Raw genomic sequence first — 96,548 nt, forward strand, 5'->3', positions numbered from 1 at the left:
CCACCGGGCATGGTCGAAGGTGAAGCCCGCTTCGAGCAGGCGGCCGGGGACGACCCGGCGGCTCTTCAGCAGGAGTTCGGTGTCCGAGCGCAGTGCGAACGCGCCGAGCCCGGCCATCCACCTCGTCGCGGGCAGGCCGACCCGAATCCCCCATGCCGCGCGCAGCACGCGCATGAACGTACGCTGCGGCAGAGGATCGGGAGCGGCGAGGTTCACCGGCCCGGCGAGGTCGTCCCTGTCGGCCAGGAACTCGACGGCGCGGACGAAGTCTCGGTCGTGGACCCAGGACATGTACTGCGCGCCGCCCGCGATCGGGCCGCCGAGGCCGAGCCGCACCATCCGCAGCAGGACGTCGAAGACACCACCGCGATCGGGACTCATCACCATGGCGGTACGCAGGGCGACCTTGCGCGTGTGCGGGGTTTCAGCTCGCTCCTGCTCCCGCTCCCACGCTTTCGCGATCTCGACGCTGTAGGCCCAGTAGGCCGGGACACCGGGTTCGGTGCCGCCGATCACGCCGGTCGCCTCGTCATTGGGCGCGTCGAAGCGGTGAGAGTAGACGGTGGCGGTGCTCATCTGCAACCAGACCCGAGGAGGCCGCGCGGCGGCCGCGATCGCCTCGCCCACGACCCGGGTGGAGTGCACGCGCGAGTCCATCATGGCCCTCAGGTTGGCGGCGGTGTAGCGGCAGTTGACGCTGCGCCCGGCCAGGTTGACCACGATGTCGCTGCCGTCGATCTCCTCCGCCCATGGCCCCAGGGTCCCCCCGTCCCAGCGCACATCACGCTCCCGCACCGGCCGCCTGGTCAGCACCACGACGTCATGCCCCGCAGCGGTCATCGCACGATCCAGGATCGCGCCCACCTGGCCGCTTCCTCCAGGTATCACTATTTTCATCGGACTCCCCAGAACGTGTGAGACCAACCTAGCGCGGCACGCTGAACGCGTTCAAAAGAGGTCGCTCACCGACCCGCGCGCATGCGCGGCGGCCTCCAGGCGAGCGAGACGTCGAGTGCGCTCGTCATGGGCTTCATACCGTTCGATCAGCGAATCGAGCGCGCGCCGCATGGCGACCCAAGGCGCTTCGCCGGGTGGGCGTCACGTAGGCGCTCACCGGCGTCGACCGACTCTCCGAAGGGCGCCTCTTCCTTGGACGGAAAGTATCGGACGAGCGGTCCTCCTCCCGCATGAGTGGGCAGCGGATCCGCAGGACACGCCGGACATGCTCGCCGACAGCCGTGAATAACCGGAAACCGCTCCTTCGCGCTCAAGCTCGTGCCTACCCTGGTCTCGAAGATCGGTCGTGGAGGAATGCGTCCCCATGGGCAGAGCTCGCCGGAACAAGCGCACATCGACCGGCCGCGACGCCGCGGCCCAGCGACAGGATGGTGCCGAGGCGTCCGATCCCGCCCGGTCGAAAGGGCTGCTGGCGTGGCTGGCGGGGATCGTCAGCGCCGTGATCCTGGCCGCGTTCGGCGTCGTGTTCACCGAGTGGTACAACGCGCACGGCTCCGACACGGTCGAGCAGGTACGCGGCGCCGCCCCGATCACCGTCGGCCACGTAGCCGTCGACTACTCCGAGCGCGACACCGTCCTGCGCGAACCGGTGACCGCCCCCGAGGACCGGGCGCTCATGCTGGCCGCCCACGCGGGCAAGCAGCGTGAGGCGATGCTGGCGCGCCACCAGATGGCCCTGATCGACAGCATGAACGTCACCGTCGCGCTGACCGGGAACCGCAGCAGCCTGCGCATCGTGGACATCGAGCCGCAGGTCCTCGCCCGCAGGCCGGTGTCGGAGGGCGCCCGCCTGATCGCCATCACCGGCGGCGGCGAGGCGGGCACCGTCGAGATGGCCGCCGACCTCGACCGTCCCGCGCCTCGGTTCACGACCGGCGGGGACACCCCATACTTCCGGAAGAAGCAGATTGACCTGAAACGGGACGAGCCGGTCACGCTCAGCCTGAGCTTCACCGGCAAGAAGGCGTACTACGAGTTCGACCTGCGGGTCACGGTGCTCGCGGACGGCCGTACGGAAGAGGTCATGGTCAAAGGACCGGACGGGGGGCCGTTCCGGCTGACCGGCGAGGCCGCCCGGTACCGGTCCTACTACCGGCAGGCGCCGCAGGGCGGCTGGCGGCCGGTCTCCTGCGGGAAACGCCGGACATGCTGATCACCCGTTGCCTCCGGGTTCTGGCGGCGCTCTCGGTGGCCGCCGCGCTCGCGGTCGCCGATGACGGGCGGCCTCCGCTGGAGCTCGTGGGGTGGAAGGCGGCGTGGTCGGCCCCCGCCGATGAGACGGCCTCGTTCTCCTTCCTGTCCGGCGAGAATCTGATCATGGCGATGTCGGAAGAGGGGACGGTGACCGTGCGCGATCCCGGCACCGGCGCGATCCGGCTCACCATTCGCACCCCGCTCCATTCCCTCAGCGACGCGTGGGCCACGGCCGGCACCCTCGTCGTGGCCGGGAGCCGGAAAGGATCGTCGGACCGGACCCTGTACGGCTACGACCTGGCCTCCGGCGGACCGCTGTGGCGGCACGCGCTGTCCCCGTCGGGGCCACGGGCGCACGACTTTCCGCGGATCCTGATGTCCGAGTACGGCGTCGTCGTCTTCCACCGGGAGTCCGGGCTGCTCTTGCTCGACGCGCGAACCGGCGGCGTCCGGGCGCGGGCCGCCGTGGCGGTGGGCTGCGAGGGAGAGACCGGCTCCACATCCGGGGCTCTGCTGTTGCTGAGCCGCTGCGGGCAGGGTCGCGTGCGGCTCGACTCCTTCGATCCGCGCACGCTACGGCGGAACTGGACACGTCCGGTGACCACCTGGAGCGTCGTGCCGGGCGTCGGCGTCCGGCTCTGGTTCAAGAGTGCGTCGGAGGGCTTCGTCATCGCGGCGGTGAACGGCGACGAGTTCCTCTTCACGCGGGACGGCACACCGCTGCCCCGCTCCCACCTGGAGCGGGCCACCGCCGGAAGCCCGGCGCCGGAGGTCGGCCGGCATCCCGACGCGGAGGACCGCCCCGGGTTCGACTGGAACAACGCGTGGCCGCTGCCCGGTTACCTCAACTCGCGAGAGCAGGACACCGGCCCTCCCATCCCGCTCCCCCTCGACAGGCCGCTCACCCACACCACCGTCTTCGTGGGGGCGACCTCCCATATGGCCCTCATCCACGGTGATGCCCGGATCACCGCCCTGCGCCCCGCCTACGGACGTCCCACCGGCCCCGTCGCACTCGGCGGCGTCCCGCCGGGCGATTGGCCGGACGCCTGCTCCCTGCTCACCTCGCGCGACCTCGGCCAGGACTTCCGCCGCGTCCCGGGAAACAAGTCCCTGGGCCCCCTCACCCTGCCCAGGCCCGTGACCTGCGACTGGGTGCCACCCGAGGACGACGGCGGGGTCATCTCGCTCTCCGTGAGCTGGGTGTCCCCGGACGCCGGCGCTCTCTTCGCCGCCGCCGCCGAGCTGACCAGGCGTCACGAGAGCTTCGACTACGACCCCACGGTCGAGGGCGAGGGCATCTTCTCCTACACCGCCCACGGCCCCGGGGGGACCTTCGGCGCGGCGCTGGTCAACGTGGGCCCGGTCATCGTCCATCTGACGTCGCCGTCGCGACTGGTGCAGCGCCTGGCCGCGTTCCGGGTGCGTGACAACCTGATGGCCCGCTACCGGCCGGGGAAGCACGTCCCGCCTCCGGCGCGGACGGGCGGGTGGACCCACCTCGCCGACGGGAGCGTCAACATCGACCCGGTGGTGGACGGCGGTGTGGTGTACGCCGGCGCCGACGACGGTCTGTACGCCCTGGACGCCGTCACCGGCCGGGCACGGTGGAAATCCTGGCCGGCCATGCCCATGCTCGTGGACGGCGTGCTCTACGGCGCGAGGAGCGACGGGGTGGCGGCCATCGACACCGCCACCGGCCGGATGCGGTGGAACCGCCGCTTCGGCACCCGGTACGTCGGCATCCATGACCTCGTCATCCAGGACGGCGGCGTGTACGCGGGCGTCGGACTCACCCACGTCGTGGCGCTGGAGGCCGCCACCGGCAAGCAGCGGTGGCGCTTCCGCGTCCCCGGCACCCTGGGCCGCGTGGCCGTGGCCGCCGGTACCGTCCACGTGAGCAGCCGGGAAGGCATGCTGTACGCCCTCGACGCCAGGACGGGCGCGCTTCGCTGGCGTTCCCGCGTGGGCACCGGAAATATCAACCCGGCCGGTTACCTGGCCGCGACCGGGGAGGCCATCTTCGTGATCACCGGCGCGAAGGCGTCCGCGCTCGACCCCGCCACCGGGAAGGCACGGTGGCGCGCCCGCGTCAGCGCCGCCGTCCGGTACGACCCCGTCGTGATCGGTGGCACCGTCTACCTCGGCGATCTCGCCGGGCGCACGTACGCGCTGAACGCCGCCTCCGGCCAGGAGCGATGGAGGCTCACCACCGAGGGCGACAGCGGCCGGTGGAACGTCACCGCGTCACGAGGGAAGGTCTACGTCGCCGGCCGGAGCCTGCACGCCCTCGACCCCGAAACCGGGAAAGAACGGTGGAGCAGGCCGCTCATCGCCCAGATGTCGGTCCACGAGGACACCGTCTTCGCCCAAGAGGAGGGCGGCACGCTGCACGCGCTGGACGCGGCCACCGGCGCGCCCCGCTGGCACTTTCAGACCGGTGGCAGGTTCCAGACCCTGCCGGTCGTGGCCGGCGGCCTCGTCTACGTCGGCAGCTCGAACGGCAACCTGTACGCGCTGCGCGACACGGACGGACTCCCCGGGCCGAACCCGGCGGAGCTTGACCGGCGCACCTGGTGAGTACGGGGCGTTCGGTGCGAGCCGACGGGCTCGGGTGTGGTGTCAGGAAATGACCGGGCTGCGGCGATGCCTGCCCGATCTTCCCCGGCAAACGCTACCTGGACTGGCAGCTGACCGACCCGGCCGGCCAGGGCCTGGCCGGAGGTGACGCCGAAGGTGGCGATCGCGACCGCGATGGCGAGTTCGAAGTTGTTGCCCGCCGCGGTGAACGCCAGCGTCGCGGTGCGCGCATATCCCAGACCGACCAGGTGGCCCAGGGCGAAGGCGCCGACCCACATGAGCGCGAAGTAGACCAGCAGCGGCAGCGCGATCCGCGCGACGTCGAGCGGTTTGGAGGTGATCGCGTCGCCTTGCAGGGCGAACAGGATCACGATGGTGAACAGCAGCCCCACAGCGCCACCGGGCCGATCTTCGGCAGGAAACGGGTCTCATACCAGGTGCGGCCCTTGGTCTTCTCCCCCAGGCGGCGGGTGAGGTACCCGGCTGCCAGCGGGATTCCGAGGAAGATGAGCACGGAGCGGGCCGAGCTCATCGGGCAGTCGGGGGACGTGACGGGAGCCATACGGGAGTACGACAGGATCGAGAAGCTCTACAGCCGCGTCCACGGCCCCCGTCACCCGCTGACCCTGGCCATCCTCAACGCGGGGATCCGCTGGACGTTCGCCAAGAAGTGAGCCGAGAAGCGAACGGACATCCGCCGTACGTCAGGAGAGGCGCCGCCACGGCCGTCGTTGGAGATCGTCACGATCACCTCCCCCTCCCCCGCTCGCAGATCGACTGTGATCGTACGGGCTCCGGCATGCTTGTCCGCGTTGGTGATGGCCTCCCTGGCCACGAAGTAGACGGCCGTCTCGATCTCCGGCGCGAGCCGGTCGGAGAGCGCGTGGCGGACGGTCGCCGGTACGGCGGAGCGCTCCGCCACCTCCGTCAGCGCGGCCCGCAGCCCCAGCGTGTCGAGGATGGTGGGGTAGACCTGCCACGCCACGCTGCGCAGTTCGTCGAGGAGCAGCCGGGATTCCGCGTACGCCTCGTCGATCAGGGCGGAATCGGCGGTGTGCCGCACCCGTCCCAACCGCGCCGCTGCACCGGCCCGCGACGGCCTCACCGGCGAAGCCCTGCGCCCGGCACCGCATCCTTAACTCAGATATCCACAGATCCTGGCGCCAAGATCAGGAGCGGATGAACCGTGGGCCGGATATCGGTTCGCCGATACCCGGCAGGTAGCGCACAGCGAGAATGGTGCTCGCTTATTAACAATGGACCAGCAAGTGTATTCATGATGAGATGCATCGGTGACGTCCTCCGATATGACCTCTACCGCGAAATACGCAATCGAGGAATATCGCAGAGTGGCCGAGCTTGCGCAGGCCAACGCACCCGCGCTGAACAGGGCGTCCCAGGTGATGCAGGCCAACACCTGGGTGGGTGGCGGAGCGTCCTATTTCACCAAAGAACTGTTCTCCCACCGCGTACGACTTCAGCAGGCGTTCCAGACGGCGCTGGACGAGATCTCCGCTGTCCGGTCTCACGGAGAAGGCCGGGTGGGCCGTGTTCTCCGGAGAGGGGCGCGCGGGGTTGGAGGTGGCCAGAGAGCGGGTTTCCCTCATGCTGAAGAGGGTCCAGGAGGTGAGAGCGGCCCTCGCCAAGGGAGGCCAGAACGGTTTCCCCCCGGCGCTGCTGCTCTCCTTCGACGCGGTGAACGCCCACGGCCGCGCGGTGGTGTCGTACGGCGACCCCGACAGGGCACACAACATCACCACCTATGTGCCGGGATTCACCACCCAGGTCGAGGTCGGCAGCGCCGACTTCGACCGCGCCCTATTCACCTGGAGCGCAGCAAACAGGTTGGCCGATGGGGGGCGGACGGCCTCGATCGCGTGGCCAGGGCGCGCAGCGCGAGGGCGTAGGACTTTGCGGTGTCGGCGTTGCCGATCCCGGCCAGGAACCCGGCGCTGGCCTCTCCGAGTGTCGGTGCCTGCCGCTGCACGGCGATCCGGTGGACCACTCCCATGACCGCCTCCGGCTCTATCGCAGATAACCAGTGCGCCTGACGCCCGGGGACGGAGGTGTTTCTCCAGGACGGCACCGACATTACCGCAGATAATCATCAAGTATCTGCGGCCAACTCTCATCAGGAGAAGCTGGTGAGTAGCCATCTCGCGCTGACCTGCCCGGACGGGGATTAGCGCACGATCCGGCTCCGATGTTCCTCAGACCCCTACGCCAGGAGCACGAGGCCCGCGCGGAAGCGGCCGGAGCCTCAGGATGAGGCGGCGCGGCGATTCGTCGTCCACCGCGGCGGGCGCCGGCGAGCGACGAAACCCCGGGCACCCCGGCGGACGAAGCGGCCGAGGGGCCTCTCGCCCCGGGCGTGCAGCGTGGCCGACGCTTGCCGCCGGTCAAGTCCTGCGCCTCCTCGCTGCGCTCGTCGGCTCCGGACTGGACAGTTGGCCGCGCGCCGGCCCGGCACGCCGTAAGGGACGAGACGGGGACCGGGTGGGGAGAGGAAAGCAGAGGCTCAGGGACACTGAACCCGCCGGGATTCGCGGCGCAAGTTAGTAGATAAGACCGCCTTACGGGCCGGCGCAGCAAGTTCAGCGTTGCCAGGGATGCTCGTCGAGCCGGTCAAGGATGCCGTTCACCCCCGCGACGGCATCCGACAGCTGCCGGCGGACCTGAGCGGTCCACGGCGTCACGTCGGCCCAGTGCTCGGCGGCCGGGTCGATCCACTCGTGCCGGTCCTCGAAGTCGGCGTCCCCGAACAGCAGGGGCCGCCATTCGGTGGAGGCCGCGGCCTGGCCGGGCCGGGCGTACTGGTCGGGCCAGGATCGCCTCGGTGCGCGAGGCCACGTGCCTGGAGATGGTGCGGGGCGCCCCGCACCATCGACCATCAGACGGTGGCGTCGCTGCTGCAGATGCCAGGTGGGTCCTCATGCGTCACGAAACGGTCAGGAATCTGGCCGCCACTGATCCCGAACAAGGCACTTTCATCCAGCTCGGTGCCGACAGGGCTGATGTCATTGATTTCTGTGCGGGGAGCCTTTTTCACCATGTTCCTTCCTGCTGGTTGCGGAATACGCGGACCGTTCTGAAACCGGGCGTGTCCTTTCGCGACGTGCACCGGTCTCCAGCCCGTTCCACCGGCGCCCACGGGACGCGGGCGCCGACGATGACTCTAGAAAACAGCGCTAGGAAACAGCTTGTAAATCGATTGGAGCCTCGCCTAGGAACGGCCGCCCGTATGCGGCGGAGTCGAAGTCACCGAAGGAGAGGCCGTCTCCGCCGATGACCGGCTCGACTTCAAGCCCGATCCGCTGACCTGTACTGCGGGGTGACCGCCTGGCGCCAGGTCCCGATGCCGCAGGCCTGCGGGCAGGCGGAGGCCCTGCCGTCGGTCACCGCGCTGCCACGTCCTCGCAGCGCGAGCCGAAGCACCACCAGAAGGCTGTATCTAAGTAGCGAATGCAAGCGCAGCAGGCTAGAGGCTACTTGGCGGCTGGGGACACGTTCGGTGGCCACGGACGGGGCAGCCGCCAAGGGCGCCCGAGAACTGGCCTCCTTCACCGACGGACTGCACGCCACCCACGACCTCGCCGTTCCGGCTCGTCTGACCATGGTCGGCCACAGCTACGGCTCGCTCACCACTGGCAAGGCCGCCACGCTGCGTCCTCCCGGCACGTTCGCCGATGACCTGGTGTTCGTCGGCAGCCCCGGCGTCGGCACATCGCAGGCCGCCGAACTGGGAGCGGGCAGGGATCACGTGTGGGTCGGGGCCAGCGACAATGACCCCGTCGCCAAACTCGGGCGCTTCGGCGGAGATCCGGGCTCCCTCGAATTCGGCGCCACCCGCTTCCGCGCCGGCGAGGGTGGCCACTCCGACTACTGGATGGACCGTTCGGATTCTCTACGTAACATCAGCCGCATCGTCACTGGAAATTCCGACGAAGTCGAGAAAATGTTCGCCCCCTTTCTTCGATCATCAGATTTATCTCCGTAAGTGGATAGGTCGCGAAAAATCGCGCGAGGCACAAATCGGGTGAGCTGCCGAGCAGCCACGTGAACTGCGAGAGGAACTCATGGCACGGCGATTACGTGTACTCGCGGCGCTTACCGCATTGGCGATGATCGGCTGGCTCAGCGGCTGCGCGAAGGAGTCGACGGTGAATGACGGTCCGAATATTTCTGAGGCTCAGGCCCTCGCCCGTGTGGAGGAACTCATCCGCACGGCCCTCACCGGAGTCACACCGACTCCTGGCCTGGACCTTGACCCCACGAGTCTCGCCGATCACCCATGCATCCCAAATGACGGGAACATTCTCACCGAGGATATCTACGTCATTAGAGTCTACTATCTGACAGGGATCCCCAAAGAGCGCCTTGTCCAGGAAGTTCGAAAGATTCAGGCAAACTGGGAGAAGGCGGGGCATAAAATTACAAATACATACGCGTTCGACCAAGGAAAGCTCCAATTGTCCGGCAGGACCGGTGACGACTTTCGCCTTGCTCTCGATACAGTCGACCGGAACTCCACCTTGCAAATTTTGTTCTCGGTGGGCTCGCCGTGCTTTCATCCGGACAAACCTTCCTCCACAGCCTCCCCCTGACCCACCGAACTCATTTCCCCTGCTCGCACGGCTCACCAACCAAACGCCACCGAGCCATACCGACCAGCAGGCGAAAAGCGATAAACACCCCAGGTCAATACGGGGAGAACGGGAAGGGATACGCCACACAGCGGCCATGACCCAGCATGACCGCTCGACACCGGACGGGGAGGGCCGCCCGGTACGGTGATCGCGGTCAGCCGAGGTGCCGCTCGTGGTCGCCCGGTGGGCAGGACGGGTTGCACAGCACGTCGACCCAGATGTCGGCGACCGGCGCGGTGATCTGCTCGACGGTCTCGGCCGAGATCGTGTCGTCGGTGACGTCGGCCCAGATCAGGCGTACCGCGGCGGCCAGCGTGACAATGCGGGTGCCGCACCCCGCGCAGAGGCGCACCCCGTCGGGCAACTCCAGGATGGGCAGCGAACCGCTCACCGGGATCTCCACTCCGCGCAGATGAACCAGACGGTCTTGCCGTCCGCCGGCTTGCCCTCCGACGCCGGTACGACACCCCAGCGATCGGCGTAGGCCGTGACGATCGCCAGCCCGCGACCGTGCTCCTCGTCCGGACCGGCCGGGACCGGGTTCGGCCACCCGGCGCTGTGGTCGGTGACCTCCCCACGGACGACCCGCCCGTACTGGAACAGGGCGAGGGTGATCGGCGCCTTCCCGTGCAGGATCGCGTTGCTCACCAACTCGGACACCACCATGGTCACGTTCTCCGCCACGGCGGACATGTCCCAGGCGGCGAGGACCTCACGCGCGAGGCCGCGCGCCTTACCGACCGCTTCGGGATCGGCGGGCAGCTCCCAGCTTGCCTCCCGCGTTTTGTTGTCAGCCCTTATGGGATGTGGAGGGACAGCGTTAGGGTTCTTCATAGATCAGGGGACTCCGATTTCTTGATCCAGTCCTCGGGCCGGTGGTTGCGTCACCAGGCCCGAGGACGCCGGGGATTACCTTCGCTCACTGTGATCGAAATGAGCGCATTGCGATAAGCGGCACAGCGAGCACTCCTGGTCACGTGCCAAATAGAGCCGTGAGCGCTTCTACCGTCAGCCCGGATCGTGATCAGGCGTACAGCGAGGTCTCTGTACTTTCTTGATCTCCATGAACAACGTGCCACGCATGCACATGGTCGACACGCTTCTCTACGAGCCATGCATGATCATTCACGAGCGACCACCATCACACAGTGTTATGAGTGCTATCTTCATCGTGACTGATCACATAGATATTTTCAAGGCGATAGTTTCAATGCGAGACTATGTCCCATTTGCAATACAAAGGGGGAAATAATGGCGAGTCCTACTGTTCGCCGACGCCGGCTCTCCGCCGAACTCATTCGTCTACGTGAGCAAGCCGGACTCAGCGTCGAAGAAGCGGGGCGCCGGCTGGAGTGGTCACGTGGTCGCCTCAACAAGATGGAGGCCAACAAGTGGACCAGGCCTGATCTGGGAAACATCCGGGCGCTTCTGGATCTCTACTCAGTGACGGATCGATCGCAACGTGAGGCCATCCTGACACTGGCCCGCCAGTCGAGAGAGAAGGGCTGGTGGGCCAACTACCAGGACATCTGGCGTGGTTCCCTGGCAGGGTTCGAAGCAGAAGCATCCCTGATCAACACGTATGAGGATCTTCGCGTTCCGGGACTGCTCCAGACCGAGGACTACGCCACAGCAATGTTCAAAGGTGGCCAAGTGATGGAAAGTCCGCAAATTAGTCGCCGTGTGGAGGCACGGCTGGCAAGACAAACCATCCTGCGCGACAGAACACGTCCTACCTTGTGGGCAGTGATCGACGAAGCCGCGCTGACCAAAACCGTAGGCGGCCCATCAGTGATGCGGCAACAATTGCGGCACATCATCGAAATAAGCGCCAAACCAAATATCTACGTGCAAATCCTTCCCGACTCTGCCGGGGCCCACGCTGCAATGGACGGTGCATTCACCATCTTAAATTTCAGGGACCAGGGTGATCCGAGCATCGTCTACATCGAAACTGCAACAAGTGACCTTTACCTGGAGTCTCCTGAAGAGATTGAGCGTTATAAGCTCATCTTCGACCTCATACGGTCATCTGCGCTCAGTCCAGAATCATCTGTGGCGCGTCTGACCGACTTGATCGATCGACTGAACTGAGAGGCGATCATGAACACTCCCCAGCCCTACCCCCTGACCTGGCGAAAGAGCTCATTTTCCGGTTCGGGTGACAACTGTGTCGAGGTCGCGGCACTCCCCGGTGGGGGCCAGGCCGTACGGGACTCCAAAGACCCCGACGGACCCGTCCTGAAGTTCACCCCGGGCGAGTGGTCCGCGTTCGTCAGCGGTGTCAGGAACGGCGAGTTCGGCTGACGGGCACCGGCTATACGGGCATGACCGTGACCAGCCGCCGGGCCAGAGTTTTCACCTTGGTGAGCAACCCGGCCGGTGGCTGGTTGAGTTCGAGGGCGTGTTGGTGGATGGTGATGCGGGCGTGCCGGACGCGGTGGGCGGTGTGTGGGGCATTTCCCTTGGCGTAGATGAGGTGGCCTTCTGACAAGCCGAGCGCCGTGCAGTAAGCGAGCATCTGGTAGAGGTCGGCGTCCGGGAAGCCCTCGGGTTTCTCCGCCTTGTATTTGGCGTCGGCCACGGCGAGTGGGGTGCCATCGTCGGCGTACCAGACGAGGTCGGGGACCATCCGGATCGCCTGACGTTCGTCGAGGTGATGGGTGGCCTGAAGTGCGCAGTGGCCGCCGATGTCGGCGAGGGCCTCGCGGAGCGCGACGGTGACAAAGTCCTCGAAGACCCGGGCCATGTCGAAGAGGAAGCCGTTCACGGTGACATCGCCGGGCCGGTGCTCGACGGAGGCACCGCGCAGCACGAGTTCGGCCAGCCGCAGCGCGTTCTGGTAGCGGGCGTTGAGCCGGGTGGGCCGCCAGGTGGGCAGGTTGTCATAGCTTCGCCAGAGACCGAAGAGCAGAGTATTGCCTACGAGGAAGCACAAGAAGTGTTTAATCGTTTGTCGGCTGAAGTCCACCCGTTGGAGGACGTCGAGGCAGTCGGAACTCGCGCCGTCACGCTTGTACGACACATGTAGCTCAATGTGACGCCCAGCAGGAGCGTCATCACGACCGGTCTCACCAAGGCACGCCAGGAGAACCCGCTGGGACGCTGGAAAGTCATCATGACCCCAGGGCGTACCAGCCCCGCTGACAGCCGTGCCCGTCCGCTGCCGATACGTCGAAGGTTCTTACCGAGCCTGAGCCTTCATCGCGCCCCGCACCGCGTCAAGGAGGTTGGCGGCTCTGTGGTCCGGCACTCCTTCCTGAAGGTGGTTCATGACATAGCCGAACGCCAGGCCGGTCGCCGGGTCGGCGAAGCCGAGCGATCCGCCCAGGCCGGGAAACCCGAAGGCGGTCGGGCTGTACCAGAACGCGTCGGGTGTCGGCAGGCCGAAACCGGTGCCGATCCGGACGGGTACCCGCAGGATGCGGTCGATACCACTGACCTGTTCCGCGGTCGCCGTGGCCAAGGTGCCGGGAGCGAGAATGCGATGCCCGTCGACTTCGCCGATGAGCGCGGCGTAGAAGCGGGCCAGTGCGCGAGCCGTGCAGATGCCGTTGGTCGAGGGCATCTCAGCGGACTGTTCGTCGGGGTCGTTGTGGTCCAGTGGCGGCGTGACGACGGTCATCGACCGCACGGTCAGCGACGTCGGATCAGCATAGGCCGCCATCATCTCGCGCGCGGGTTCGGGAAGGGCGTCCAGGTCGATCCCGGCCAGTGCCTCGACGTCGGGCACGGCGGCGATGATCCGGCTGACCCGATGCCGCTCGGCTTCCGGCAGCCCGATCCACAGGTCCAGGCCGAGCGGTGCGGCGATCTCTTCGGTGAGGAACGCCCCGAGGCTGCGGCCGGTCACCCGGCGGACGACCTCCCCGACCAGCCAGCCGTAGGTGAGCCCGTGGTAGCCGTGCTCGGTGCCCGGTTCCCAGGAGGGGCGCTGGGCGGCCAGTGCGGTCACCATCGGGTCCCAGGCGATCGCCTCCGCCGGGGTGATCGGGTGGTCGATCACCGGCAGTCCGGCCTGGTGGGTGAGCAGCCAGCGGACCGGGATGCGGCCTTTCCCGTTCGCCGCGAACTCCGGCCAGTACTCGGCGACGGGTGCGTCGAGGTCCAGTTCGCCGCGCTGGGACAGCAGGTGCGCGCAGGCGGCGGTGACGGCCTTGGTGGTGGAATACACGACCTGCAGGGTGTCGCGCTCCCAGCGGCGGCCGGTCTCGGGGTCGGCGATTCCGCCCCACAGGTCGACGACCTTCCGACCGTGCAGGTAGACGCCGACCGCGGCGCCCACTTCCTGGTCGCCGGCCAGATTGGCCGCGAACGCCTCACGTACCTCTTCGAATCCCGGTGCGGTCTCCCCGCCGATTTCGGGCATGCGTCATCAACTTCCGTGCGGGGTCTGTTGCCGGGAAGTGCTAGCCGCGCCATTTCTCGATGAGCCAGGCGCAGATCTCCGGCTCGGTCATCTCGGGAAACTCTTCGGTGAACGTGACGAGTGCGCGCATCGCCTCGTCTCGGTCCAGGCCGCGCACCGCCGCCGCCCTGAGGTACTCCTGCCGCGCGGCGGAAGGACGGCCTCCACCTGCACCGCGACCCGGTAGGCCTTCGCGCCACCGCACTATTTCTTCCAGCCGCTCAGCGCGCCAGCCGGGAGCTCCGTCGACCTCGACATCGGGCTCGGGAAACGGGTGACTCGAATCGTTCGGATAGCGGGAGCGCCACTTGTGCACCGCGTGCCGACTCACCCCCAGCGCCTCGCCGATGCCGAGGACACCAAGGAAGTGCTCGGTCATGGTGCACCAACTTGTCTGTCCGGCCTCCTCCGTGGGTCTCATTACTACCACGCCCGAGATGGGGTTCCTGCGTCGACAGGACGCGAAAAACATCGTCTCAGATAGAGACGATGTTAGCGCGGGCATCGAACCTCGTCTACAACGAAGACGAGGTTATCTCTGGAGAAAACAGGGGCGAGCCGGGCGCTCCGCATCTCTTCAGCCAGCAGAAGGAGGAGTGATCACAAGTAACGTCGAGCTTTCGGGTTCAGTCGTCGACCATGGGTCCCGCCACCAACCCTTCCTGCGCCCCCGGCGGCGTCTGCCGGGGGCCGTTTGGAGGTCCGGCCGAGGTCAGCAGATCTTGTAGCCGTGCCGCGTCGAGCTGTACGAGCAGGAGTCCACCAGCGTGCCGGACGCGTTCCGCAGGTACGCGGTGTCCTTGTCCTGGTTCCAGATGTAGGCGAAGGTTCCCCCGCTCCTGCCCCAGTAGAGGGTGGTGGCGGTGTTCTTACTCTTGCCGGTCCGCACGGTGACCGTCTTCCCGGCTCCGAGGGTAAACGTGCCGAATGTGTGGACGTGATCCGGCCGTTTCGTCTTGTCGCGGAGGGTCCAGCCCTTGAGGCTGACGGCCTTCTTGGTCATGTTCTTGATCTGCGCGTACTCGCCGTTCAGGCTGCTGTTCGAGCTTGCCGGACAGGGGTTTCATCGCAGGTCAGGGGCGGACGAGTCGGCCTGTGGGCCGGGTTCTTATTCCGTGCTCCCAGATCTGCGCCTCGCTCAGCGATCTGTTCCCTGACCTGTGAGAACGCTGCCGTCCTCTGCCGCTGTTCCGCACCGTCCTGCCCCGACCTTTCACGGACGCGTCCGCGGCGCCTCAGAAATGCTGCAGTCCGGTCACCCGTAGCATGTCGAGCGCCGTGGCCTCGGGGGTTCCCGGCTTGGCCGAGTACACGAGCACGGTCTGGTCGCTGTCCGGAAGCAGGAGGGTGTCACAGTCGAACGTGATGGTCCTCAGCTCGGGATGGGCGATGCTCTTGGTCGCGGTACGCCATGGGGAGGACCGTCCCTCCCGCCACAGCTCGTCGAACCGCGGGCTGCCACGACGCAGTGAGGAAGCGGGGAACCCGTCGAGAAAGCCCCACGTCTCAACAGTTGTGATCAACCAAGCGATGGCAACAGTACTGGTGATCGGATCGCTGCTGGGCGGAACCGGCGTGGCCCGCGCGGGCGCCGCCGAGATCCCCAAGGGGTTCCTGCTGACCGAGCCCGCAGCGACCGCGGGACCGATCGTGGAGGACGAGGAGTGGTGGAAGATCAGCAACAGTCTGTCCCGGCAGTTCGAACTCAATCCCTGTGGCACGAAGGGGAAACCCCGCGACGGCCGGGCCGCGATGCGTACCATCACATACTCGAACAGCGCTCCCTCCGGGAGCAGCGAACAGCTCGTGCTGTACAGGAGCACCAGGTCCGCCCAGGCCGCGTTCCGTAAGCTTCGGGCGGACCTGGCCAGGTGCCCGAGGCGGGCAACGGCGAAGGGTGACACCGGCTCCGGGTTCGGCTACGTCGGCAAGCCGTTGCGAGTCGGAGACGAGGCCCTGTCTGTCTCAGGTCACTTGTACAAGCAGGGGAAGCGTGAGCGTGAGCCCGCCGAGCTGGGGATCGTCGCCCGCCGGGGCGCCGCGCTGTTCTTCTACACCGACATCGGCAACGGCCTGGGAGCGGGCAAGAAAATCGTCAACCAGGCGAAGAAGATGACGAAGAAGGTGTGTGACCTGCCTGGAGTGTGCGGGTAAGTCGCCCGTTTCGGGAAAAGACCCATGTACCCCTCGCCGGTGTCGAGCAGTACCGGCAGGGGGCGCCGTATGCCGCCGTGTGGCCCATGAGCCACCCGAGTCGACCGGCTCGGCGCCCGAAACCGGCGCGGTGGGCGGCATGCGGGGCGTTTCCCTTGGCGTAGCCGAGGTGGCCTTCTGACAAGCCGAGCGACGACCACGTGCGCGCCCGGGTAGTCGCCAGGTGGGCGACACGGCTACCGGCTACGTCGAGCTCCACCCCGCTCTCCACCCTTCGAGGGTGCCGCTCCACCCCACCCGATCCCTACCTTCCCAGGCATGGACAAACGCTCTGGACGGTCGGGCCTCTGGCTCGACCTGCTGCACCGGCTCCTGGACGCCAATGGGGGAAAGATGAACGGCAAGCTCCTGCTCGCGATCGTGGTCGTGGCGCTGCTGGTGGTCGTCGGCTTCGTGGCCTTCCGGCTTATCCTGGTGGACATGATTTTGACCCTGAAGGACTCGCGCTAAGCGATGCGGGAGGTGTGGGGTCGGGTCGTGCGGCTGCTGGCGGCCGATGACCCCGAAACCGGCCGCCTGGTCAGGCTGTTGATGAGCCTGGTCTTCGCCTGGTCGCTCGCGACCGCCTCGCCCGATCGCGCCCCCGCGCTGGTGTGGTCGGCGCTCGGCGCGTCCATGGCGTGCTGGCTGGCCTTCGTCCTGCTCGACGGCCGCTTTCCGCGCGTGGCCGTGGCCCTGCTCGCGGCCGGTTCGGCGATCGCCGCGTCGGTGTCAGGATCGGCCGAGGCGGCGCCCACGGTGTTGCTGTTCGCGACACTGCTGCTGTTCGCGGCGCACATGACGCCGAGCATGGGAGCGATCGTCGCGGTCACCGTGGCCGACCTGACGCTCATGGTCGGCAGCATGCTGTGGTGGGAGCAGCCTCGACCGGCGATCGTGGTCCGCGGGGCGGTCATGATGTGCACCGTGCTCTTCGCGTTGCACCGGCGCCACTACCGCCGGGCCCAGCAGGACCGGGCCAGGGCCATGGCGCTCGACGAGCGGGCTCGCATCGCCAGAGAGCTCCACGACGTGCTCGCGCACTCCCTCGGCGCCCTGGGGGTGCAGTTGGAGGTCGCCGAGGCCGTACTCACCGAGCGAGGCGACGTGGAGGGAGCGGTGACGCGCATCCGCAGGTCGCGAGCTCTGGCCAGGGAGGGGCTGGTCCAGGCGCGCTCGGCGGTGGCGGCCCTGCGCGAGGACGTGCCGCCGCTGCCCGACGCGCTGAGCCTGCTGGTCGCCGAGCATCGCAGGGACCACGACGTGCCCGCCGAACTGCGCACGACGGGCACGCGGCGGCCGATCACCCCGGCGGCGGAGGTCTGCCTGCTGCGTACGGCACGCGAGGCGCTGACCAACGCCGCCAAGCATGCCCCGGGCGAGCCGGTCAGGGTCGAGCTCGGCTACGGCGAGGGCACCATCCGGCTGGTGGTGCGCAACCCGTGCGCGGCCGGACAGGCGGCGGCGTCATCCGGGCACGGCCTGCAGGGCATGGGTGAGCGGCTGGCGCTCGCGGGCGGGGCTCTGAACGCCGGACCGGCGGGTGGTCTGTGGGAGGTACGGGCGGAGGTGCCGGAGTGAGGGTTCTGGTCGTGGACGACCAGCAGCTCATGCGCGAGGGCCTGGTGGCGCTGCTGGACCTGGTCGACGACGTGGAGGTGGTGGGCGACGCCGGGAACGGCGAAGAGGCCCTGAGCCTGGTGGCCGAGCTGCGTCCCGACGTCGTGCTCATGGACCTGCGCATGCCCGTGATGGACGGCGTCGAGGCCACGCGGCGGATCGCCCGCCATTACCCGGAGGTGGTCGTCGTGGTGCTGACCACCTACGACGACGACCGGTCCGTGGACTCCGCCCTGCTGGCCGGGGCCTGTGGCTACCTCACCAAGGACGCCGGACGCGCCGAGATCGCCGCCGCCCTGCGCTCCGCCGCCGCCGGGCAGTCGACGTTCTCGGCCGCGGTGTCCCGTCGGCTGGTCGACGCGCTGTCTCGCGCCGCACCACCGCCGGTCACGGCCTGCCCCGACGGGCTGACCGTGCGGGAGGTCGAGGTGCTGCGGCTCGTCGCCGGGGGTCTGAGCAACGCGGAGATCGGCTCGGCCCTCTTCATCGCGGAAACGACCGTCAAGACACACATCAACAACGCCTTCGCCAAGATCGGCGTCCGCAATCGCACGGAGGCCGCCGCCTACGCGCGCGACAAGCTGCACTAGCCTCGGTCTTTCGTGAACGCGTCCGCGGCGCCTCAGAAATGCTGCAGCCCGGTCACCCGTAGCATGTCGAGCGCCGTGGCCTCGGGGGTTCCCGGCTCGGCCGAGTACACGAGCACGGTCTGGTCGCTGTCCGGAAGCAGGAGGGTGTCGCAGTCGAGCGTGATCGTACCCAGCTCGGGATGGGCGATGCTCTTGGTCGCGGTACGCCATGGGGAGGACCGTCCCTCCCGCCACAGCTCGTCGAACCGCGGGCTGCCACGACGCAGTCCTGTGATCATTCGCGCCAGTTCGGGGTCGTTGGGGTAACGGGCCTGGGCGGCACGGAGCGTGCCGACCGAGGCGCGAGCGGCCGCGTCATCCTCGCCGACCTGGCAGCGACTACTACCGAGAAAACGTTGCCAGATGAGGTTCCGCTGCCGCTGCGGCCACGCGGACATGTCGCCCTGAAGCGCCGCCGCAAGGGGATTCCAGGCCAGTACGTCGCCCTTGGCCGACAGCACCAGCACGGGCAGATCCGCCATGCGGTCCAGCAGCCGGAGCACGCTCGGCCGTATGACCGTCGCGATGCGTCCGGCCTGAGGCGGCTCGTGACCGGCGAGCCGGAACACCAGGTCGCGGTCATCGTCGTCGAGCCGCAGCGCCTGGGCCAACGCGGCGATGACCTGGCTCGAAGGCCGCGGCCCGCGCCCCTGTTCAAGCCGGACCACGTAGTCGACGCTCAGACTCGCGAGCATGGCCACTTCCTCCCGGCGCAGGCCCGGCACCTGGCGGCGAGTGCCCGACGGCAGCCCGACGTCCTGCGGTCGCACCCGGGCCCGGGCCGTGCGGAGTACTTCGGCGAGTTCGGCTCGGTCCACTCCTCGATGATGCCGCACGGACCGCGCGGCCGGGTGGTACCGCGGGTCCCATGCCTCAGCGGTCCTGGCGTGCCCGGACGCGCGCACCGACGATCGACCCCATGACGGACGTGAAGACGGTGGCGCTGGTCACCGGAGCGAACAAGGGACTGGGCCGGGAGACCGTACGCCGCCTGGCCGGGAGAGAGTGGCTGGTCCTGCTGGCCGCCCGGGACCGGGAACGCGGCATGCACGCCGCGGACACGCTGGCGGGTGAAGGGCTCGATGTCGAGTTCGTCGAGCTCGACGTGACCTCGGACGAGTCCGTGGCGGCGGCCGTGAAGGCCGTCTCCGGCCGCGTGGATCACCTGGATGTGCTGGTCAACAACGCCGGAGTCGGTGGCCCGTTGCTGGATCCGGCCGACATGGGCGCCGACGCGCTACGGGAGCTGTACGAGGTCAACGTGTTCGGTCAGGTACGGGTCACACACGCGTTCCTGCCGTTGCTTCGGAAGTCGGAACAGCCCCGCATCGTCATGGTGTCCAGCGGTCTCGCCTCGCTGACACACGCCGGCGACCCCACCCGCCCCGAGTCCGGCTTCCTGGCCCTGGACTACGCCTCGTCGAAGGCGGCGCTCAACATGATCGTGTCCCAGTACGCCCGAGCGCTGCCCGGGTTCAAGGTCAACGCCGCTGATCCGGGCAACCCCGCCACCGACATGAACCATCACACGGGTGTCCACACCGTCGCCGAGGGGGCCGATGCGATCATCAGGTTGGCCACTTTGGACCCTGACGGGCCCAGCGGAGGCTTCTTCGACCGTAACGGCCCCGTCCCCTGGTAGGAACGAAGATGGCAACGATTCTGACGATCGGGCTACATCCGAACGCGATCGACTACACCCGGCATCCAGGCCTCGATGAGGCGACGCTCACCGCACGGATCGAGCGGGGCGACGCGGCTCTGCGGGCGGCGGGTTTCGACGCGGTGTCGTGCCTGATCGGTACCGACCCGGACGCGGCGGAGAGGACCATCCGTGAACGGTTGTCCGAGGGCACCTTCGACCTGGCCATGATCGGAGGTGGTGTGCGGATGGCACCCGAGCACACCCTCCTGTTCGAACGGCTGATCAACGTGCTGGTGGCGACGGCACCCGGGATCCGGTTCTGCTTCAACACCTCACCGGAAACGACGATCGACGCCATTGGCCGTTGGGTGTAGCCGTTCGCCGATGCCCGGCGTTCGTCAGCGGGGACCGGCGCGACAGCCGGGCCCCACGCTGACCAGGAAGCGAAGACAACCCTCAGCCGACCGCACGAAGATCACGAAAGATCGAGGCTGATTCCCGTGGTCATGGTCAGGCCCCGTTCTCAGTGTGCTTCTGTGGCAGTCTCGTGAGGACGCGTGGTTGTTTCTTTCGGTGACAGACCGGTGTGTTTTCCGGCGAAGGCCAGGATGTCCGCGGTCAGGGCGCGTTCTTTGCTCGCGGGAGAGGCGGCGTGGGCGGTGTCGGGTTCTCGACGCATGAGGATCGGCCGGTCACTGCTGGTGGCGTGTTGGAGGGCCGCACACATTTTGGTGACGTGGGCCTCTCCGGTCTGCAGGTCGGTTACCGCGCCGGTGAGGAGGAATGCGGGATAGGGGGCTCCGGGCGTGATGTTGTGGTACGGGGAGTATGTGAGTAGCCATTGGAGTTGTTCGGGTTGGGAGGCGGTACCGAATTCGTCGGTCCATGTGCATCCCAGGCCGAAGTGTTCGTAGCGCACCATGTCACATAGCGGGCCTTCGGCGATGACCGCGGCGTACAGGTCCGGTCGCTGGGTGGCGGCGGCGGTGACCAGTAGCCCACCGGCGGATTGGCCAAAGATCGCCAGTTGGTCGCGGGTGGTCCGACCGGTGTCGATGAGCCAGGTCGCGGCGTCGTTGAAGTCGCTGATCGCGCGGTGTTTGTGTGGTCCACGGCCGGCGTCGTGCCAGCGTTGGCCTTCTTCGCCGCCTCCGCGTACACAGGCGACCGCGTAGGTGCCGCCGACGCTGACCCATGCGGCCGCCATGGGGAAGAACCATGAGCGCATCGGCATGCCGAAGCTGCCGTAGCCGTAAAGGAGGGTGGGGCGGGGGCCCTGATGCTCCTCGGCCGGGGTGAACAGGAGCAGCGTGATCTCGGTGCCGTCGCCGGCGTGATAACGCACGCTGTGGCTGCGGATTCCTGGAGTGTGTCCGGCTATTGCGGCGCCGGTCTCTTGTTCCGTCTTCCCGCTGGCTGCGTCGTGGCGATAGATGGTGGGGGGTGTGGTCGCGTCGCAGTAGCTGAACCACGCGTGATGTCCGTGTGGGATGTTCGTGCGCAGGGATGACACGACGCCCGCGCCGGGAAGGGGCAGATCGGTGAGCAGCCGGCCACTGGCCAGGTCGTGCAGTGTCAGGGTGGAGGTGCCGTGGCGGGCGCGCGCCACCAGCAGGAGGGGCTGCGGAAGTGCCGGGCCGTCCAGGACCAGACACTCGTCCAAGGGGGCTTGGGGATCTTCGGCTACCAGCGCGCGCCATGCGGCCGGGTCGGTATCGTGCCGGCGCGCCGTACAGATGCGGCCACACGGAGCCTGGTAGTCGGTGACCAGCAGCAGATCGTTGTCCGCGAGGAAGCGTGGGAGAACACGGGCGCGTATGGTGCGTCCATCCACGATCCTGATGAAATGCGGGGCTTCCGGATCGGTGAGCTCGGCCACGTACACATCGTTGTGCGAGGCGGGCCCGACCATCGCAGTGATCGCCAGATGACGGCCGTCGGCGCTGACCGTGAGCCCGTAATAGTGCTCTGGGGCATCGTCACCGCCGAACACCACCGTGTCGGCCCGCCAGGACGACCCGATCCGATGCAGCCTCACCCGCCGCTGCAAACGCATGTCGCCGGGTGCCAGTTCCTCATCGGGAACACGGCTGACGTAGTAGAACGCATCCCCTCCCGGCAGCCAGGCGAGCGAGGTGTTACGGGCGCGTGGCAACGGCCCGTCCACCGTCTCCCCGGTACGCACGTCCAGCACCATGATGTCGCTGCCGGGCTGCTCGGCGACCTCCATTTGGACAGCCACACGTTCGCCCTCGCGCGATGGCCACCAGGCATACAGCCCGGTACGGCCGGACGGATCGATCTCTGCCGGATCGACCAGCACCCGCCTGTTCCCCTCAGCGTCAACGACGAGCAGGCGCCGTTGCTCATCCCCACGGAGTTGCTCGGCAAGGAACATGACCGGACCGCGCACCATCGGAGGCTCGGACACGCCGAAGGATGACATCTGGTCCACCAAGGACGCCCACGATTGCTTCTCACGCCATCCGGCGCGATACGCGCGGAAGAGACGATCCTGGGCCGCGGCCCAGTCCCGCACGCGCGCGTCATTGCCGTCTTCCAACCATCGGTAGGGATCGGAAACCGGGAATCCGAACAGATCCTCCACCACATCGCTGCGCCAAACGGCAGGGTAAGACAATCGCGCCACAAACGCCCCCCGATGCATCGCCCTGCCCGCAATTAGGTCGAGGCACTGCGGTTTTGACACACCGCAGTACCTCGGCTCATTCAGCTACGACTGACCGCGAAGAATGTCCGCCTGCCAGCCGCGTACGCCCCCAATGCGGGTAGTCGGAGTGGAATCACGATACGGTAGGTATCCATTCATGTCAGCCTCCCGGATTCGTTGATTCGCCCGGAATGAGCGATTACGACGAGAAGTATCCCCGCACCCGGGATCGATAAACACAGGCATCGCTCTCGACGGTGAGCGCCAATCCTCCCTGGATCCTCGGCACGTACGTCGGCCATATTGGCTATCCTCCTGCTAAAATTTCATGCAAGAGAAAAAGACATACCGGAATGCCACCTCTATATCGATCTAGCGCAACAGCAATGCGGAGCCTTTCGAGATAGATCCCAGGGCTGACGACGTTCTCAAATCGTGAGACCGAGAGCGATCAACGGGTTGCCGAAACCATCGCGGGCCCAGCGGGTTCCCTCAGTGATGCCGGTGATGCCGGTGAAGACGAACTTCGCCGCCGGCTCACCCATCCGCAGCCGGACCGGTTACCCAACCAAGGTTGCGTGACGGGCCGCTAGCGAAACTCGGCCGCCAAACGAACGCCCAGGACAACCAGCACAAGCCCGGATACCTGCTCCAGCCGATGCCGGACCCGCGGCCGACTGAAGAACCGTCGCGCCGCCCCCACCAGCCACACGACTCCCAGATACCAGGCCAGATCGATCAGGTGCCTGCTACCCGACTGAACCTGGAGCCGCGCGCCCTGGCCGGCTGATGTACGTGATGCCAATTCATTGTCACGTACATCAGCGATCAGCCTCCCGGATGAGCAGATGCGCCGGGTATGCACGCGATGGGTCGTCAGGTCTGCCAGAGGGTCGACAGCACCACGTGCAAGGCGGTCGCGCCCAGGACGCTGATCACGGCGTTGCGGGTTTTCAGGTGCAGCCCGATCGCGGTGGCCAGGGCCACCGCGGTGGGCACGACGGCCGACCAGGTGGGGCGGACCTCGCGCAGGGTGTACAGGGCGAGGATCAACATGATGCCGGTGGGCATCTGCAGGGCGAGGTAGCCCAGGACGGCCGAGCGGCGCAGCGGAGTCAGGACGGCGAACGGCAGGGCGCGCAGACCCCAGGTGACGGCGGCGCTGACGGCCACGGCGGCGGCCAGGTAGTGCGGGCTGGGCACGGGTTTTCACCTTTCCCCGGCTGAGACGGCCGCGGCGGGCACGGGGCGGGTGTGATCGTCGGGCGCACGGGAGGCGGTGTGGCGGTCCACGGCGTAGCGGATCAGCAGGCCTGCGGTGAACAGGGCCATCGCGACCGGCAGCACCTGCCCAGGAGTCAAGAGCGCGGCGACGGCGAAGCCGGCCGCGGCCAGCAGGGGAGCGGGCAGATCCCGCTGGGTGCGCCAGGCGTCGATCGTCAAGACCACGAACAGGGCGGTCAGGGCGAAGTCCAGGCCGTGCAGGGTGAGCGGGATCAGGGATCCGGCGAGCGCGCCGAGGGTGGCCCCACCGACCCAGTAGCCCTGGCACAGCACCTGCATCCACAGAATGCGGGCGCTGCTCCAGGAGCGGGCGCGATCGCCGGTGGTCATGGCGTAGGCCTCGTCGGTGAGCGCGAAGGTGGCGTAGATGCGGCCTAGCGGCCGGACCTGCGACAGCGGGAAGGACAGGGCGTAGAAGACGTGCCGGAGGTTCACCAGCAGCGCAGTCACCGCGATCTGCCCCAGCGGTGTCACCGAGGCGACCAGGCCCAGCAGCAGGAACTCCAGCGACCCGGCGTAGACCACGGCGGTGAACACCGTGGCCCACCACCAGCTCAGCCCGGTGTGCACCACCAGGACGCCGAAGCTGATCCCGAGAGGGAACAGGCTGAGCCCCACCGAGGCGGTGTCGGCCGCTGCCGCCGCGAAGTCCCGCGACCCGCCCCTCGCTCGCATTGCACTCATGAAAGCAATTTTAGTGCGTATAGCGCATAATATGGTTTCAAAAACCATCAGGAGTAAAGTATATGAGCAATATTATTAGCCTTGATCACATTGATCGTGAAATATTATTTCACCTTGCTCGGGACGGCCGGCTGTCGAACGTGGAGCTGGCCGGCCGGGTGGGGCTGACTCCCCCGCCGTGCCTGCGCCGGGTCAAGCGCCTGGAGGACGCCGGCGTGATCGCCGGATACCGGGCGCAGATCTCCCCAGCGGCCCTGGGCCGTTCCCTGGAAGTGGTCATCTCGGTGGAGATCGCGGTCAACGACCTGCAGACCGTGGAGGACTTCGAATCCCGGGTCGCGGCACTGGAGGAGGTCATGGAGTTCCGGCGCATGTTCGGCCGCCCGGACTACTACATCAGGGTGGCGGTCGCCGACCCGATCGCCTACGAGGAGTTCCTCAGCCGGCAGATCCTGCCGCTGCCCGCGGTCTCCCGGGTCGACTCCCACATCACCATGAAACGCATCAAAGGGGTCTAGCCCACATGCGCCCAAAACCCACATCCGATCTCGATGTACCGGATGACGCACCCGGATCCTGCTCGATGAGCTCGGCGCGCGAGGCGAGCTGGACTGGTCGCGGTGCGCAATCGACTCGGTCAGCGTGCGCGCCATGAAAGGGGGGAGCTGACAGGTCCGAATCCTGTCGATCGCGGCAAGAACGGGTCGAAGATCCATCTCATCACCGAACGGGCCGGAGTGCCCATTTCTGTCGCGATCAGCGCCGCCAACACCCACGACAGCCTGGCGTTGGAGCCGCTGGTACGGTCAATCCCGCCGATCCGTTCCCGCCGCGGGCCACGACGACGGCGTCCCGGCAAGCTCCATGGGGACAAGGGCTACGACTATCCCCACCTGCGAGCCTTCCTGCGTGGACGCGGTATCGTCCCGCGTATCGCCCGCCGGGGGATCGAGTCCAGCCAGCGCCTGGGACGTCACCGCTGGGTGGTGGAGCGCACCGTCTCCTGGCTGGCCGGCTGCCGCCGTTTACACCGGCGCTACGAGCGCCGGGCCGACCACTTCGCGTCCTTCGTTGCCCTCGCTGCGGCCCTCATTTGCTACCGCCGACTCGCCAAATGAGTCACTGTCTTATTCCGGTGGACAGGCTGACGATCCGGAGTGCACGTGAACAGAGCTGACTCCTCCCGCGACGCCCGCGTCGCCCGCCTCCGCCAGGCCCGCCAGACGGACAGCGCAGCCAAGACGGCTCGCACCAAAGGAGCCATCCGCGATCTCCTCAACGCCGGGCAACGCATCTCCTTCGCCGGAGTGGCACGAAAAGCCGACGTATCGACCTGGTTCGTCTACAACACCCCCGCCATCAGAGACACAATCCGGCAGGCGATGAGTGAGCAGGCCCAGCACGGTGTGCAAGCAGCCGCGGTCCCCCGACCCGAGCGAGCCACCCCCGCCAGCCTGTACACCGACCTTGCGATGGCCCGCGAAGAAATCCAAGAACTGAAACGAGAGCGCGATGCCTTGAAACGCCGCCTCCAGCTTGCTCTGGGCGCGGAAATCGACAACGCGGCCCAACCCGAACGCGTTCAGAGAGTGCAGGACCTGGAAGGCCGCACCCAGGCCCTGACCCGAGACCTCGCCGAGGCACGTGCCCAAGCTACACGCCTCACCGAACAACAACAGGAATCTGACGAGACCATCGCCTCGCTCCGGCTCGCCCTGCGCAAGGCGATGCGCACCGTCCCATGATCCGCAGACCCTCAGTCGAGTGACAGTCCTGCGACCGGACTCACCCGGGCGGCCCGGCGTGCGGGGAGAACGGCGGCGAGGAGTCCGGCCAGGGCGGCGATGAGGACGACGACGCCGAGCGACAGCCAAGGGACGTGCATGGTGGCGTCGCGGAGGGCCCGTTTCACGATCGTCTCGCAGGCGGCCCAGGCGAAACCGACGCCGAGCACGGTGCCGAGCACGGTGGCCACCAGCGACAGCAGGACGGCCTCGGCCGCCAGCATCCGCCGGAGCTGCCCGCGGGTGAGCCCGAGCGCGCGCAGCATCGCGTGTTCGCGGGCACGTTCGAGTACGGAAAGCCCGAGGGTGTTCGCGATCCCGATCAGGGCGATCACGATGGCGATGCCGAGCAGGCCGAGCGCTGACCAGGTGTAGATCTGCAGCTGCTGGTCCAGCGACTCCCAGGTGCGCAAACCGTTCTCGATCGTCGCGCCGACGGGATCGGCCAGCTCGTCCAGGTCGGCGCCGAGCCGAGCCGGGTCGGCGCCGGTGGAGGCGCGGATCCAGACGGCACGCGGCTCGGGGGCGTCGGTGAGCGTCGCCAGCGTCTCGGGCGCGACCACGCCCGCCGGGCCCCAGCCGGTGCCGACGGCCACCTGCAGCTGGGCTCGCCGGTCGCCGACGCGCACCGTGACCTGGTCGCCGGGCCGGAGACTCAGGCTCTTGCCAAAGGCCTCGGAATCGAGTCTGATCTTCCCCGGCTCCACCCGAGCGAACGCCCCGCCGTCGCGGGCCACTTGCGCCGCGACCGGTGCGGTGACAACCGGGATCGGTTCGTCGAGCCCGGCCACTCGGGCCACGGCGCCGTCCACTGGAACGGCCTGCTCCACACCGGGAATGTGACGTACCCGGTTGAGGAGGTCAGTGGTGACCGGCTCCTTGGGCGAGGTGAGCGCGACATCGATGGGGTGGTCCCTACCGATCTGCTCATTCAAGGACGTACGCCATGTGGCCATCCCGGTGAGTACGGCGATCGTCAGGGTGACGCCGACCAGCAGGGAGGCAGTGGTGGTGGCGGTCCGCCGCGGATTGCGCACAGCGTTCTTGGTCGCCAGCCGCCCGGCGGGGCCGAGCAGCGCGCCGGTGATCCCAACCAGGCGGGGAACGAGCACCGGCCCGAAGAGGAGTACGCCGCCGAACACCGATCCTCCGCCGGCCAGCATGAACGCCGTACTGCCCTGGACCATCGCCACCCCGAGCAGGGCCGGCCCGATGACCAGGAGGAGCGCAGCGAGCGCCAGCCGCACCAGGCCGGTGGCCATGGGTATGTCGACCGCGGCATCCGGGCGCAGCGCCGCCAGCGGGCTCACCAGGACCACGCGCCGGGTCGGCAACCAGGACGCGACCATGGTGACCGCCAGGCCGACGGCGAACCCGCCCAGCAGCCAGGGCACGGGCAGCTCGGCGGCGCCCATCGGCACGGCGGACGCGAGGGCGTCGATCAGGGCGATCAGCCCGTAGCCGAAACCGACGCCGACCAGTGTCCCGGTCAGCGACGCGAGCACGCCGACGACGGCCGCCTCGCGGCGTACAGAACGCACCACCTGCCGCCGGGTCGCGCCGATGCAGCGCAGTAGCGCGAAGTCGCGGAGTCGTTGCGCGAACAGGATGGAGAAGGTGTTCGCGATGACGAGGATCGAGACGAAGAGCGCGATGCCGGCGAACAACAGCAGCATCACCGACAAGCTGTTCACCCTGTTCTGGACATAGGTCAGCCGCTCCGCGGCGAACCCCTCCGGGGACTGCGCCTTCGCGCCTTCCGGGAGCTGACCTACCTCCCCGCGCACCGCCACCGCGTTCAGATGAAGGTGGTCGCGCCACTGCAGCAACTGCGGCCAGGTGACGTACATCGAGGCCTGGGCCGGGGGCGAGGGCGACTCCACGAGACCGACCACTCGTACGTCGCGTGCGGCGGCGCCCTCGCCGATCCGAACCCGGTTGCCGACCGCGATATTCTCGGCCAGGGCGAAATACACGTCCACCACCGCCTCGCCCGTGCTCGCTGGGAAGCGCCCCGAGCTGAGCTCCTGCCAGCGCCACTCCTCCAAGATGGCGATCGGCCCCACGGTCGTTTCGGAGAGCCGCCGGCCGTTCACGCGCGCCGACAGCGTTGCCCGGCCGGTCGCGGCCGCGTTCTCACCGTGTCGCTCGGTGAATGCGATCGCGGCCTTCGGGTCCAGCTCGAACGATGGCCACCCCGCCGCCGAGACCACGTGCTCGGCATTGCGGTACGGCGCCCCCAGGCCGTCCATGAGCCCGCTTTGCGCGCCGGAGGTGAGCATGCCGACCACGACGACGAAGGCGACGGCGACGGTGACCGCGACCGCCGCCGCGACGTACCTGCGGATGTACGTGCGCAGCGACGCGAGGAAGACGGCACGCATCAGGCGATCCGCCCGTCCTGCATGGTGACCACGTCGTCGGCGTACGCCGCCGCGTCCCGCTCGTGGGTGACCATAACGATGGTCTGGCCGAGCTCGCGCGCCGACCGGCGCAGGTGGTCCAGCACCTCCGCCGACGTGGTGCTGTCCAGGTTTCCGGTGGGCTCGTCGGCGAACAGCAGGTCCGGCTGGGTGACCAGGGCTCGGGCGATCGCGACCCGCTGCTGCTGGCCGCCGGACAGCTCCGCGGGCCGGTGGCCGAGCCTGTCGGCCACGCCGAGGACATCGGCGAGCAGGTACGCGCGCTCGCGTGCCGCATCGTCGATCCGGCGGCCGCCCAGTTCGAGCGGGAGCACGATGTTCTCGCCCGCGGTGAGCATCGGCAGCAGGTTGAACGACTGGAACACGAAGCCGACGTGCTCGCGGCGGAAGATCGTGAGCGCGTCGTCGTCGAGCAACCCGAGGTCGGTGCCTGCCACGGTGACGGTGCCGCCGCTGGCCTGGTCGAGTCCGGCCAGGCAGTGCATCAGCGTGGATTTACCCGATCCGCTCGGGCCCATGATCGCGGTGAACCCGCCTCGCGGGAGGTCGAGGTCGATGCCGCGCAGTGCATGGACCTGGGTTTCGCCCCGGCCGTAGGTCTTGGTCAGGTTCCGCGCGCGGGCGGCCACGGCGTCGGGGCTCGCGGCCGTCCGGGGAAGCCGCGGGGCCGGGTCATGCCGTGAGCCGGTCACTGCTGGGTCCTCGCTTCGCTGTAGGCCATGCCCGCAGTCAAGGCGGCGCGGTGTTGTCAGCACGTATGGAATTTTCGATACGCCGACGATACGCCCGGGCTCCTAGCATCGAGTGCATGCGTGTGTTGATCGTCGAGGACGAGCCCTACCTGGCAGAGGCCATGCGCGACGGGCTGCGCCTGGCGGCGATCGCCGCCGACATCGCAGGTGACGGCGACACCGCTCTGGAGCTGCTGAGCGTCAACGCCTACGACATCGCCGTCCTCGACCGCGACATCCCCGGCCCCTCGGGCGACGAGATCGCCAAACGCGTCATCGCCTCCGGCAGCGGCATGCCCATCCTCATGCTCACCGCCGCCGACCGGCTCGACGACAAGGCCTCCGGGTTCGGGCTCGGGGCCGACGACTACCTCACCAAGCCCTTCGATCTCCAGGAACTCGTGCTCCGCCTCCGGGCACTCGACCGCAGGCGCGCGCACAACAGGCCGCCCGTACGCGAGATCGCCGGCCTGCGCCTGGACCCGTTCCGCCGCGAGGTCTACCGCGACGGCCGCTACGTCGCGCTCACCCGCAAACAGTTCGCCGTGCTCGAAGTCCTCGTCGCCGCCGAAGGCGGTGTCGTCAGCGCGGAAGAACTTCTGCAGCGGGCGTGGGACGAGAACGCCGACCCCTTCACCAACGCCGTCCGCATCACGGTCTCGGCGCTGCGCAAACGGCTCGGCGAACCGTGGCTCATCGCCACCGTGCCCGGCGTCGGCTACCGCATCGACGCAGGAGGCGAGGGTGGATAGGGCGCGCGGGATGAGCGTCCGGCTCAAGCTCACCCTCAGCTACGCCGGATTCCTCATGCTCGCGGGCGCGTTGCTGCTCGCCGCCGTGTGGGTGTTCCTCCTGCGGTACGTACCCGACGGCTGGCCCGCCCTTCTCTACGTGGCGCCCAACCGCATCCTCCTCCTGGGCGCCTTCGCCCCTGCGGCGGCCGCGGTGATGGCGTTCCTGCTGGTGTTCGGCCTGCTGGGAGGATGGATTCTCGCCGGACGCATGCTCGCCCCCCTGACCCGCATCACCGACGCCACGCGCATGGCCGCGAACGGATCGCTCTCCCACCGGATCCGGTTGCCTGGCCGCGCGGACGAGTTCCGCGAACTCGCTGACGCCTTCGACGCCATGCTCGTGCGGCTCGAAGCACACGTCGCCGAGCAACAGCGATTCGCGGCCAACGCCTCACACGAACTCCGCACCCCGCTGGCGATCTCACGGGCGCTTCTCGACGTGGCCCGCCGCGATCCCGACCGTGACATCGGCGAACTCGTCGAACGCCTTCACGCCGTCAACACCCGGGCGATCGACCTCACCGAGGCGCTCCTCATGCTCAGCCGCGCCGACCAGAGATCCTTCGCACGGGAACGCATCGACCTGTCCCTGGTCGTGGAAGAGGCCGTCGAGACACTGCTCTCGCTCGCAAAGAAACGCGGTGTCACCATCGAGACTTCAGGTGAGATCACCCCGGTTGAGGGGTCGCAGGCGCTCCTGCTGCAACTGGCGACGAACCTGGTGCACAACGCGATCGTGCACAACCTGCCCGTACAGGGAACCGTGTGGATCAAGACCGGCGTCGGCCCCGAGGCGCTCACCGTCGAGAACACCGGCGAGAAGCTGTCCCCAGAGGTGGTCCCTGCACTTACAGAACCGTTTCAGCGCGGCACGGGAAGAATACGCAACGACCACGCAGGCGTCGGACTCGGCCTGGCAATCGTCAAGAGCATCACCCACGCGCACGACGGAACACTCACTATCGTCGCGCGCCCCGCGGGGGGCCTCAGCATCGCCGTTCAACTACCCGCGTGTAAGCGATAAGCTGCGACTGCAGAAAAATATAGATTTCCTGAACCAATCGCCGGATATTACGTCGATTAGCGTCGCCTGTCGATACCAGAAATGAGTATCGATTTTAAGAGAATAACCGGGACCCAAGGAGCCCATTTCATCCTGAGTAGCGGCCCTCTTCGATGAGCTGCAGGACGAGGATGGCCTGCACGAGTGCGGTCGCTCGACGCGGGCAGCAGCGCTGCTTGGTCAGCACCTTACAGCTCTTCAAGGTCGCAACGGCGCGTTCGCCGATGGCGCGGATGCGGGCGTGAGCGCGGTTGACGTCACGCTGCCCGCGGGACAGCCAGGGCCAGTGGCGATGCCGCTTGAACGGTGTCCGGATCGTACCGCCGGCGCCTTGGTAGCCCTTGAAGGTGGTTCGGCGGACCTCGAGGTTCGGGCATGTTTCCGGCATTGTCTGAGCCGTATCCCGGGCTGCTACCGCCGAACGCGCCGAGCGGGTTCTGCACCTTTGCGGGAGCGGAACCTAACGTGGCGCTTTCCTGCGGTGTACGGCTATCGCCACCCCGAGGGCGAGGGCGGCATATCCGCAGGTCACGGCCAAACCTCCCGATGGCGGGAGCGGGTAATAGCCCCCGAGCAGTGACTGGTCCACGTCCACGTGCGCGAACGTGGGGACGCTCTGCGTGATCGCGAACCCGGCGGCAGGGGTGATCATCAGCAGCCACGGCACCAGACCCGCGGTCGCCAGCAGGTAGGGCACGACGACCAGCGCGATGGCCAGCCCGACGGCGACGATGCCCCGCTTGACCAGCGCGGCCAGGCCCAGAGCCAGCACGGCGGCGGCCGCGGTCAGCGCCGCGTAGCCGACGATCACCCGCAGCCCGGTACCCAGGGTGATCGGCTGAATCGGGTTCTGATTGGCACGCAACATCGCCAGGCCGACAGGGACCACGATCCCCGAGGTCACCAGCCCCGTCACGAACCCGACCGCGCCGACCACCATGGCCTTGGCCGCCAGCAGCCACGCTGGATGCGGCTCGGCCGGCAGGCCGGTCCCGATCAGCCCCCGCCGATGTTCCGCCGTGAAGAACGAGACCGCCACCACGAGCACCAGGATCAGCCCCACGGCCCCGCCGATCAGCATGAGGTCAGCGCGCAGACCGCCCTCCACCGTGGCGGGCCCGATGTCACCGCCCCCGGTCACAAGGAGCTTGTCACCGGACTCGACGACCCCGCCCGGGTGATGCAGGGTCTTGCCGTCGGGCCCCAGGGAGACGCCGACGTCGTCACGCCGCCACGAACCGTTCGCGCCCTGCAGCTTGATCTGGTCGAAGGTGGCGGTGGCCTGGGCGAAGGCTTTCGCCATCTCCCACAGGGCGCCTGGCGAGGTGGCGAACAGCCCGATCTCGACCGTCTCCGGCAGCCCGGTCAGCTTGACCGTGCCGACCTCGGTCCACGTCTTTCCGTCGCCTGACTCGTAGCCGGTGAGAGTGTCGCCCGACCTGGTCAGCCGCAGCCACCGTGGCCCCCGCACAGGACCGCCGGCCACGTCGTGGGTGAAGTTGTGCTGCATCCTCACGCCGTGGCTGCCGGTGATCATGACGGCGGCGTACGGCGTGCCCTGCGTGAGGCTCTGCCTGACCAGGAGCCCGGCCTTCGCCCAGGGCACCACCCCCTCCTTGACGTTGCGCACCCCGGGTACGACGTCCGGCAGCCGCATCTGCCCGGTCATGTCCAACACGCGGGCGGTGATGCTGCCGTTCCCCTTGAGCGGCTGGTGCACGAAGTAGTACTTGTCCTTCACCGCCGTGCCATCGGGTCCCACCAAAGGCGCGGGGCAGGGGCCCTCGCCCTTCCAGGTCACGCAGGTGCTGCGGGCGCCCCCGGCGATCAGCAGGCCGAGCGACACGGTGACCAGCACGGAGGCCGCCATGGTGAGCACCCAGCCCCACCCGGAGCGGAACTTGGTCCACTCCGCGCGCAGCAACTGAGGGAAACGGTCCTGCCCGGCCCGCCGGCTGGATCGGTAAGGCGTGAATGAACTCATGCCGACGGTTGTACGCGGCACCCGGTTCCAGCCGGGTCGCAGCCGCTGCGACCCGGCTGGAACCTGGGATCTGACATCGTTGACCCATGGCACCTCGACCCGGCGGCCGGTTCGGCCGCCCCGCCCGCACGACGACCGGCGGTGAGTGGTGGTGAGGGTCCTCGTCGTCGAGGACTTCGAGGTCCTCGCCCGCTCCATCGGAACCGGGCTGCGCCGCGAGGGCATGGCCGTCGACGTCGTCCTGGACGGAACCGCCGCCCTCGACCGCCTGGCCGCCACCCGCTACGACGTGGTGATCCTCGACCGCGACCTGCCCGGCGTCCACGGGGACGAGATCTGCCGGCGACTCGCCCACGGCCGCTGTCAGACCCGCGTACTGATGCTCACCGCCTCCGGCACGATCGAGGACCGCGTCGACGGGCTCAGCCTCGGCGCCGACGACTACCTGCCCAAGCCGTTCGCGTTCGCCGAACTGGTCGCCCGCGTCCGTGCCCTGGCCCGCCGCGCCACCCCGCCGCTACCGCCCACCCTGGCATGCGGGGACATCACCCTTGATCCGGCCCGCCGTATCGCGTTCCGGGCCGGTCGGCGTCTTGACCTGAGCCCCAGGGAGTTCGCCCTGCTCGAATGCCTGCTCGCCGTACCCGGCCTGGTCATCTCCGCCGAGGAACTGCTCGAACGCGTCTGGGACGAGGCCGCCGACCCCTTCAGCAGCGCCGTCAAGCACACCATGCACCGGTTACGAGCCAAGCTCGGTGACCCGCCCGTGATCGAGACCATCCGCGAGGGCGGCTACCGCATCGGACCGTCATGACCTCCCAGACGCTCGCCGGCAGGTCCCTGCAGACGCGGCTCGCGCTCGCCTACGCGGCGGGCATCTACGCCGCCGGGGTCTTCGTGGTCGTATTCGTCGCCGTCCCGCTTGCCAGCGTCCACGCGGCCACCCCCAAAGACCACCCCTCATCGAGTGCGATCACCGAAACCGGGCCCGGGATCAGCCTGCCCCAACTCCTCACGGGATCCGCCGTCGCCCTGGTCCTTCTGATTCCCATCGCCCTGGCTCTCGGCTGGTACGTCGCCGGCCGGTTCCTGCACCCGCTGCGCGCCATCACCGCCACCGCCAAAATCATCTCCGCCGGAAACCTCCACCAGCGCCTTGACCTCGGCGAGCCCACGGACGAGCTGACCGAACTCGGCCACACCCTCGACGACCTGTTCGCCCGCCTGCAAGCCTCCTTCGACGCCCAACGCCACTTCGTCGCCAACGCCTCCCACGAGCTGCGCACCCCTCTCGCCGGCCTGCGCACCCTTCTTGAAGTCGCTCTCGCCGACCCCGATGCCGACACCGACACCCTGCGTTCGGCCTGCCAGGACGCCCTCGCTCTTGGCGAACACCAGGAGCGGCTCGTCCGAGCACTGCTCGCTCTGGCCACCAGCGAGCGCGGCGTCACCCACTGGGACACCCTCGACCTCGCCCACGTCGTCGAAGGAGTGATCGCCTCCCGCCGCGACCAGGCAATGGAGAGACGCATCGACCTAACCGAACACCTGACGCCCGCAGTGACGGCCGGGGACCCGAGACTGATCGAAAGCCTCGTCGCCAACCTCATCGACAACGCCATCCGCCACAATCACGAAGACGGGCAGGTAAAGGTCACCACACAGAGCTCCGGCACGCAGACGGCCCTTACCGTCACCAACAGCGGGCCGGTCATCCCCGACAACCAGATCCAGCGGCTCTTTAAAGCCTTCCAGAAACTGGCGCCTGATCGTCACGGCCGCCACGACGGCTACGGCATCGGCCTTGCCATCGTCAATGCCGTCACGCAGGCTCACCACGCCACCCTCACCGCCAGCGCACGCCCCCAAGGGGGTTTGTCCATCACCGTGCAGTTCGCGCACGGATCTCATCCGAACCTTCCCTGATGAGGTGCTCCAGATCCTGGCCTCCGACGACGCCGACCTGATCGGCGCGTTGCCGGCCTTCGAACCGAAGGGTGGAGCCCGACCTGCCGGCCGCCAACCCCGGCCCGGCCTGGGCGCTGGTGGTCGAGTCGGTCGCCGCAAGGTACGGGCTGAGTGCCTCACGGCTCAACGTGCTCGGCCGCTACAGCTTCACCGCCTCCAACCCGGCTGCCGACGCCCTGCGCCCGCTGCGCGACCCAAGTGCGGGTGGCCTCGACGAGGACGAGGAGGAATGAGAGTCGGCGGCCTTCAGGGCACTGATCAGTTCGCCGGGAGCAGGGTGATCCAGGCGCCGCGGTCCAGGTACAGGCTGAACTGTGCCACCAGCCCCTCGCCCACGGTCTCGGTCAGCCACTGGTCGTCACCGACTTCGCCGCACCGCTGTAGGTTCCGGATAGACCTGTCGGTGTCCGAGTGTGTTGTCGTGCAGAAGGCGATCAGAACACCATCGTGAGCAGGTCGGCGAACAGCTCCTGTTCGTCGATCTCGAGCCCGCGGTTCGTGAACCACGTGGCCATGTTGTGGCAGTCGCGCATCAGGAAGTCCATGCCCTTCGGGTTGCCGACGATGTCGACGACCTGGGGCAGGTCGATCATCACGATCCGCTCGGCCTGCGCGAGGACGTTGTACGGCGAAAGGTCGCCGTGCGCGAGCCCCGTGCGGGCCAGTTCACGCATGCCGTTGCGGAGCTGCTCGAAGTACACACCGAGCAGTTCCTTCGACGGCCGGACCTGGGCGAGCCGGGGCGCGGCACCGCCCTCGCCGTCGTCGATGAACTCCATCAGCAGCTCGGTGCCGTCCACCTGCACGGGATACGGCACCGGGACGCCGGCCTTCCACAACAGGTTGAGGGCGTCCCATTCGGCGTATGCCCACTGACCGGCCGCGACACTGCGGCCGTGCGAGGTCTTCTTCGCCATCGCCCGGCTGTCGCGGCTGTTGCGGGTACGGCGGCCTTCGACGTACGACGTACTGCGGTGGAAGGACCGGTGCTCCTCGGTGCGGTACCGTTTCGCGGCCAGCAGCGAGGACTTCGCCGGGTTGTCGCCGATGGCTTCGACGGCCCGTTCGAGCAGGAAGACGTCGGCTTCCTTGCCGGTTTTGAGGACGCCAAGCTCGGTGTCGATCGCAGCCTGTTCCGTCACAACCCACGAAGGGCGTGGTTCCGGGCCGCGAGAACCGCGCTCGACCTCCAGCCAGGTGGACCACCGCTGATCCGGGCCCAGCTCCTCGTCGACCGAATGGAACTTGAAGACGAAGGCTGCGGCCGGATCTGGTTGGGACTCGTCACCGGTGAATTCGGATCGGCGGGAGTCGAGGTCGGAGTAGGTATCAGAGAGTTCGTACTCGGAAGACAACGGGTGTGCTCCTGAACAAAGAGGTGGGACTGATGCGGACATGCCGCAGCGCAGTGATGGCCATCCGTCAGCCCTCCTTAGTCCAGGCAGCGCTCTCCGCCACTCGATCGACCCAGCATGCCCCGCCCGTTTCGGCCCCCGCAACGTATTTACCGGAGCTGGCACCGTGCGGTCGGGCTCAGCCGGAGCTCCTGCATCGGCTTCGCGGATCGGCAGACCCAGCTCCGGCAGCACCGGCTCCCGCCAGACCCGCGACGCGGCGAGCTGCCGGCGTACGCGCGGCCCGGCGACATCGTGCATATCTCCGAGATGTTCCGCCTCGTGCGCGGCACCCAGGGCACCCCGGCGATCCCGGCACAGCGCAAGGCCCGCCGCGAATACGAGAACCGTGTCAACGCCCTTCCGGCTACAGCCGGACCATGATCGTTCTCAGCGCCAACGGCTGTACCGATGTTCCCCACAGCCGTTTCCCCCTGACGAGGCCGCCCGGCTCGGCGGCGCGTCGCTCGTGTTGGTGTGGGGCAACGACCGCCGCGACACCGGCCTTTCATGCTCGGGCGCCGAGCCGGGTCGCCGGTTCCTCAGGCACCGGCGAACAGCAACGATCAGCGAGAGATGGGCGTTTGCGTTGACAACTCTGCCGGCAACGCCGGGTTACGTTACGGCCTCGTCAATCGTTCATGCCACAGAAACTTACGTAAGATCCACAGGCATTTTCGGCTTCCCCTGAAAGGCAGCCGTGCTCTCGCGGATCACGAGCTCGGTGCCCAGCTCCACTCGCCTCTGCTGAAGCGACTCCCCCTCAGCCAGGCTGATCAGCATGGTGGCGGCCGTGGCGCCCATCTCGATCAGGGGCTGGCGGATCGTGGTGAGCGGCGGGATGGCCCAGCGACAGGGGGGCATGTCGTCGAAGCCGATCACACTGAGGTCGTCCGGGATGCGTAGCCGCAGCTCGTGGGCAGCATGGTAGACGCCGATGGCCTGGCCGTCGTTGGACGCGAAGATCGCAGTAGGTGGCTCAGGCAACTTCATCAGTCGGCGGGTGTGGGCCAGGCCGTCCTCGATCTGAAACGCCCCCTGGCAGATCAGGTCGGGGTCGACCGGCACGCCGGCGGCATCAAGGGCGGCACGGTAACCGTCCAGGCGTGCCCGGCCGGAAAGCGCGTACTCAGGTCCCGTGATCATCGCGATTCGGCGGTGACCGAGTTCGAGAAGGTGACGGGTGGCCTCCAGGCCACCGCTCCAGTTGGTGGCCCCCACCGAAGGTACGCCGCGGCCAGGATCCCCGGCGGGATCCAGCACGACCAAGGGAACCTCGCGAGTGGCCAGCCGCACGCGCTGGTCATCCGTGGGACCCGAAAACACCGTGATGACACCGGTGGGGCGGCGGCTGAGCACGTCCTCGATCCACCGATGCCCCGGAGTATGCCGACCGCCGAGCTCGGAGATCACCACGCTCAGGCCATGCCGCCGGGCGACCTGCTGGACACCCTTGACGATCTCTATCGGATAGTCGCCCGCCAGCTCGTGAAAGACGACCTCGATGAGGCCCGCCGGTTTGATGCGGCGGCGTTGTCTGCGGTAACCGTGCTCTCGGATGAGGCCCTCGACCAGGGCGCGGGTCTCCGTGCCGACCTCCGAGCGGCCGTTGACGACCTTTGAGACGGTGGCCATGGAGACTCCGGCCAGCTCGGCGAGCTGAGAGAGGGTCAGTGGTTCGGAGGGGGCCGAGTCGGCGTGGGGGGATTCCTCGGTCGAGGTCATATCGGGAGTGTATCCGGGCGGTTTTCGGTCTCTCGTTATGGCCGTTTCCGCTGTTCCTCCCCCTTTCCAGCCCGCTTCGCCAGACGCTTGGAACGATCGTTGATCCGGCAGGTATCGGAAGTCAGCCGGAAAATTTCCATCGGTCGGCTCGGGCGTCCCGAGTCATCCATCAGGGTCCGTCGAGGAAGTTAGCCGGATTCGGCCAGAATTCTACGGTTGCCAACTGGTAACTTCTGTGAAACTTTCACATGCGCGGGCAGCGCGACATGATCTCCCACCGGACGAATGCCCAGGCCGGGAAACATGTCAGTGGCAATGCCCAGATCAGCGAGGGCTGTGACTCGTTGACCTGGATCGGACAGTCGGATGTACTCCGCGACAACACGTCCACGGGAGCAGGCCATGGAGATCTGGAGTCTCGAATGTTAGCGATAACAGGTTTTAGTGGCCGCTACCTCTCAGACGTGGCCAAGGAGCGTTGGATGCCCCCCTCATCTCGAACGCGTGTCCAAGGCGGACTTTTCGCTCGCCCTCCGCTGTACCGACGACTGGTCAGGGTGACGTCATGATCGAAATGTTAACGCTAACAAAAATCTCCAAAGAGGGATGTATGCCTTTTACCAGGCGAAATCATCTGCGCATACTGCTTGCCGCCATCACCTCGGCCATACTCGTCGGCACCCTGCTCACGCTCGCCACGCCCGTCGCGAACGCGGCGACGGTCGACACCAACGCCTGGTACGTCCTGGTCAACCGCAACAGCGGCAAGGCCCTGGACGTCTACAACCTGGCCACCAACGACGGCGCCCGCATCACCCAGTGGACCCGCAACAACGGCAACCAGCAGCAGTGGCAGTTCGTCGACTCCGGCGGCGGCTACTACCGCCTCAAGTCGAGGCTCTCCGGCAAGGTCCTGGACGTCTACAACTTCTCCACCGCCAACGGCGGCGCCATCGTCCAGTGGGCCGACCTCAACGGCACCAACCAGCAGTGGCGGCCGGCCGACTCCACCGGCGGCTACATCCGCCTGATCAACCGCAACAGCAACAAGGCCCTGGAGGTACAAGGCGCCTCCACCGCCGACGGCGCCAACATCGTCCAGTACGACGACTGGGGCGGCAACAACCAGCAGTGGCAACTCGTCCAGGTCGGCAGCGAACCGAACCCGACCCCCACGCCAACGCCGACCACGGGGGGCAACTACACCAATCCGGTCGTGTGGCAGGACTTCGCCGACGGCGACATCATCCGGGTCGGCGACGCCTACTACTACTCGGCCTCGACGATGCACTACTCTCCGGGCGCGCCGATCCTGCGCTCCTACGACCTGGTCGACTGGGAGTACGCCGGCCACTCGGTCCCCCGGCTCGACTTCAACTCGAACGCCTACGACCTCAACGGCGGCCGGGCGTACGTGAAGGGCATCTGGGCATCGACCCTCAACTACCGGCCGAGCAACAGCACGTACTACTGGATGGGCTGCGTCGAGTTCAACCGCACCTACGTCTACACCGCCTCGGCGGTGGACGGCACCTGGACCAAGCGCTCCCAGATCAACAACTGCTACTACGACGCCGGCCTGCTCGTCGACGACAACGACACGATGTACGTCGCCTACGGCAACGGCACGATCAGCGTCGCCCAGCTCTCGGCCGACGGGCTCAGCCAGGTGCGCGCCCAGCAGGTGTTCCAGACCCCCTCCAGCGTCGGCACCCTGGAGGGCGCCCGCTTCTACAAGCGGAACGGCTACTACTACATCTGGCTGACCCGGCCCGCGAACGGCCAGTACGTCCTGCGCTCCACCAGCCCGTTCGGCCCGTACGAGATGCGCCAGGTCCTGCTGAACATGCCGGGCCCGATCTCCGGCGGCGGCGTGCCCCACCAGGGCGGCCTCGTGCAGACCCAGAACGGCGCCTGGTACTACATGTCGTTCGTCGACGCCTATCCCGGCGGCCGGGTACCGGCGCTGGCGCCGATCACCTGGACCGGCGACGGCTGGCCGACCGTCCAGACGGTCAACGGCGGCTGGAGCAACACGTACCCGCGGCCGAACATCCAGACCTCGAAGACCGTGCGGTCGATGATCGGCTCGGACACGTTCGCGTCGAGCACACTCGGCCACCGGTGGGAGTGGAACCACAACCCCGACAACACCAAGTGGTCGGCGGGCAACGGGCTGCGGCTGCAGACCGCGACCGTCACAGGCGACCTGTACAACGCCCGCAACACCCTGACCCACCGCATCCAGGGCCCGTCGTCGACGGCGACGATCGAGCTCGACCACTCGCAGATGGCCAACGGCGATCGCGCCGGGCTGGCCATGCTCCGCGACCAGTCGGCCTGGATCGGCCTCAAGCGCGACAGCGGGACGACCCGCGTCGTGATGACCAACGGCCTGACCATGAACAGCAGTTGGCAGACCACCGGAACCGGCACCGAGGCCGCGAGTGCCAACATCTCCGGCGGCCGGATCTGGCTGCGCGTCAATGCCGACATCCAGCCCGGCTCGGGCCGCCAGGCGCGGTTCTCCTACAGCACCGACGGAACCAACTTCACCTCGTTCGGACCGGCCTTCACCTTGAACAACGCCTGGCAGTTCTTCATGGGCTACCGCTTCGGGATCTTCAACTACGCCACCCAGTCCCTCGGCGGCGCGGTGACCGTACGCCGCTTCGACCTCACCACACCGTGAAACGGAAAGGCACCCCATGATGCACCCCCCAAACCGATCGGCCCGGTCTTCCGGGCACACCCGGCTGTGGAAACTCCTGTCCCTGCTGAGCGCCTGCGTGGTCGCCATCGGCATGTCGGTGGCGATCTCCGCTCCGGCGAGCGCCGCCTCCACACTGGGCGCGTCGGCGGCGGAGAGAGGCGGTCGCTACTTCGGCGCGGCCGTCGCCGCCGGCAAGCTCGGCGACTCCACCTACGTGAACATCCTGAACCGCGAGTTCAACTCGGTCACCGCCGAGAACGAGATGAAATGGGACGCCACCGAACCGTCGCGCGGCTCCTTCAACTACACCAACGGCGACCGGATCGCGAATCACGCGATCAGCCGGGGCATGAAGGTACGCGGACACGCCCTGCTCTGGCACTCGCAGATGCCCGGCTGGGCGCAGAGCCTGTCCGGCTCGACACTGCGCAGCGCCGCCATCAACCACGTCACCCAGGTCGCCACCTACTACCGCGGCAAGATCCACTCCTGGGACGTCGTCAACGAGGCCTTCGCCGACGGCACCTCCGGCGCCCGGCGTGACTCCAGCCTCCAGCGAACCGGCAACGACTGGATCGAAGCCGCCTTCCGCGCGGCCCGCGCCGCCGACCCCGGCGCCAAGCTCTGCTACAACGACTACAACACCGACGGCATCAACGCCAAGAGCACCGCGATCCACAACATGGTCCGCGACTTCAAATCACGCGGCGTCCCCATCGACTGCGTCGGCTTCCAGTCCCATCTCGGCAACTCCGTCCCCGGCGACTACCAGGCCAACCTCCAGCGCTTCGCCGACCTCGGCGTCGACGTCCAGATCACCGAACTCGACATCGCCGGCTCCAACCAGGCCGGCAACTACGCCACCGTCACCCGCGCCTGCCTCGCGGTCGCCCGCTGCACCGGCATCACCGTCTGGGGCATCCGCGACAGCGACTCCTGGCGCACCGGGGAGAACCCCCTGCTCTTCGACGCCGCCGGCAACAAGAAGGCCGCCTACACCTCGGTACTGAACGCACTCAACGGCGGCAGCACCAACCCGACGCCCACGCCGACCTCGGGGCCGATCGACACCAACGCCTGGTACGTCCTGGTCAACCGCAACAGCGGCAAAGCCCTGGACGTCTACAACCTGGCCACCAACGACGGCGCCCGCATCACCCAGTGGACCCGCAACAACGGCAACCAGCAGCAGTGGCAGTTCGTCGACTCCGGCGGCGGCTGGTACCGGGTCAAGTCCCGCCATTCCGGCAAGGTCCTCGACGTCTACAACTGGTCGACCGCCAACGGCGGCTCGATCGTCCAGTGGGCCGACGGCAACGGCACCAACCAGCAGTGGCGCCTGGCCGACTCCACCGGCGGCTACGTCCGCTTCATCAGCCGCCACAGCAACAAGGCCCTGGAGGTACAGGGCGCCTCCACCGCCGACGGCGCCAACATCGTCCAGTACGACGACTGGGGCGGCAACAACCAGCAGTGGCAACTCGTCCGCGTCGGATGAAATCGGAGCACATCATGAAAATCAGACCCCTGGCCATCATCGTGACGGCGGCCACGTTGCTGATAAGCCTCTTCGTGGCCGTCCAATCCGCGAACGCGGCGACGGTCGACACCAACGCCTGGTACGTCCTGGTCAACCGCAACAGCGGCAAAGCCCTGGACGTCTACAACCTGGCCACCAACGACGGCGCCCGCATCACCCAGTGGACCCGCAACAACGGCAACCAGCAGCAGTGGCAGTTCGTCGACTCCGGCGGCGGCTACTACCGCCTCAAGTCGAGGCTCTCCGGCAAGGTCCTGGACGTCTACAACTTCTCCACCGCCAACGGCGGCGCCATCGTCCAGTGGGCCGACCTCAACGGCACCAACCAGCAGTGGCGCCTGGCCGACTCCACCGGCGGCTACATCCGCCTGATCAACCGCAACAGCAACAAGGCCCTGGAGGTACAGGGCGCCTCCACCGCCGACGGCGCCAACATCGTCCAGTACGACGACTGGGGCGGCAACAACCAGCAGTGGCAACTCGTCCAGGTCGGCAGCGGGCCCAACCCGACCCCGACGCCGACCCCGACCGGTATGTGCGATCTTCCGTCGACGTACCGCTGGACATCGACGGGCCCGCTGGCGACCCCGAAGTCGGGGTGGGTCTCGCTCAAGGACTTCACCACCGCCCCCTACAACGGCAGGCACCTCGTCTACGCGACGACGCACGACACGGGCACAAATTGGGGTTCGATGAACTTCGGCCTCTTCACCAACTGGTCCGACATGGCCTCGGCCAGCCAGAACACGATGTCTTCCTCCACTGTCGCGCCCACGCTCTTCTACTTCGCCCCGAGGAACATCTGGGTACTCGCCTACCAGTGGGGCGGGACCGCCTTCTCCTACCGGACCTCCAGCGACCCCACCAATCCGAACGGCTGGTCATCGCAGCAGGTGCTCTTCTCCGGAAGCATCACCGGCTCCGGAACAGGACCCATCGACCAGACGCTCATCGGTGACAGCACGAACATGTACCTGTTCTTCGCCGGCGACAACGGCAAGATCTACCGGGCCGGCATGCCCATCGGGAACTTCCCGGGCAGCTTCGGCACGACATCAACGGTGATCATGAGCGACACGACGAACAACCTGTTCGAAGCTGTTCAGGTCTACAAGCTCCAGGGCCAGAACCGCTACCTCATGATCGTCGAGGCGATCGGCTCGCAGGGCCGCTACTTCCGCTCGTTCACGGCCACCAGTCTGAACGGTACATGGACACCGCAGGCCGCGACCGAGAGCAACCCCTTCGCAGGCAAGGCCAACAGCGGCGCCACCTGGACCAACGACATCAGCCACGGCGAACTGATCCGCACCAACGCCGATCAGACCATGACCGTCGACCCCTGCAATCTGCAGCTGCTCTACCAGGGACGCAACCCCAGCTCCGGCGGCGACTACGGCCTCCTGCCCTACCGGCCGGGCCTGCTGACACTACAGCGCTGACGGCGTGACACAGGTCCGGCTCGAACGTTCCTGACGTTCACCGCAAAGGCGTACACCCCATCGGGTGAGCGCAATCACGGCACGCGATCAGGACCGGGGGGAGCCAGAGCGGCGGGCTCGGTGCAGGACCGAGCCCGCCCGGGTCACGCAGAAACGTCAGCGCTCACCTAGCGACGGAATGCGGAGTCGGGCACACGCTCCCCAACCTGAGGTCCACCCCCGAAAGGATCACCATGAGATCTGCACCATCACGCCGCCTGCCCTGGCGCATGGGCTTGTCGACCCAGACCAACTCCCCCTGCTGATCACCCTCTGAACCGCCTCGGACGTGGCGAACACTCCGACCCGCCACGTCCGAGGTCACCGGCACCCCCGTCAAACATCCGCCTGAGGGAGACGACAGGTGAGACCCGTACTTCGCGCGGCCAGGAGGAGATCTCGCCACCTGGTTCTCTGGACCGTGAGCCTGTTCTTGCTGACCACGTTGTTGCCGTCCCTGGCCAGGGCCGACAACCCGATCGTGCAGACCATCTACACCGCCGACCCGGCGCCGCTCGTCCACAACGGCCGCCTCTACCTCTACACCGGCCACGACGAGGACGGCTCGACGTACTTCACCATGCGTGACTGGCGGGTGTACTCCACCACGGACATGGCCAACTGGACCGACCACGGCTCACCGATGAGCCTGGCCACCTTCGCCTGGGCCGACGCCAACGCCTGGGCCGGCCACGTCGCCTACCGCAACGGGAAGTTCTACTGGTACGTCCCGGTGCGGAACCGGGCGACCGGCGGAATGGCCATCGGTGTCGCGGTCGGTGACAGCCCCACCGGGCCCTTCCGTGACGCGCTGGGCCGCCCGCTGGTCGAGAACGGTGAGATCGACCCCAACGTCCTCATCGACGACAACGGCCAGGCCTACCTCTACTGGGGAAACCCCCGCCTGTGGTACGTCCGGCTGAACACCGACATGATCTCCTACTCCGGCAGCCCGACCCAGATTCCGCTCACCACGACGGGGTTCGGCACGCGAAACGGCAACGCCAGCCGTCCCACCCTCTACGAGGAGGGACCCTGGGTCTTCAAACGCAACGGCCTCTACTACAACGTGTTCGCCGCCGAATGCTGCTCGGAGTTCATCGGCTACTCCACGGCCCCCAGTGCCACCGGGCCGTGGACCTACCGTGGAACGGTCATGCCGAAGCAGGGGTCGAGCTTCACCAACCACCCCGGGATCATCGACTTCGCCGGGAGCTCGTACTTCTTCTACCACAACGGCGCCCTCCCCGGCGGAGGCGGTTACACCAGGTCAGTGGCCGTGGAGAAGTTCACCTACAACGCCGACGGCACCATCCCGATCATCAATATGACCACCGCCGGCCCTCCGCAGGTGGGGACGCTGAACCCGTTCGTGCGCCAGGAGGCCGAGACCGTCGCCTGGGCAACCGGCATCGAGACCGAGCCGTCCAGCGAAGGTGGCATGAACGTCGGCTGGATCGAGAACGGCGACAACATCAAGGTCAAGGGCGTCGGCTTCGGCACCGGAGCGTCGTCCTTCACCGCCCGGGTGGCCTCGGGGTCGAGCGGCGGCACCATCGAACTCCGCCTGGGCAGCGCCACCGGCACCCTGGTCGGTACCTGTGCCGTCCCGGGGACCGGCGGGTGGCAGAACTGGACCACCGTCACCTGCCCGGTGAGCGGAGCCACCGGAACCCGCGACCTGTATCTCCGCTTCACCGGCGGTAGTGGCTACCTGCTCAACCTCAACTGGTGGCAGTTCACCCCGAGCGGCGGCAGCGGCGGCGGGAACCTGCTGACCAACGCCTCCTTCTACGTCGAGACGGCCGCCGGAACCGACGGGCTCTACATCGACGACGCCTCCTTCCAATGACCGGACAGAAAGGAGTCACCCCATGTCCAGACGCGGATCCCTGCTCACCGTCATCACGGCCGCGGCGCTTCTCGTCCTCTCCATGGGTGCCGTGGCGATAAGTCACAGTGCGAGCGCGAGCACGTCGAGCAACGCCCTCGCGGCGACCGCCGGGTGCGGCAGGACGCCGACCCTCCAGAACGGCACCAACACGATCCAGAGCAGCGGCAAGAACCGCAGCTACATCCTGAGAATCCCCGGCAACTACGACAATCAGCGACCGTACCGGCTGGTCTTCGGCTTCCACTGGCTGGGCGGCACCGCCATCGACGTCGCCACCGGCCAGACCGTGCAGCGCGACGTCTGGTCCTACTACGGGCTCCAGCGGCTGGCCGGCGAAAGCACGATCTTCGTCGCGCCGCAGGGCTTCAACAACGGCTGGGCCAACAGCGGCGGCGAAGACGTGACCTTCGTCGACGACATGATCCGGCGGATCGAGGCCGACCTCTGCGTCGAGACAACGCAGCGTTTCGCCCTCGGCTTCAGCTACGGCGGCGCCATGAGCTACGCGCTCGCCTGCGCGAGGGCCGACGTCTTCCGCGCCGTCGCGGTCTACTCCGGCGGACGGCTCAGCGGATGCAGCGGCGGCACCCAGCCGATCGCCTACTTCGCGGCGCACGGCCTGCGGGACAGCGTGCTGAACATCTCCGGCGGGCGGTCGATGCGAGACACGTTCGTCCGGAACAACGGCTGCACCGCCCAGAACCCGCCCGAGCCCGGCCAGGGCAGCCTGACACACCGGAGCACCACGTACTCGGGCTGCGCGGGCGGCCGTCCGGTCGTCTGGGCCGCTTTCGACGAAGGGCACATCGCCGCCCCGCAGGACGGGGCGCCCGGCGACAGCGGTTCCAGAACATGGCTGCCAGGAGAGACGTGGCAGTTCTTCAGCCAGTTCCAGTCCACCCCCACTCCGACACCGTCGGGACCGGTCACGGGGGCGTGCGCCGCGACCATCCAGGTGACCAATTCGTGGCAGGGCGGCTTCCAGGGTGAGGTCACCGTGCGCGCGGGCAACTCCGCGATCAACGGCTGGACCGTCAACTGGATCTGGCCCGGCTCGCAGACCATCACCCAGATCTGGGGAGGCGTCCGCTCCGGCTCCGGCTCGAACGTGACGGTACGCAACGAGACGTGGAACGGCTCGCTCGGCGCCAACGCGAGCACGACCTTCGGCTTCCTCAGCAACGGCACACCGGCCACCCCGGCGGCCACCTGCACCGGCCCGTGACCGCGGCGCGCGTTTCGACCGAGTAGCGATCGGGCCCCTGGCGCGGGGCGTCAGCCCACGCCAGGGGCCCGATCATCGATCCCCTATGCACCGAGGAGCGCTGTCAATGAGAAGGAAACGAATACGCGCGTTGCTGACCTCCGCCATCACCGTGATGCTGACCCTGACGGCGGTCACTTCGGCCGCCCCGGCGCAGGCGTTGAACAACGGCGTGGGCCGTACCCCGCCGATGGGGTGGAACACCTGGAACACGTTCGGCTGCAACATCAACGAGACGCTGATCCGGCAGACGGCCGACGCCCTGGTCAGCAACGGCATGCGCGACCTGGGATACCAGTACGTCGTCGTCGACGACTGCTGGTTCGACCCCAACCGCGACTCCGCCGGGAACCTCCAGGCCAACCTGTCGCGGTTCCCGAGCGGGATGAAGGCGCTCGGCGACTACCTGCACGCCAGGGGCCTGAAGTTCAGCCTCTACCAGGCGCCCCTGGACAAGACCTGCGCGCAGTACTTCAACTCCTACCCGGGCGCGACCGGCAGCCTCAACCACGAGGTCCAGGACGCCCGGCAGTTCGCGGCCTGGGGCGTGGACTATCTCAAGTACGACTGGTGCTCCCCCACCGGCACCATCGACGACCAGGTGCGCACCTTCGCCAAGATGCGGGACGCTCTGGCGGCGACCGGACGACCGATCCTCTACAGCATCAACCCCAACAGCATCCATTCCAAGACCGGGCCGCAGCGCAACTGGGGAGACGTCGCCAACATCTGGCGCACCACCGAGGACATCACCAACGCCTGGGACACGGGCCAGACCAACGGCTACCCGATGGGCATCCAGAACATCGTCAACGTCAACGCGCCGCTCACCGGCTACGCCGGGCCGGGCCAGTTCAACGACCCCGACATGATGGTGGTCGGCCGGGGCGGCATGAACGACACCGAGATGCGCAGCCACTTCGCCCTCTGGGCCATCATGGCCGCGCCCCTCATCGCCGGTAACGACGTGCGCAACATGGACAACGCGACCACCACGATCATGAAGAACCAACACCTGATCGCCATCAACCAGGACACGCTCGGCCTTCAGGCCACCCAGATCAGCAACGACGGCACGCGCCGCATCCTGGCCAAACGGCTGAGCAACGGCGACGTCGCGGTCGCCCTGTTCAACCAGGGCGGCAGCACCACCACGATCAGCACCACCGCCTCCGCCATCGGCCTGTCCGGCAACTCCTTCAACTTGCGCGACGCCTGGACGAACGCCGTCACCACGACCACCGGCACCGTCTCGGCGAGCGTCCCGTCCCATGGCACCGTCGTGTTCCGGGTCAGTGGCGGCACACCCAATCCCACGCCCTCGCCTTCCCCGTCCACGTCTCGCATCCAGGGCGTGGGGTCGGGCCGGTGCCTGGACGTGACCGGCGCCTCCCAGGCCAACGGCACCCAGGTGGTGATCTGGGACTGCAACGGCCAGAACAACCAGAAGTGGACCTCCACATCCGCCGGTGAGCTGCGGGTCTACGGCAACAAGTGCCTGGACGTCAGCAACAACGGCACCGCCGACGGAACCGGCGTCCTCATCTGGGACTGCAACGGCCAGAACAACCAGAAGTGGCGCTTCAACACCGACGGCACCATCACCGCCGTCGGCGCGAACAAGTGCCTGGACGTCGCCAACAACGCCACGACCAACAACGCCAGACTCCAGATCTGGACATGCACCAGCGGCCCCAACCAACGCTGGACCCGCGGGTGATTCTCTCGTCCGCCGCACCTTGAAAGGCCGTTCGACGGCCTCAGCGGGCAGAGGTCCCGAACGGAAGCCAAGCCCTGCCGCCCTCCTTTCAACCGGGCGGCAGGGCTTGCGCAGTCCTGGTCAGCGGTCCCGGATCCGCCAGGTCTGATTCAGGGGACTGCCCCCTCCAGCCCGGCCGGGTCGTCACCGAAGACCAGCGCATGGGTGTCGAACTCGAACGGCACCGAGGCGTCGCCCAACTCCCGGACCCGGTCCTCCGGCTCCGGGAGTTGGGTCATGTCGATCTTGACGATGTCCCCGCCGAACGCGCCAACATCGGAGATCACGTACCCGGCCCGGACATTGGCCTCGCGCGCCTCCACGTCACCGACCGCCGTACCGATCTCCTTTGGCTTCGCGGGTGGGGAGCGGGCCGAACAGCCAGTTGCCGTTGTGCCTCACATGTTCTCGGCGCCGGCTTTGACGGCTTCGCGGATACGCGAGTAGGTGCCGCAGCGGCAGATGTTGCGGAGGCCATCGAGGTCGGCGTCGGTGATTCCGCGGCCTTCGGCGGCTGCGCGGCGGACCAGCGCCACGGCGGCCATGATCTGGCCGGGCTGGCAGTAGCCGCACTGGGCGACGTCGCGGTCGAGCCACGCCTGCTGCATGGGGTGCAGGTCCTTGCCGACCGTGGCCGGAAGCCCTTCGATGGTCGTGACCTCGTCGGTCGGCTGGAGGTCTGCGACGGGGATCGCGCAGGGGTTGACCGCTTTGCCGTTGATGTGGCTGGTACACGCCTTGCAGACATTGATACCGCAGCCGTACTTCGGCCCGGTAATGCCGAGAATGTCGCGCAGCACCCACAGCAGGCGCACATCGCCGTCGACGTCAACGGTGACCTGCTCACCGTTGACGCGGAAAGTGTGCTGAGGCACTCAGATCTCCTTGTTTCAGCGGGCGTGGTTCAGGCCGTCGGTCGGGGATGGGGGAATGGGGGGGACGGTCGGTTTGGGGGTGAAGGAGAGCGTGCCGTGGTTGATCGGGAAGCTGGTGGGCATCGTTCCGGTCGCGCGACCGTACGCACAGGCGACCGCGGCCATCGACGCGGCGACGCCCAGCTCCCCGGCGCCGCCGGGCTCCTCGGAGGTGCTGGGCATGACGATGATCCGGAGTTCGGGTGGGGTGTTCCACTGCCGGGTGTAGAAGTAGTTGTCCCAGCTCGCTTCGAGGAAGTACCCGTCGCGCAGGTGCAGGCTGGAGGTCAGGGCCAGCGCGATGCCGTCCATGGCGCAGCCCATCATCTGCGCTTCCAGACCTCGCGGGTTGACGGCAAGACCGACGTCCACCGCGATCACCACCTTGGTGACGCGCGGTCCGGCCACGCCATCCCGGATGGGGCGGTTGACGGTTTCGGGCCGACAGTCGATCTCCACCAGCACGGCGCTGACGGCCTTGTACTCGGCGTGGAACGCGATGCCCTGCGCGGTGCCGGCCTGCATCGGCCGCCCCCAGGCGCCGACCTCGGCCACCTTCGCCAGCACCGCCCGGGAGCGGTCATCGCGGAGAAAGTCGTGCCGGAACCGGTAGGGGTCCTTGCCCATCTTCGCGGCGAGCTGGTCGACGATGAGCTCCCGGGCACAGGTGACGTCGGGTGAGTAGACGTTGCGCATGCTGCCGGTGTTGAAGCTCTTGTCGGTTTCGTTGAGCAACTGGCTGCCGGCGCCGAAGTTGTAGGACATCGCCTGACTGAGATGGAAGAACGTTTGGGAGAAGCCGATGTCGCCCACCGGAAGCCTCGCGGCCATGGCGGTGATGATCTCACCGAGTCCGTGGCCGAGGTCCGTGGAAACGCTGGTGTGCCGCTGCTTGTAGCTCAGCACAGTGTTGCCGAGATAGGCGGCGCGTACCCGCGAGGTGGCCATCGGGTGGGTACGGCCCTGGCGGGAGTCGTCGGCACGGTGCCACATGAGCTTGACGGGTTTGCCGATCCGCTGGGACACCTCGGCGGCTTCCAGTGCGGCGTCGAAGAACAGCTTGCGCCCGAAGGAACCACCGCCTTCGGTGACGTGTACGGTAACGCTGCCGACCGGCAGCCCCAGCTTGGCGGCGATGGCCTGCTTGGCGACGAGCGGCGATTTCAACGCCGACCAGATCTCGGCGCGGCCGGCCCGCACGTCGGCGATCGCACAGTTGGGTTCCAGCGCGCTGTTGCTGCGGAAGTAGAAGGTGAACCTGCCTTCGACGGTCGGAGTCAGCGGCTTGAGCCCGAGCGGCAGCTCCGCGGCCTCCAGTTCCCGGAGCACGGTCTCGTCGGATTTTCCTTCCGCGGTACCGGGTTTCCAGGAGACCCGCAGGGCGCGTATGGCGTCGATGCACTGGCCGAAGGTTCTGGCGCGCACCGCCACCCCGGTGGAGATCGTCACGACATCGGTGACACCTGGCATGGCGCGGACCTCGGCGAGATTGGCCACCGAGCCGACTTTGCCGTTGATGGTCGGCGGACGGCACACCATCGTCGGCTTCGCGTCCGGGACGTCGAGGTCCATCGCGAACTTCTTGCGCCCGGTCACCGCGTCCAGCGCGTCGATCCGGTTGTGCGGTCTGCCGATGACGGTGAAGTTCTCGCGTGAGGTGAGCTCCACCGACACCTGCTGGGTGCGCGTGCTCGCGGCCCTCTCGGCGAGCGCACCGATGTCGACGCTGCGACCGGAGCGATCGGTGATCACCCCGGCCTTCATCGTCAGGTCGGTGACCGACAAGCCGAGTTCGGTCGCCGCGGCCGCCAGCAACCGGAGCCGGGCGATGGCGGCGGCGACCCGGATCGGGGTATAGGTGGCGATGGTGGTGTTCGACCCGCCGGTGAGCTGGTTGAACACCAGCTCCGGCCGGGCATCGGCCAGTGTGACACGCACCCGTTCCAGCGGCACGGCCATTTCCTCGGCGATCAGCATGGCCGTCGAGGTGGTGATGCCCTGCCCCACTTCGGCCCGCGGCAACGCGAACGACACCGTGCCGTCCCGGTTGACCTCGACCGAGATCAGGCCCGAGGTCGGTAGCGCCGCCGCGGTCATCATGTCGTTGAGGTCGAGCAGTTTCGTGAGTTCCGGTGAGGGCAGCCGGACGTCGGACGTCGGCGTCAGATTGAGTTCGGTGGCGACCACCAGGGTCGGAGCCGCCACCACGTACCCGAGGAACCGGCGCCGCCCGATGCCCTCGTCCGGCCCGCCACCATTCGATCCCATCATCATTCAGCTCAAACCCGGACGGTTGGTCGTGGGGATCTCGATCTTGGTTTCCTGGGCCTTGGTGAGATAGAACAGGATGTACTTCCGCACGGCTTCGTCGAGGACCCAGGCGGTCTCGGGTACCAGTGGCAGCGGAATGAGACCTTCGCGGAATCTCACCAGTTTCGGCCAGAGGGTGGGGATCAGCAGGTCCCACACCGGCTCGCGTTTGATGCCGTCCCAGTCGGCCACCTGGTCGCCGACCAGGTACCGGGCGAGCGCGTTGCACAGCGGCCGGCTGATGCCGGCGGGGCTGGTCTGCTCGGCGAGCTGGCCCAGCAGGATGTCGGTCAGCTCCACACCCTCGGGCGTCGGCCCCATGTTCCGGGGCAGGATCTGGTCCGACTGAGCGTTGGCCGCGGCCCAGGTGGCGGGAATGTATTCGTCCTTGATACCGAGCATGTGCGCGGTCACCTGCCACACATGCAGGTACGCCTCGGAGTGGGCGGCACTGATCGGGACCTTCCATTCGAGCATCTTGCGCATGGCGAAGGTCGGCAAGGTGTGCCAGGTAACCAGCATGTCCTCCTGGCTGATCGGGATGTCGCCGGTCCAGTGGGGGGACTGCTGCAGTAGGTGTCGTACCGCCGCGTGCACCAGCCGGGTCTTCACCGCCTCGACCACGCAGGAGCCATCGGGCCGATACGCGTTCAGAGATCCGACGGCGAATCCCAGGATGCTTGTCTTGGCGACGCGGTCCTCCATGTCCGCGCCGCCCTTGGAGTAGTAGACCGAGAGGGCCTCCTTGGGAATGGCGGTGCTCAGCATGCCGCCACCCACGCCGTTGAGCAGATTGAGGTACAGCCCTCTGGACTTGTTGAACTCGGCTGCGGTGTTCAGCTTGCCGTGGTTTGCCCACGACGGCAGTTGGCGTGCTCTCTCCATGAAGTCCCGCAGGTCCGCCGGCAGCCCCGCGGGCAGGGGCTGGTCGTTACGGGTCCAATTCCACAGCAGGCGGTTGACCTCGGGGACGGCGCCTCGATCGATCAGCGAGGCGACCAGCGGGTCGGCCTCCTCGTCCCACACCCACCGCGGATCGGTGCCGGCGCCGGCACCCGCGATCGAACCGCTCGATGCCCAGGTCCAGGGCGTCGCCCGAGCCGGGAACGCCATCCCCAGCGCTCCGAGCGCCCCCAGGGCTCCACCTGAGATCAGCATCTTGCGCCTGCTCAGCTCTGCCATGCCGGACTCCTCCTGAGTTCCGCACGCCGATGATACGATGATACATATCAGGTTTATTTGTATCTCAACAAGGGTGCAAGCCGATCAGGAAACATTTGAAGAGACAGCTGATCGCTTCGCGGATTCCGGCCGAACCTCGGCACTCCGGCCGGTTTCTCATCGATATCGAACAAGCCCGCACCTGCGCTGACCGGATGGTTCTGGATGATTTTCGAGCTTGTCACGCTCCATGCCGACAAGCAGCCGACCAGGGTGACCCGATATTTCCTGGCGCCCATGCCGGAACCGACCGACTCCCCGGATCGATAACCAAGAGCCCGTTTCTCAACCCGGCGGCAACTGCTCGTAGCGCTCCGTTGATATCAGTCACCGGTCATGAGTGTTCAGGCGTGTTAGAACCTGTTTCGGGTATTCGTGAACAGATATGACTGGGGCGTCGGCACACCCAGGAAACGGTCAATACGGGAAACCATGGCCACCCATACAGGGGATTCGAACGGGCGGGGCGGACGGCCTGGGCCCGGACTCCGCTGGATTCCGGGCCCGAGAATTCGTAACGGTGTCCTGGCCTACGGAAAGCAAGCCAGGCCGGGGGCTTTCCTCCGCTTCTGGGCCGAGGGTCCGGCTCAGGAGTTCGGGTAGTTCGGGTTGTTGGTCAGCGGAATCTCGATGCTGATCTGCTGCGCTCCGGACAGGTAGGCCAGGAGTACCTTGCGAAGGAGCTCATCGAAGAGCCAGTAGGTGCTGTCCGCCCCCGGGAACACCTTGAGCACGCCTTCGCGGACGGCGATGAAGGGCCCCCAGAACGTGTTGAGAAGCCCATCCCAGAGCGGATACCTGGGGATACTCAGCCATCCGGCGATCTCGTCGCCGAGCATGAAGCGCGTCAACGAGCCGAGTACGCGCTTGGTGAGGAGGCCGGCATCGATCGTGGCGCCGAGCTCCAGGAGAATGTTGGCCAGCTTGACACCCTCGGGCGTCGGGGCCAGCACCGGGTCCAGGACCTGCTTGGCCTGGGAATTGGCCTCGGCCCACGAGGCGGGGATGTACTCCTCCTTGATACCGAGCATGTACGCGGCCAGCTGCCACGTGTGCAGGAAGGCCGCGGAGTCGGCGGCGGGCATCGGCACCTTCCACGCGACCAGATTCTTCATGACGGTCGTGGGCAGGCTGTGCCAGGTGACCATCATGTCCGCCTGGCTGATCGGAATCTCCTCGTCGGCGGCCCTCTGCCAGTGCGGGGACTTCGGCAGCAGATGGCGCACGGCCGCATGCGCCAGCCGGGTCTTGACACAGGTCACGATCATTTCGCCGTCGGCGTCGTAGGCGTTCCGAGTCCCGATGTCATACCCGAGCTTGGCGGTCTTGGAGATGCGGTCCTTCATGTCCGCACCACCCTGCGAGTAGTAGACCGCCCGCGCCTCCTTGGGGATGACCGTGCTCATCATGCCGCTGGCGAAGCCGTACAGCACGCCGGTGTAGAGCCCCCGCCTGTTGTTGAAGTCGGCCGCGGCGGCGATCTTGCCTCTGTCGGCCCAGGCCGGCAGCTGACGGGCCTTCTCCATGAAGGCCTTCAGGTCCGCCGGCAGTCCGGCCGGCAACGGCTGACCGTTCTTGGTCCAGGTCCGCAGCAGAGTGTTGACCCTGGGCACCTCGCCCCGGTCGATCAGCGAGGCGACCAGTGTGTCGGCCTCCGGGTCCCAGACCCACCGCGGGTCGAGGCCTGCCCCCGTACCCACCACCGAGCCACTGGGCGACCACGTCCACACGCGCGCCTGCGCGGGGGTCGCGACGGTCAGCGCACCGAATGCGCCCAACGTCCCGCCGGCCCGGAGCATGTCGCGCCTGCTGAGTTTGTCCATGCCTTCGTCCCTTCTCCTCGTGAGGCCGAGAGCATTGCTGATACGATGAAACATAAGATGAATCTGAGTATCACCAATACAGCACACAGTGTCGGACATCACAAGACCGTGACAGCGACTGTCAGGGATTGAGGCAGAATCAATCACAGGAGGTGATCGTGGAATCTGCACTGTCCGGGCTCATGGCGCCGTCGGACTCGGAGTCGCTGTTGGAGCGCGCGTACATTGATGCCGTCGAACAGGTTGACGACACGGACGAGACCCGTGCACGCATACTCGATGCGGCGTATGAGCAGTTCTGCCGCATGGGTATCCGGCGGTCGACCATGGAGGACGTGGCCCGCCGGGCCGGGGTTTCGCGGATCACGGTCTACCGGCGGTTCGCCACGAAGGACGCGCTGGTCGAACATGTGGTACGTCGAGAATTCCGCCGATATTTCGACCAGTTCCTCATCGACATCGAACAAGCTCATACCGCCGCTGATCGGGCGGTTCTTGGCTTTGTGAGCTCATTGCGCGCCATCCGGCGTAACCCGTTGATCGGCGGTCTGATCACCGCGGAACCGGATCTGGTCGTACCCTCCATGATCAGCGACGGGGGCCGAACCCTCGCCACCGTGCGGCAGTTCGTCGCAGGCCAGCTCCGCCACGAGCAACGCGCGGGCAACGTGTCGAGCGGCTTGGACACCGACCTCGTGGCCGAACTGATGGTCCGGATCTCCGCCTCCTTCCTGGCGATCCCCAGTCAGATCATCGACCTCGACGACGACGAGCAACTGGCCGCGGTGGCCCGGCAGTTCCTCGTGCCCATGTTGGAGCCAACCGGCCACCCGGATTGACCGCCGGGAAGAGCAAACCGTAGAGCAGCGGCGAAGCACTCCGACTTTGGGGGACGAGCGTTTTCATCCTGCTTCGCGGGTCTGAGGGATGAGGATCGCTTTGACGAACCGACCTGCGCGAAGGGGGCAGCGGCGGAGCTTCCGCAGTACCCGCCGCCTCTTCAACTGCGCATTCGCCCGCTCTGCGGGGGCGCGCAGCTCCGCCGGCCTCCGAGAGCTGGAGAGGGCCTAGATCACCGTCTAGGACCGGTCCAGGAAGGGTCTAGATCCAGGTGGGAGGGGTCTGGTTTCCAGATCCTCCGCCTAGTCTTTCCAGACCCCTCCTGACCTGCAACCCAGGCGCTTTAGACAACCCTGGACGGGTGCCGCCACAACCCCTGAAAACCGCCCTGGGCGACAGGGATGGCGGGTTGCCTGCGAGAGCGCTGGGCGGGGCCGATCATCGTCGGGCAGGACGTGAACCGGGGCGCCGCAGGCATCGGTCGTGAAGTCCTTCGCCGCCCTCCCTGCCTTCCACGGCCCGCTACCCCTGTTCTTCGCATTCTTCGCACATGCCGTATCGCTACCGTCAAAGTGGTACAACCTCTATCGCCGTGAGTAATCACCACAGGTCAAACAGGGTGATGTGCGAAGAACGGGTCTAGCTGCCGGAGCGGGAGCCGCTGTCGGAGTCGCTGTCGCTGTCGGAGTCGCTGTCGGAGTCGCTGTCGGAGTCGGAGTCGCTGTCGGATTTGCTGTCGGAGCGGGACTTACTGTCCGAGCGGGACTTGCTGTCGGAGCGGGACTTGCTGTCGGACTTGCTGTCGGAGCGGGAGTCGCTGTCGGACTTGCTGTCGGACTTGCTGTCCGAGCGGGACTTGCTGTCGGAGTCACTGTCGGAGTCGCTGTCGGACTTGCTGTCCGAGCGGGACTTGCTGTCGGAGTCACTGTCGGAGCGGGAGTCGAAGGGGTCGAAATCATCGGGGGGCGAGTCACTGGAGCCCGCGATCCCGTTGACCAGCTCGCCGACGGGGTCGGCCAGGAGCGTTGCGTGGGCCGGGCCGGCGGCTACGGGCGCGGCCAGGACGGAGCCGAGGGCAATCAGTGCGGCGGCGATAGTGTTGCGGTTCATCCGCGGTTCTCTCCTTTGAGCAGGGGCGTCCCGCCTGCTGCGGACCGCCCCGTCCGTTACTGCACGCTCCATGTGACTACTCAGAGTGAGCAATTTCAAGCTTGGGCAGTATCCGGACGTGTCCCCTGATCTGGGGTGCCGCTTACCTGGCCGGCCAGTTTTCCCGGTCGGCGACGAACGATCCTCGTTGCGGCATCATTACCACGTAGCCCTCGTCACGGAGCAGGGCGCCCGCCGCGGAGAAGACGATGGAGTATTCGTCTCCGGAGCCGTTCCGCATCGAGGCCATCTCCCCCGGACTCCAGTCCGCATGGAAGCAAGATTGCCGCCGCTTCATCGTGGATGAAGGTGCCCAGCCTAGATCATCTGCGGCAACGGAGACAGACGCTACCCACCTCGCACCCGCGATAGGAGCAGTTGCCCGCACTCGCTGCTTCCGACGCCGCCGAAAACCGGGAGCAACAAGCGATCACAGGACAACATGCTGCGCGGATAGCAAAGGGCCATCCCTGCTTTCAAAGGGTCTGGCCAGTGGACTGGCGAATCCCTTCGCGTTATAGATCGCCATTCTGACCCGGCGTGGGAGTACCGAGGAAATATCATGCGATCAAAGATCAGCTTGGATGCGCTGGGTGAAGAACTCGCCCAGATCGCCGATTCCTCGACGATTACGCCTCTACCGGCAGCCGAGGTCAGCGCGCTTGAAGAAGTGATCGGCGCGCCTCCGCCTCGGGAGTTCTGCTCGTTTCTGCTCCGGTTCGGTCCTGGTGTGCGCCCTGGCCCGGCGCTCAACCTGGAGTGGATCATCGATGAAAAACGACGAACCGCGCCGGCTCCCGGCCCTACAGACCGGCGTTGTCAGAGTCTGTCACCGTGCCGCAGCTATTAATTCCCGAAAATGAGTAATGCTGGGGCCTTCGCGGCGTATCTAATGGGGTGAGGGGGCCCGTATCGCGTACCTCGGGCCGTCCGCGTTAGCGATCTTGAGGAGAGTAGTCGCCGTGTCGCATTCTCCGGAGCCTACCTACAATTATGCCCTTCCGAGGGCATTTCCCTTCTACATCACGTGCGACGTGTCCCACTCGATGCACGCCCCCCGCGAGGACGGCAGGCAGACTCCGTTCGACATCCTTTCCAACTGTGTCGGGGAGCTGCTCTTTCAGCTCGAGGCCGGTGATCCGGGGGTGAGCGAGGCCGCGCACGTGTCCATCGTGGCCTTCCATGACAGGGCCGACGTGGTGCTCCCGCTCACCCGGCCCTGTGACGCGAGCAACATCCCCGCGCTGCCGAAGGGTGGTCAGACCAATTACGAGCAGGTGTTCCTGGCCCTGCGGCAGCTCATCCAGGCCGACTGCGCCCGCCTGGCCGGGCAGTACCAGCTCAAGACCCCGGTGGTCTTCTTCATCACCGACGGCGAGCCCTTCGTCGGAAATGGCCGCCAGCCTGCCGAGGTCTGGCTGCCCGCCCGTGCCAGGCTGACCGACCCCGCGTTCCCGCACCGCCCGCACATCACGGCGATGGGCTTCGGCCAGGTCACCGAGCAGACCCTCTGCCAGGTGGCGACATCCTTCCGGAACAACCCGTTGGCGTACGTCGCGGACGAGTCGATCCAGGCGGTCAAGGTGGTGGCGGCGATAGCCCAGGCGGTCCAGGACAGCATCGGCAGCTCGATCAGGAATTCCGACTTCGTGATCCCGATCCCGGCCGGCATGCGCCGGCTCCCGTGCGAAGGCTCCTGATGGGCCCGCCGGGCCGGGTCCGTACCAGCGCGGTCGCCACCCTCGTCATCGGGTTCGCCGTCGCGGGCTGCAGCGGGTCCGGCGACTCGGGGCGGCAGATCATCGTCAACGCGCGGGCGGGAGAGCGTGAGCAGCTCGTCGCCGAGATCTACGCCGCCGCGCTCGACCGGGCCGACATCGACGGCGTCGCCAAGAAGGTGGCCGAGGTCGCGGACTACGCGAAGCAGCCGGACGACGCACGGGTCGCCGTCGACTACGACCTCGACGTGCTCGTGGCCGCGTCGCCGGCCCCGTCGACGCCGGACGACCAGCGACTCCCCACAGCCCTCCCCGGGCACACACTCGTGAGCAGGACGGCGATCCAGAGCCGCGCGGTGCTCGCCGTGTCCCCCTCGCTGCAGCGGGACGTCCGGACGATTGCCGAATTCGCGCAGAAGTACCAGAACGACACGGCCCGCGTCACTGTCCTGGTCCCGCCAGAGTTCAGCGTGTTCAACCGGGCGCTGACCGACCGGGGACTCGCCGTCAGCAGTCAGGCCGACTTCGACGCCGCCCTGACACAGTCCGGTTTCACGGGAGGCGCGATCGTCCCGGCCGGCTCGAAGAAGGGGAACCTCGTCCCGCTCGAAGACCCGGACAATATCCTGCCCCCCCGGACGCTGAGCGTGTTCGCCAGCGACCAGGTCGCCAAGGGGGATCCGGAGGCCGAGCGGGTGCTCCAGGAGGTGACGGACGCGCTCACCCCGCAGGTCGTCGACCGTCTGCTCACCGAGGTGAAGAACGACGGGAAGAGGCCGGCCGACGTGGCGAGGGACTGGGCGGGCGACAACGTGCCGACGTCGTCCGGGTTCCCTCTGGCACAGATGATCCTGGCCCTGTTGCTGGGCGGGGCGGCGGCTTTCACCGCGCTCTACCTCCTCGGCTGGCGTCCCGCGACGACCGCCGTGCGTGGGGGGAGGCAGCCGGATGTGGCGACACCCAATGCGCCGCAGTTCGCTGCCACGCAGGACACCCGCGTGGTCGTCGGCCCCGAGCCCAGGCGGATCGCCGTGCACCTGCCCTGGAGCACCACCTCGGCCGATGCCGGGCTTGCACTCGACGGAGGCCTGGTCAAGGGCACGACAGTGCGCGCCGCCACGGTACGGGGCCGCACGCACAGCTTCCGCGGCGAGACCCGGCAGGACGCGTACGGCGTGCGGCTCAGCAGCGACGAGCGCTGGGTCATCGCGGTCGTGGCCGACGGCCTGGGCAGCGCGCGCCACGCGGAGATCGCGTCCACGGTCGCCGTCAGGGCCGCGCTGGACGGGATCGACTCCGCGTTGCGGTCCGGTGAACACCCGCAGAGCTGGGACTGGAAATCTGTGCTCGCCTACGTGTCCGACACGGTCCGGCGGACCACCGAGTCCCTGGGCTCGCCGCGGCCGGGCACCAATACCGAACGCGCCCCTTCCGCACGGCCCGGGACCACTCTGACCGTGGCCGTCCTCCCTTCGGAGGGAGAGGGGCAAGCCGTGTGCGCCGCCGTCGGCGACTCCCCGGCCATCCTCGTCACCGGCGGCCAGTGGCAGGCGTTGGCGGGAGGAGGCGGCGGCGACAACGTGACGGCGGCGATCCCGGGCGACCTCGCCGACATCCAGGTCCAGATGTTCTCGTGGCGCGCGGGTGACCTGCTGGTGCTCAGCAGCGACGGCTTCGCCGCGGGCGTCGCGGGCGGCCGGACCCCGCTGGCCCAGCGGCTGTCCCAGACCTGGCGCACGCCGCCGAGCCTGGTCGACTTCGTCCGGGAGGTCGACTTCCGCCTCTCCACCTTCGACGACGACCGGACGGTGGTCGCGATCTGGGCCGGACGCCACGATACGGCCGTGCCGTGACGGATCTTCCGATGATCGTCCGCGTCGGCGAGCTGACATTCACCGGGGAGGGGCCGGTGCTCCGCGACGGAGGGCAGACGGACGGACTGCGGCTCTGTATCGCCCCCGACCAGCGCACCTACCTGTTCAAGAGGTACAAGTCCGAGACCGCCGACGAGGTGCGCGTCCCCGCGCTGCATTCCATGATCCGCTGGCGCAGGGAGCTCCCGGACGAGGAGCGTGCGGTGCTGGACGAGAGGTGCGCCTGGCCGATCGCCGTCGTCGGCACGCCCGCCAGGGCCGAGGGCATCCTGATCAGGCTCGCCGAAAGGTCGATGTTCGAACAACGGACCTCCGGCTCGGGCGAGGCGACCGAGACCCCGCGTCACCTCGACGAGCTCACCCGGAGCCCGGACCGTGCGAGGCGGATCGCGCAACGGTACGAGGTGAAGAAGGCGTACTACGAGCCGCCATACAAGCTGGCCGTGCTCGGTGAGCTGCTGGACACCGTCACCTGGCTGCACCAGCACGGGTACGCGGTGGGGGATCTGCAATTGCGCAACGCCGTCTTCACGATCGATCCGCGCCCCAAGGTGTACCTCCTCGACTGCGACTCCTGCGTGCCGCTCTTGGGTGAGGGCGCGATGCCTCCTGTCGACCCGGAGCAGTGGAAGCTTCCGGTGGAGCAGCGCGGGGTGGCCTTCGACGTGACCTCGGACCACTACAAGTTCGCCTGGGCGGTGGTGCGCTGCGTCCAGGAGACGGTCGAAACCTGGCAGCCGGATCCGGTGGTCCTCCGGAGGGTCATGCCGTCGGCCCTCGCCGACACGCTCATCGAGTGCAGCCGTACCCTGCCACCGCCCGGTGTGCGGGAGCGGCTCCGAGAGGCGGCCGCGGTGTGGCCGAGGATGGTCATCGGGGAGCGGCTCTACGTCAACGTGGACGGCTTCATCAAGAAGCCCTGGCCGACGGGCGAGTCGGCCGTGACACCGGCCCCGATCACTGCCACGCCTCCGGGGCCGGCCACCTCGGCAGGTTCGGGAGGAAAAGCGAAGTGGGCGGTCGTGGCGGGGGCCGTGCTGATCGTGCTCTTCTTCCTCATCATCGCCCTGGGTAAGTGACCTCGTTCAAGGGGAGTGAATTAAATGTCAAGCACCAGCCGTGTCCCGGGCGTCATGACCGCATCCCCTGCGGAGTAGCCGATGCTTCGCCACCTCTCGATGCTCGCCGTGTCATTGGCCGTGTTCATAAGCCCGGTGCCACCGTCCCCCACGCCGACCGTGCCCTACGTCTGTGAGCCACCCGACGTACGGCGTCAGGAGCTCCAGGTGGCGAGAGACACGCTTCTGAACGTGCCGGACGCGGACATCGACATTCAGGTGATTCCCCAGACCCTCCTGCCGACCTCGACGTCCTACGTCATCGACTACGTGGTGGAAAACTGCTCGGCGGACCGTGGCATCGTCGCCCGGGGCGACGTCGCCTACACGGTCATCCTCGAGGTCGGCCCGAAGGTCCCAGATGTGCAAAATCTCTCCCGCACCGACGCCGAAACCGTCCTCGACGCCGCCGGCCTGGGCAAGGACCCGCAGCCGGCGAGCGCGAGCGCCGACTGGAAGGTCACCGGCCAGGATCCGCCCGCGGGCCAACTGGTGAGCTTCGGCACGACCGTGCGAATAGACCTGGTCTCCCCGAATCCGCCCCCGCCCGAGGTCACCACTCCTGCACCACCGCCCGTGAAGCCGGGGCGGCAGGTGACCGTGCCGCCGCTGATCGGACTCGACCCGGCAGCGGCCAGGCTGCAGCTCTCGGAGGTCGGCCTGGTGCTCCGCGTGGATCCCGATTCGCCCAAGACGGGGGAGATCCGCAGCCAGGATCCCGTGGCCGGCAGCCAGGTCTCCGAGGGCGCGACCGTGACGGTGTCGCTGCGGGAGGCGGTGACGGAGACGCCAAACCCGAACGACGACGGAAACAAAACGGGCCCTGGGGAGATCCCCGGGACCGACAATGGCTCCTCCTCACCGCTGATCCCCGTAGCGCTCGTAGGGATCGTGCTCCCGGGACTGGCAATCGCCCTCGTCCTCGTCCTCGTCGCCCGGACCCTGCGGGCCCGCCGTACCGTGCGAGGGAGCAACCCGCACCAGGCCCCGTCCCCGTCCCCGTCTCCAGCCCCGGCCCCGGCCCCGGCCCAAACCCTGCCGTATCCCCAGCTCCCATCTCAAACCCAGCCCCAGCAGGTGCCGTCGATCCACTGCGATCCGCACCCCGATCCCGCCCCGCGCCTGGAGATCCACCTGACCGGCTCTCCGCCGCCTGGCGCGGCCCCGTCCGCCCCGGTGCCGGACATTCGGGTGGAACTGTTCGCGGACCCCGGCCGCCAGGAACTGAGAGAGGTCGTATCGTGACAGTCCACATCGAAACCGAGCCGGGCACCGCCGATCTTCTGCTCTTCGCGGACCCGAGGAACGCGGCGGCGGAGCTGTCGCGGGCCCTCGACGCGCGCCGCACGCTCGAGCGGGCCGGGGACGGCCCCCAGCGAGCGGGCTCGGCCTTCCGCGACGCGCTCAACGGCAGGGTCGCCGACGCGGGCGGCGAACTGCTGCGCGGCATCGAGCTGGGCACGGTCCTGCTCGGCGGCTGGCTGCAGTACCGGGAGCTGGGGCTCGCCGCACGCAGGAGCGTCGAACAACCCGGAAGCACCGAAATAGTGCGCCTGGCCGGACACACGATCACGTCAAAGCACGCCCCCTACGTCGACGTGTACATCGAGGGTCAGTACGTGGCCCGCGTCGGCTTCGGCATCGACCTGGAGTTCGGCGTCGGCCTGCTCCAGGCGAGCATTCGCAACGGTCGCCTGATGAGCCTGCGCGCGGGCGACTGCACGGCGAGCATAACGTGGAGCGTGGAGGGCTTTCCGGTGGCCCAGAACACGGCGAGACTCACCATGCCGCTCCAGCTCAGGCTCGGTGACGGGATCCTCCTCAGTGGAGCGGGCGCACCGCAACCATGACTGCGTCACCGTACGGCATCGACTCCTCGGAAGGTGCTTCGAACCCTACGGATTAAAAGCGGAACAATCATGATCCACGGACGTCTACAGATGTTAGAACTGCCTGCTCGGGGGCCTAGTTGAATTGATCGACTTCTTCGGATGTCTACCGGCATCCCGGCAGGGTGTTAGCAAACCTGTTAGCAAGATCGCGATCCTGGATACCATTCTTCGAAACGCAACGCCCGTGATCAAGACCTGCCGTGCACAGCAAACCCGTCGGCTGTGACAGCGTCTACGACCAGATATGTGCCCGAATCGGCACTAGACCTGCCCTTCCCCTCCATTGATCATCTAGTCGCTACATAGGAAGATGGGCCGATAGATGGCCATAGGCGTTGATATGCCATCGCGGGGAGGGTTCGGGTGGCATCGTTCAAGGCACTTACGATTGCGCTTGGGTTGCTTACCCTTGCCGGCGCTTGCAGCGCGGATCCTCGCACCGCACCCACCCCATCGTCCCCTGCGATCCCGGAGATCACCGCGCATGCGGCGCCCATGCCCGGCCGTCAGCTTGGGCCCGCCATGTACGGGCACAGCAACCGGACTGTCTCCCCGGCGGTTGGTTCGGTGAACGGCAAGCCGGTGATCGTCACAGGTGGCTGGGACGACCTGCTTCGCGTCTGGGATCTCGCCACGCGCAAGCTCATTGGCGAGCCCATCCCCGCGGGTCAGGGCGGCGTGGACCACGTCGAGCTGCACCACTGGGACGGCAAGGACATCGCGGTCGTGAGCGGTGGTGCCTTGCGCGCGTGGGACCTCGGCACGCGCCGTCCGTTGACCCCACCGATCATGACCCAAACCCTTGATACCAATCTGCTGGCCGTTGGCTCACACGACGGTCAGCATGTCGCGCTGACCGAAGGCGAGTACGACGAGCTCCAGCTCTGGAACCTGACCACCGGCTCCACGGTCGGCGCCACGCTGAAGGGGCATGAGGCCGAACCCAGGGCCGGGGCGATCGGGCAACTGGGCGGGACCACCGTAGCCGTCACCGGGGACGCGGATGAGGTTCTCCGTTCGTGGGACCTGAAGACGGGCAAGGCTCTGGCCATCGCCAAGGTGACATCGATGGACTACATCAGCAGCATCGCCATCCAGGGTGGCGTCGCAGTCGTCACCGGTACCGACGGCGATTCCTACGGTCGCATGGAACACTGGGACCTGGCCACTGGCGCTGTCACCGAGGTGAAGCACAAGGGTGAGTTCTCCCCCGTCGAGTTGAGCGAGCTCGACGGGAGAACGGTCACGATCTTGGGCGGGGCCGGCACCCTGCGGGTGGCCGACCTGGCCACCGGCAAAGTCATCGGCCACGGCTGGGACAGCGACGATCTCTTGGATCACGTGGCGGCGGTGGGCAGGTACGGCACCACGCCGATCCTGGTCATCGGCGATCCCGACGGGACGCTGACGATCTGGGACCTGCGCACGGGCAGACAACTCGGCAAGCCGTTCTTCGGCTACGGCGGGGGCGTCGAAACACTCGCGGTGACCAAGGTCCGGGGCAAGGCCATAGCCGTGACTACAGGCAGCGACTTCACGATCCGCATGTGGGATCTGGCCACCCATAAGCCATTCCGTGCCCCCATCTCCTGCGCGTGTATCGAGTACGCGCCCATGACCACGGCCACGCGGGACGGCAAGCCAGTCATCATCTACGCGGATATTGAGCATGGGCTGGTGGCCCGCGATGCGGCGACGGGCAAACGGGTGGACAAAACAGGGATCTTCGTCGCATCCGACAACGGACCTGCCCCGCTCTCGGCGGATGGCTCCGTCGTGGCCAGCGCGACGCAGGACGGCGAAGCCGAACTCTGGGATTTGTCGACGGGAAACCTTCTCCGCCAGGTCACCGCGACGGGAGTTGATGCCGTCGCGGTTGGCAGCCGGATCATCGCCACCGCCTCCGGCCATCAGATAAAGCTATGGGACCAGGCCACCGGCCAACCGATCGGCAAGCCGATCACTAGCGGCGGCCAGGCTGAATCCCTGGCGATCGGGCAGGTCGACGGTAAGACCATCGTCTTCTTCCGGCGTAAGTACGCCCCCGGATGGGGCGGCATCCGCTTGTGGGACGCCACGACGGGCGAGCCGTATGGCAAGGCCCTGAGCATCCGGTCCACCGCCATGGCCGTCACGCGCGTCGGATCCCGGACGGTGCTGGTGACCGGGCAGGACGACGGCACGGTGATCGTGTGGGACCCGCAGACGATGAAACCGCTCCTGCCTCCCTTCTCCGGCCACCACGGTGCCGTCAGCGGGGTCGCGGTGACCATGCTCAAAGGCAAACCAATCGCCGTCTCCGGCGGCAACGACGGCAGCATCCGAATCTGGGACCTCACGGACCTTTCTCATTGACTTGCTGATATTCGAGAAAGGCTCTGCCTCGGACCGCCGAGGTGGGTGAGTCGATCCTTGTTGAACTGATCAGCTTCTCCGGGTGTTGTCCACTGGGGTCCAAACTCGGCGGGCATGTCCCGCGCCCGAAACGCTGACCACGGCCGGAACGGTCAGTGCGGCACGGGCATGAGTGTCATCACCGTGTTCGGTGATGACGATGGTGACATTCCAGCGCCTGCCGATCATCTTCGGTCCTCCGCGGAGGGCGGCAGATGTCCATAACATGCTTTCACGCCTACGGGGCGCAGGGCCCGCCCTCTCCGGCCGGAGGGACACGCCCACCTTCCCGACCGCAGCCGGCCTGCGGCCCCATTGACTCACGGCAAGGACGGGCGCATCCGGGCCCGGGACCGCCGCGGAGGGCGTCTCGCCGGGGCGCCGGCGACGACGCGGGCGTACGCGAGCCAGGCAGGGCGGGATTCAGTCCACGCCGGAACTCGACAACAGGGGCAATGAATTCATTCCATTAATTCGTGAGCCATTTCCGGCATGCTAGGTTTAGGGCATTGCCATAAAAGAAATAAGCATGAATTCATTCCATTGGGAGAATCATGGATTCGCTGGTCATCGAGCGGGTGGAGACATTCGTCGTGGAATTGCCGACCATCCGGTCGTTCAGCATTTCCGGAGGGAGTGTCACCACGGCGGGAAGGCCCGCCGAACGGGTTCTCGTCAAGGTGACGGCCGGAGGGCAGACCGGCTGGGGGGAGGCGACGCCGACGCCCGCCTGGACCTACGAGACCGTGGAGTCGATCTCGACGACGATCGACCGCTACCTCGCTCCCGCGCTGATCGGACGGCCGGCGTGGGATCTCGACGGCGCCTGCGCGGCCTACGAGAGGGTGATCAACCGGGGGCTGACGATCGGCTCGCCCATCGCCAAGTCCGCACTCGACATCGCGCTGCACGACCTGCTCGGCCGGGCGCTCGGAGTCTCCATCGGCCTGCTCTGGGGCCAGCGCCGCGTCGACCGCATCACGCTCGGCTGGATCGTGGCCGGCCAGACCCCGGCCGAGGTACGGCAGGCGGTCGAGGAGGGCCGGGCGCAGGGCTATCACGCGTACAAGGTCAAGGTAGGCCTGCACGACGAGGCGACGGACGTCTCTGTCGTGGCGGCGGTCAGAGAGGCGGCCCCGGACGCGCCCATCTGGGTGGACGCGAATCAGGCCTACACCGTGGACGGCGCGTTGCGCATGGCGCGCAGGCTCGCCGACCTGGACGTGTCGGCGTTCGAGCAGCCGCTGCCCGCCAACGACGTCACCGGGCTGCGCAGGCTGCGGGACCGGAGCCCCCTGCCCGTGGCGCTGGACGAGAGCCTGCGCCATCCCTCCGACCTGGCCACGTTCGTGAAGCTCGACGCGGTCGACATCGCCATCGCCAAGGTCCAGCGTTCAGGCGGTCTCACGCTGTCCCGCCGGCTGTGCCAGCTCGCCGAGGACGCGGGGCTGCGCATCATGGGATCGGGGCTGACCGACACCGATCTCGGGTTCGCCGCCTCGCTGCACCTGTTCGCCGCGTTCGGCGTGGACACCCCTGTCGACCTCAACGGACGGCAGTTCGTCCACTCGGCCTACGTCGGGGGGAGCACGGTGGAGGTCGTGGACGGCACGGCTCTGGTGCCCACGGGGCCGGGACTCGGCGTCGAGGTGGACGAGGACGCGGTCCGCGCCCTCTCCACGGCGCACTGGAGCGTCTGACGAGTCTGACAAGGTGAAGCCGCCGCTCCCTGACGAGAGCGGCGGCTCACCGAATCGCCTGCGCGGCCCGGGGCCGGGGATGCACTCCCCAGCCCCGGCCTCAGCACCCCAGGCCCCGCGGCCTCGGTCTCCCGCCTCGGCGCCCAAGGCCGGGGTTCACCTGTGGTCAGCGCAGCCAGTCGTCCAGGTGGGCGGCGACGAAGTCGTCGTCGACCAGCCAGGGATAGGCGGCGCCGACCCGGGCGATCTCCTCGGCCTGTCCCGGGGACAGCCCTTCGGCCGGATCGAGGCACCACGTGCCGGCCATGAGGCCCTGTCCGCGCAGCACCTCGTGGACTCCGGCGATGCAGCCGCGGAAGCCGCCCGCCACGTCGAAAACGGCGCCGTTGGCGTCGGTGAGGTCGGCGGCGCGGGCCAGCAGGGAGCGCAAGACCCGGTCGTCCCCGGCCCACGCCCGCCGTACCTCCTCGAACATGAGCACCGCCGCGCGGGTCCACACCGCCCACTGGCCGAGCAGGCCGCCGACGAGGCGGCGGCCCGCGACCGGCGTGAGCAGGTCGGCCAGGATGTTGTCGTCGTTGCCGGTGTAGAGCGCGATGTCGTCGCCGCGCCCCGACTCGGCGACGGCCCTGACCACCTCGACCGTACGGTAACGGTCGAAGGGCGCCATCTTGATCGCCACCACGGAATCCTGCTCGGCCAGCGAGCGCCAGAACGGCGGGCTCAGCCTCCGACCGCCCACCGCCTCCTGCAGGTAGAAGCCGATGACGGGCAGCACCTCGCCCACGGCCCTGGCCCGGTCCAGCAGCTCCGGCTCGTCGGCGCCCGGCACCTGCGGGGACAGCAGCACGGCGTCGTAGCCCAGTGAGGCCGCGAGCTCCGCCTCGGCGACGGCCTGGGGCGTGTCGCCGCACGCTCCGGCTACCATGACGAAGGGCCGGTCGGGCTCCTTCGCGACCACGTCGGCGGAGATCTCCAGCACCGGCCGGAGCAGCCCTGCCTGGCGGATCTCGAACTGCGTCGTATGCACCGCGACGGCCACCCCGCCCGCCCCCGAGGCGAGGTAGTAGCGGGTGAGCGCGCGCTGGCGACGTTCGTCGAGCGTGCGCTGTTCGGTCAGCGCCAGCGGGTGGGCGGGGATGACCGTCCCCTCCCTGAGCAGGTCGATCGACATCTCAGAACCCCCCGTCGCGCACCGCGAACTTGGTCGGCTTTCCCGAAAGGGGCAGCCCACGCGCCAGCCAGGCGGCCTGCCACGCGATCAGCGTGTCCAACGGCACGTCCGGATAGCCGAACAGGCCGTGGCAGCGGGAGGCGTCGTTCAACAGCGCCGTACCACTCTCCTGGCCGTGGAAGGTCGCTTCGACGCCGAGCGCGGCGGCGAGCCGGGTGGCCGTGCGCCGTACCGAGGCGGTCTCGGGACCGGTCAGGTTGAGCGTGAACGCCTCCGGAGCCCGCGCGTGCAGCAACGAACGCAGCGCGACCTCGTTCGCATACCCCTGCCACACGACGTTGACGTGCCCGGTCGTGACGTCGACCGGCTCGCCCGCCACCACATTGGCGGCGATGTCCGCGATCACGCCGTAGCGCAGGTCCACCGCGTAGTTGAGGCGCAGGATCGCGACCCGGGTGCCGTACGTGGCGGCGGCGTGTTCGAAGATCCGCTCGCGGCCGAGGCAGCTCATCGCGTACTCCCCCACCGGTCCCGGCTGGTCGCCCTCCGCGCTACCTCCGGAGGCCACGTCCACCAGCGGGTACACGTTGCCGGTGGAGAACGCCGTGATCGCCGAGTCGCGGTAGCGGCGGGCGACGGCGGCGGGCAGCGCCGCGTTGACCGCCCACGCCTGGTACGGCGCGGCCGACGTGCCGAACTTGGCGCCGACCATGAAAACGACGTTCGCCGCGTCGGGCAGCCCGGCCAGGTCGTCGCCGCCCATCAGGTCGTGGCGCACCACGTCGACGCCCTGGTCCGCCAGCGCCTTGGCGGCGGCGTCGTCCGACCAGCGCGACACGGCGTACACGCGGGCGGACTTCCGTCCCGCGGTGTCCAGCGCGCGCCGGGCCAGCCGGACCAGGCTCGGCCCCATCTTGCCGCCGGCACCGAGCACGACGAGGTCGCCGTCCAGCTCGCCGACGTCGGTGACCAGCGCGGCCGAAGGAGTGGCCAGCCGGTCCTCAAGTTCCCGCTCAGAGGTGAACATGTCGCGCTCCTTCGTCGTGTGGCCGCCGGTAGCCCACGCCCAGGCGGTCGAGGAGCGGCAGGTGGGCGGTCAGCCGCCGGGTGAAGTCGCCGAGGTCCCGGCCGGAGGACCAGGCGGCCTCGGCGACGGCGCAGAGGCGGGGAAAGGCGTTGTAGTCGAAGCGTTCCCGCGTGGGGAGGTACTCGCCCCAGAGCTGGGCCTGCATGCCGAGGACCCCCTCCCCCGCGTCGAATCCGTAGACGGTTTCCAACGGAAGCGGCCCCGCGATGCTGACCGGCTCTCCGGGAGCGTCCGATTCGGCGTAGTCGAGGTAGGTGTGCGTGTGCGGGGCGGCGACCACCTCGTGGCCCGCCCGCAGAGCCGCGTCGATCCGGTCCACGCCCCGCCACGCCATGATCACCATGTCCTCGGGCGGGCCGTGGTCGAGCATGTCGTCCCAGGCCACCGCGCGGCGGCCGAGCCCACGCAGGTGATCGGCGAGGAGCCGTCCCCACCAGCCGTGCAGCGCGGCCGGCCCGGCGAGCCCGGCGCTCGTCACCCGCCGCGCGGCGTCGGGACTGGCGGCCCATTCGTCGCTGCGGACCTCGTCACCACCGATATGGACGAATCGGGACGGGAACACGTCGCACAGCTCGTCGAGCACGTCGCGGGCGAAACCAGCGGCGCGGTCGCTCACGTTGAGCACGTGCGACGAGATGCCCCACGAGGTCCGCACCTCGACGGGTTCGGCCGGCGAGTGGCCGAGCCAGGGGCAGGCCGCGATCGCGGCCTGGGAGTGTCCGGGGAACTCGATCTCGGGGACCACGGTCACACCGCGGGCGGCCGCGTAATCCACCAGGTCGCGCAGCTCCCGCTGGGTGTAGAAACCCCCGTGCGGGGTGCCGTCGAACCTGCCCTCCCGTGCGTGGCCGGCAGGGGACTCGGCGCGGTGGGCCCCGACCTCGGTGAGCCGCGGGTGCCCGCGCACCTCGAACCGCCAGCCCTGGTCGTCGGTGAGGTGCAGGTGCAGGACGTTGAACTTGTGCAGCGCCAGCAGATCCACGTACGCGCGCAGGAACGAGACCGGGCGCCACCATCGGGCCACGTCGATCATGACGCCGCGCCAGGCGTACCTGGGCACGTCGCGGACGGTGCCGCACGGCACGCCGCCGGGCCCACCGAGCTGGCGCAGCGTCTGGACGCCCCAGCGCAGGCCCGCGACGCCCGCCGCGCCGATCTGGACCCCTTCCGGGGCGACGGTCAGGGTGTACCCCTCCTCCCCCAGGGACGCGTCGTCCACGAGGCGGAGGGTGATCTCCCCGGGACCCTCGCCGTCCGCGGCCAGGCCGAGCAGCTCCCGCGCCGTGTCGGCGTGCGGACCGCGCACCCACGCGCCCCGGTCCAGCGGGAACAGCCCCTGTCCCGGGGTCGACGAGGCCACCTGCGGGATCATCGCCCGATCACCTGGCGGAAGGCCGTGAGGGCCTCGCCTATCGGGGGCGCGTCGGGATACCACATGCGCTCCCACTCCAGCGCGAGGTATCCGGAGTATCCGATGCGGTCGAGCTCGGCGAGCACGCCGGGCACCCCGACCGCGCCCTGTCCCGGCAGCACCGGCGCGAGCTCGGTGGGCGCCGCCGCGTCCTTGATCTGCACGTGCCGCAGGTAGGGCGCCAGCGCGTCCGCCGTGTCGGCGGCCATCTCCCCCGCGCGCCACGGGTTGACCACGTCCCACAGCGCGCCGACCCGTGGCGAGCCGACACCGGCGAGGACCCCGGCGATCGCCTCGCCGGTGAGGAAGACGTCATGGGTCTCCAGCAGCACGTCGACGCCGTTGTCCGGCAGCCGGTCCGCCACCTCCGCGAGCCTCCGAGTCGCGGTGGTGGCCGGGTCGTCCTGCCCCTCGACCCCGCCGAAGACCCGCACGTACGGCGAGCCGAGCGCCTCGGCGACCTCAACATGGCGCAGCACCTCGGCCACGGGATCGCCATCCGGCCGCGCCACGCGGGTGTAGGAGCAGACGGCGACGATCTCGATTCCGGCGGCGTCGAAAGCGCGCGCGACCGCGCGCAGGTCGCCGGGCGATGTGTCCGGGGAGACGATCTCACCTTCGGCGCAGCGCAGCTCCACGCCGGCGCAGCCGTACCGGGCGGCCACCGCGATCACCTCGTCGGCGGGGGCGCCCGGCATGCCGAGCGTGCTGAACGCGAGCGGGTTCACATCTGTCCCTTCACTGTGACGGTGGAACCTTGACGGGCGGACTCGTAGACGGCGAGGGCGACATCCAGGACGGACAGCGCGTACTCCGGCGTGACCTCGGGCGCGGTCCCCGCCGCGCAGGCCCGCGCGAAGTCGGCGAGCTGCGCGGCGAACGCCCTGGACATCTCACCGGGTTCGGGAGCGGCCACCTGGGTGGCGACGCCTCCGCGGAAGGACCAGACGCCCTCGCCTCGGCTGATCCGTACCGCGCCCTCCCCGCACACGATCTCGGCCTCGTCGGTGAACGGCAGGCCGGTGCCGGTGACGGAGATCGTCGAGCGGGTGCCGTCGGCGTGCCGCGCCAGCGCGACCGCCTCCGTCTCCACCGACCCGCCGGCGGCTCCGGCGATGTGGCCGGTGACCTCGACGATCGGCGAGCCGACGAGCATCTGGAGCTTGTCGATGCTGTGGGTGCCGACGTTGAGCACGATCCCGCCGCCGGCCATGCCCGCGTCGAGGAACCAGCGAGGCCGCGCGGGGTCGGCGTAGTCGGCGGTACGCCGTTCCGAGGCCACGACGACATGGCCGAGTTCGCCCGAGGCGAGGTAGGCGGCCGTGGCGCGCAGCGTCGGGACGAAGCGCAGGACGTGCCCGACCGCGAACACGACGCCGACCGCGCGGCAGGCGTCGATCATGCGGATCGCGTCCTCGCGCGTGGTGGCGATCGGCTTCTCCACGAGCACGTGCAGCCCGGCCGCGGCGGCGTCCAGGGTGATCGGGGCGTGCAGGGCGTGCGGGACGGTGATCACGACCGCGTCGAGGCCGCCGGCCTCGATCATCGCCCGATGGTCGGTGAAGACGCGGGCGCCGGCCTCCGCGGCCAGCTTCTCCGCCGCCTCGGCCCGCACATCGCACACCGCGACGACCTTCACCTGCCCGGCCGTCTGCCGTGCGGCGGCCACGTGGAACTCGGCGATGGTGCCCGCGCCGATGACGCCCAGGCGCAGCCCGGATGTTGTTGTCACGATTTCCTTTCTGGATCGGATGGGGAACTTCAGCCCTTGAGTCCCGCGGACATGGTGCCGCGGACGAAATAGCGCTGGGCCAGGACGAACACGACGAGCATCGGCAGCAGGCTCATCATGGCCGCGGCCGTGACGAGCTGGTCGTTTCCGACGAACTGGCCCTTGAGGCTCAGCACCCCGACCGGCAACGTGTAGTTCTCGGGTGAGGTGAGGTAGATGGTGGGTTCCAGCACGGCCTTCCACGACGTGGTGAACGTGAAGACCGCGAGCGTGGCCAGGGCGGGCTTGGCCAGCGGGAGGTGGATCCGCCAGAACACCTGCCAGGGATTGGCGCCGTCGAGGCCCGCGGCCTCCTCGAAGTCCTTGGGGATGCCGAGGAAGGTCTGCCGCATCAGGAAGATCCCGATGGGCGTGGCCAGCCAGTACGGCACGATGAGCGGCAGCAGCGTGTCCAGCCAGCCCAGCGAGCGGAACAGCAGGAAGTTCGGGACGATCGTGATGACGGTCGGCAGCATCATGGTCCCGAGGGCCATGGTGAGCAGCGTCTGCTTGCCCGGCAGGCGCATCCTGGCCAGGGCGTGGCCGACCATCGCACTGGTCAGCACGTTGCCGGCCACGGCGAAGACCGCGATCACGAGGCTGTTGACGAGGTAGAGCCCGAACGGGGTGCGCCGCCACACCTCCGCGTAGTTGTCCCACTGGACCGGATCGGGGATCCACACCGGCGGCACCTGGATGTACTGCGCGAAGCTCTTGAGCGAGTTCCCGAGAGCTGCCACGAAGGGCAGCAGCATGACCAGGGCGCCCGCGAGGACCAGGACGTAGGAAGCGGTCTTACGCATAGTGCACCCACCTGCGCTGGAGCCGGAACTGCACGAGGGTGAGCGCGAGCACCAGCACGAACAGCACCCACGCGATGGCCGAGGCGTAGCCCATCTGGAAGAACTGGAAGCCCTGCCGGTAGAGGTGGAGCACGGTGAGCTCGCTCGCCCCGTGCGGACCTCCGTCGGTCATCACGAAGACCTGCTCGAACGACTGCAGCGTCTCGATGGAGGTGAGCACCAGCACCAGGAAGGTGGTGCCGGAGATACCGGGCAGGGTGATGTACCGGAACCGGTTCCAGGCCGACGCGCCGTCGATCTTCGCCGCCTCGTAGCGCTCCTCGGGGATGGCCTGCAGGCCCGCGAGGAAGAGCACCATCATGTAGCCGACGCCCTTCCACACCGCGACCGCCGCGAGCGTGGGGATCACCAGCGCGGGATCCTGCAGCCAGTTCTCGGCGGGCAGCCCGAAGAAGCCGAGCACCTGGTTGGCGATGCCGGTCTGCGGGTTGAAGACCGCGTCCGCGACGTACGCGACGACCACCCACGAGGAGACGACCGGGACGAAGTAGGCCGCGCGGAACAGGGCCATGCCGCGCAGCCGCTGGTTGAGCGCGATCGCCAGGCCCAGGGCCAGGGCCGTCTGGGTCGGCACGAACAGCACGGCGAAGTACGCGGTGTTGCCGAGCGTCCGCCAGAAGAGGCCGTCGCTGAAGAGCCGGGTGAAGTTGCCGAACCCGACGAACCTGGGCGAGGACATCAGGTCGTAGTCGGTCATGCTGAAGAACAGCGAGGCCAGCAGCGGCCAGGCGGCCAGTGCGACCAGGTGGAGCAGGTAGGGCGAGGCGAAGGCGAACGCCCAGGCCCGCTCCCCTGTGCGCCGTTTCCGGGCGGGTGGCCGCGGCTCCGCGGCCACCTTCCCGGCTCGCCTGGTGAGCACCGTCACTGCGTCTGCCCCGCGTAGAAGCGGTCGATGACCTCCTGGGCGTCCTTCTGCCCGGCCGTGAGCGCGGTGGCGACGGGCGTGGCGCCCGACAGCGCCTCGTTCATCCGCTTGGCCAGAGCCTCGGTGTACTCCGACCACACGGCGTTGGCGCCGAGGTCGGTGGCCGCGTCGAGCGATTCGAGGAACGCCGGGCCGCGGTCGGCGGGCAGGGCCGTGGAGGCGACCTTCTTGTTGATCGGGATCGCCTCGCCCAGCTCGGCCCACTTGCGCTGCGGGCCCTCCCCGGAGAAGAAGGTGATCCACTTCCACGCCGCGTCGACCTGCGCCGGCGAGGCGGCCTTGCTGACCACCCACGAGTTGACGATCGCGATGTTGCCGCGGCCGGCCGGGCCCTTCGGCAGCGGCGCCACCCCGAAGTCGACGCCCGCGCTCACCGCGGGCAGGGTGCGGGCGTAGATGCCGTACGACATCGCGACCCGGCCGGTGGCGAACAGCGTGTGGACGACGCCCTTGCCCAGGCCCTCGGTGGTCACGTAGTCGGGGGCGAACCCGTCCTTGCCCGTCGCACCGAGCATCCAGTCGAGCGCGGCCTTGGACTGAGGGCTGTCGACGACCACCTTGCGGTTGTCGTCGGTGACGATGTCGCCGCCGAACGCCTTGACGATGGGCCACCAGCTCTCGGTGAAGCCCGGCGAGTAGGCGCGGAAGCCATACGTGTCGGGGATGCCGTCGCCGTTGGTGTCCTTGGTGAGCTTCTTGGCCGCCGCGGCGAGGTCGTCGTAGGTCCAGTCGGCCGTTGGCTCGGCCACCTTGGCCTCAGCGAACAGCTTCTTGTTGTAGAACAGCACCGGTGTCTGGGCGCCCTGCGGGAAGCCGTAGATCCGGCCCTTGGCGTCCCGGTTCATCTCGATGCCGAAGTAGTCGTCGGCGTTGACGGTCTTGACCCGGTCGCCTAGGTCGGCGAGGGCGCCGCGCGCCGCGAACTCCTGCACGAGCACGCCGTCGGACAGCCACACCTGCGGCGCCTGCCCGCCGGCGATCTCGGTCCGCAGCTTCTCGAAGAACTTGACGTACGGCGCGACCTCCAGCTGCACCTTGATCCGCGGGTTGGCGGCCGTGAACTCCTTGACGAGCTCCCGCATGGTCGTGTCTGCGGCGTCTCCCGCCGCGGCGTAGAAGCCGAGCTTCAGGGTGACCGCTCCCGAATCGTCGGCCGAGCCGCCACATGACGCCGTGCCGGCCACGGTGAGGACGGCCACCGCGGCGGCGGCGAGCATGCGCACTCTCATTGGGTCCTCCAACAGGAAAGGGGAAGGGGGGTGAGGATGACGGCCGGCGTCACATGGGGACGCGGACCTCGACGAGGCTGCCGGCGGCGGCGCCACAGGAGGCCCGTACGGCCAGGCGGGGCTGCAGCACGACGCGGCAGACCGGGGCGACGGGACCGAGCTCGATCCGGCGGAGCAGCAGCTCGGTCGCCATGCGGCCGACTTCGGCCTTGGGCGGCGACACCGCGGTGAGCGGCACCTCGGACAGGTCGGCGACCTCGTCGTCGTAGGCGACCACGGCGATGTCGTCGGGGACGGTCAGGCCGACCCGGCGCAGGTAGGGCAGGAGCGCGGTCGCCTCGCGGTCGCCGAGACACACCACCGCGCGCACCTTCTCCGTGACCAGCGAGTTGGCGTATGCCAGCATGTCGGGCCCGGTCCAGACGGGCTGCCTGGCCACGGCCTCCGGGATCTCCGGCAGCCCGAGGTCGGCGACGGCCTGGCGGTATCCCGCGAAGACATGCTCCGAGGTTGCGGTGCCGATCCGGCCGAGGTAGCCGATCCGGCTCCGGCCGAGCCGGCTGAGGTGCTGGACCGCCGCGTAGCCGCCGCCGTGCACGTCGGTACAGACATAGGACGTCGAGTCGGCCGGGCGGGGGTCGGCCGGCCTGCGCTCCACCAGCACGTACGGCACGGGCAGCTCGCGCAGCCGGGCCAGGTGCGCGGCGGGGTCGGCGACGAGGTGCAGGTTGGGCACCAGCAGCAGACCCGCGACCCCGACGTCGACGAGCTGCTGGATCTGCGCGAGCTCGACGCCGGGGTCGTAGTTGGAGCACGCGAGCACGAGCTGGACTCCGGCGGCGGTGGCCGCCCGCTCGATGCCCTGGACGACCCGGGGGAAGTAGTAGGTGTTCGACGGGACGAGCGCGCCGATGAGCCGCGGCCTGGCCCCCGTGGTGACGGAGGTGGTGGTCACGAAGGTGCCCGACCCCTGCCGGCGCCGGACGAGTCCCTCCTCGACCAGCAGGTCCACCGCGCGGCGCACGGTGTTCACCCCGACCGAGTAGGTCTGCGCCAGCTCGGCCTCGGTCGGCAGCCTGCCGCCGACCGGCCAGCGACCCTGCACGATTTCCTGCCGCAGGCGTGCCGCGAGGGTGCGGAATCGCCTTCCCTTTGGGAGGGAATTCATTCCATCAGGTGGCTCCATAACGGGATTCTTCTCGTCATATATGTGCAATGTCAACCCTAAATTCACGCCCTATTTCGCGCTGAAAAGGAATGAATTCCTGCCTTGATGCGTACGTGAAAGGGCCGCCTCCGGCGGGAGACGGCCCTCCGGCGGACGCGGCGTCACCAGCGGGCGGTGACGCCCCTGTCCTGGTCATAGGCGCCGGCCCAGTAGCGGCCGGGCGAGGTCAGCCGGTGACCGGCGAACCCGACCTCGCCCGTCGGCTGCTTCAACGCCTCGGACGTCGCGGTGGCCCAGCCGTCGGCGTTCGCGGTCACCGTCACGTAGCGTCCGGCGGAGAAGGTGAACCGCCCGCGCACCGTCGCGGCCACCGGCTCCCCGGTCTCCTTGTCCACGACGCGCAGCCGTACCCGCGCGGTGCCGCCTTCCAGCGTGACGGCCATCGACTCCACCACCATCGGACGCAGGTCGGTGGTCGCGGTCGTCACGGCGACCGGATCGGACGCGGGGCCGCGGTGTCCCGCCACGTCCACGGGCACGATCCGGTAGGTGTAGGCGGTACCGGGCAGCAGCCCGGCGTCGGTGTGGGTCAGGCCGCGCGCCTTGCCGGCGAGCGTGCCCGGTCCGGGGGTGAAGCCCGGCTCCGTCGATCTGTGCACCTCGTAGAAGTCGACCTCGGTGTCGTCGTAGGCCCGCCCGTAGGTCAGGTCGACCGTGGCGTGGTCGAACGCGACGGCCTTCGGCGGCGACTCGACGCCCGTGGGCGGACCTGAGTCGGCGGGCGGCGCGGGCCACTGCGCCGAGGGGCCCCAGATCGTGGGCAGTTCCCGGTAGGAGTCGTAGTGGTGGAGCGCCACCCCGGCGAAGGCGGGGCTGCCCGAGAACGCCTGGTAGACCTTCGCCAGCTCCGCCTCCATCGCGTTCCTCCCCTCCTCCCGGAAGGTGATGCTGGACGGGTCCCCGCTGGTCGCGATGTCCAGCGTCTCCACCCCGACCACCACGGAGAGCGGCTTGCCGATGCTCTCGGCGTAGGCCATCTCGCCCTCGGCCTGCGCGATGATGCCGGCGCTGCCGTCCGCCTGGTCCCGGTAGTCCATGATCGCGATGTAGTCGGACATGTCCTGGATGTGTTCGGCCATGGTGCGGGTGGTCCCGCCGTACGGGATGTCCGTGCAGCAGGCGGAGGTGTCCAGCCACCGGGGTACGGCGGGGCCGAACAGCAGGGGCTGCCCGGACGCGTCCCGGCGTGCGATCATCGCCCGCAGTGTGTCCAGCCACTGGATCTGCACGTCGGGCTTGGCGCTGCCGAACCAGGGCAGGATGTAGGGCTCGATGTCGACGTTGATCCCGTCGAAGCGCTCGGCCGGCGCCGACGAGAGGTTGTAGTCGAGAACGCGCTCCATCTCCCCGACGGCGCGGTCGCGATAGCGGGAGAGCGCGCCGAGATAGGGCGGGCGCGTCCCGCCGGCCACCGTGGCGTGCACCTTCATCCCCCGGCCGTGCGCCCAGGCCACGAGGTCGCGCAGTTCGGGGCGCGCGTCCTCGATCATGTCGCGCCCGGCGTACGTGTCCACTCCCAGGTAGATCGTCGAGTCGGGCGCCAGAACGGTCTCCAGCAGGCGGCGCGACCTGGGGTTGAGCACCAGGTTGTAGGAGGCCTTCTCCCAGATCCACATCGCCCGGTCCTGCCGGTGCGGCGCCGGGCGTTCCTTCTTCACCGCGCCGAGCGCCACGTACCGGGTGGCCGACCTGGACACGTGGCCGCGCGCGTCGACCGCCTCGGCCTCCAGGCTCGCCATGACATCGCCGTACTTGGCCGGCTTCACCAGCGTCACGTACCGCCCCTTGGCACCGGACGCGCTCTGCCAGGGACCGCCGTTGACCCGGACCCGCACCGAACGCACGTCCGCGCCGGTGACGTCAACCCGCACCGTCGTGGGCCGGGTGAGCCTCGCCCCGTCAGCCGGCTCGGCGATCGACACCTTCGGCGCCCTGGCCGGCGGGTTGTCCACCCGCAGCGTCAGCGGCTGCGACCACGTGCCGTATCGCGTCTCCGCGTTCGTCGCCTTGGCGTAGATCTCGACCTCGCCGTCCATCGCGCTGGTGTCCAAGTCGTAGGACCACGTGCCGGCGTCGTCGGCGTCCGGATCGCTCACCCTGGCGCGCTCGATCCGCTCGCCGTTCACCACGATGGTCACGTCGTACGCACCGGTGAACCGTCCGGCGAGCCGTACGACGCCGGGGGCGGCCTCGGAGGAGTCGATCACCACCGATGACGGCCCCGCAGCGCGGGCGGCGGCCGGGACGGCCGGCGTGCTCGCCAGGGCCAGCACGAGCGCCCCGGCAATCCTCAAGAGCCTTACAGGCATGGAAGCCACCTCCACAGGAATGAATTCATGCCGAATTACGAACCATCCGGACATGGGAATCCGCGAGTCGGCAAACAATAACCCCAGAAGAACGGAAGAAGAATGGCATGAATTCGCACCCCGTCCTGCCTGCGCAAGAGCGACGGTCGGCACGCTCGGATCAGGCGTCTCCAGTCGACGCGCGCCCCCGCAGCTTGGCGGAAAGGATGATCGGCCCCGGCGCGGTCTCGCCGTTGAGCCGCGCGATGAGCAGCTCGACGGCGGCCTTGCCGGAGTTCTCCGGCGCGAGATCGAGGGCCGTGATCGCGGGTACGGAGTGGCGGGTCTGCTGCGCGTCCGACCCGGCCTGTACCGCTTCAAAAGTCGTCGCAGGGTGCTCGACCTGCAGGCCGACCTGAGGTGGCGGTGCGGGCAAGATCGGTTCTTGTGGCTCTCCGTCTCCTCTACTTACTCATGATTCGGTTGTTCGGCCGGCTGGCGCTACCGGGTCGAAGCAAAGCGATCAAGAATATCGAGATCATGATGCTCCGTCATGAGGTGGCGGTGCTGCGGCGTCAGGTCGCTCGCCCGAAGCCGGACTGCGCCAATCGGGCGGTGCTGGCCGCACCGGCGAGGTTCTTGTCGCCCGCCCTGCGTGCTCATCTGCTGGTCACACCGGGCAGGCCGCTGGCGTGGCACCGTCGCTTGGTCCAACGCCGGTGGACGTATCCGAACCTGCCCGGTCGACCCCGGACAAGCAAGGAGATCCAGGATCTGGTGGTGCGTCTGGCGCGGGAGAACCTGGCATGGGGATATCGACGTCCGGCTCGGCTATCAGGTCAGTGAAGCGACAGTGAGGCGAATCCTGCGAGCCGGCCGGGTCCGGCTTCCCGAAACATCGACACCTCGTGGCGAACGTTCCTGCGTACCCAGGCGAAAGGGCTGCTGACCTGCGACTTCTTCCACGTCGACACGATCTCCTTGAAACGCCTGTACGTCCTGTTCGTGATGGAGGTGGCGACCAGGCGCGTGCACATCCTGGGGGTGACCGCGAACCAGACCGGAGCCTGGGCGGTCCAGCAGGCCCGTAACCTGCTCATGGATCTGGGGGAGCGGGCCGGTTCGTTCTGCTTCCTCCTCCGGGACCGGGATGCCAAGTTTCCGGCAGGGACTCGCCCAGGTCGATCGCTCCGCCGGGGACGGCCCAGTTGTCGTTGTCGGTGCGGTGGATCATCAGGATGTCCCCGGCGTCGTTGACGACCACGACGTTCACCGAGGGGACCAGGCTGTTGGGCGCGGGCGCTGAGGGGTCGTCGTGGAAGTCCAGCCGGCGGGCCATGGCTCAGGACTCTGCCGGGGTGGCCCGGTTCCAGACGGCTTCGAAACTGTCGACGTAGGTCGAGACCATGTCGCCACCGGTGACCTTGCGCAGGTGCATGACCGGCGCATCCGCGGCGAACCTGCCGTAGACGTGGGTGTTGACCAGAAGCTGGTCGTCACCGCGGTAGATGGAGTTGTACAGAATGGTGTCGTGCAGCCGGATCTCCACCCCATCGCGCTGCCCCAGCGACCGGTAGAGGAGCAACGCCATCCTGCTCTGGGCGGCCATGCCTTCCTCAAGGCCGCCGTCCGCGCCGCGCCGCGCGACCTCTGTACAGGAGGGATCTCCGAGCAGGATCCGCACCCGTACACCCGCCTCCGCTTTCTCGGCGAACAGGCGCATGATGCCGGTGTCCTGGGCGATGAAGATGCCGCTGTAGACCAGCACCCCGATCTCCCGTTCGGCCGCCGAGAACAGACGTCCCCAAGCGTCCTTGGGAACGGCCCAGCGGTGCGGATAGACGGTGACGATCTCGCTCTCGGACACCGCTGCGGTCTGCTGGGAGGTCAGTGCGCCCGGCCACAGGTACGCCTCCTCCAGGCCGAGGAGTTTGGCGACCGCGAATCGATGCTTTCGGTACGGTACGCGGCCCTGGGTGATCCATCGCTCCACGGTCTTGGCGTCGACTCCGACGGCCTCGGCCAGCGCGTCGACCGTGGTCCCGTGTTCGAGAAGGGCCACCCGTAACCGCTCGTTCGCCATCTCACCTGCCCGTAGGAGGGGACGTTCAGGGACCCGGCAATCGTAGACCGGACGTCTGGAACATGTCCCATCCTGTAGTGATCTCGTCCTGACTCTCTGTCGCACTCTCGGTATCGCACAGCACCACCGACAGCGACCGAGAGGAGAAACGACAGTGATCAACTACACCCGGCCGATCGACGAGACCCCCGCCTACGGGTGCGGCGCACTCTTGGAAGAGGGACAGTTCCTGTGCCGCAAGTGCCGGGCGCGAGAGCGTTGGATCCGGCGCCAGGGAGCCAAACGCACGACGACCAAGCGGCGCGAGGAAACCCGGCGCCCGGCCGGCCGTCCGCGCGACATCACCCGGGCAGGGGTGAGCTGGACGTGACCACGCTCCCGCTGATCATCGGCCTCATGCTCGGCGTGGCCGTGTTCGTCGGCTACGTGTTCGTCCTGATCGGGATGCGCCAGGAGGACCGGCGGATGCGCCTGGGCGATACCCCGCCGAGTCGGGCAGCGGGTCTGGCCCGGCGGGTGACCGGCTGCCACGTCCGGGGATGACCCCGCTACCGACGGTCGGCCAACGTCGACTCGACCCGCGCGAGCCGCTCCGACAGATCCCGGACCGTGGCACGAATCTCGGTGAGGCCATCGGAGGCCGGTGAGGTCGGCGCGGCCGACACTGGCCCCACCGAAGACGAGAGCGTCCAACCGTGACGTTGAGGACAGGGCGGACGAGTCGGCCTGTAGGCCGGGTTCTAATTCCGCAGGATTGTGACCTGCACCGGAACCGGAGATGTGGCTTCTGAGCTGCAAAAACGCTGCCGTCGTTTGACACTGCCTGCCGCTGCCTGCCGACGCGATGTGCCCTCAATGTGCCCTGTCCGTTGAGCCTCACTGATCACCGGAGCAAGTCGAGCCTGCCCTGTGCACGCTCTCTGTCCTCGTCCGTGAAGAGCTCCGCAAACTCTTCTTTCAGCACGTGCGCCTCCACGGTGAGATCGAGGCGTCCATGACTCCGCAGGAATTCGAACCCATCCGAGATCTGGTCACTCCACAGGAGTTGCTTCGCAGCGGCTAGTCCCCCGCGGTCCGACACCATCTGGATGAAGCGGTTCGCAGGATAGCTGAGATCCCGCTTGGCGGTCTGGTAGATATCAACCATTGCGCGGTGAAACCGCCGCTCCGTCTCGTTCACGCTCCGCCTCCAACCATCTTCGGAGAGTCTCACATAAGAGTCGGGCGGTCCATGCCTTCGATGTGAATACGATGGGTGTGGTCGCCTGCAGCACACTTGACCCCCAGGACGTTGGAGTAGGCGTTCTCGCAGTTCAATGGCTTTCAGGTAGCGATGGACAGCGTCTGGTGACGTGCGGGTGGTTCGGCGCCGTGCATGACGCGTGGTCCCCGCATGGTCCCCGCTTGTTGCTCTCTTGAGCGGCCTTCTTAACTATGTAGATCACGTAGCCATCGAGATCGAATTGTCGGTGAGACCGGCTACGTCCTTCGTGTGTCGAGCCTTGTGACCCCCGCCCGCGAGCTCATCAATCAGATCGGGCACCTTGCGCCGCGCAGCCAATGGGGCACCACTCCCCTGCATCGCCCTCTGCTCCCAAAGCAATCCTGATGTCAGTTTGATCTGCTTTGAGAGACGGCTTGTCCTAGTGTGCCCGTCCGCTGTCGTCCACCGGTGTCCGTGGGCGTCCACGGTCGTTGTCGCGCAGTTAGTCTCTCCGGAAAAGAGCTGAGCCGTCACGGATCAGATGTAGACCGCGATCAATGCTTGTTGCGGCGGGACTTCTTAATATGCAGATAGATGATCTTTGCGTGTTGCTTCCACATGATTGCGCCAAAGAGGATGGAGCCGATGCCGGATAGGTAATCCCACCAGTCCTTCGCGTAGATCAGATCGTCCGCTCCGAAGATGACGAGTGCTGGTCCGCCGATGAACGTCCACCAGCCCGTCCAGAAGTCATCGCTCTTACTGGGAGGTAGAGCTTCAGATTCGTCGGACGGCGCAGTCATGATCACACGGTAACCAACAGCGGAAGCCACTGCATAGGACGGACGTCCGGATCCTCCCCTGCCTGATCTTCCCCTCTGCCGCGTCCACCTGCCAAAGAGGATGCTCGCGACCCCCAAGAGCCCGGCTTCGGTCCGCGATGTGCCTATGCCGGTCTTCCTCTCCGAAGCACTCAAAAGCCACATCACCGATCGGTCCCCTACCGACGTACTGTGCCGTACCTCCCGTGGCAACCTGATCCGGCGCGACTACTTCGACACCAATATCTGGAAGCCTGCGGTCAAGGCGGCCAAGCTTCAGCCAGACACCACGTTTCACGACCTGCGACACACCTTCGCGAGCACGGCTCTTGCCGCTGGTGTGCCCATCTCCGAGGTGTCCCGGTGGCTCGGTCACGAGTCCATCACCACGACCGTGGACCTCTACGGCCATCTCGTCCCGGAAGCCTCCCAGCGGGCGCGCACGGCCATGGACAAGGCGTTTGCCCAGGCGATTCGGAAGAGCTAATCCAGTCCAGACTGCTAATCCTCATCCGGGAAGTCGTCTTCGTCGAAGATGTTGATTAGCTCAAACTCGGGCGGATCCTCCGCCGGCCAGAAACGGACCAGTACGACCAAGCTGTCCCGGGGCCGGAACGCCTTGATGGGGAGAATAGGCTGATCATTTGCCAGATCCTCGGGCGGATGCCACCTGTTGCGCCAATTCCCATCGGCGATCGTTCGTAGAACCTCGCAGACAAGTTGCTGATCACCTTCCTTGGGCTTAGCCGATTCCCACCACTGCGCAAGTATTTGTTCACTTCCCGCTTGGAGCCGGAGCTCCGCCATAGTCACTCCATGAGTCGGTTTAGCACCTCTTCGATGTCCAGCGCCTCGCCCGATCCGCTAGGGCCTTTGGGAGCGTTTTTCAGTGCTTCCGCATAGGCGGGGATACCGCGCAGATGAACGGTCGCGAGGAGATTCTTTGCGAAATCCGTGAGGTGGTCAATGTCCTTGGTCCGCTCGAAGGCCAGCACCGCGCGGTAGGAGCTGCGCAGGAGTTCTCTCTGTTCGGAGGGCCGAAGTCCATCAATCGTCTCCATGGCCCGTTCGACCGCAGGGTCATCATGGGAAACAGAACCGGGTGGGAAGAATTCGTCTTTCATGGCTCCTTGCTCCATTGTCCGGCTTCCTTCTGGGACTCAAGGGAAAGCAGCGATTACCGGTGTCTTCCGAAAACAGAAGATGGCCGGAAACGGACAATTTCCCAGGCAGAGCCCGCCAAGATCGAATCATATCCATTTGATCGAACATCTATTCGATTCAACCCTACGCCTCGGTAGCGGCTGGTGCCAGCCGTTTCAGGCCACCCTGACGCGACGGGACGACTCTCAGTTCCGTTTCGACCAAACGGGTTGGTCTCGTGAACCGAGCGGGGCCGGCGGGCGTCTTCATGATCTCTCGGGTGAAGGTGCCCTAGATGTGCCCTGATCTTGCCTGGCGGATGCTCCACGCCTGGTCAGAGGGTTAAGGGCGGACGAGTCGGCCTGTAGGCCGGATTCTGATCCCGCCCACCTCCGACCTACGACTCGCTCAACGATCCACTCTCTGACCTGCGAGAACACCGCCGTCCTCTGCCACTGCTCTCCACCGTCTTCCAACGCCGTGTGCCCCCGATGTGCCCTCGTGCCATGCCGTCAGACGCGCGCCTCGCCCTCCCCCACCGCCGCCGTCGCGTGAACCGACTGCCGCCACTTCAGCGCCTTGGGAACGTCCCGGTACTCCAGCAGATCCCTGACCTCCGCAGGCGTGGCACGGAAGAACTCCCGGCGCAGGTTGACCCTGTTGTCCTGCTGAAGCCGGTGAAGTCGCCGTTGATGTTGACGCTCACCGTCTTGCCGAGCTTGACGACGGCGTCCATGCCTCTCATCCGCTCGATTCAGGTGCGAAGCTCAGCCTTGATCTCGCGGATCACGTCCCTGTCGCGGCGCACTCACCCAGGAAGCAACGGTCGCATAATGGTCGGGTGGACTGTCACGGTCGTCGGCGCGTCTGCTCCTGCGAAGCCAGGTCCTGCTTCGGCATTTCCGAGCGTTCGACGCGGGTGGGGTTGCCGCGTACGAGCTCATCGTGGACGCGCCAGCGGGCGGTGGTGACGGCGCGCCCTGCCATCTCGTCGCCGTCCTCGATGCGCTGTCGCAGCAGCCGCATGGCGATGCGACGGTTGAGGCTGAACTGCCGCTCGGTGTCGACCACGACGACGATCCCCGAGGGCCGATGGGTCGCCCGTACCGCCGTACTGGCCTTGTTTCGGTGTTGACCGCCGGGGCCGCCGGTGCGGCAGGCGGCGATGTCGACGTCCGCCTCCGCGAACGTCGTGCGCGGGGTGTCGACCTGGCACGGTTGGGCGATGACGTACCAGTTCTTTCGGCCGGTGTTGGTCCGGTACGGGCTGGGGGCCTGCCAGCACAGGGTTCCGGTCCACGAGGCGGCGAACGCCTCGGCACCGGCTCCTGCGATCTGGATCAGGACCGACCGGTAGGTATCGGGCCGGTCGCCGGGAACGGTCTGGGCCCGATGGGTCTCCAGGTTCTGCCGGGTGGCGTCGGCTTCCAGGCGGCGCAGCAGCCGGGCCAGCGCCCAGGCGCACTCCTGCGGGCCACGCCCGGCCGACAGGAGCAGGTGGACGCTCACTGCCGGCCTCGCTTGCGGCGCTGGTCCCGCTGGGGCGTGGACCCGAGGTCGGGCGTCTTGTAGGTGACCAGAGGGACCGTGGTGGCCACGGGCGTGGCCAGGTCATGGTCGACGAGGTCGGCGATCACCTGCTCGATGCGCTTGTAGGCCGTCGGCGCCTCCTCGAAGAGCAGTTGGCGGTCTCCGCACACCACCAGCGAGCCCACCGGCGTGCGGCGCAGTTCCTCGACCGTGTGCTTGGCCCGGCCCCGGCGCAGGGCGTCCGCACGCGACATCTTGCGGCCCGCGCCGTGCGCGACGGAATGGTTGGCGTCAGGCCCGGCGTGGGCGGCCACGAGGTAGGAGGGGGTGCCTCGCGTACCGGCGATGAGCACGTCGCGGCCGTCACCCGGCGCCGCCCCCTTGCGGTGCAGGTAGACCCCGTCGCGGACCTCGACCAGGTTGTGGCACTGGTCGACGAGCGGCTCGGCGGACTCGGCCCCCAGGGCATGGGCGACCCGGGCGGCCATCAACCGCCGGTTGAGCGATCCCCAGCGTACGGCGTCGTCATGCATCGCCAGGTAGGCGCCGGGATCAGGGGCGGGGCCCGCGCCGTGGACCGCGGTATGCGCCCGCAGGATCCGTTCGCCCAGCCCTCGGGAACCGCTGTGGACGATGAGAACCAGGTCGCCGTCAGCGAGTCCGAGACGGCTCGCGTGGCCCGGCTCGAAGACGGTCCCGATCCGCGCCAGCTCGACGAAATGATTGCCCCGGCCGACCGTCCCGAGGCCCTCGACGTGACCGGCGGGGATATCGCCCTTCACAACGGCCCAGGCCGGGTCGTCGGCATCTTGCTCGGGATCCAGCGCGCGATCGAGGTCGGGGAAGCGGGCGGCGAGCTTCTCGGGTACGGCGCGCTTGAGCTTCATGGGGAACACGGCGATGCCGCAACCGATGTCGGAGCCCACCAGGAACGGGTACAGCACGGTCGATGCCATGGCGGCGCCGATGGGGGCGCCCTTGCCAGGGTGCAGATCTGGCATCGCGGCGACGTGCATCATGCCGTCGAGGGCAGCCACCTGGTGGCACTGCGCGAGGGCGTCGGACTCGATCCAGCTCGCGGAGGAGGCGAACACGGTGACGGCGGCCGGCCCCATGGCCGTGGTGGACGACAGTGGGGACTCCTGCCGGGAGTGTTGCTGAGACAAAAAGGCTCTCTTCCCTCAAAGGGGTATGGGTTGACAGCATTGCGGGGCGCGTCGGCGCCGTGGCATCTCGGAGTGGCGGGGTGCTGTCCGTCAGAGCGTCATGGACACCACGTTCCCTGAGCCCACCACGCGAGGCAAGCGGTTTTCGGTCGTACGGGCCTGTATGCCTGCACTCACCGCCATCTCATGACGTGTGCATTGCCGCGGTCGACACGCTGGAGAACACAGCGGATGCGTGCACTCTCATGCCGCGACCTCATGGTTAAGTCGCGCCGGCGGAAGGCGTCGACTCGTACCGCTAGAGCCTGTACGGAGTTCGGATCTCTAGGCTGGCCGGAGGCTTCGGACCCATAGGACGGCCCCGCGTACACTCCGCCACCTGGAGGCTGGGGACACGTTCGTGAGCGGAGGGCCAACCAGGAAGGGTGGTCGACGGGCTACCGCCGCCTTCCTGCAGCGGGAACCCTGTCCGGAAGCGGTCACGGCCGAAGGGTGATTTCCCGTGCGTAATCGTCTCTTATGGAGACAAGGCGGCGCACCGCCACCTACCGCTCCAGTTCGAGAGGCCCCCCATGGACATCCCGGCCCGAGCCACCCTGATCAACAAGAAGTCCGGGCTCGCCCTCGACATCAAGGAATGCGACATGTCCGACGGTGGCTGGGTGATCCAGTGGACCCCCCACGGCCGGACCAACCAGATCTTCCACCTGGAACCCGCCGATGGCGGCTACAAGTTCATCGCCGAACACTCCGGCAAGGCCCTGGACGTCAGCGTGGCGAACCAGAACTCCGACTTCGCGATGCAGTGGGGCATCAATGGCAGCCCCAGCCAGATCTGGTACCTCAAGGAGCACGAGGCGGGCGTCTACCGGCTCATCGCCAAGCACTCAGGCAAGGTGCTGGCAGTCGCAAACGCCTCCACCGACCCGGGCGCGCGCGTGGTGCAGTTCGAACCAGGTCATGACGAGAACGAACTCTGGCTACTCAAGGCCGTTCCCTAGCTAGGGGCTGTTTGAAGTTCGGATCATCATGTGGTTGAGGTGAGGAGTCTTAACCACATGATCGAGCCCCGGAGGTAGAGTCCGGCCTCGTAGCTCTCCGGGGCTTTGTCGTAGCGGGTCGCCAGGCCACGCCAGGTCTTGATCTTCTGGAAGCAGCGTTCGACAGTGTTGCGCTGCCGGTAGCGCTCCGGATCGAACGTGACGGGCCGCCCACCGGCCGCCCCCTTCTTCTTCCGGTTGGCTTGCTGGTCACTCTTCTCCGGGATGACCGCGCTGATCCCACGGCGACGCAGATAGGCCCGGTTGGCCTTGGAGGAGTAGGCCTTGCCCGCGGCCACCGCGGCAGGGCGAGTCCGGGGCCGGCCCACCGGCCCGGTCACGCGGATCTCGTCCAGGACGGTGGTGAACTGCGGGCAGTCAGCGGCCTGCCCAGGCGTGAGCACGAAAACCAGCGGCAACCCCGCGCTATCGGCCACGGCATGGATCTTGCTGCTCAGTCCGCCTCGGGATCGGCCGAGCGCGGCCGCCTCCGCCCGAGCTTCACGGCGTCGCCGGATGGCGGCGCGATCGTCCGCCTGTGGCGCGTCGGCATCGGGTGGGGCCTGCGGCGCGTCACCCGCAGCACCGGCGGCTGCTCGGGAAGCGGAGCCCCCTTTTCCTCGGTCAGCGCCTGCTCCAGCGCGTCCAGGGTTTCCCCGGCGACCGCCAGCCCGGCCGAGTCCTGATGCGCCCGCACGATCGTGGAGTCCACGCTGACCAGTTCCAGCCCGACCTGTCCTCGCGATGCGGCCTCGGCGATCAGCGCGTCCATCAGGCCCTGGAACACGCCGGCTTTGGCCCAGGAGTTGAACCGGGAGTAGACGGTGGACCAAGACCCGTAGCGTTCCGGGACGTCACGCCAGCTGGACCCGGTGCGAAACCGCCACAAGATCCCGTTGAACTGGTCGCGCACCCGCCGTGGCAGCGGCCCGGTCGCCGCCAGCGGCAGCTGCGGCTCGATCAAAGCCCACTCGGCATCGGTCACATCAAAGCGCGCCACATCCGAGTTCTACCAGTCACGGCAGCTAACCACCGATCCTCATCTAGATCCGAACTTCAAACAGCTCCTAATGGCTGAGTTGCTGGTGACGACCTGGCGAAACATCTCCAAGATCGTCCCGCGCTTGTTCCGTGACCTTTGACCTACGGCTGCATATGACGGCAATCGGCTACATGTGATCGTTAAAAGGGGGTGGGCTGAGCCCCAGGTCAAGAGCTACTGAGGTTGAAGCCCGGGGGTTAGATCATCGACGGTGATTTATGACTGTTGGATGACCTCGTGTTCGGTATGCCGGAGTTATGAGGTATCCAGAAGGCGGTGGATTGACCGCCAAAGACCGAGCGCGACGTGAGGCGGTGCGACTGTGCGCGGCTGAGATGTTCGCGCAGGGGATGTCGCAAGCCGAGGTGGCTCGACAGTTGCGGGTTTCGCCGATGTCGGCCAGCCGCTGGTATCGCGCTTGGCAAGCCGGGGGAACCGCGGCGCCGGCCTCCAAGGGAGCGGCCGGATGGCCGTGCCGGCTGAGCGAGGAACAGCGGGAGCGGCTGGACGCCGAATTGACGGCCGGGCCGTCCGCGCGGCATCGCCGAGGCGGGGGTGAGCTGGACGTGACCGCGCTCCCGCTGATCATCGGCCTCGTGCTCGGCGTGGCCCTGTTCGTCGGCTACGTGTTCGTCCTGATCGGGATGCGCCAGGAGGACCGGCGGATGCGCCTGGGCGATACCCCGCCGAGCCGGGCAGCGGGTCTGGCCCGGCGGGTGACCGGCTGCCACGTCCGGGGATGACCCCGCTACCGACGGTCGGCCAACGTCGACTCGACCCGCGCGAGCCGCTCCGACAGATCCCGGATCGTGGCGCGAATCTCGGTGAGGTCATCGGAGGCCGGTGAGGTCGGCGCGGCCGACACTGGCCCCACCGAAGACGAGAGCGTCCAACCGTGACGTTGAGGACAGGGCGGACGAGTCGGCCTGTAGGCCGGGTTTTGTTCCTCACTTGCGTGAGGAGGCGACCATCCATCTAGGGCCGACGTTGCCGGCGGCCTCAAGCGGTCTACCCGCGCGGCTCGGGCGGGCAGCCCTCAAACGTCGCGCGCGGGGCGCTCCGGAGAGCGCCCCTTCTTGACCTTGCTCCGGGTGGGGTTTACCGAGCCGCCCACGTCACCGTGGGCGCTGGTGGTCTCTTACACCACCGTTTCACCCTTACCTCCCCGCGAGGGGAGGCGGTCTGTTCTCTGTGGCACTGTCCCGCGGGTCACCCCGGGTCGGCGTTACCGACCACCCTGCCCTGTGGAGCCCGGACCTTCCTCGGCGGGTCTCCGAAGAGACCCGACGCGGCCGCCCGGCCGGCTCGTCCGCCGTGTTCCAAGCCTAACGGGTCCCAAGTGGGCTCCAACCGAACGGCAAGTCATCTGCGCTGAAATATGAATCAAGCGGGACGGGACAGACGAGCGTCAGGGGAAAACGATGAGAGCAAGGATGGCCGGTCCCGCGCGCTGCCGGGATCCGTACCGGTGTGATGGGATACGGCCATCACACCGGGTGTGGACGCGCGCACCGATGCGGGAGGCGGGTGTCGGCCGTCTCCCGCATCGGGCCCGATCGTCGGCCGGAGGCCCGGCACCGTACCGCCACCCGAAACCGCCGGTTCAGCGCAGGTGGGAGGTGTCGTTGAACGCCTTCACCACCGCCGGACCGTCGGCGTAGTACTCGATCAGGGACAGGGCTGACAGGTCGAGATGCATGCGATACAGCGCGCTGAGGGGAGCGAGCAGCGCGAATCGCAGCAGCATCTTGATCGGCGTGACGTGGGAAACGGCGAGGATCGTCTTGCCCTCGTAGCGCTCGATCAGCAGGTCCCCGGTCGCCTGGACCCGCCGCGCCGCCTCCCCGAAACTCTCCCCACCCGGCGGCGCGGCGGACGGGTCCGCCAGCCACGCGGCGAGCTCGTCCGGCCAGCGACGCTGGATCTCGGTGAACGTGTGGCCCTCCCAGTCGCCGAAGTCGGTCTCCCGCAGCCCCTCCTCGACGACGACCTCAAGACCGGTCCTGGCCGCGACGATCTCCGCGGTGGCACGGGCGCGCCTCAGCGGTGAGCTGACGATCACCTGGATGCCGTACGACTCCCCCGCCAGCTTGGCGGCGGCGGCCTCGCCCTGGGCTATGCCGTTGGGCGTGAGTTCGGGATCGCCGAGCCCGGAGAACCTGCGCTCGACGGAGAGCGGCGTCTCACCGTGCCGGAGCAGGTACAGCGAGGTCGCGACCGAGGTGGGCGAGCGCCAGCCGGTGCCGCGCCCGGTGGACATGGCCGTCCGTTCCGCCGGCTCCCGGGTGACGACACCACCACCGAAATCACCGGCGCCGAGGTCATCGGTGTCGAAGAGGAGAAGGTCCTCGGCGGGGCCCCCACCGGTGCGGGTGGCGGCGGCACCACTCCCGGCGGCACCGCTCCCGGAGACAGCGGTCCCGGAGGCGCCGATCGCTCCCCCGGCGGGAGAGGAGGAAGCCGAGGCGGTCCAGGTGCGGCCCTTGGCCGCGGCGTCCATGGCCTCGTTGGCCAGGCGGTCGGCGTCCTTGTTCTTCTCGCGCGGGATCCAGCGCCAGGTCACCCGGAGGCGCCTGGCAAGGGCCGCGGCCTGTAGGGCGAGCGGGCGCAGGCCCTCGTTCTTGACCTTCCACCGGCCGGCCATCTGCTCGATGACCAGCTTGGAGTCCATCCGGACCTCGACCTTCGCACCGTCTCCGGCCAGGGCCAGCAAGCTGGTCAGGCCGGCGATGAGCCCGCGGTACTCGGCGACGTTGTTGGTCTGGGTGCCGATCGACTCGGCCGTCTCGGCCAGCACCTGGCCGTCGGCGGCGTCCTTGACGACGGCGCCGTAGCCGGCCGGCCCGGGGTTGCCCCGCGAGCCGCCGTCGGCCTCCACAACGTACGAGGTCACAGGCCGGACTCCGCGGTGCGGACCAGGATCCGGCGGCACTCCTCACAACGGATGACCTCGTCGTGGGAGGCGGCCTTGATCCGGTTGATCTCGGCGATGGACAGGCTGGTGCGGCAGCCGAGGCAGCGGCCGCCCTGGAGCATCGCGGCGCCCACCCCGAACTGCTCCCTGAGCTTGCCGTAGAGGGCGAGCAGGTCGGCCGGGATGTCCTTCTCGACCTCGGCCCGCCTGCGCTGGACCTCGTCCTTCTCCTTGTCGATCTCGGCGAAGACCGTGTCCCTGCGGTCCTCGGCGACGCCGCGGGTGCCCGTGAGCTCGTCGCGCTCGGCCACCAGCTTGGCGACCTGCGCGTCCGCCGCCTCGCGGCGCTCCATGATCTCCAGCACCACGTCCTCCAGGTCGCCCTGCCGGCGCGTCAGGGAGGCGATCTCCGACTGGAGGCTGGCCAGGTCCTTCGGCGAGGAGACCTGTCCGGAGTCGAGGCGCTTCTGGTCGCGTTCGGCGCGGATGCGGACCGAGTCGACGTCGGCCTCGGCCTTGGTCTGCTCGCGGGCGAGGTCGCCGGACTCGGTCTCGGCGGCGATCACCTGGGTCGCGATGCGGGCGACCCGAGCGGAGAGCTCGTCGATCTGGGCCAGTTCGGGCAGGGTACGGCGACGGTGGGCCAGCCGGTCGAGGGCGGAGTCGAGTTCGGCCAGGTCAAGCAGACGCTTCTGGGCCGCAGGGGCTGCTTTCACGTGAAATCCTCGCACTTTGCTGTTGTTTTCCAGGCGTCCGTGACCGTCTCGGAAACGCGCGTCTCAACAGTAATCCCCCTGGCGGCCGATGCGGACGCCAGATGGTGCGCCGCGTCGGCGAGCCACGGCCACTCGGTGGCCCAGTGGGCGGCGTCGATCAGCGCGGGGCCGTCGGCCTCCATGAACTCGCTCGCCGGGTGGTGGCGCAGGTCCGCGGTGAGGAAGACGTCGACCCCGGCGGCGCGGGCCACCCCGAGCAGGGAGTCTCCGGACCCTCCGCTGACCGCGATCCGCTGGACGGGGCGACCGGGGTCTCCGGCGACCCGCAGGCCGCCCGCCGTGGCGGGAAGCCCGCGCGCGGCCTGCCGGGCGAACTCGGCGAGGGGGACGGGGGCGGGCAGCGAGCCGATCCGGCCCAGGCCGCGCCTGGGGTCGTCGGCCGCGGGCATGAGCGGGACGAGCGGGCCGGTCAGGCCGACGGCGCGGGCGAGCGCGTCGGAGACGCCGGGATCGGCGACGTCGGCGTTGGTGTGGGCGGTGAAGAGCGCGACATCGTTCTTGATCAGCTTGTGGATCAGGCGGCCCTTGAAGGTGGTGGCCGCGACGCTCGTGGTGCCGCGCAGGTAGAGCGGGTGGTGGGTGACGATGAGGTCGGCGCCCCAGTCGAGGGCCTCGTCGGCGACGGCGGCCACCGGGTCGACCGCGAACAGGATCCTGCGCACCTCCGCGGCTGGGTCTCCGCAGACGAGTCCGACCGCGTCCCACGACTCCGCCCAGCGTGGGTCGTAGCGGGATTCCAACTCTGTGACGATGTCGGCAAGCGTAGGCACCCGCGCAGACTATCGGCCTATTCCCCGGCGCGAACGGATCACCTAATGTAAGCGGATACTGACCCCATGGGGGAGCAGCGGATTCCAGTATTTATTCCAGTATTTGTCGCATATGAAGAGGTGTGGAGTTGGGGAGACGTGGACGCAGGCGGCAGCTGGAGCTTGAGGACGTCCACCGGCGCCTGATCCTTGCCGGCATCGGGGACCGCTGCCGTGACAACACCGACCGGGAGGCGTACGCATGAGTCCGAAGATCGCGATCATCGGCGCCGGATTCGGCGGGCTGTGCATGGCCATCCAGCTGGAGAAGGCCGGCATCCGCTCGTACACGATCTTCGAGAAGGGGGACAACGTCGGGGGCACCTGGCGCGACAACACCTATCCGGGGGCGGGCTGCGACATCCCCTCGCACCTGTACTCCTTCTCCTTCGAGAAGTACTCCAGCTGGACGCGCCGCTTTCCCGAGCAGCCGGAGATCCTGGGCTACCTGGAGAGGTGCGCCGACAAGTACGGCGTGCGCCCCCACCTCCGGCTGAACACCGCGGTCGTCGCCGCCGTCTTCGAGGAGTCGCTGGGGAAGTGGCGGGTCCGCACCGCGGCCGGGGAGGAGCTGTTCGACGTGCTGGTGTCGGCCGTGGGACAGCTCAACCAGCCCCGCTTGCCCGACATTCCGGGAATGTCAACGTTTAATGGCGCGGCTTTCCACTCCGCCCGCTGGGACCATTCCGTCGATCTGACCGGCCGGCGGGTGGCCGTGATCGGCAGCGGGTCCTCGGCGGCGCAGCTGATCCCGAAGGTCGCCGAGGTAGCCGATCACCTGGACGTCTTCCAGCGGACCCCCAACTGGGTGATCCCCAAGGCGGACGCCGTCTTCGGCCCCGGCGCCAGGGCCGCCTTCCGTTACGTGCCGTTCCTGCAGCGCGCCTACCGCGAGTGGATCTACCGGTACGCGGAGATCGCCCTCTACCCGGCCCTGGCCGGAGGCTGGAGCTCCGATCCGCTCCGCAAGCGCGCCCTGGAACACCTGCACGACCAGGTCCCCGACCCGGTGCTGCGGGCCAAGCTGACCCCGGACTACCCGGTCGGCTGCAAGCGGATCGTCGCCGACAGCAAGTTCTATCCCGCGCTGACCCGCCCCAACGTGGACGTCGTCACCGATCGGATCACCCGGATCGTCCCCGGCGGTGTGGAGACCGCCGCCGGACTCCACGAGGCCGACGCGATCGTTTACGCGACCGGCTTCGAGACCTCCGACTTCCTGGTTCCCATCCAGGTCACCGGGCGCGGCGGCCGGCACCTGGCCGAGGAGTGGAAGGACGGCGCGGAGGCGTACCTGGGCATCGCCGTGCCGCACTTCCCCAACCTGTTCCTGCTGTACGGCCCCAACACCAACCTCGGCCACAGCTCGATCGTCTTCATGATCGAGTGCCAGGTCCGGTACATCATGGGCTGTCTGCCGCAGCTGACCGCGCGCGGGCCGATGGAGGTCAGGCCGGAGAAGATGGCCACCTGGCGGCAGAGCCTGGAGGCGGCCATGGAGCGCATGGTCTGGCAGGCGGGCTGCACGAGCTGGTACAAGAACGCGGCCGGCCGGGTGACCAACAACTGGCCGGGCACGACGGCCGCCTACCGTCGCATCACCGGCGCCCCGGACCCGGACGCCTTCCACTTCACGCGCTGACCCACGCTCCCTCGCGAGGCACGGGGGACGAAGTGCCGATACCGTCGTGGTGAACGAGAGCCGTACACGCAGAAGGGCCCGCCGTGTCCGCCGACCTCCACCGCGACTCCGTGGTCGCCGATACCCACAACGACCTGCTGATGGCCGTCACCGCCAGACCTCCTCGGCGGTGGGCGTCGTTCTTCCGCGAGCGCTGGCTGCCGCAGCTGCGCGAAGGCGGGGTGAACCTCCAGGTGCTGCCGGTCTTCATCGACGAGCAGTACCGGCCCGAGGGCGCGCTCCGGCAGACACTGCGCATGATCGAGTGCGCCCACGTGCTGGCCGAGGGCAACGCCGACGCCGTACGGCTCTGCCTGGACGG

The 96,548-nt window shown here is 67.9% G+C and carries 95 protein-coding genes, 1 other RNA gene and 5 pseudogenes (1 of these 101 cut by a window edge); 45 read left to right on the forward strand and 56 right to left on the reverse strand.

Annotated features, from left to right (window positions below):
• On the reverse strand, positions 1–897 hold the 5' portion of the coding sequence (locus ABT061_RS16270) for a TIGR01777 family oxidoreductase (RefSeq protein WP_350917542.1). The gene continues 60 nt to the left of window position 1, outside the view; only the first 897 of its 957 coding nucleotides appear in the window; the start codon lies at positions 895–897; its stop codon lies off the left edge, out of view.
• A 424-nt stretch (positions 898–1,321) separates the two neighbouring features.
• Here ABT061_RS16270 and ABT061_RS16275 point away from each other — a divergent pair, with 424 nt between their 5' ends.
• The 3 genes and pseudogenes from ABT061_RS16275 to ABT061_RS16285 form a co-directional block, all read left to right on the forward strand.
• On the forward strand, positions 1,322–2,170 hold the full coding sequence (locus ABT061_RS16275; protein ID WP_350917545.1) for a hypothetical protein: 849 nt from the start codon (positions 1,322–1,324) through the stop codon (positions 2,168–2,170).
• The gene (locus ABT061_RS16280; RefSeq protein WP_350917548.1) at positions 2,164–4,791 is read left to right on the forward strand and encodes an outer membrane protein assembly factor BamB family protein; all 2,628 of its coding nucleotides are present in this window, start codon (positions 2,164–2,166) and stop codon (positions 4,789–4,791) included. Before ABT061_RS16275 ends, ABT061_RS16280 begins: the two co-directional genes overlap by 7 nt.
• Before the next feature lie 56 nt (positions 4,792–4,847).
• Positions 4,848–4,928: pseudogene (locus ABT061_RS16285) on the forward strand (phosphotyrosine protein phosphatase); the annotation flags it as partial.
• Between the two features lie 230 nt (positions 4,929–5,158).
• Here ABT061_RS16285 and ABT061_RS16290 read toward each other — a convergent pair.
• A complete protein-coding gene (locus tag ABT061_RS16290) occupies positions 5,159–5,353 on the reverse strand; it encodes an arsenic resistance protein (RefSeq protein WP_350917551.1) in 195 nt (64 codons plus the stop codon).
• Positions 5,354–5,404: 51 nt separating this feature from the next.
• A complete protein-coding gene (locus tag ABT061_RS16295) occupies positions 5,405–5,854 on the reverse strand; it encodes a sensor histidine kinase (protein ID WP_350917554.1) in 450 nt (149 codons plus the stop codon).
• Positions 5,855–6,396: 542 nt separating this feature from the next.
• On the opposite strand from ABT061_RS16295, the gene ABT061_RS16300 reads away from it, so the two are divergent.
• Complete coding sequence (locus ABT061_RS16300; RefSeq protein WP_350917557.1) at positions 6,397–6,804, forward strand: alpha/beta hydrolase; 408 nt, start codon at positions 6,397–6,399, stop codon at positions 6,802–6,804.
• Between the two features lie 581 nt (positions 6,805–7,385).
• Here ABT061_RS16300 and ABT061_RS16305 read toward each other — a convergent pair.
• The 3 genes from ABT061_RS16305 to ABT061_RS16315 all read right to left on the reverse strand — a co-directional run bounded on the left by ABT061_RS16305 (position 7,386) and on the right by ABT061_RS16315 (position 8,229).
• The gene (locus ABT061_RS16305; protein ID WP_350917560.1) at positions 7,386–7,682 is read right to left on the reverse strand and encodes a hypothetical protein; all 297 of its coding nucleotides are present in this window, start codon (positions 7,680–7,682) and stop codon (positions 7,386–7,388) included.
• Positions 7,682–7,843, reverse strand: coding sequence for a hypothetical protein (locus ABT061_RS16310; protein ID WP_350917563.1), 162 nt, complete (start codon positions 7,841–7,843; stop codon positions 7,682–7,684). The genes ABT061_RS16305 and ABT061_RS16310 overlap by 1 nt, the downstream gene beginning before the upstream one ends.
• A 248-nt stretch (positions 7,844–8,091) precedes the next feature.
• Complete coding sequence (locus ABT061_RS16315; RefSeq protein WP_350917566.1) at positions 8,092–8,229, reverse strand: hypothetical protein; 138 nt, start codon at positions 8,227–8,229, stop codon at positions 8,092–8,094.
• A 73-nt stretch (positions 8,230–8,302) separates the two neighbouring features.
• On the opposite strand from ABT061_RS16315, the gene ABT061_RS16320 reads away from it, so the two are divergent.
• A complete protein-coding gene (locus ABT061_RS16320) occupies positions 8,303–8,788 on the forward strand; it encodes an alpha/beta hydrolase (RefSeq protein ID WP_350917569.1) in 486 nt (161 codons plus the stop codon).
• A 124-nt stretch (positions 8,789–8,912) separates the two neighbouring features.
• Positions 8,913–9,395 (forward strand): hypothetical protein, encoded by a 483-nt coding sequence (locus ABT061_RS16325; protein WP_350917572.1) that lies wholly within the window; start codon positions 8,913–8,915, stop codon positions 9,393–9,395.
• A gap of 196 nt (positions 9,396–9,591) precedes the next feature.
• Here the strand turns inward: ABT061_RS16325 and ABT061_RS16330 are convergent, their stop codons facing one another.
• The gene (locus ABT061_RS16330; RefSeq protein ID WP_350917575.1) at positions 9,592–9,828 is read right to left on the reverse strand and encodes a hypothetical protein; all 237 of its coding nucleotides are present in this window, start codon (positions 9,826–9,828) and stop codon (positions 9,592–9,594) included.
• On the reverse strand, positions 9,825–10,271 hold the full coding sequence (locus ABT061_RS16335; protein WP_350917578.1) for an ATP-binding protein: 447 nt from the start codon (positions 10,269–10,271) through the stop codon (positions 9,825–9,827). The genes ABT061_RS16330 and ABT061_RS16335 overlap by 4 nt, the downstream gene beginning before the upstream one ends.
• A 417-nt stretch (positions 10,272–10,688) precedes the next feature.
• On the opposite strand from ABT061_RS16335, the gene ABT061_RS16340 reads away from it, so the two are divergent.
• The gene (locus tag ABT061_RS16340) at positions 10,689–11,531 is read left to right on the forward strand and encodes a helix-turn-helix domain-containing protein (protein WP_350917581.1); all 843 of its coding nucleotides are present in this window, start codon (positions 10,689–10,691) and stop codon (positions 11,529–11,531) included.
• A 9-nt stretch (positions 11,532–11,540) separates the two neighbouring features.
• The gene (locus ABT061_RS16345; RefSeq protein ID WP_350917584.1) at positions 11,541–11,744 is read left to right on the forward strand and encodes a DUF397 domain-containing protein; all 204 of its coding nucleotides are present in this window, start codon (positions 11,541–11,543) and stop codon (positions 11,742–11,744) included.
• 10 nt (positions 11,745–11,754) lie between these two features.
• Here ABT061_RS16345 and ABT061_RS16350 read toward each other — a convergent pair whose 3' ends face one another.
• The 5 genes from ABT061_RS16350 to ABT061_RS16370 form a co-directional block, all read right to left on the reverse strand.
• The gene (locus tag ABT061_RS16350; protein ID WP_350917587.1) at positions 11,755–12,375 is read right to left on the reverse strand and encodes a 5-methylcytosine restriction system specificity protein McrC; all 621 of its coding nucleotides are present in this window, start codon (positions 12,373–12,375) and stop codon (positions 11,755–11,757) included.
• Positions 12,376–12,621: 246 nt separating this feature from the next.
• On the reverse strand, positions 12,622–13,806 hold the full coding sequence (locus ABT061_RS16355) for a serine hydrolase domain-containing protein (RefSeq protein ID WP_350917590.1): 1,185 nt from the start codon (positions 13,804–13,806) through the stop codon (positions 12,622–12,624).
• Between the two features lie 40 nt (positions 13,807–13,846).
• Complete coding sequence (locus ABT061_RS16360; protein ID WP_350917593.1) at positions 13,847–14,224, reverse strand: hypothetical protein; 378 nt, start codon at positions 14,222–14,224, stop codon at positions 13,847–13,849.
• A 333-nt stretch (positions 14,225–14,557) separates the two neighbouring features.
• Entirely contained in the window at positions 14,558–14,878 is a 321-nt protein-coding gene (locus tag ABT061_RS16365) for a lamin tail domain-containing protein (RefSeq protein ID WP_350917838.1), read from the reverse strand.
• Positions 14,879–15,080: 202 nt separating this feature from the next.
• Positions 15,081–15,368, reverse strand: a complete 288-nt coding sequence (locus tag ABT061_RS16370; protein WP_350917596.1) for an MmyB family transcriptional regulator — start codon at positions 15,366–15,368, stop codon at positions 15,081–15,083.
• Positions 15,369–15,375: 7 nt separating this feature from the next.
• Here ABT061_RS16370 and ABT061_RS16375 point away from each other — a divergent pair, with 7 nt between their 5' ends.
• The 4 genes from ABT061_RS16375 to ABT061_RS16390 all read left to right on the forward strand — a co-directional run bounded on the left by ABT061_RS16375 (position 15,376) and on the right by ABT061_RS16390 (position 18,248).
• Complete coding sequence (locus ABT061_RS16375) at positions 15,376–15,999, forward strand: hypothetical protein (protein ID WP_350917599.1); 624 nt, start codon at positions 15,376–15,378, stop codon at positions 15,997–15,999.
• Between the two features lie 318 nt (positions 16,000–16,317).
• On the forward strand, positions 16,318–16,509 hold the full coding sequence (locus tag ABT061_RS16380; protein ID WP_350917601.1) for a hypothetical protein: 192 nt from the start codon (positions 16,318–16,320) through the stop codon (positions 16,507–16,509).
• A 3-nt stretch (positions 16,510–16,512) separates the two neighbouring features.
• Positions 16,513–17,619: a sensor histidine kinase gene (locus ABT061_RS16385; RefSeq protein ID WP_350917604.1), complete on the forward strand. Its 1,107-nt coding sequence runs from the start codon at positions 16,513–16,515 to the stop codon at positions 17,617–17,619.
• Complete coding sequence (locus ABT061_RS16390) at positions 17,616–18,248, forward strand: response regulator (protein ID WP_350917607.1); 633 nt, start codon at positions 17,616–17,618, stop codon at positions 18,246–18,248. The genes ABT061_RS16385 and ABT061_RS16390 overlap by 4 nt, the downstream gene beginning before the upstream one ends.
• Before the next feature lie 32 nt (positions 18,249–18,280).
• On the opposite strand, the gene ABT061_RS16395 is transcribed toward ABT061_RS16390, so the two are convergent.
• Positions 18,281–19,105 carry a helix-turn-helix transcriptional regulator gene (locus tag ABT061_RS16395; protein WP_350917610.1) on the reverse strand — a complete coding sequence of 275 codons (825 nt, stop codon included), beginning with the start codon at positions 19,103–19,105 and terminating at the stop codon, positions 18,281–18,283.
• Positions 19,106–19,206: 101 nt separating this feature from the next.
• Between ABT061_RS16395 and ABT061_RS16400 the strand changes: the two genes are divergently transcribed.
• Positions 19,207–19,929 (forward strand): SDR family oxidoreductase, encoded by a 723-nt coding sequence (locus ABT061_RS16400; RefSeq protein ID WP_350917613.1) that lies wholly within the window; start codon positions 19,207–19,209, stop codon positions 19,927–19,929.
• An 8-nt stretch (positions 19,930–19,937) separates the two neighbouring features.
• Positions 19,938–20,306 carry a hypothetical protein gene (locus ABT061_RS16405; RefSeq protein WP_350917616.1) on the forward strand — a complete coding sequence of 123 codons (369 nt, stop codon included), beginning with the start codon at positions 19,938–19,940 and terminating at the stop codon, positions 20,304–20,306.
• A gap of 149 nt (positions 20,307–20,455) precedes the next feature.
• On the opposite strand, the gene ABT061_RS16410 is transcribed toward ABT061_RS16405, so the two are convergent.
• From ABT061_RS16410 to ABT061_RS16420, 3 genes are all read right to left on the reverse strand, one after another.
• On the reverse strand, positions 20,456–22,540 hold the full coding sequence (locus tag ABT061_RS16410) for a prolyl oligopeptidase family serine peptidase (RefSeq protein ID WP_350917619.1): 2,085 nt from the start codon (positions 22,538–22,540) through the stop codon (positions 20,456–20,458).
• Between the two features lie 939 nt (positions 22,541–23,479).
• Positions 23,480–23,806 (reverse strand): branched-chain amino acid transporter permease, encoded by a 327-nt coding sequence (locus ABT061_RS16415; RefSeq protein ID WP_350917622.1) that lies wholly within the window; start codon positions 23,804–23,806, stop codon positions 23,480–23,482.
• Positions 23,807–23,812: 6 nt separating this feature from the next.
• Complete coding sequence (locus ABT061_RS16420) at positions 23,813–24,571, reverse strand: AzlC family ABC transporter permease (RefSeq protein WP_350917625.1); 759 nt, start codon at positions 24,569–24,571, stop codon at positions 23,813–23,815.
• A 62-nt stretch (positions 24,572–24,633) separates the two neighbouring features.
• Between ABT061_RS16420 and ABT061_RS16425 the strand changes: the two genes are divergently transcribed.
• The 3 genes and pseudogenes from ABT061_RS16425 (at position 24,634) to ABT061_RS16435 (ending at position 26,316) form a co-directional block, all read left to right on the forward strand.
• Complete coding sequence (locus ABT061_RS16425; protein ID WP_350917628.1) at positions 24,634–25,089, forward strand: Lrp/AsnC family transcriptional regulator; 456 nt, start codon at positions 24,634–24,636, stop codon at positions 25,087–25,089.
• A gap of 58 nt (positions 25,090–25,147) precedes the next feature.
• Positions 25,148–25,689: pseudogene (locus tag ABT061_RS16430) on the forward strand (IS5 family transposase); the annotation flags it as partial.
• Between the two features lie 45 nt (positions 25,690–25,734).
• Entirely contained in the window at positions 25,735–26,316 is a 582-nt protein-coding gene (locus ABT061_RS16435) for a DUF6262 family protein (protein ID WP_350917631.1), read from the forward strand.
• Between the two features lie 11 nt (positions 26,317–26,327).
• On the opposite strand, the gene ABT061_RS16440 is transcribed toward ABT061_RS16435, so the two are convergent.
• Positions 26,328–28,739 carry an ABC transporter permease gene (locus ABT061_RS16440; protein ID WP_350917634.1) on the reverse strand — a complete coding sequence of 804 codons (2,412 nt, stop codon included), beginning with the start codon at positions 28,737–28,739 and terminating at the stop codon, positions 26,328–26,330.
• Entirely contained in the window at positions 28,739–29,470 is a 732-nt protein-coding gene (locus ABT061_RS16445) for an ABC transporter ATP-binding protein (RefSeq protein WP_502991447.1), read from the reverse strand. The genes ABT061_RS16440 and ABT061_RS16445 overlap by 1 nt, the downstream gene beginning before the upstream one ends.
• Positions 29,471–29,586: 116 nt before the next feature.
• On the opposite strand from ABT061_RS16445, the gene ABT061_RS16450 reads away from it, so the two are divergent.
• On the forward strand, positions 29,587–30,261 hold the full coding sequence (locus tag ABT061_RS16450; protein ID WP_350917637.1) for a response regulator transcription factor: 675 nt from the start codon (positions 29,587–29,589) through the stop codon (positions 30,259–30,261).
• Positions 30,254–31,327, forward strand: coding sequence for a sensor histidine kinase (locus ABT061_RS16455; protein ID WP_350917640.1), 1,074 nt, complete (start codon positions 30,254–30,256; stop codon positions 31,325–31,327). Before ABT061_RS16450 ends, ABT061_RS16455 begins: the two co-directional genes overlap by 8 nt.
• Positions 31,328–31,454: 127 nt before the next feature.
• Here the strand turns inward: ABT061_RS16455 and ABT061_RS16460 are convergent.
• Positions 31,455–31,709, reverse strand: a pseudogene (locus ABT061_RS16460) (transposase family protein); the annotation flags it as partial.
• A gap of 117 nt (positions 31,710–31,826) precedes the next feature.
• A complete protein-coding gene (locus ABT061_RS16465) occupies positions 31,827–33,350 on the reverse strand; it encodes a DUF1349 domain-containing protein (RefSeq protein WP_350917643.1) in 1,524 nt (507 codons plus the stop codon).
• 151 nt (positions 33,351–33,501) lie between these two features.
• Between ABT061_RS16465 and ABT061_RS16470 the strand changes: the two genes are divergently transcribed.
• The 3 genes from ABT061_RS16470 (at position 33,502) to ABT061_RS16480 (ending at position 35,551) form a co-directional block, all read left to right on the forward strand.
• Positions 33,502–34,164: a response regulator transcription factor gene (locus ABT061_RS16470; protein ID WP_350917646.1), complete on the forward strand. Its 663-nt coding sequence runs from the start codon at positions 33,502–33,504 to the stop codon at positions 34,162–34,164.
• Positions 34,161–35,276 (forward strand): sensor histidine kinase, encoded by a 1,116-nt coding sequence (locus tag ABT061_RS16475; RefSeq protein ID WP_350917649.1) that lies wholly within the window; start codon positions 34,161–34,163, stop codon positions 35,274–35,276. Before ABT061_RS16470 ends, ABT061_RS16475 begins: the two co-directional genes overlap by 4 nt.
• A gap of 71 nt (positions 35,277–35,347) precedes the next feature.
• Positions 35,348–35,551 (forward strand): hypothetical protein, encoded by a 204-nt coding sequence (locus ABT061_RS16480; protein ID WP_350917652.1) that lies wholly within the window; start codon positions 35,348–35,350, stop codon positions 35,549–35,551.
• Positions 35,552–35,752: 201 nt separating this feature from the next.
• On the opposite strand, the gene ABT061_RS16485 is transcribed toward ABT061_RS16480, so the two are convergent.
• Both ABT061_RS16485 and ABT061_RS16490 read right to left on the reverse strand, forming a co-directional pair.
• Positions 35,753–36,973: a serine protein kinase RIO gene (locus ABT061_RS16485; RefSeq protein WP_350917655.1), complete on the reverse strand. Its 1,221-nt coding sequence runs from the start codon at positions 36,971–36,973 to the stop codon at positions 35,753–35,755.
• Between the two features lie 393 nt (positions 36,974–37,366).
• The gene (locus tag ABT061_RS16490) at positions 37,367–38,437 is read right to left on the reverse strand and encodes a LacI family DNA-binding transcriptional regulator (RefSeq protein WP_350917658.1); all 1,071 of its coding nucleotides are present in this window, start codon (positions 38,435–38,437) and stop codon (positions 37,367–37,369) included.
• A 610-nt stretch (positions 38,438–39,047) separates the two neighbouring features.
• Between ABT061_RS16490 and ABT061_RS16495 the strand changes: the two genes are divergently transcribed.
• From ABT061_RS16495 to ABT061_RS16520, 6 genes are all read left to right on the forward strand, one after another.
• Positions 39,048–41,129 carry a family 43 glycosylhydrolase gene (locus ABT061_RS16495; protein WP_350917660.1) on the forward strand — a complete coding sequence of 694 codons (2,082 nt, stop codon included), beginning with the start codon at positions 39,048–39,050 and terminating at the stop codon, positions 41,127–41,129.
• A gap of 16 nt (positions 41,130–41,145) precedes the next feature.
• On the forward strand, positions 41,146–42,648 hold the full coding sequence (locus ABT061_RS16500; protein WP_350917662.1) for a glycoside hydrolase family 10 protein: 1,503 nt from the start codon (positions 41,146–41,148) through the stop codon (positions 42,646–42,648).
• 14 nt (positions 42,649–42,662) lie between these two features.
• Entirely contained in the window at positions 42,663–44,132 is a 1,470-nt protein-coding gene (locus ABT061_RS16505; RefSeq protein ID WP_350917665.1) for a non-reducing end alpha-L-arabinofuranosidase family hydrolase, read from the forward strand.
• Positions 44,133–44,535: 403 nt separating this feature from the next.
• On the forward strand, positions 44,536–46,023 hold the full coding sequence (locus ABT061_RS16510) for a glycoside hydrolase family 43 protein (RefSeq protein WP_350917668.1): 1,488 nt from the start codon (positions 44,536–44,538) through the stop codon (positions 46,021–46,023).
• Between the two features lie 22 nt (positions 46,024–46,045).
• Positions 46,046–47,290 carry a CE1 family esterase gene (locus tag ABT061_RS16515; RefSeq protein WP_350917671.1) on the forward strand — a complete coding sequence of 415 codons (1,245 nt, stop codon included), beginning with the start codon at positions 46,046–46,048 and terminating at the stop codon, positions 47,288–47,290.
• 106 nt (positions 47,291–47,396) lie between these two features.
• Positions 47,397–49,049, forward strand: a complete 1,653-nt coding sequence (locus ABT061_RS16520; RefSeq protein ID WP_350917674.1) for a glycoside hydrolase family 27 protein — start codon at positions 47,397–47,399, stop codon at positions 49,047–49,049.
• Positions 49,050–49,198: 149 nt separating this feature from the next.
• Here ABT061_RS16520 and ABT061_RS16525 read toward each other — a convergent pair whose 3' ends face one another.
• The 5 genes from ABT061_RS16525 to ABT061_RS16545 all read right to left on the reverse strand — a co-directional run bounded on the left by ABT061_RS16525 (position 49,199) and on the right by ABT061_RS16545 (position 55,356).
• Positions 49,199–49,411, reverse strand: a complete 213-nt coding sequence (locus tag ABT061_RS16525) for a hypothetical protein (protein ID WP_350917677.1) — start codon at positions 49,409–49,411, stop codon at positions 49,199–49,201.
• A 75-nt stretch (positions 49,412–49,486) separates the two neighbouring features.
• Positions 49,487–49,963, reverse strand: coding sequence for a (2Fe-2S)-binding protein (locus ABT061_RS16530; protein ID WP_350917680.1), 477 nt, complete (start codon positions 49,961–49,963; stop codon positions 49,487–49,489).
• 15 nt (positions 49,964–49,978) lie between these two features.
• Entirely contained in the window at positions 49,979–52,276 is a 2,298-nt protein-coding gene (locus tag ABT061_RS16535) for a molybdopterin cofactor-binding domain-containing protein (protein ID WP_350917683.1), read from the reverse strand.
• A complete protein-coding gene (locus ABT061_RS16540) occupies positions 52,277–53,494 on the reverse strand; it encodes an oxygenase MpaB family protein (protein WP_350917686.1) in 1,218 nt (405 codons plus the stop codon).
• A gap of 626 nt (positions 53,495–54,120) precedes the next feature.
• Positions 54,121–55,356, reverse strand: coding sequence for an oxygenase MpaB family protein (locus tag ABT061_RS16545; RefSeq protein ID WP_350917689.1), 1,236 nt, complete (start codon positions 55,354–55,356; stop codon positions 54,121–54,123).
• A gap of 182 nt (positions 55,357–55,538) precedes the next feature.
• Between ABT061_RS16545 and ABT061_RS16550 the strand changes: the two genes are divergently transcribed.
• Positions 55,539–56,195, forward strand: a complete 657-nt coding sequence (locus ABT061_RS16550) for a TetR/AcrR family transcriptional regulator (protein ID WP_350917844.1) — start codon at positions 55,539–55,541, stop codon at positions 56,193–56,195.
• Between the two features lie 640 nt (positions 56,196–56,835).
• Here the strand turns inward: ABT061_RS16550 and ABT061_RS16560 are convergent.
• Complete coding sequence (locus tag ABT061_RS16560; protein WP_350917692.1) at positions 56,836–57,306, reverse strand: hypothetical protein; 471 nt, start codon at positions 57,304–57,306, stop codon at positions 56,836–56,838.
• Positions 57,307–57,448: 142 nt separating this feature from the next.
• Positions 57,449–57,595: a hypothetical protein gene (locus ABT061_RS16565; RefSeq protein WP_350917695.1), complete on the reverse strand. Its 147-nt coding sequence runs from the start codon at positions 57,593–57,595 to the stop codon at positions 57,449–57,451.
• Positions 57,596–57,907: 312 nt separating this feature from the next.
• Here ABT061_RS16565 and ABT061_RS16570 point away from each other — a divergent pair, with 312 nt between their 5' ends.
• The 7 genes from ABT061_RS16570 to ABT061_RS16600 all read left to right on the forward strand — a co-directional run bounded on the left by ABT061_RS16570 (position 57,908) and on the right by ABT061_RS16600 (position 66,302).
• Positions 57,908–58,195 (forward strand): hypothetical protein, encoded by a 288-nt coding sequence (locus tag ABT061_RS16570; protein ID WP_350917698.1) that lies wholly within the window; start codon positions 57,908–57,910, stop codon positions 58,193–58,195.
• 184 nt (positions 58,196–58,379) lie between these two features.
• Positions 58,380–59,045, forward strand: a complete 666-nt coding sequence (locus tag ABT061_RS16575; RefSeq protein ID WP_350917701.1) for a vWA domain-containing protein — start codon at positions 58,380–58,382, stop codon at positions 59,043–59,045.
• Positions 59,030–60,916 carry a protein phosphatase 2C domain-containing protein gene (locus ABT061_RS16580; RefSeq protein ID WP_350917704.1) on the forward strand — a complete coding sequence of 629 codons (1,887 nt, stop codon included), beginning with the start codon at positions 59,030–59,032 and terminating at the stop codon, positions 60,914–60,916. The genes ABT061_RS16575 and ABT061_RS16580 overlap by 16 nt, the downstream gene beginning before the upstream one ends.
• A complete protein-coding gene (locus tag ABT061_RS16585) occupies positions 60,913–62,016 on the forward strand; it encodes a hypothetical protein (protein ID WP_350917707.1) in 1,104 nt (367 codons plus the stop codon). Before ABT061_RS16580 ends, ABT061_RS16585 begins: the two co-directional genes overlap by 4 nt.
• 81 nt (positions 62,017–62,097) lie before the next feature.
• A complete protein-coding gene (locus tag ABT061_RS16590) occupies positions 62,098–63,300 on the forward strand; it encodes a PASTA domain-containing protein (protein WP_350917710.1) in 1,203 nt (400 codons plus the stop codon).
• Complete coding sequence (locus tag ABT061_RS16595) at positions 63,297–63,905, forward strand: hypothetical protein (RefSeq protein ID WP_350917713.1); 609 nt, start codon at positions 63,297–63,299, stop codon at positions 63,903–63,905. The genes ABT061_RS16590 and ABT061_RS16595 overlap by 4 nt, the downstream gene beginning before the upstream one ends.
• A 405-nt stretch (positions 63,906–64,310) precedes the next feature.
• Positions 64,311–66,302: a WD40 repeat domain-containing protein gene (locus ABT061_RS16600; RefSeq protein ID WP_350917715.1), complete on the forward strand. Its 1,992-nt coding sequence runs from the start codon at positions 64,311–64,313 to the stop codon at positions 66,300–66,302.
• Between the two features lie 69 nt (positions 66,303–66,371).
• Here the strand turns inward: ABT061_RS16600 and ABT061_RS16605 are convergent, their stop codons facing one another.
• Positions 66,372–66,569, reverse strand: a complete 198-nt coding sequence (locus tag ABT061_RS16605) for a dsRBD fold-containing protein (RefSeq protein ID WP_350917718.1) — start codon at positions 66,567–66,569, stop codon at positions 66,372–66,374.
• A 326-nt stretch (positions 66,570–66,895) separates the two neighbouring features.
• Here ABT061_RS16605 and ABT061_RS16610 point away from each other — a divergent pair, with 326 nt between their 5' ends.
• Positions 66,896–68,041, forward strand: coding sequence for a mandelate racemase/muconate lactonizing enzyme family protein (locus tag ABT061_RS16610; RefSeq protein WP_350917721.1), 1,146 nt, complete (start codon positions 66,896–66,898; stop codon positions 68,039–68,041).
• A 166-nt stretch (positions 68,042–68,207) separates the two neighbouring features.
• Here the strand turns inward: ABT061_RS16610 and ABT061_RS16615 are convergent, their stop codons facing one another.
• The 11 genes from ABT061_RS16615 to ABT061_RS16665 all read right to left on the reverse strand — a co-directional run bounded on the left by ABT061_RS16615 (position 68,208) and on the right by ABT061_RS16665 (position 80,453).
• Complete coding sequence (locus tag ABT061_RS16615) at positions 68,208–69,215, reverse strand: dihydrodipicolinate synthase family protein (protein WP_350917724.1); 1,008 nt, start codon at positions 69,213–69,215, stop codon at positions 68,208–68,210.
• 1 nt (position 69,216) lies between these two features.
• On the reverse strand, positions 69,217–70,242 hold the full coding sequence (locus tag ABT061_RS16620; RefSeq protein WP_350917727.1) for an NAD-dependent epimerase/dehydratase family protein: 1,026 nt from the start codon (positions 70,240–70,242) through the stop codon (positions 69,217–69,219).
• Positions 70,229–71,674, reverse strand: a complete 1,446-nt coding sequence (locus ABT061_RS16625; protein ID WP_350917730.1) for a beta-N-acetylhexosaminidase — start codon at positions 71,672–71,674, stop codon at positions 70,229–70,231. Before ABT061_RS16625 ends, ABT061_RS16620 begins: the two co-directional genes overlap by 14 nt.
• A complete protein-coding gene (locus tag ABT061_RS16630; protein WP_350917733.1) occupies positions 71,671–72,441 on the reverse strand; it encodes a sugar phosphate isomerase/epimerase family protein in 771 nt (256 codons plus the stop codon). Before ABT061_RS16630 ends, ABT061_RS16625 begins: the two co-directional genes overlap by 4 nt.
• Complete coding sequence (locus ABT061_RS16635) at positions 72,438–73,445, reverse strand: Gfo/Idh/MocA family protein (protein ID WP_350917735.1); 1,008 nt, start codon at positions 73,443–73,445, stop codon at positions 72,438–72,440. Before ABT061_RS16635 ends, ABT061_RS16630 begins: the two co-directional genes overlap by 4 nt.
• Before the next feature lie 29 nt (positions 73,446–73,474).
• A complete protein-coding gene (locus ABT061_RS16640) occupies positions 73,475–74,287 on the reverse strand; it encodes a carbohydrate ABC transporter permease (RefSeq protein WP_350917738.1) in 813 nt (270 codons plus the stop codon).
• Complete coding sequence (locus ABT061_RS16645) at positions 74,280–75,212, reverse strand: carbohydrate ABC transporter permease (protein WP_350917741.1); 933 nt, start codon at positions 75,210–75,212, stop codon at positions 74,280–74,282. Before ABT061_RS16645 ends, ABT061_RS16640 begins: the two co-directional genes overlap by 8 nt.
• Positions 75,209–76,501: an extracellular solute-binding protein gene (locus tag ABT061_RS16650; RefSeq protein ID WP_350917744.1), complete on the reverse strand. Its 1,293-nt coding sequence runs from the start codon at positions 76,499–76,501 to the stop codon at positions 75,209–75,211. The genes ABT061_RS16645 and ABT061_RS16650 overlap by 4 nt, the downstream gene beginning before the upstream one ends.
• A gap of 49 nt (positions 76,502–76,550) precedes the next feature.
• Entirely contained in the window at positions 76,551–77,669 is a 1,119-nt protein-coding gene (locus tag ABT061_RS16655; RefSeq protein WP_350917747.1) for a GntR family transcriptional regulator, read from the reverse strand.
• 161 nt (positions 77,670–77,830) lie between these two features.
• Positions 77,831–80,038 carry an Ig-like domain-containing protein gene (locus tag ABT061_RS16660; RefSeq protein ID WP_350917750.1) on the reverse strand — a complete coding sequence of 736 codons (2,208 nt, stop codon included), beginning with the start codon at positions 80,036–80,038 and terminating at the stop codon, positions 77,831–77,833.
• A gap of 160 nt (positions 80,039–80,198) precedes the next feature.
• Entirely contained in the window at positions 80,199–80,453 is a 255-nt protein-coding gene (locus ABT061_RS16665; protein WP_350917753.1) for a substrate-binding domain-containing protein, read from the reverse strand.
• Positions 80,454–80,491: 38 nt separating this feature from the next.
• On the opposite strand from ABT061_RS16665, the gene ABT061_RS16670 reads away from it, so the two are divergent.
• Positions 80,492–80,863: a hypothetical protein gene (locus ABT061_RS16670; protein WP_350917756.1), complete on the forward strand. Its 372-nt coding sequence runs from the start codon at positions 80,492–80,494 to the stop codon at positions 80,861–80,863.
• Here the strand turns inward: ABT061_RS16670 and ABT061_RS16675 are convergent.
• From ABT061_RS16675 to ABT061_RS16685, 3 genes and pseudogenes are all read right to left on the reverse strand, one after another.
• On the reverse strand, positions 80,857–81,117 hold the full coding sequence (locus ABT061_RS16675; protein WP_350917759.1) for a hypothetical protein: 261 nt from the start codon (positions 81,115–81,117) through the stop codon (positions 80,857–80,859). The genes ABT061_RS16670 and ABT061_RS16675 overlap by 7 nt on opposite strands.
• A 59-nt stretch (positions 81,118–81,176) precedes the next feature.
• A pseudogene (locus tag ABT061_RS16680) lies at positions 81,177–81,356 on the reverse strand (NUDIX domain-containing protein); the annotation flags it as partial.
• 3 nt (positions 81,357–81,359) lie between these two features.
• A complete protein-coding gene (locus tag ABT061_RS16685; RefSeq protein WP_350917762.1) occupies positions 81,360–82,100 on the reverse strand; it encodes a helix-turn-helix domain-containing protein in 741 nt (246 codons plus the stop codon).
• Between the two features lie 154 nt (positions 82,101–82,254).
• Here ABT061_RS16685 and ABT061_RS16690 point away from each other — a divergent pair, with 154 nt between their 5' ends.
• Together ABT061_RS16690 and ABT061_RS16695 are read left to right on the forward strand one after the other, a co-directional pair.
• A complete protein-coding gene (locus ABT061_RS16690; RefSeq protein WP_350917765.1) occupies positions 82,255–82,470 on the forward strand; it encodes a hypothetical protein in 216 nt (71 codons plus the stop codon).
• Positions 82,467–82,643 carry a hypothetical protein gene (locus ABT061_RS16695; RefSeq protein ID WP_350917768.1) on the forward strand — a complete coding sequence of 59 codons (177 nt, stop codon included), beginning with the start codon at positions 82,467–82,469 and terminating at the stop codon, positions 82,641–82,643. Before ABT061_RS16690 ends, ABT061_RS16695 begins: the two co-directional genes overlap by 4 nt.
• A 340-nt stretch (positions 82,644–82,983) precedes the next feature.
• Here ABT061_RS16695 and ABT061_RS16700 read toward each other — a convergent pair whose 3' ends face one another.
• Together ABT061_RS16700 and ABT061_RS16705 are read right to left on the reverse strand one after the other, a co-directional pair.
• On the reverse strand, positions 82,984–83,280 hold the full coding sequence (locus tag ABT061_RS16700) for a hypothetical protein (RefSeq protein WP_350917771.1): 297 nt from the start codon (positions 83,278–83,280) through the stop codon (positions 82,984–82,986).
• Between the two features lie 578 nt (positions 83,281–83,858).
• Positions 83,859–84,107: a hypothetical protein gene (locus ABT061_RS16705; RefSeq protein WP_350917774.1), complete on the reverse strand. Its 249-nt coding sequence runs from the start codon at positions 84,105–84,107 to the stop codon at positions 83,859–83,861.
• Between the two features lie 145 nt (positions 84,108–84,252).
• On the opposite strand from ABT061_RS16705, the gene ABT061_RS16710 reads away from it, so the two are divergent.
• Complete coding sequence (locus tag ABT061_RS16710) at positions 84,253–84,612, forward strand: tyrosine-type recombinase/integrase (RefSeq protein WP_350917777.1); 360 nt, start codon at positions 84,253–84,255, stop codon at positions 84,610–84,612.
• 14 nt (positions 84,613–84,626) lie between these two features.
• Here the strand turns inward: ABT061_RS16710 and ABT061_RS16715 are convergent, their stop codons facing one another.
• From ABT061_RS16715 to ABT061_RS16730, 4 genes are all read right to left on the reverse strand, one after another.
• Positions 84,627–84,932 carry a hypothetical protein gene (locus ABT061_RS16715; protein WP_350917780.1) on the reverse strand — a complete coding sequence of 102 codons (306 nt, stop codon included), beginning with the start codon at positions 84,930–84,932 and terminating at the stop codon, positions 84,627–84,629.
• Between the two features lie 2 nt (positions 84,933–84,934).
• Positions 84,935–85,249 (reverse strand): hypothetical protein, encoded by a 315-nt coding sequence (locus ABT061_RS16720; protein ID WP_350917783.1) that lies wholly within the window; start codon positions 85,247–85,249, stop codon positions 84,935–84,937.
• 868 nt (positions 85,250–86,117) lie between these two features.
• Positions 86,118–86,777 carry a peptide chain release factor H gene (gene prfH / locus ABT061_RS16725; protein WP_350917786.1) on the reverse strand — a complete coding sequence of 220 codons (660 nt, stop codon included), beginning with the start codon at positions 86,775–86,777 and terminating at the stop codon, positions 86,118–86,120.
• Positions 86,774–87,964 (reverse strand): RNA ligase RtcB family protein, encoded by a 1,191-nt coding sequence (locus tag ABT061_RS16730; RefSeq protein ID WP_350917789.1) that lies wholly within the window; start codon positions 87,962–87,964, stop codon positions 86,774–86,776. The genes prfH and ABT061_RS16730 overlap by 4 nt, the downstream gene beginning before the upstream one ends.
• A gap of 572 nt (positions 87,965–88,536) precedes the next feature.
• Here ABT061_RS16730 and ABT061_RS16735 point away from each other — a divergent pair.
• Positions 88,537–88,965, forward strand: a complete 429-nt coding sequence (locus tag ABT061_RS16735; protein WP_345681519.1) for an RICIN domain-containing protein — start codon at positions 88,537–88,539, stop codon at positions 88,963–88,965.
• A 26-nt stretch (positions 88,966–88,991) separates the two neighbouring features.
• Here the strand turns inward: ABT061_RS16735 and ABT061_RS16740 are convergent.
• A pseudogene (locus tag ABT061_RS16740) lies at positions 88,992–90,004 on the reverse strand (IS5 family transposase).
• 323 nt (positions 90,005–90,327) lie between these two features.
• Between ABT061_RS16740 and ABT061_RS16745 the strand changes: the two are divergent.
• The gene (locus ABT061_RS16745) at positions 90,328–90,789 is read left to right on the forward strand and encodes a helix-turn-helix domain-containing protein (RefSeq protein ID WP_350917793.1); all 462 of its coding nucleotides are present in this window, start codon (positions 90,328–90,330) and stop codon (positions 90,787–90,789) included.
• A gap of 170 nt (positions 90,790–90,959) precedes the next feature.
• Here ABT061_RS16745 and rnpB read toward each other — a convergent pair.
• The 4 genes from rnpB to ABT061_RS16765 form a co-directional block, all read right to left on the reverse strand.
• Positions 90,960–91,354: RNase P RNA component class A (gene rnpB / locus ABT061_RS16750), an RNA gene on the reverse strand.
• Between the two features lie 295 nt (positions 91,355–91,649).
• Complete coding sequence (locus ABT061_RS16755; protein ID WP_350917796.1) at positions 91,650–92,939, reverse strand: bifunctional RNase H/acid phosphatase; 1,290 nt, start codon at positions 92,937–92,939, stop codon at positions 91,650–91,652.
• Positions 92,936–93,676 carry a zinc ribbon domain-containing protein gene (locus ABT061_RS16760; RefSeq protein ID WP_350917799.1) on the reverse strand — a complete coding sequence of 247 codons (741 nt, stop codon included), beginning with the start codon at positions 93,674–93,676 and terminating at the stop codon, positions 92,936–92,938. The genes ABT061_RS16755 and ABT061_RS16760 overlap by 4 nt, the downstream gene beginning before the upstream one ends.
• Positions 93,673–94,506, reverse strand: coding sequence for a Nif3-like dinuclear metal center hexameric protein (locus ABT061_RS16765; protein WP_350917802.1), 834 nt, complete (start codon positions 94,504–94,506; stop codon positions 93,673–93,675). Before ABT061_RS16765 ends, ABT061_RS16760 begins: the two co-directional genes overlap by 4 nt.
• A 241-nt stretch (positions 94,507–94,747) precedes the next feature.
• On the opposite strand from ABT061_RS16765, the gene ABT061_RS16770 reads away from it, so the two are divergent.
• A complete protein-coding gene (locus ABT061_RS16770) occupies positions 94,748–96,187 on the forward strand; it encodes a flavin-containing monooxygenase (protein ID WP_350917805.1) in 1,440 nt (479 codons plus the stop codon).
• Positions 96,188–96,270: 83 nt separating this feature from the next.
• A partial coding sequence (locus ABT061_RS16775) for a membrane dipeptidase (protein ID WP_350917808.1) occupies positions 96,271–96,548 on the forward strand: 278 nt, incomplete at its 3' end.

The organism is Streptosporangium sp. NPDC002544 (assembly GCF_040295965.1).
Taxonomy (GTDB): Bacteria; Actinomycetota; Actinomycetes; order Streptosporangiales; family Streptosporangiaceae; genus Streptosporangium.

Bases quoted from the DNA above. Each gene is read 5' to 3' on its own strand.
- ABT061_RS16275 (WP_350917545.1), top strand. From the start codon at position 1,322: ATGGGCAGAGCTCGCCGGAACAAGCGCACATCGACCGGCCGCGACGCC.
- ABT061_RS16280 (WP_350917548.1), top strand. From the start codon at position 2,164: ATGCTGATCACCCGTTGCCTCCGGGTTCTGGCGGCGCTCTCGGTGGCC.
- ABT061_RS16290 (WP_350917551.1), bottom strand. From the start codon at position 5,353: ATGGCTCCCGTCACGTCCCCCGACTGCCCGATGAGCTCGGCCCGCTCC.
- ABT061_RS16300 (WP_350917557.1), top strand. From the start codon at position 6,397: ATGCTGAAGAGGGTCCAGGAGGTGAGAGCGGCCCTCGCCAAGGGAGGC.
- ABT061_RS16305 (WP_350917560.1), bottom strand. From the start codon at position 7,682: ATGGTCGATGGTGCGGGGCGCCCCGCACCATCTCCAGGCACGTGGCCT.
- ABT061_RS16310 (WP_350917563.1), bottom strand. From the start codon at position 7,843: ATGGTGAAAAAGGCTCCCCGCACAGAAATCAATGACATCAGCCCTGTC.
- ABT061_RS16325 (WP_350917572.1), top strand. From the start codon at position 8,913: ATGATCGGCTGGCTCAGCGGCTGCGCGAAGGAGTCGACGGTGAATGAC.
- ABT061_RS16335 (WP_350917578.1), bottom strand. From the start codon at position 10,271: ATGAAGAACCCTAACGCTGTCCCTCCACATCCCATAAGGGCTGACAAC.
- ABT061_RS16340 (WP_350917581.1), top strand. From the start codon at position 10,689: ATGGCGAGTCCTACTGTTCGCCGACGCCGGCTCTCCGCCGAACTCATT.
- ABT061_RS16345 (WP_350917584.1), top strand. From the start codon at position 11,541: ATGAACACTCCCCAGCCCTACCCCCTGACCTGGCGAAAGAGCTCATTT.
- ABT061_RS16355 (WP_350917590.1), bottom strand. From the start codon at position 13,806: ATGCCCGAAATCGGCGGGGAGACCGCACCGGGATTCGAAGAGGTACGT.
- ABT061_RS16360 (WP_350917593.1), bottom strand. From the start codon at position 14,224: ATGACCGAGCACTTCCTTGGTGTCCTCGGCATCGGCGAGGCGCTGGGG.
- ABT061_RS16375 (WP_350917599.1), top strand. From the start codon at position 15,376: ATGGCAACAGTACTGGTGATCGGATCGCTGCTGGGCGGAACCGGCGTG.
- ABT061_RS16380 (WP_350917601.1), top strand. From the start codon at position 16,318: ATGGACAAACGCTCTGGACGGTCGGGCCTCTGGCTCGACCTGCTGCAC.
- ABT061_RS16385 (WP_350917604.1), top strand. From the start codon at position 16,513: ATGCGGGAGGTGTGGGGTCGGGTCGTGCGGCTGCTGGCGGCCGATGAC.
- ABT061_RS16400 (WP_350917613.1), top strand. From the start codon at position 19,207: ATGACGGACGTGAAGACGGTGGCGCTGGTCACCGGAGCGAACAAGGGA.
- ABT061_RS16405 (WP_350917616.1), top strand. From the start codon at position 19,938: ATGGCAACGATTCTGACGATCGGGCTACATCCGAACGCGATCGACTAC.
- ABT061_RS16420 (WP_350917625.1), bottom strand. From the start codon at position 24,571: ATGAGTGCAATGCGAGCGAGGGGCGGGTCGCGGGACTTCGCGGCGGCA.
- ABT061_RS16425 (WP_350917628.1), top strand. From the start codon at position 24,634: ATGAGCAATATTATTAGCCTTGATCACATTGATCGTGAAATATTATTT.
- ABT061_RS16440 (WP_350917634.1), bottom strand. From the start codon at position 28,739: ATGCGTGCCGTCTTCCTCGCGTCGCTGCGCACGTACATCCGCAGGTAC.
- ABT061_RS16450 (WP_350917637.1), top strand. From the start codon at position 29,587: ATGCGTGTGTTGATCGTCGAGGACGAGCCCTACCTGGCAGAGGCCATG.
- ABT061_RS16465 (WP_350917643.1), bottom strand. From the start codon at position 33,350: ATGAGTTCATTCACGCCTTACCGATCCAGCCGGCGGGCCGGGCAGGAC.
- ABT061_RS16475 (WP_350917649.1), top strand. From the start codon at position 34,161: ATGACCTCCCAGACGCTCGCCGGCAGGTCCCTGCAGACGCGGCTCGCG.
- ABT061_RS16485 (WP_350917655.1), bottom strand. From the start codon at position 36,973: ATGCACGATGTCGCCGGGCCGCGCGTACGCCGGCAGCTCGCCGCGTCG.
- ABT061_RS16490 (WP_350917658.1), bottom strand. From the start codon at position 38,437: ATGACCTCGACCGAGGAATCCCCCCACGCCGACTCGGCCCCCTCCGAA.
- ABT061_RS16495 (WP_350917660.1), top strand. From the start codon at position 39,048: ATGCCTTTTACCAGGCGAAATCATCTGCGCATACTGCTTGCCGCCATC.
- ABT061_RS16500 (WP_350917662.1), top strand. From the start codon at position 41,146: ATGATGCACCCCCCAAACCGATCGGCCCGGTCTTCCGGGCACACCCGG.
- ABT061_RS16505 (WP_350917665.1), top strand. From the start codon at position 42,663: ATGAAAATCAGACCCCTGGCCATCATCGTGACGGCGGCCACGTTGCTG.
- ABT061_RS16515 (WP_350917671.1), top strand. From the start codon at position 46,046: ATGTCCAGACGCGGATCCCTGCTCACCGTCATCACGGCCGCGGCGCTT.
- ABT061_RS16520 (WP_350917674.1), top strand. From the start codon at position 47,397: ATGAGAAGGAAACGAATACGCGCGTTGCTGACCTCCGCCATCACCGTG.
- ABT061_RS16535 (WP_350917683.1), bottom strand. From the start codon at position 52,276: ATGATGATGGGATCGAATGGTGGCGGGCCGGACGAGGGCATCGGGCGG.
- ABT061_RS16540 (WP_350917686.1), bottom strand. From the start codon at position 53,494: ATGGCAGAGCTGAGCAGGCGCAAGATGCTGATCTCAGGTGGAGCCCTG.
- ABT061_RS16545 (WP_350917689.1), bottom strand. From the start codon at position 55,356: ATGGACAAACTCAGCAGGCGCGACATGCTCCGGGCCGGCGGGACGTTG.
- ABT061_RS16550 (WP_350917844.1), top strand. From the start codon at position 55,539: ATGGCGCCGTCGGACTCGGAGTCGCTGTTGGAGCGCGCGTACATTGAT.
- ABT061_RS16560 (WP_350917692.1), bottom strand. From the start codon at position 57,306: ATGAACCGCAACACTATCGCCGCCGCACTGATTGCCCTCGGCTCCGTC.
- ABT061_RS16565 (WP_350917695.1), bottom strand. From the start codon at position 57,595: ATGGCCTCGATGCGGAACGGCTCCGGAGACGAATACTCCATCGTCTTC.
- ABT061_RS16570 (WP_350917698.1), top strand. From the start codon at position 57,908: ATGCGATCAAAGATCAGCTTGGATGCGCTGGGTGAAGAACTCGCCCAG.
- ABT061_RS16590 (WP_350917710.1), top strand. From the start codon at position 62,098: ATGCTTCGCCACCTCTCGATGCTCGCCGTGTCATTGGCCGTGTTCATA.
- ABT061_RS16605 (WP_350917718.1), bottom strand. From the start codon at position 66,569: ATGTTATGGACATCTGCCGCCCTCCGCGGAGGACCGAAGATGATCGGC.
- ABT061_RS16610 (WP_350917721.1), top strand. From the start codon at position 66,896: ATGGATTCGCTGGTCATCGAGCGGGTGGAGACATTCGTCGTGGAATTG.
- ABT061_RS16615 (WP_350917724.1), bottom strand. From the start codon at position 69,215: ATGTCGATCGACCTGCTCAGGGAGGGGACGGTCATCCCCGCCCACCCG.
- ABT061_RS16620 (WP_350917727.1), bottom strand. From the start codon at position 70,242: ATGTTCACCTCTGAGCGGGAACTTGAGGACCGGCTGGCCACTCCTTCG.
- ABT061_RS16625 (WP_350917730.1), bottom strand. From the start codon at position 71,674: ATGATCCCGCAGGTGGCCTCGTCGACCCCGGGACAGGGGCTGTTCCCG.
- ABT061_RS16640 (WP_350917738.1), bottom strand. From the start codon at position 74,287: ATGCGTAAGACCGCTTCCTACGTCCTGGTCCTCGCGGGCGCCCTGGTC.
- ABT061_RS16650 (WP_350917744.1), bottom strand. From the start codon at position 76,501: ATGAGAGTGCGCATGCTCGCCGCCGCCGCGGTGGCCGTCCTCACCGTG.
- ABT061_RS16655 (WP_350917747.1), bottom strand. From the start codon at position 77,669: ATGAATTCCCTCCCAAAGGGAAGGCGATTCCGCACCCTCGCGGCACGC.
- ABT061_RS16660 (WP_350917750.1), bottom strand. From the start codon at position 80,038: ATGCCTGTAAGGCTCTTGAGGATTGCCGGGGCGCTCGTGCTGGCCCTG.
- ABT061_RS16670 (WP_350917756.1), top strand. From the start codon at position 80,492: ATGATTCGGTTGTTCGGCCGGCTGGCGCTACCGGGTCGAAGCAAAGCG.
- ABT061_RS16675 (WP_350917759.1), bottom strand. From the start codon at position 81,117: ATGAGCAGGTTACGGGCCTGCTGGACCGCCCAGGCTCCGGTCTGGTTC.
- ABT061_RS16685 (WP_350917762.1), bottom strand. From the start codon at position 82,100: ATGGCGAACGAGCGGTTACGGGTGGCCCTTCTCGAACACGGGACCACG.
- ABT061_RS16705 (WP_350917774.1), bottom strand. From the start codon at position 84,107: ATGACTGCGCCGTCCGACGAATCTGAAGCTCTACCTCCCAGTAAGAGC.
- ABT061_RS16710 (WP_350917777.1), top strand. From the start codon at position 84,253: ATGCCGGTCTTCCTCTCCGAAGCACTCAAAAGCCACATCACCGATCGG.
- ABT061_RS16715 (WP_350917780.1), bottom strand. From the start codon at position 84,932: ATGGCGGAGCTCCGGCTCCAAGCGGGAAGTGAACAAATACTTGCGCAG.
- ABT061_RS16720 (WP_350917783.1), bottom strand. From the start codon at position 85,249: ATGAAAGACGAATTCTTCCCACCCGGTTCTGTTTCCCATGATGACCCT.
- ABT061_RS16735 (WP_345681519.1), top strand. From the start codon at position 88,537: ATGGACATCCCGGCCCGAGCCACCCTGATCAACAAGAAGTCCGGGCTC.
- ABT061_RS16770 (WP_350917805.1), top strand. From the start codon at position 94,748: ATGAGTCCGAAGATCGCGATCATCGGCGCCGGATTCGGCGGGCTGTGC.